Annotated in this window: 89 protein-coding genes; 33 read left to right on the forward strand and 56 right to left on the reverse strand. The window is 69.9% G+C overall.

Annotation, left to right across the window (positions count from 1 at the left end):
* Nucleotides 1-139: 139 nt before the first annotated feature.
* Together J3S89_RS17310 and J3S89_RS17315 are read right to left on the reverse strand one after the other, a co-directional pair.
* A complete protein-coding gene (locus J3S89_RS17310) occupies nt 140-2,011 on the reverse strand; it encodes a TRAP transporter large permease (protein WP_217929064.1) in 1,872 nt (623 codons plus the stop codon).
* Nucleotides 2,012-2,015: 4 nt separating this feature from the next.
* A complete protein-coding gene (locus J3S89_RS17315; RefSeq protein ID WP_217929065.1) occupies nt 2,016-3,035 on the reverse strand; it encodes a TRAP transporter substrate-binding protein in 1,020 nt (339 codons plus the stop codon).
* A 124-nt stretch (nt 3,036-3,159) separates the two neighbouring features.
* On the opposite strand from J3S89_RS17315, the gene J3S89_RS17320 reads away from it, so the two are divergent.
* Entirely contained in the window at nt 3,160-3,717 is a 558-nt protein-coding gene (locus tag J3S89_RS17320; RefSeq protein ID WP_217929066.1) for a VOC family protein, read from the forward strand.
* 144 nt (nt 3,718-3,861) lie between these two features.
* Here the strand turns inward: J3S89_RS17320 and J3S89_RS17325 are convergent, their stop codons facing one another.
* The 7 genes from J3S89_RS17325 to J3S89_RS17355 form a co-directional block, all read right to left on the reverse strand.
* Nucleotides 3,862-4,764 carry a 2-dehydro-3-deoxygalactonokinase gene (locus J3S89_RS17325; protein WP_217929067.1) on the reverse strand — a complete coding sequence of 301 codons (903 nt, stop codon included), beginning with the start codon at nt 4,762-4,764 and terminating at the stop codon, nt 3,862-3,864.
* A gap of 1 nt (nt 4,765) precedes the next feature.
* Nucleotides 4,766-5,410: a 2-dehydro-3-deoxy-6-phosphogalactonate aldolase gene (locus J3S89_RS17330; RefSeq protein WP_217929069.1), complete on the reverse strand. Its 645-nt coding sequence runs from the start codon at nt 5,408-5,410 to the stop codon at nt 4,766-4,768.
* A gap of 53 nt (nt 5,411-5,463) precedes the next feature.
* Nucleotides 5,464-6,612, reverse strand: a complete 1,149-nt coding sequence (gene dgoD / locus J3S89_RS17335) for a galactonate dehydratase (protein ID WP_217929071.1) — start codon at nt 6,610-6,612, stop codon at nt 5,464-5,466.
* A gap of 22 nt (nt 6,613-6,634) precedes the next feature.
* A complete protein-coding gene (locus J3S89_RS17340) occupies nt 6,635-7,966 on the reverse strand; it encodes a TRAP transporter large permease (RefSeq protein WP_217929072.1) in 1,332 nt (443 codons plus the stop codon).
* 2 nt (nt 7,967-7,968) lie between these two features.
* The gene (locus J3S89_RS17345) at nt 7,969-8,544 is read right to left on the reverse strand and encodes a TRAP transporter small permease subunit (RefSeq protein ID WP_217929073.1); all 576 of its coding nucleotides are present in this window, start codon (nt 8,542-8,544) and stop codon (nt 7,969-7,971) included.
* A gap of 94 nt (nt 8,545-8,638) precedes the next feature.
* A complete protein-coding gene (locus J3S89_RS17350) occupies nt 8,639-9,661 on the reverse strand; it encodes a TRAP transporter substrate-binding protein (protein ID WP_217929074.1) in 1,023 nt (340 codons plus the stop codon).
* A gap of 68 nt (nt 9,662-9,729) precedes the next feature.
* Nucleotides 9,730-10,536, reverse strand: coding sequence for a FadR/GntR family transcriptional regulator (locus tag J3S89_RS17355; protein ID WP_217929075.1), 807 nt, complete (start codon nt 10,534-10,536; stop codon nt 9,730-9,732).
* Between the two features lie 246 nt (nt 10,537-10,782).
* Here J3S89_RS17355 and gndA point away from each other — a divergent pair, with 246 nt between their 5' ends.
* From gndA to glpD, 3 genes are all read left to right on the forward strand, one after another.
* Nucleotides 10,783-12,192 carry an NADP-dependent phosphogluconate dehydrogenase gene (gene gndA / locus J3S89_RS17360; protein ID WP_217929076.1) on the forward strand — a complete coding sequence of 470 codons (1,410 nt, stop codon included), beginning with the start codon at nt 10,783-10,785 and terminating at the stop codon, nt 12,190-12,192.
* Nucleotides 12,189-12,722, forward strand: coding sequence for a gluconokinase (locus tag J3S89_RS17365; RefSeq protein ID WP_230489170.1), 534 nt, complete (start codon nt 12,189-12,191; stop codon nt 12,720-12,722). Before gndA ends, J3S89_RS17365 begins: the two co-directional genes overlap by 4 nt.
* A gap of 166 nt (nt 12,723-12,888) precedes the next feature.
* Nucleotides 12,889-14,388: a glycerol-3-phosphate dehydrogenase gene (gene glpD / locus J3S89_RS17370; protein ID WP_217929077.1), complete on the forward strand. Its 1,500-nt coding sequence runs from the start codon at nt 12,889-12,891 to the stop codon at nt 14,386-14,388.
* On the opposite strand, the gene J3S89_RS17375 is transcribed toward glpD, so the two are convergent.
* The 10 genes from J3S89_RS17375 to atpD form a co-directional block, all read right to left on the reverse strand.
* Nucleotides 14,385-15,656: a capsular biosynthesis protein gene (locus J3S89_RS17375; RefSeq protein WP_217929078.1), complete on the reverse strand. Its 1,272-nt coding sequence runs from the start codon at nt 15,654-15,656 to the stop codon at nt 14,385-14,387. The two genes, glpD and J3S89_RS17375, sit on opposite strands and share 4 nt — an antisense overlap.
* Before the next feature lie 280 nt (nt 15,657-15,936).
* Nucleotides 15,937-16,791: a F0F1 ATP synthase subunit gamma gene (locus J3S89_RS17380; RefSeq protein WP_217929080.1), complete on the reverse strand. Its 855-nt coding sequence runs from the start codon at nt 16,789-16,791 to the stop codon at nt 15,937-15,939.
* Complete coding sequence (locus tag J3S89_RS17385) at nt 16,788-18,338, reverse strand: F0F1 ATP synthase subunit alpha (protein WP_230489169.1); 1,551 nt, start codon at nt 18,336-18,338, stop codon at nt 16,788-16,790. Before J3S89_RS17385 ends, J3S89_RS17380 begins: the two co-directional genes overlap by 4 nt.
* On the reverse strand, nt 18,335-19,069 hold the full coding sequence (locus J3S89_RS17390) for a F0F1 ATP synthase subunit B family protein (RefSeq protein WP_217929081.1): 735 nt from the start codon (nt 19,067-19,069) through the stop codon (nt 18,335-18,337). The genes J3S89_RS17385 and J3S89_RS17390 overlap by 4 nt, the downstream gene beginning before the upstream one ends.
* A 10-nt stretch (nt 19,070-19,079) precedes the next feature.
* Nucleotides 19,080-19,325, reverse strand: coding sequence for a F0F1 ATP synthase subunit C (locus J3S89_RS17395; protein ID WP_217929082.1), 246 nt, complete (start codon nt 19,323-19,325; stop codon nt 19,080-19,082).
* The gene (locus tag J3S89_RS17400; protein WP_217929083.1) at nt 19,322-20,029 is read right to left on the reverse strand and encodes a F0F1 ATP synthase subunit A; all 708 of its coding nucleotides are present in this window, start codon (nt 20,027-20,029) and stop codon (nt 19,322-19,324) included. The genes J3S89_RS17395 and J3S89_RS17400 overlap by 4 nt, the downstream gene beginning before the upstream one ends.
* Nucleotides 20,026-20,337 carry an N-ATPase subunit AtpR gene (locus tag J3S89_RS17405; protein WP_217929084.1) on the reverse strand — a complete coding sequence of 104 codons (312 nt, stop codon included), beginning with the start codon at nt 20,335-20,337 and terminating at the stop codon, nt 20,026-20,028. The genes J3S89_RS17400 and J3S89_RS17405 overlap by 4 nt, the downstream gene beginning before the upstream one ends.
* Nucleotides 20,334-20,624 (reverse strand): AtpZ/AtpI family protein, encoded by a 291-nt coding sequence (locus J3S89_RS17410; RefSeq protein ID WP_217929085.1) that lies wholly within the window; start codon nt 20,622-20,624, stop codon nt 20,334-20,336. Before J3S89_RS17410 ends, J3S89_RS17405 begins: the two co-directional genes overlap by 4 nt.
* Nucleotides 20,621-21,073 (reverse strand): F0F1 ATP synthase subunit epsilon, encoded by a 453-nt coding sequence (locus tag J3S89_RS17415; protein ID WP_217929087.1) that lies wholly within the window; start codon nt 21,071-21,073, stop codon nt 20,621-20,623. The genes J3S89_RS17410 and J3S89_RS17415 overlap by 4 nt, the downstream gene beginning before the upstream one ends.
* A complete protein-coding gene (atpD, locus tag J3S89_RS17420) occupies nt 21,070-22,578 on the reverse strand; it encodes a F0F1 ATP synthase subunit beta (RefSeq protein ID WP_217929089.1) in 1,509 nt (502 codons plus the stop codon). Before atpD ends, J3S89_RS17415 begins: the two co-directional genes overlap by 4 nt.
* A 391-nt stretch (nt 22,579-22,969) precedes the next feature.
* Between atpD and J3S89_RS17425 the strand changes: the two genes are divergently transcribed.
* Nucleotides 22,970-24,238 carry an MFS transporter gene (locus J3S89_RS17425; RefSeq protein ID WP_217929091.1) on the forward strand — a complete coding sequence of 423 codons (1,269 nt, stop codon included), beginning with the start codon at nt 22,970-22,972 and terminating at the stop codon, nt 24,236-24,238.
* Between the two features lie 67 nt (nt 24,239-24,305).
* On the opposite strand, the gene J3S89_RS17430 is transcribed toward J3S89_RS17425, so the two are convergent.
* Nucleotides 24,306-24,884 (reverse strand): helix-turn-helix domain-containing protein, encoded by a 579-nt coding sequence (locus tag J3S89_RS17430; RefSeq protein ID WP_217929093.1) that lies wholly within the window; start codon nt 24,882-24,884, stop codon nt 24,306-24,308.
* A 153-nt stretch (nt 24,885-25,037) separates the two neighbouring features.
* On the opposite strand from J3S89_RS17430, the gene J3S89_RS17435 reads away from it, so the two are divergent.
* From J3S89_RS17435 to J3S89_RS17490, 12 genes are all read left to right on the forward strand, one after another.
* Entirely contained in the window at nt 25,038-25,787 is a 750-nt protein-coding gene (locus tag J3S89_RS17435) for an ABC transporter substrate-binding protein (protein WP_420801338.1), read from the forward strand.
* Between the two features lie 113 nt (nt 25,788-25,900).
* On the forward strand, nt 25,901-26,560 hold the full coding sequence (locus J3S89_RS17440) for an amino acid ABC transporter permease (protein ID WP_217929097.1): 660 nt from the start codon (nt 25,901-25,903) through the stop codon (nt 26,558-26,560).
* Entirely contained in the window at nt 26,557-27,288 is a 732-nt protein-coding gene (locus J3S89_RS17445; RefSeq protein WP_217929099.1) for an amino acid ABC transporter ATP-binding protein, read from the forward strand. Before J3S89_RS17440 ends, J3S89_RS17445 begins: the two co-directional genes overlap by 4 nt.
* A gap of 45 nt (nt 27,289-27,333) precedes the next feature.
* The gene (locus J3S89_RS17450) at nt 27,334-28,629 is read left to right on the forward strand and encodes an NAD(P)/FAD-dependent oxidoreductase (protein WP_217929100.1); all 1,296 of its coding nucleotides are present in this window, start codon (nt 27,334-27,336) and stop codon (nt 28,627-28,629) included.
* A 270-nt stretch (nt 28,630-28,899) separates the two neighbouring features.
* Nucleotides 28,900-29,610 carry a GntR family transcriptional regulator gene (locus tag J3S89_RS17455; RefSeq protein WP_217929101.1) on the forward strand — a complete coding sequence of 237 codons (711 nt, stop codon included), beginning with the start codon at nt 28,900-28,902 and terminating at the stop codon, nt 29,608-29,610.
* A gap of 12 nt (nt 29,611-29,622) precedes the next feature.
* Nucleotides 29,623-30,333 carry a type 1 glutamine amidotransferase gene (locus tag J3S89_RS17460; protein WP_217929102.1) on the forward strand — a complete coding sequence of 237 codons (711 nt, stop codon included), beginning with the start codon at nt 29,623-29,625 and terminating at the stop codon, nt 30,331-30,333.
* Nucleotides 30,334-30,535: 202 nt separating this feature from the next.
* Nucleotides 30,536-31,582, forward strand: coding sequence for an ABC transporter substrate-binding protein (locus tag J3S89_RS17465; protein ID WP_217929103.1), 1,047 nt, complete (start codon nt 30,536-30,538; stop codon nt 31,580-31,582).
* A gap of 5 nt (nt 31,583-31,587) precedes the next feature.
* Complete coding sequence (locus tag J3S89_RS17470) at nt 31,588-32,718, forward strand: M24 family metallopeptidase (RefSeq protein WP_217929104.1); 1,131 nt, start codon at nt 31,588-31,590, stop codon at nt 32,716-32,718.
* Nucleotides 32,719-32,798: 80 nt separating this feature from the next.
* The gene (locus J3S89_RS17475; RefSeq protein ID WP_217929105.1) at nt 32,799-34,487 is read left to right on the forward strand and encodes an ABC transporter permease subunit; all 1,689 of its coding nucleotides are present in this window, start codon (nt 32,799-32,801) and stop codon (nt 34,485-34,487) included.
* Nucleotides 34,484-35,497 (forward strand): ABC transporter ATP-binding protein, encoded by a 1,014-nt coding sequence (locus J3S89_RS17480; protein WP_217929106.1) that lies wholly within the window; start codon nt 34,484-34,486, stop codon nt 35,495-35,497. Before J3S89_RS17475 ends, J3S89_RS17480 begins: the two co-directional genes overlap by 4 nt.
* Before the next feature lie 21 nt (nt 35,498-35,518).
* Nucleotides 35,519-36,448, forward strand: coding sequence for a dihydrodipicolinate synthase family protein (locus J3S89_RS17485; RefSeq protein WP_217929107.1), 930 nt, complete (start codon nt 35,519-35,521; stop codon nt 36,446-36,448).
* On the forward strand, nt 36,448-37,233 hold the full coding sequence (locus J3S89_RS17490; protein ID WP_217929109.1) for an SDR family oxidoreductase: 786 nt from the start codon (nt 36,448-36,450) through the stop codon (nt 37,231-37,233). Before J3S89_RS17485 ends, J3S89_RS17490 begins: the two co-directional genes overlap by 1 nt.
* A 90-nt stretch (nt 37,234-37,323) precedes the next feature.
* On the opposite strand, the gene J3S89_RS17495 is transcribed toward J3S89_RS17490, so the two are convergent.
* The 14 genes from J3S89_RS17495 to J3S89_RS17560 all read right to left on the reverse strand — a co-directional run bounded on the left by J3S89_RS17495 (nt 37,324) and on the right by J3S89_RS17560 (nt 54,565).
* On the reverse strand, nt 37,324-38,133 hold the full coding sequence (locus J3S89_RS17495) for a universal stress protein (RefSeq protein ID WP_217929111.1): 810 nt from the start codon (nt 38,131-38,133) through the stop codon (nt 37,324-37,326).
* 22 nt (nt 38,134-38,155) lie between these two features.
* Nucleotides 38,156-39,340, reverse strand: a complete 1,185-nt coding sequence (gene tcuB, locus J3S89_RS17500; protein ID WP_274383255.1) for a tricarballylate utilization 4Fe-4S protein TcuB — start codon at nt 39,338-39,340, stop codon at nt 38,156-38,158.
* Nucleotides 39,324-40,769 carry an FAD-dependent tricarballylate dehydrogenase TcuA gene (gene tcuA, locus J3S89_RS17505; RefSeq protein ID WP_217929115.1) on the reverse strand — a complete coding sequence of 482 codons (1,446 nt, stop codon included), beginning with the start codon at nt 40,767-40,769 and terminating at the stop codon, nt 39,324-39,326. The genes tcuB and tcuA overlap by 17 nt, the downstream gene beginning before the upstream one ends.
* A 61-nt stretch (nt 40,770-40,830) precedes the next feature.
* On the reverse strand, nt 40,831-42,537 hold the full coding sequence (locus J3S89_RS17510; protein WP_217929116.1) for an FAD-dependent oxidoreductase: 1,707 nt from the start codon (nt 42,535-42,537) through the stop codon (nt 40,831-40,833).
* Nucleotides 42,534-43,244, reverse strand: a complete 711-nt coding sequence (locus J3S89_RS17515) for an SDR family oxidoreductase (protein WP_217929117.1) — start codon at nt 43,242-43,244, stop codon at nt 42,534-42,536. The genes J3S89_RS17510 and J3S89_RS17515 overlap by 4 nt, the downstream gene beginning before the upstream one ends.
* Nucleotides 43,245-43,343: 99 nt before the next feature.
* A complete protein-coding gene (locus tag J3S89_RS17520; RefSeq protein ID WP_217929118.1) occupies nt 43,344-44,297 on the reverse strand; it encodes an NAD-dependent epimerase/dehydratase family protein in 954 nt (317 codons plus the stop codon).
* An 8-nt stretch (nt 44,298-44,305) separates the two neighbouring features.
* Entirely contained in the window at nt 44,306-44,728 is a 423-nt protein-coding gene (locus tag J3S89_RS17525; protein ID WP_217929119.1) for a cupin domain-containing protein, read from the reverse strand.
* Nucleotides 44,729-44,730: 2 nt separating this feature from the next.
* Nucleotides 44,731-45,654, reverse strand: a complete 924-nt coding sequence (locus J3S89_RS17530; protein ID WP_217929120.1) for an NAD-dependent epimerase/dehydratase family protein — start codon at nt 45,652-45,654, stop codon at nt 44,731-44,733.
* On the reverse strand, nt 45,651-46,484 hold the full coding sequence (locus tag J3S89_RS17535; protein WP_230489167.1) for a sugar phosphate isomerase/epimerase family protein: 834 nt from the start codon (nt 46,482-46,484) through the stop codon (nt 45,651-45,653). The genes J3S89_RS17530 and J3S89_RS17535 overlap by 4 nt, the downstream gene beginning before the upstream one ends.
* Before the next feature lie 2 nt (nt 46,485-46,486).
* Complete coding sequence (locus tag J3S89_RS17540; protein ID WP_217929121.1) at nt 46,487-49,057, reverse strand: branched-chain amino acid ABC transporter ATP-binding protein/permease; 2,571 nt, start codon at nt 49,055-49,057, stop codon at nt 46,487-46,489.
* Nucleotides 49,054-49,914, reverse strand: coding sequence for a branched-chain amino acid ABC transporter permease (locus tag J3S89_RS17545; protein WP_238483858.1), 861 nt, complete (start codon nt 49,912-49,914; stop codon nt 49,054-49,056). The genes J3S89_RS17540 and J3S89_RS17545 overlap by 4 nt, the downstream gene beginning before the upstream one ends.
* A 106-nt stretch (nt 49,915-50,020) precedes the next feature.
* Nucleotides 50,021-51,259, reverse strand: a complete 1,239-nt coding sequence (locus tag J3S89_RS17550) for an ABC transporter substrate-binding protein (RefSeq protein WP_217929123.1) — start codon at nt 51,257-51,259, stop codon at nt 50,021-50,023.
* 34 nt (nt 51,260-51,293) lie between these two features.
* Complete coding sequence (locus J3S89_RS17555; protein ID WP_217929124.1) at nt 51,294-53,084, reverse strand: thiamine pyrophosphate-binding protein; 1,791 nt, start codon at nt 53,082-53,084, stop codon at nt 51,294-51,296.
* 26 nt (nt 53,085-53,110) lie between these two features.
* Nucleotides 53,111-54,565 (reverse strand): aldehyde dehydrogenase family protein, encoded by a 1,455-nt coding sequence (locus J3S89_RS17560; protein ID WP_217929125.1) that lies wholly within the window; start codon nt 54,563-54,565, stop codon nt 53,111-53,113.
* Nucleotides 54,566-54,695: 130 nt separating this feature from the next.
* On the opposite strand from J3S89_RS17560, the gene J3S89_RS17565 reads away from it, so the two are divergent.
* Nucleotides 54,696-55,631 carry a LysR substrate-binding domain-containing protein gene (locus J3S89_RS17565; protein ID WP_217929126.1) on the forward strand — a complete coding sequence of 312 codons (936 nt, stop codon included), beginning with the start codon at nt 54,696-54,698 and terminating at the stop codon, nt 55,629-55,631.
* Between the two features lie 368 nt (nt 55,632-55,999).
* The gene (locus J3S89_RS17570; RefSeq protein WP_338019810.1) at nt 56,000-57,040 is read left to right on the forward strand and encodes a crotonase/enoyl-CoA hydratase family protein; all 1,041 of its coding nucleotides are present in this window, start codon (nt 56,000-56,002) and stop codon (nt 57,038-57,040) included.
* Here the strand turns inward: J3S89_RS17570 and J3S89_RS17575 are convergent.
* Both J3S89_RS17575 and J3S89_RS17580 read right to left on the reverse strand, forming a co-directional pair.
* Nucleotides 56,968-59,502, reverse strand: coding sequence for an ATP-binding protein (locus J3S89_RS17575; protein ID WP_217929128.1), 2,535 nt, complete (start codon nt 59,500-59,502; stop codon nt 56,968-56,970). The genes J3S89_RS17570 and J3S89_RS17575 overlap by 73 nt on opposite strands.
* Nucleotides 59,503-59,516: 14 nt before the next feature.
* Nucleotides 59,517-61,679: a GGDEF/EAL domain-containing response regulator gene (locus J3S89_RS17580; RefSeq protein ID WP_217929129.1), complete on the reverse strand. Its 2,163-nt coding sequence runs from the start codon at nt 61,677-61,679 to the stop codon at nt 59,517-59,519.
* A gap of 362 nt (nt 61,680-62,041) precedes the next feature.
* On the opposite strand from J3S89_RS17580, the gene J3S89_RS17585 reads away from it, so the two are divergent.
* Nucleotides 62,042-62,596, forward strand: a complete 555-nt coding sequence (locus tag J3S89_RS17585) for an oligopeptide/dipeptide ABC transporter ATP-binding protein (protein ID WP_338019811.1) — start codon at nt 62,042-62,044, stop codon at nt 62,594-62,596.
* 34 nt (nt 62,597-62,630) lie between these two features.
* Here J3S89_RS17585 and J3S89_RS17590 read toward each other — a convergent pair whose 3' ends face one another.
* On the reverse strand, nt 62,631-63,497 hold the full coding sequence (locus J3S89_RS17590; protein WP_217929131.1) for a LysR family transcriptional regulator: 867 nt from the start codon (nt 63,495-63,497) through the stop codon (nt 62,631-62,633).
* Between the two features lie 122 nt (nt 63,498-63,619).
* On the opposite strand from J3S89_RS17590, the gene J3S89_RS17595 reads away from it, so the two are divergent.
* Nucleotides 63,620-64,594: a quinone oxidoreductase family protein gene (locus J3S89_RS17595; RefSeq protein ID WP_217929132.1), complete on the forward strand. Its 975-nt coding sequence runs from the start codon at nt 63,620-63,622 to the stop codon at nt 64,592-64,594.
* A 35-nt stretch (nt 64,595-64,629) separates the two neighbouring features.
* Here the strand turns inward: J3S89_RS17595 and J3S89_RS17600 are convergent, their stop codons facing one another.
* The 9 genes from J3S89_RS17600 to J3S89_RS17640 all read right to left on the reverse strand — a co-directional run bounded on the left by J3S89_RS17600 (nt 64,630) and on the right by J3S89_RS17640 (nt 73,879).
* Nucleotides 64,630-65,460, reverse strand: a complete 831-nt coding sequence (locus J3S89_RS17600) for an FAS1-like dehydratase domain-containing protein (RefSeq protein ID WP_217929134.1) — start codon at nt 65,458-65,460, stop codon at nt 64,630-64,632.
* Nucleotides 65,461-65,483: 23 nt separating this feature from the next.
* Complete coding sequence (locus J3S89_RS17605) at nt 65,484-66,257, reverse strand: enoyl-CoA hydratase/isomerase family protein (RefSeq protein ID WP_217929135.1); 774 nt, start codon at nt 66,255-66,257, stop codon at nt 65,484-65,486.
* Nucleotides 66,254-67,231, reverse strand: coding sequence for an NAD(P)H-dependent flavin oxidoreductase (locus J3S89_RS17610; protein ID WP_217929136.1), 978 nt, complete (start codon nt 67,229-67,231; stop codon nt 66,254-66,256). Before J3S89_RS17610 ends, J3S89_RS17605 begins: the two co-directional genes overlap by 4 nt.
* Nucleotides 67,232-67,300: 69 nt before the next feature.
* A complete protein-coding gene (locus J3S89_RS17615; RefSeq protein ID WP_217929137.1) occupies nt 67,301-68,467 on the reverse strand; it encodes an ABC transporter substrate-binding protein in 1,167 nt (388 codons plus the stop codon).
* A 90-nt stretch (nt 68,468-68,557) separates the two neighbouring features.
* The gene (locus J3S89_RS17620; RefSeq protein ID WP_217929138.1) at nt 68,558-69,604 is read right to left on the reverse strand and encodes a branched-chain amino acid ABC transporter permease; all 1,047 of its coding nucleotides are present in this window, start codon (nt 69,602-69,604) and stop codon (nt 68,558-68,560) included.
* Between the two features lie 3 nt (nt 69,605-69,607).
* On the reverse strand, nt 69,608-70,480 hold the full coding sequence (locus J3S89_RS17625; protein ID WP_217929140.1) for a branched-chain amino acid ABC transporter permease: 873 nt from the start codon (nt 70,478-70,480) through the stop codon (nt 69,608-69,610).
* Entirely contained in the window at nt 70,480-72,321 is a 1,842-nt protein-coding gene (locus J3S89_RS17630; protein WP_217929142.1) for an AMP-dependent synthetase/ligase, read from the reverse strand. Before J3S89_RS17630 ends, J3S89_RS17625 begins: the two co-directional genes overlap by 1 nt.
* Complete coding sequence (locus tag J3S89_RS17635; protein WP_230489166.1) at nt 72,318-73,094, reverse strand: ABC transporter ATP-binding protein; 777 nt, start codon at nt 73,092-73,094, stop codon at nt 72,318-72,320. Before J3S89_RS17635 ends, J3S89_RS17630 begins: the two co-directional genes overlap by 4 nt.
* Nucleotides 73,091-73,879, reverse strand: a complete 789-nt coding sequence (locus J3S89_RS17640) for an ABC transporter ATP-binding protein (protein ID WP_230489165.1) — start codon at nt 73,877-73,879, stop codon at nt 73,091-73,093. The genes J3S89_RS17635 and J3S89_RS17640 overlap by 4 nt, the downstream gene beginning before the upstream one ends.
* A gap of 330 nt (nt 73,880-74,209) precedes the next feature.
* Here J3S89_RS17640 and J3S89_RS17645 point away from each other — a divergent pair, with 330 nt between their 5' ends.
* The 3 genes from J3S89_RS17645 to J3S89_RS17655 all read left to right on the forward strand — a co-directional run bounded on the left by J3S89_RS17645 (nt 74,210) and on the right by J3S89_RS17655 (nt 77,450).
* The gene (locus tag J3S89_RS17645) at nt 74,210-75,010 is read left to right on the forward strand and encodes an enoyl-CoA hydratase/isomerase family protein (protein ID WP_217929146.1); all 801 of its coding nucleotides are present in this window, start codon (nt 74,210-74,212) and stop codon (nt 75,008-75,010) included.
* Between the two features lie 69 nt (nt 75,011-75,079).
* Nucleotides 75,080-76,624 carry a class I adenylate-forming enzyme family protein gene (locus J3S89_RS17650; protein WP_217929148.1) on the forward strand — a complete coding sequence of 515 codons (1,545 nt, stop codon included), beginning with the start codon at nt 75,080-75,082 and terminating at the stop codon, nt 76,622-76,624.
* Between the two features lie 94 nt (nt 76,625-76,718).
* A complete protein-coding gene (locus J3S89_RS17655) occupies nt 76,719-77,450 on the forward strand; it encodes a TetR/AcrR family transcriptional regulator (protein ID WP_217929150.1) in 732 nt (243 codons plus the stop codon).
* Here J3S89_RS17655 and J3S89_RS17660 read toward each other — a convergent pair.
* A complete protein-coding gene (locus tag J3S89_RS17660) occupies nt 77,435-78,298 on the reverse strand; it encodes an SDR family oxidoreductase (RefSeq protein WP_217929152.1) in 864 nt (287 codons plus the stop codon). The genes J3S89_RS17655 and J3S89_RS17660 overlap by 16 nt on opposite strands.
* Nucleotide 78,299: 1 nt before the next feature.
* A complete protein-coding gene (locus J3S89_RS17665) occupies nt 78,300-79,517 on the reverse strand; it encodes an acyl-CoA dehydrogenase family protein (RefSeq protein WP_217929153.1) in 1,218 nt (405 codons plus the stop codon).
* 322 nt (nt 79,518-79,839) lie between these two features.
* Here J3S89_RS17665 and J3S89_RS17670 point away from each other — a divergent pair, with 322 nt between their 5' ends.
* From J3S89_RS17670 to bktB, 8 genes are read left to right on the forward strand one after another with little or no spacing between them, the layout of a single operon-like run.
* The gene (locus J3S89_RS17670) at nt 79,840-80,622 is read left to right on the forward strand and encodes an enoyl-CoA hydratase-related protein (protein ID WP_230489164.1); all 783 of its coding nucleotides are present in this window, start codon (nt 79,840-79,842) and stop codon (nt 80,620-80,622) included.
* A gap of 3 nt (nt 80,623-80,625) precedes the next feature.
* Nucleotides 80,626-82,449, forward strand: coding sequence for an acyclic terpene utilization AtuA family protein (locus J3S89_RS17675; RefSeq protein ID WP_217929154.1), 1,824 nt, complete (start codon nt 80,626-80,628; stop codon nt 82,447-82,449).
* Nucleotides 82,446-83,969 carry an acetyl-CoA carboxylase biotin carboxylase subunit gene (locus J3S89_RS17680; RefSeq protein ID WP_217929155.1) on the forward strand — a complete coding sequence of 508 codons (1,524 nt, stop codon included), beginning with the start codon at nt 82,446-82,448 and terminating at the stop codon, nt 83,967-83,969. The genes J3S89_RS17675 and J3S89_RS17680 overlap by 4 nt, the downstream gene beginning before the upstream one ends.
* A 1-nt stretch (nt 83,970) precedes the next feature.
* The gene (locus J3S89_RS17685; protein ID WP_217929156.1) at nt 83,971-84,474 is read left to right on the forward strand and encodes an acyl-CoA carboxylase biotin carboxyl carrier protein subunit; all 504 of its coding nucleotides are present in this window, start codon (nt 83,971-83,973) and stop codon (nt 84,472-84,474) included.
* A gap of 5 nt (nt 84,475-84,479) precedes the next feature.
* Complete coding sequence (locus J3S89_RS17690) at nt 84,480-86,087, forward strand: acyl-CoA carboxylase subunit beta (RefSeq protein ID WP_217929157.1); 1,608 nt, start codon at nt 84,480-84,482, stop codon at nt 86,085-86,087.
* Between the two features lie 3 nt (nt 86,088-86,090).
* Nucleotides 86,091-86,711 (forward strand): 2-hydroxychromene-2-carboxylate isomerase, encoded by a 621-nt coding sequence (locus J3S89_RS17695; RefSeq protein WP_217929158.1) that lies wholly within the window; start codon nt 86,091-86,093, stop codon nt 86,709-86,711.
* Entirely contained in the window at nt 86,708-87,364 is a 657-nt protein-coding gene (locus J3S89_RS17700) for a transglutaminase domain-containing protein (protein ID WP_217929159.1), read from the forward strand. Before J3S89_RS17695 ends, J3S89_RS17700 begins: the two co-directional genes overlap by 4 nt.
* Nucleotides 87,365-87,393: 29 nt before the next feature.
* The gene (bktB, locus tag J3S89_RS17705) at nt 87,394-88,575 is read left to right on the forward strand and encodes a beta-ketothiolase BktB (protein WP_217929160.1); all 1,182 of its coding nucleotides are present in this window, start codon (nt 87,394-87,396) and stop codon (nt 88,573-88,575) included.
* Nucleotides 88,576-88,612: 37 nt separating this feature from the next.
* On the opposite strand, the gene J3S89_RS17710 is transcribed toward bktB, so the two are convergent.
* The 8 genes from J3S89_RS17710 to J3S89_RS17745 form a co-directional block, all read right to left on the reverse strand.
* Nucleotides 88,613-90,154 (reverse strand): 3-hydroxyacyl-CoA dehydrogenase, encoded by a 1,542-nt coding sequence (locus tag J3S89_RS17710; RefSeq protein WP_217929162.1) that lies wholly within the window; start codon nt 90,152-90,154, stop codon nt 88,613-88,615.
* 89 nt (nt 90,155-90,243) lie between these two features.
* A complete protein-coding gene (locus J3S89_RS17715) occupies nt 90,244-90,693 on the reverse strand; it encodes a PaaI family thioesterase (protein ID WP_217929163.1) in 450 nt (149 codons plus the stop codon).
* Complete coding sequence (locus J3S89_RS17720) at nt 90,690-91,361, reverse strand: TetR/AcrR family transcriptional regulator (protein WP_217929164.1); 672 nt, start codon at nt 91,359-91,361, stop codon at nt 90,690-90,692. Before J3S89_RS17720 ends, J3S89_RS17715 begins: the two co-directional genes overlap by 4 nt.
* 278 nt (nt 91,362-91,639) lie before the next feature.
* Complete coding sequence (locus J3S89_RS17725) at nt 91,640-92,821, reverse strand: ABC transporter substrate-binding protein (RefSeq protein WP_217929165.1); 1,182 nt, start codon at nt 92,819-92,821, stop codon at nt 91,640-91,642.
* A 22-nt stretch (nt 92,822-92,843) separates the two neighbouring features.
* On the reverse strand, nt 92,844-93,542 hold the full coding sequence (locus J3S89_RS17730; RefSeq protein WP_217929166.1) for an ABC transporter ATP-binding protein: 699 nt from the start codon (nt 93,540-93,542) through the stop codon (nt 92,844-92,846).
* Nucleotides 93,539-94,240, reverse strand: a complete 702-nt coding sequence (locus J3S89_RS17735) for an ABC transporter ATP-binding protein (RefSeq protein WP_217929167.1) — start codon at nt 94,238-94,240, stop codon at nt 93,539-93,541. Before J3S89_RS17735 ends, J3S89_RS17730 begins: the two co-directional genes overlap by 4 nt.
* Nucleotides 94,237-95,253, reverse strand: a complete 1,017-nt coding sequence (locus J3S89_RS17740) for a branched-chain amino acid ABC transporter permease (protein WP_217929168.1) — start codon at nt 95,251-95,253, stop codon at nt 94,237-94,239. Before J3S89_RS17740 ends, J3S89_RS17735 begins: the two co-directional genes overlap by 4 nt.
* Before the next feature lie 5 nt (nt 95,254-95,258).
* Nucleotides 95,259-96,107, reverse strand: a complete 849-nt coding sequence (locus J3S89_RS17745) for a branched-chain amino acid ABC transporter permease (protein WP_217929169.1) — start codon at nt 96,105-96,107, stop codon at nt 95,259-95,261.
* Nucleotides 96,108-96,427: 320 nt separating this feature from the next.
* Here J3S89_RS17745 and J3S89_RS17750 point away from each other — a divergent pair.
* On the forward strand, nt 96,428-96,680 hold a 253-nt coding region (locus J3S89_RS17750; RefSeq protein ID WP_217929171.1), incomplete at its 3' end, for an acyl-CoA dehydrogenase family protein.

The raw sequence follows: 96,680 nt of genomic DNA on the forward strand, positions 1-96,680 counted from the left end.
AGCGCCGCTCTCCCGGGCCTCTTCGTCTCCCGCGTGGCGGCGGCCTCGCCGACATCGGCCGTGGATGGCGAAAAACCCCGCGACTCCCAGGGGAATCGCGGGGCTTTCGGGCAGATCCGTCCGTCGGAGGGGAAGGACCTCAGAAGTGCGGATTGCTCAGCCAGGGCACGGCGGCGACCACGGCCGCGGCGGTGAGGAGCGCCGCCATGTAGGGCCAGATCGCGTGCATCGCCTTGTCCGGCTCGACGCGGCCGATGGCGCAGGCTTGGTAGAAGCCGATGCCGAGCGGCGGGGTGAAGAGCCCGAGGCTCATCGAGAGCACCATCATGATCGCGTAGTGGATCGGCTCGATGCCGAGTTCCTTGGCGATCGGGAACAGCAGCGGCGCGAAGACGACGATCGCCGGGATGCCTTCGAGGACCGAGCCGAGCACCGCGAAGACGACGATCGACAGGATCACGAAGCCGGTGGCGCCCCCGGGCATCAGCGTCATCGCGTGGGCGAGCTGCTGGGAGAAGCCCGATTGGGTCAGGGCCCAGGCCATGGCGGTGGCGCAGCCGAGGATGATCATGATCGCCCCCGACAGAGCCAGCGTGTCGCACAGCATCGGCCACACCCGGTCGAGTGGGAAGCGCCGGAACACCAGCACCGCCACCGCCACCGTGTAGACCACGCCGATCGTCGAGACCTCCGTCGCCGTGGCGACGCCGGAGACCACCGCCCAACGGATCAGGGCGAGCAGGAGCAGCGCCGGGATCGACGCGAGCAGGGATGAACGAATCTGGTCCCACGAGGCGCGCTTGGCGCCGGTGGTGTCCTCGCCGCGCGACCGCAGGAAGGCGACGAAGACCAGTCCGAGCGCGCCCACCGCCGCCGGCAGCAGACCGCCGGTGAAGAGCGCCGCGATCGACACGCCCGTGACCGAGCCGACGGTGATCAGCACGATCGATGGCGGGATCGTCTCGGCCATGGCGGCCGACGACGACAGGAGGCCGATCAATTCGCCCGGATCCTTGCCGCGCCGCTGCATCTCCGGCAGCAGAACCGGCGCGATCGCCGCCATGTCGGCGGCCTTCGAGCCGGAAATGCCGGAGACCAGATACATCGCCCCGATCAGCACGTAGGAGAGCCCACCCTTGAAGTGACCGACCAGGGAGACCAGCAGGTTGACCAGCGCGGCGGCGAGCCCGGTGACCTCGATCAGGAGGCCGAGTAGGACGAACAGCGGGATCGACAGCAGCACGAAGGTCGACATGCCCTCGTCCATGCGGCTGATCACGATGCTCATCGGCATGTAGGTCATGAAGGTGAGATAGAGCACCGTCGCCAGCCCGAAGGCGAAGGCGATCGGCGCGCCCCCCAGCACCAGCGCGGTGACGCCGATGCCGAAGAAGACCAGGAGGTTCCAGTTCTCCATGTCCTGGAGCTGGGGCAGGAACACCGTGACGAGCCCGCCGACGACGGCGAAGAGGACGACGGACGCGACGACGTCGAGGAGGCGCGCCCGCTGTACCAGTTGCAGCAGCGCGACCGCCAGCATCAGGCAGACGCCGGTGAGGATCGCCGCCGAGCGCACCGTGTCGGGGAGTTGCAGGGCCGGCGTGGTGATCATCATCTGATCGACCGCGTGTTCATAGGCCGGGGGAATGAGGAGCCCCAGGAACAGGATCACCGCGGCGGAGGAGACGGTCTCGATCCGCGCCGCCCAGGTCTCGGGCAGGAGGCGCGCGATCAGCGTCAGGCGCATGTGGCCGCCGCGATGTTGGGCGACGACGGCGCCGAGCATGCACAGCCACAGGAACAGAATGGAGGCGAGTTCGTCCGACCACACCAACGGCCGATGAAGACCGTAGCGGAAGGTCACGCCCGCGAAGAGAACCAGCACCTCGACCACCACGAGGATCGCGCCGGGGACTTCCGTCACCAGAGCGATGCCGCGTTCGAGGCGCCCGCAGGCGGCCTTCACGGAGGCGAACCCGCCGGAAACCAGGTCCGGCGAGGTCGTGGTCATGGCATCACCCGAGCTTTCCGACGTATTTCTCGAGACGGACCCAGGCGTCCTCGCCGAATTTCTCGCGCCACTGGACATAGAATCCGGCCTTCTTCAGAACCTCGCGGAACGGCGCGGGGTCGGGCCGGCTGAAGACCATGCCCTTGCCCTCGAGCTCCGACTGGAGCGAGGCGTTCAGCTTGGCGATGTCCTCGCGCTGCGCCACGCCCGCCTCGTTGAGGGCGGTCTCGGCGATCTTGCGCATGTCCTCGGGCAGACGATACCAGGTCTTGCCGGAGGCGACGAACAGGTAGCCGTCCCAGATGTGGTTGGTCAGCATCCCGTATTTCTGGACTTCGTAGAGCTTGGCCGTCTGGATGATCGGCAGCGGGTTCTCCTGCGCGTCGACGACCTTGGTCTGGAGCGCGGTATAGACTTCGGAGAACTGCATCGAGGTCGGCGCCGCGCCGAGCGCCTGGAACAGGCTGATCGACAATTGGCTGACCGGCACGCGGATCTTGATGCCGGCGAGATCCTCGGGGGTGGCGACCGGCTTGCCCGAGGTGGTCAACTGGCGGAAGCCGTTGTCCCACACCGTGCGCATCATGTGCAGGCCGACCTTCTCGATCTCCGCGCCGATGAAGCCGCCGAGATCGCCGTCCATCGCCGCCCACACCTTGTCGTAGCCGGAGAAGGCGAAGCCGACCGCGTTGATCGGCGCGGCGGGCACCAGGGTGGCGATCACCAGGGCGGAGGGGGTGAAGAAGTCGATCGCCCCGGACCGCACCTGATTCAGCATGTCGGTGTCGCCGCCGAGCTGATTGGAGGGGAAGATCCGGATGTCGAGGTCGCCGTTGGTCGCGGCCTTGATCTTCGCGGCCGCCTCGGCCGCCCGAATGTTCAGCGGGTGGGTCAGCGGCAGATTGTTCCCGTACTTGTAGACGAACTTCGCGGCGGCGCGGGAGCGCACGTGAGGCATGGCGAGACTGAGGGGGCCGGCCAGGAGGGCGGCCTCGAGCACGGTCCGGCGGGTGATGGCAGACATCGGTCATTCACTCCCATTTTTGATTTATCGTGATCGTTTGTAACATAACTCATGTGATTTGTGTTGTCTATCGGTGTTCGATTTGTTAGAACCCCTGCGACACGCCATCACAGGGAGAGCGGTCATGAGCAGGTTGTTCGGTGAGATCCGCCAGATCGGCTATGTCGTCGAGGACATCGAGGCGGCGATGCGGCACTGGACGGAGACCCTCGGCATCGGGCCGTGGTTCTATGCCGAGCGCATCGTCGATCGCGACTTCACCTATCGCGGGCGGCCCTCGCCGATCGAGCGGTCGGTGGCGCTGGCCAATTCCGGCTTCATCCAGATGGAGCTGGTCCAGCAGCGCAACGACGCCCCGTCGATGTATCTCGACTTCCTGAAGGCCGGCCACCTCGGCGCCCAGCACTTCGCCTACTGGACCACCACCTTCGACGAGCACATGGCGATCGCCGAGAAGGCGGGCCTGAAGGTCGGCATGGGCGGTCAGGTCGGCGCCGGCGGCCGCTACGTCTATTTCGAGACCGACGCGGGCCATCCCGGCACGGTCATCGAGCTCTCCGAGGTCAACGGCCCCAAGGGCGCCCTGTTCGACCTCATCCGTGACTCGAGCGTCGGCTGGGACGGCCGCGACCCGATCCGCGCCTTCCCCGATCTCAACAAGCCGGTCCCACCGCGCGCCTGAACCCGCCATCCGTCTCGGCGCGTGGTTTCGCCGGCCGTCCCTCCACATCCCGGGGAGGGGCGGCCGGCTCTTTCTCGTGGGCGTCGAAGCCATCGCGCCGGCCGTCACCGGCGAAGGGCCGCCGCGCGGCACGGGCGCCGCGGCTCACGCGCCGATGAGGGCGCGGATGCCGTGCAGCGAGGCGTCCATCGCCGGGACGAAGGCGTGGGAGAGCCCCACGTGGCCGAGCGCGATGTCGTAGGGCCGGCGCAGGGCCTCGCCCGCGACCACCAGCACCGGGCCGTCGCCGGCCTCCACGACGCCACGCGCCGCCCGCACCTCCTCGCCGATCAGCACGCCGGAGAGGAAGGAGGCGCTCGTCCGCGCCTCGAGCCGGTCCCAGAGCGTGAGACTGCGTGTGAGGAACAGCGTGTGGAGAAGGCTGACGCTCGCCGCGCTCGCCTCGAGCCCGGCGGTGAAGGCGGCTTCGTCGAAGGGCGCGCCCGCCTCGGCGGTCTTGGCGAGGATGCTGTGGTCGAGCATCACCTGATAGACCTCGCCGGTCATGAAGGTGGTGAAACTCTCGAGCCGTCCGCCGCGCGCCCGCGCCCATTTGCTGTGGGTGCCGGGCAGGCACAGGACCGCGTCCTCGCGTGACGTGAGGGCGAGCGCCCCGAAGATCTGCACCTCCTCGCCGCGCATGACGTCGACGGTGCCGTCGGGCGCCTCGAACCGCGCGCCGGGCACGATCCAGGCGTCGGCGAGCCCGTCGGCGGGAACCACCAGCCGAGCGAGATCGGCGGGACCGAGCGGCAGCGGCGGCTGCGGCGCCGGAGTCCAGCCCTGCGGCGCGCCGACCATGCCGGCCATGTAGATCGGCGGCGGCGGGGTCTCGTCGCGCCACGCGGCGGTCCGCTCGGCGCAATAGGCGGCGAAGGCCGAACGTTCGAGATCGCGCATGCCGCGCCCGGAGGTGATCTCGTCGACGATCGTCCCGTCGGCTTCGATCAGCCGGGCGCGGAAGGACGTGGTGCCCCAGTCGACGACGATCAGGCGTCGCTCGCTCATCTCACGCTCCCGCAAGACGCCGCCATTCGGCGACGAGATCGCGCGCCGCCGCCCCGACCTCGGCGGCCGAACGGCCGGGCGCATAGAGGTTCGACCCGAATCCGAAGCCGTCGAACCCGGCCCGCGCATAGGCCTCCATTTCGGGAAGGCCGATGCCGCCGACCGCGAGCACCTTCGTCCGCGCCGGCAGGACCGCGCGCAGATCCTTGAGATAGGCGGGTCCGAGCCGCGCCGCCGGGAAGAGCTTCAGCCCGGCGGCGCCATGGGCGACCGCGGCGAGCGCCTCGCTCGGCGTCATGCAGCCGATCAGCGGCGTCAGCCCGAGCCGCGCCCCGGCGGCGATCACCGCCGGATCGGTGTTGGGCGTCACCAAGAGTTCGGCATGGAGCGAGGCGAGGCGCTCGGCCTCCTGCGGCTTCAGCACCGTGCCGGCGCCGACCGCGACGCCGGCCGGGCAATGGGCGACGAGCCGGGCGATGCTCTCGAAGGCGGAGGGGCTGTTGAGCGGCACCTCGATCAGACGGAACCCGGCGTCGACCAGGGCGTCGGCGACCGGGAGGACCGCGTCGGGCGTGATGCCGCGCAGGACCGCGACCAGGGGCATCGCGGCGAAGGCCTCGGCGAAGACGGGCGGACGGGGGAACATGGCGGGATCTCCGAGGCGGGAGGGGGAGACGGGGGAGGGGCGGGGCTCGCGCCTCACCATTCGGCGACGCTGCCGTCGGCGTGGCGCCAATTGGGGTTGCGCCAGCGGTGCCCCACCTTCGCCCGCTCCTCGACGAAGGCCTCGTCGATCTCGACGCCGAGCCCGGGGCGATCGAGCAGCGGCAGGTAGCCGTCGACGATGGCGAGCGGGGCCGGATCGACCAGATAGTCGAGCACGTCGTTGTCGCGGTTGTAGTGGATGCCCATGCTCTGTTCCTGGATGAAGGCGTTGTGCGAGACGAAATCCAGGTGGAGCGAGGTGGCGAGCGTCAGCGGCCCGAGCGGGCAGTGCGGCGCCAGCGCGACGTCGTAGGTCTCGGCGAGGGTTGCGATCTTGCGCGCCTCGGTGAGACCGCCGCAATGGCTGACGTCGGGCTGGACGATGTCGACCATCCGCGCCTCCAGAATGTCGCGGAAGGCGGAGCGGTTGAAGAGCCGCTCGCCGGTCGCGATCGGATAGCCGAGGCCCGAGGCGATCTGCGGCAGGCAGTGGAGATGCTCCGGCAGCACCGGCTCCTCGACGAACATCGGATGGAACGGCTCCAACTCGCGCAGGAGCACCTTGGCCATCGGCCGGTGCACCCGGCCGTGGAAGTCGATGGCGATGCCGACGTCGCGCCCGACCGCCTCGCGCGCCTCGGCGACGCGGGCGACCGCGTCGTCGATCTTGGCGTGGCTGTCGACGATGGCGAGTTCCGGCGTCCCGTTCATCTTGAAGGCGGTGAAGCCCTTGGCGACGACCTCGCGCGCCTGCCGGCCGACGTCGGCGGGCCGATCGCCGCCGATCCAGCAGTACATCCGCATCTTGTCGCGCACGGCGCCGCCGAGGAGCTCGTGGACCGGCACCCCGAGCGCCTTGCCCTTGATGTCCCACAGCGCCTGATCGATGCCGGCGATCGCCGACATCAGGATCGGGCCGCCACGATAGAAGGTGCCGCGATAGAGCGTCTGCCAGATGTCCTCGATCCGGCGCGGGTCGCGCCCGATCAACACGTCGGCGAACTCCTGGACGGCCGCCTCGACGGTGGCGGCGCGCCCCTCCATCACCGGCTCGCCCCAGCCGGAGATGCCCTCGTCGGTCTCGATCTTGAGGAACAGCCAGCGCGGCGGCACCTGCCAGGTCTTGATGTGGGTGATCTTCATGGAATGTCTCCCGGGTGCCCGCTCACAGCTTCAGCGGCCACATGGCGATGTCGGGGAAGAAGAGGATCAGGGCGAGGACGATCAACTGCATCACGATGAAGGGCAGCAGCGAGGAGAAGATGTCCTTGAGCGTGATCTCCGGCGGCGCGACGCCCTTCAGATAGAAGGCGGCCGGGCCGAACGGCGGGCTGAGGAAGCTCACCTGCATGTTCACGCAGAACAGGATGCCGAACCAGATCGGGCTGTAGCCGAGCTGCTGGACGATCGGGACGAAGATCGGCAGGGTCAGCATGGCGATGCCGATCCAGTCGAGGAACATGCCGAGCACGATCAGGATCAGCTGCATCACCATGATGATGTAGATCGGATCCGCGTCGATCGACAGGATCGTCTGCGAGACGAAACGGTTGCCGCCCATCAGATTGTAGACGCCGACCAGCGTCGCCGCGCCGATGCCGATCCACACGATCATGCCGCAGGTGGTGATCGTCTGCATGCAGGCTTCGTGGATCAGGCGGAGGGAGAGTTCGCGCCGAATCAGGGTGGCGACGAGCACGCCGGCGACGCCCATCGAGGCCGCCTCGGTGACGCTGGCGACGCCGGTATAGATCGTGCCGAGCACCATCAGCGCGATCATCGCCGGCATCAGGACCGAGCGGATCGCGTCGCGCCGCTGCGTCTTGCGCTCCTCCGGCGGCACCGGCGGCATCGCCGGGGCGAGCGAGGGATCGCGGATGCAGCGCACCAGCACGTAGCCGACGTAGAGCAGCATCAGGATGGTGCCGGGCGTGAAGGCGGCGGTGAAGAGATCGGCGATCGAGACCGAGGCGATCAGGCCGTAGATGATCAGGACGATCGACGGCGGGATCATCGTGCCGAGCGAGCCGCCGGCGCACACCACGCCGATCGAGATCTTGCGATCGTAGCCGAGGCGCAGCATCTGCGGCAGGGCGAGGATGCCGAGCAGCACGATCTCGCCGCCGATGATGCCGGACATGGTCGCCAGGAAGAAGGCGACCACCAGCGTCTGGATGGCGACGCCGCCGGGCATCCGGCCGGCGAGCACCCGCATGCCTCCGAAGAGATCCTTGGCGATACCCGATCTGTCGAGCAGCGACGCCATGAAGACGAACATCGGCACCGCGACCAGGGAATATTCCGTGACGAAGCCGTAGACGCGGCTGATCACCAGGGGAATGGCGTTGGGGCCGAACCAGCCGACGGTGAAGCCGAGCGCCACCAGTCCGGTGACGAAGGCGAGCGGCAGGCCGGTGAGGAGCAGCAGGAAGATGCTGCCGACGAGCACATAGGTGCCCCATTCGATGCCGAGGGCCTGAAGACCGAGACCGGACATGATCACACCTCCTCACGCCGCGTCACGGCGATGAGCGCCTGGACGAGATGCAGCACGATCTGGACGGTCATGATCACCAGCGCGGCGAGGATGATGCCCTTGGTGAGCGTCGGGAACGGCGGGTTCCAGCTGGTGCCGGACCGCTCGAGGGTCCACGCCCCGGAGGGATCGTGCGACGACCGCCAGAAGAGCGTGTAGGCCGCCCAACTCATCCCGCCGCAGAAGCCGAGCGCGATCAAAGCGTTGAGCACGTCGAGCCAGCGCCGGACGCGCGGTGAGACCTGATCGTAGATCACCCGCACGCGGATGTGCTTGTCGCGGGCGAGCGCCACCGGGCCGCCGACGCAGAACATGATGGCGATCAGAAAGACGGTGGTCTCGTGGACCCAGGAGGTCGGGCTGTCGAAGACGTAGCGCGACACGACCTCGCCGACGCTGATCAGCATCGACACGAAGACCAACCAGGAGATGCCCTTGCCGCACCAGTCGATGGCGGCGTCGAAGGGATTGGCGATGTGGCCGTCGGTGGCGTGCTCGAGGGCGACGGTGGCGTCGGCGTCCGAGTTTTGGGCGGACATGGGCGTGGCTCCTCCCGAGAGGGCGCGAAGGGTTTTCGGTCTTCGTGGTTCGGCAGAGAGGCCGCCCCGGCGCGGGGCCGGGGCGAAACCTTCGTCAGAGCAGGTTGCGCTCGGCGAGGAAGGTCGTGACCGAGGTGTAGATCTTCTCGGTCATGGCGTTGCGCTTCGCCCAGTTCCGCCATTCCTGCTGCGCGATCTGGCGGAACTTGCGGCGCTCGTCCGGAGCCATGTCGATGATCTCGATGGTCGGATCCTTCTTGGCCTCGGCGACGGCGGCCAGATCCAGCTTCTTCAGACGGAAGACGAGATCATAGGCGAGCTTGTCGGTGGCGGTGACGAGGATCGCCTTGAGATCGGGCGGCAGGCCGTCCCAGATCTTCTTGTTGATCGACACGTCGACCATCGGCAGCGAGTGGAAGCCGGGGTAGGACGGGAATTTCGCGAACTTGTGCAGGCCCTGGGCCTGGTTGGTGGCGAAGACGGTGTAGTCGGCGGCGTCGATGACGCCCTTCTCGAGCGAGGTGTAGACCTCCGAGCCCGGCAGATTGACCGGAGCGGCGCCGGCCTTGGCGAAGATGTCGTAGACCATGCCTTCGGGGGCGCGGATCTTCAGACCCTTCATGTCGGCGACGGTGCGCAGCGGCTTCTTCGACGGCAGCGATTCCAGGCCGGTCGCGGCGGCGCCGATCAGATGCAGGCCGTAGGGCTCGACCAGCTCGTTGTAGAGCTGCTCGCCGCCGCCGACCTTCATGTATTCGAGGAACTGCAGCGGATCGGACCACGCGCCGACCAGATTGCCGAGCATCGAGAAGGCCGGATTGATGCCCGAGAAGTAGCTCGGGTCGGTCAGATGGCCCTGGAGAATGCCCGAGCCGACCGCGTCGAGGGTCTGGTTGTGGGGAACCACGGCGCCGGTGGGCAGGATTTCGATCTTGATGCGCCCGTTCGACATCGTCGCGATGTTCTGGGCCCATTCCTGCTTGTACTTGAACGTGGGCTCACCGGCCGTCTCGGACGTCTGGAACGTCCACTGATAGTCCGCGGCCAGCGCCGCGCCGGTCATGAGGGCAAAGCCCAACCCGGCGCCCGCCAGGCGCTTCAAGAAGTTTCCGATCATGTGACGACTCCCTGACTTCGTTGGAGAGCTGCGGTTCGGACGGCGGCGCTCTCGTTCCGCCGCCCCGCTCACGGCGCGGATCTGAGATCCGCTTCGACCTGCCGCCTCATGAGGTCGATCAGGTCCCGATGGGTCTGCCGCCCCGACGAGCCGAGGTCGACGGCGGTGCGATTCATGACGTGGATCGCCGCGTCGAAGGCCTCTCTCGGCCGCCGCAGGCGAATGCACTCCATCAACAGGCGATGACGCTCCAGCGTGTCCCGCAACTCGTCGGCGGTCGCGTTGGTGCGGCGGATGACGAGACGGATCGCCGGGCTCAGGATGTGGGAGAGCTGCGCCCACACGATGTTGTGGGTGGCCCGGTAGATCGCGGCGTGGAAGGCGACGTCGGCGTCGTCGAAGACGTCTTGATCGGCGACCTGACCGTCGAGCGGATCGACCGCCGCCGCCATCGCCTTGTGCGCCTCCTCCATCGCCATGAGGTCGCGCGCGCTCGCACGCTCGGCGGCGATCGCCGAGATGTAGGGCTCGGCCGCGTAGCGGAACTCGAGGATTTCGGTGAGGAAGTCGATGTTCGGATCGGCGTGGTCGACCAGCCACCGCGTCACCTGGGGGTCGAGCATGTTCCAGTCGCAATATTCCGCGACCACCGTGCCCTGACCGGCGAAGCGGCGGACGATGCCGAGCGCCACCAGGATCTGCAGGCCCGCCCGGATCGAGGCACGGCTGACGCCGAAGGTCTCGGTCAACTCGACCTCCTTCGGCAGGAAGTCGCCCGGCTTGACGCGTCCGGAAAAGAGGTCCGCGGCCAGGCGTTCGGCCACCTGGGCTCCGAGATCTCGACCACCGACCAGGATGGGGTCTTCGCGCGACATCGTCGCTCCCTCTTCTCTTTGTCGGCGATCAGGAGTATTCCATGTCTGACATGAAGACAAGAAGATAATACTTATGCATCGCACAAAGATGATATGCAGCGCAGCATGTCCGATTGTAGAGGCGCGGTTCACGTGTTCTACGCCTTTCGTCGCAGATGACGTCGCCGGCCCGAAAGTCGCCCACCTCGGCGCGCAGGTCGTCGAACCGACCGCCGGGCCTCACTTCACCCGAGAAGGGGTTCTCTCATGACAGCCGAAGTCGTCGACATCGCCGTGATCGGTCTCGGCGTGATGGGCCGCAATCTCGCGCTCCACTTGGCCGACGCCGGTTTCGCCGTCGCCGCCACCGATCCCTTTCCCGAGGTGGTCGTCGTCGCCGCCGAGGAGATGGCCGGCCGGGTCCGTCTCGTCGCCACGCCGCGCGATGCCGCCTCCGGGCCGGATCGGGCGCGCCGCTTCCTGGTGATGATCAAGGCCGGCGATCCGATCGACGCGCTGCTCGCCGATCTCGACGGCGTGCTGCTGTCCGGCGACGTGATCGTCGACGGCGGGAATTCCCATTGGCAGGACACCGAGCGGCGCGAGCGTCTCTTGGCGCCGCGCGGCATCCGCTTCGTCGGGCTCGGCGTCTCCGGCGGCCGCGAGGGCGCCCGCCACGGCGCCTCGCTGATGGCCGGCGGCGATCGCGACGCCCTCGCCGAGATCGCGCCCCTGCTCGCCGCCCTCGCCGCCCGGGCCCCCGACGGCACCCCCTGCCACGGCCGCTTCGGCGACGGCGGCGCCGGCCATTTCGTCAAGATGGCGCACAACGGCATCGAATACGCGCAGATGCAGCTCTGGGCCGAGGCCGCCGTCGCCCTGCTCGGCCCCGCCGGCCTCGCGCCCGCCCGCGCCGCCGAGGTCGTCGCCGCTTGGGCGCAGGGCCCGGCCGCCTCTTATCTCCTCGACGCCACGGCGGTGGTCCTGCGCGCCGAGGATCTCGACACCGGCCGTCCCCTGGTCGAGATCGTCGCCGATCGCGCCGCCCACAAGGGCACCGGCAAATGGACGGTCGAGGCGGCGGCCGAATTCGGCGTCGCCGTGCCCTCGATCGCCGCCGCCTATTTCGCGCGCATCCTCTCCGCCGAGCGCCGGCCCCGCCCCGGTCTCGCCCGTCCGCCCGCCGCCGAGGCCGACCCGGAGACGATCGTCGCCGATCTCGCCGCCGCCCTGCCGCTCGCGATGATCTCGGCCTATCTCCAGGGGCTCGATCTGATCGTCGCGGCGGCGCGGGCGCGCGGCTGGGACACCGATCCGGCGGCGGTGGTGCGGGTCTGGCGCGCCGGCTGCATCATCCGCGCCGACATGCTGACGCCGCTCGCCGAGGCCGTCGCCGGCCGCGACGACGTCTGGGACGCGCTCGAGAGCCCCTTCGGCCGCGAAGCGGTCGAAACCGGAGCGCCGGCGCTGCGCCGGCTCGTCGCGACGCTCGCCGGCGCCGGCGTCCCGATCCCCGGTTTCGCCTCCGTCCTCGCCCATCTCGACGGCCTCGGCGCGGCGCGCCTCGGCGCCTCGGTGATCCAGGGCCAACGCGACCTCTTCGGCGATCACTCCTTCGAACGGGTCGATCGGCCCGGCGCCTTCCACCACGACTGGGCACGGGAGACGGCGCGATGACGGACAAGGTCGGCTCGATCGTCGTCGTGATGGGCATCAGCGGATCGGGCAAGTCGACGGTCGGCCGTCGCCTCGCCGAACGCCTCGGCGCCCTCTTCGTCGAAGGCGACGATCATCACCCGCCCGCCAACCGCGCCAAGATGGCGGCCGGACACCCGCTCGACGACGCCGATCGCGCCCCGTGGCTCGCCCGCCTCGTCGAGATCGTGGCGTCGGCGGCCGGGGAGGGGCGCGACGTCGTCCTCGCCTGCTCCGCCCTGCGCCGCCGCTATCGCGACCGCCTGCGCGAGGCCGGTCCCACCGTCCGCTTCGTCCACCTGACCGGCGCCGATGCCCTGGTGCGGCGGCGTATGGGCGCGCGCGCCGATCACTTCATGCCGCCCGCCCTGATCGACAGCCAGATCGCCGCGCTGGAGCCGCCCGATCATGAGCCCGACGTGCTCGAGGTCGACGTCGCCGAGCCGCCCGAGCGTCTCGTCGAGCGGATCGTCGCCGGTCTCGCCACTCTGCCGGCGCCGACGGAGGGGTGAGTAGCACGGACCCACGCGACCGCGCCGGCCCGGGACGAGAGCCCGCGTCCGCGGTTTTCGTTTGCTCCCGCGACGAAAGAAAAATATCGGTGCGGAGGATGGCTCTGGTCCGGGCCGCGCCGCACCGGCCTCGGACGGGCGGTGCCGGGACCGTCGGGAGAGACGCATGGAGACGATCTATGATCTCGCCGTGATCGGCGGCGGCATCAACGGATGCGGCATCGCCCGCGACGCGGCCGGGCGCGGGCTCTCGGTCCATCTCTGCGAGATGAACGATCTGGCGAGCGGCACCTCCTCGTGGTCGACCAAACTGGTCCACGGCGGCTTGCGGTATCTCGAATATTACGAGTTCCGCCTCGTCCACGAGGCGCTGGTCGAGCGCGAGGTGCTGTGGCGCGCCGCGCCCCATCTGATCGAGCCGCTGCGCTTCGTCCTGCCCCACCACGCGGGTCTGCGTCCGGCGTGGTTCCTGCGTCTCGGTCTCTTCGTCTACGACCATCTCGGCGGGCGGAAGCTCTTGCCCGGCACCCGCACCCTCGATCTCACCCGCGACCCGGCCGGCGCTCCGCTGAAGCCGGGGCTCTTCCGGCGCGGTTTCGAATATTCCGACTGCCGCGTCGACGACGCCCGTCTGGTCGTGCTGACCGCCCTCGACGCGGCCGAGCGCGGCGCGGTGATCGAGACCCGCACCCGCGCCGTCGCCGCGACCGGCTCCGCCGAGGGCTGGACGGTGACGCTCGAGGACCGCGACGGCGCCCGCCGTACGATTCGCGCCCGCGCCCTGGTCAATGCCGCCGGCCCCTGGGTCGAGCGGATCCTGACCGAGGTCGTCCCCGGCCGCAGCCGGGCGCGCGTCCGCCTCGTCCAGGGCTCGCACGTGGTGGTGCGCCGGCTCTACGACCACGATCGCTGCTATCTCTTCCAGAACGGCGACGGCCGCATCGTCTTCGCCATTCCCTACGAACGCGACTTCACCCTGATCGGCACCACCGACCAGGACTTCCACGGCGATCCGGGCGAAGTGCGGGCGAGCGAGGCGGAGATCGATTATCTCTGCCGGGCGGCGAGCGACTATTTCGCCCGGCCGATCGGCCGTGACGACGTCGTCTGGAGCTTCTCCGGCGTCCGCCCGCTCTATGACGACGGCGCGAGCGAGGCCAAGGCGGCGAGCCGCGACTATGTCTTCGAACTCGACGAGAGCGTCGCCGGCGCGCCGCTCCTGTCGATCTTCGGCGGCAAGATCACCACTTATCGCCGCCTCGCCGAGGCGGCCTTGCGTAAATTGGCGACCCATCTCCCCGCCGCCGGTCCCGCCTGGACCGCGACGGCGCCGCTGCCGGGCGGTGATTTCCCCGTCGACGGGCGCGAGCGCCTCGCCGCCGACCTCCTCGCCCGCCATCCCTTCCTCGACGCCGAGACCGCCGCGCGTCTCGTGCGCGCCTACGGCACCCGCGCCGAGGCGATCCTCGGATCGGTGACGCACCGCGAGGATCTCGGCCGTGACTTCGGCGCCGGCCTCAGCGAGGCCGAGGTGCGCCACATGATGAGCCGGGAATGGGCGGTCGAGGCCGACGACGTCCTGTGGCGCCGCTCCAAGCTCGGCCTGCGTCTTTCGCCCGATCGTGTGGCGGAGCTCGCCGCCTTCATGGCGGCGGCGCGGCGCTAGTCCGCGCGCCCGGCGTCGGGGACCACGACCTCGGTCGGATCGGTGCGATCGGCGTCGGCCGCGCGCAGCCGCGCCGCGACCGCGTCGGCGATGCCGGGCCAGGTCTTCTTCAGATAGAAGCTGCCGGGAATGAGCGCGGTGCGCAGCGTGTGCTCGACGAAGCGATCGGCCACCTCGCGGTCGACCGCCGGCGGGTCGCGCCAGAATCGATCGAGATCCTCGATGCCGGCCGGCGGCCGCGACAGCCCCTCGATGTGATAGAGCGCCTTGCCGAAGGCGATGGTCGGGATCGCGTTGCGCAGCGAGGCGAGACCGGCGGTGCTGTTGATCGTCACCACGCCCCGGGCCTGACGCACGATCGGCAGCAGCGGCCCCGATTGGAGATAGACGACCCGCGAGGTCAGGCCGTCCAACTCGATCAGCCGGCGCAGCGTCTTGCGATGGTGGTTGTGGCCGATGTCGAAGGGGTGGGCCTTGATGAGGAGCCGCGCGTCGGCCGGCGCCGCCCGGTGGAACGAGTCGAGCACCGCCTCGAGGAAAGTCCCCGACGTCCACCCGCGTCCATGACGGCGCAGTTGCAGATCGTCGTGGACCTGCAGCGCCACCACGAAGAACGGCGAATGTTCGCCCGCCAGGATCCTCTCGACGAGGCGTTCGTCCTCGCGCAGGGCGAAGCGACGACGAAAATAGGCGCGGAACCAGTAGCGGAACTCGGCGCGCAGCGACCGCTCTCGATGGTGTTCGTAGCCGGGGAAGAGATGACGGGTCGAGCGATGGGCGATGAAGTAGAAGCAGGCCCGGAGCCCCATCGCGAAGGTCTGCCCGGTCAGATGCGGCGCCGGCGCCGGCGGCGTCCCGGCGCGGGCCGAATCGAAGGTCGCCGGCAGGGTCGAATTGGCGTTGTTGCCGTCGGGCTCGAAGGTGACGTGGTCCGGGCGGATGTAGCCCTCCTCGAAGCACCACACTCGAATGCCGCGCGCCGCCGCCGCCGCCTTGGCGACGCGGTGGATCGGCCGTTCGTCGCCGAAGAGGACGACGAAATCGGGCCGCCATTCGCCGAGGAGGCGCTCGAAATAGGCCTGATAGTCCCCGTCGCGAAACCGCGCGACCTCGTAGCGCCCGCCGAGGGAATAGAAGATGTCGCCGCCGTTGAAGACGAGCCGGCGCACCTCGAATCCATGCCCCGAGAGCGCCGTCCGCAGATGGGCGAAGAAGCCGCCGACCGGGCCCTGCAGCAGCAGGACTCTTCGCCTGGGTGGGATCGTCATCGTGACTGGCCGCCGATTCTGGTGCGCATTCCGTATTTCGTCATTGTCTCTCGGGCATGCTGTCTGTTCCATGAACGAACCCGCCCGAAACGGGCGGACCGACGGCGTTCCGCTGCGACCGAGGACGCGAAACGCCACCCGAGGTCGTGAGACGGTTCGATTTAACCGAAGACGGCGGCGCGCGCCATGTTTCGAGATCCGCCCATCGTCGATCCGGCGACGGACGCCCGCGATCGATGCGCCGCGCCGGTTCGCGCCTCCCTCGGCCGGCTCGGCCCGCTCACCCCGCGCTCGACGCGCCGCCGGCCAGTTCGATGATCTCGTTCGTGATCTCTTCCTGCCGGAGGCGCCGGGACCGCGAGACGAGATCCTCGAGCGTCGCCGCCACGTTGGTCTTGGCGGCGATCATCGCCCGCATGCGCGCCTCGTTCTCGGCGGCGAAGGACAGGGTGATCGCCTCGCACACCTCGGCGAAGACGTATTCCTGGGCGAGACGGGCGAGGAGGACAGGCGCGGGCAGGGTGAGGAGCGGCTCGCCGCTCGCCACCGTCGCCGGGAAACGCGCGAAGTCGAAGGGCACCAGCCGCTTCTCGACGACGTGGAGCGAGGCACCGGCGTTCGGCACCGCATGGATCACCGTGACGTCGCTCACCCGGCCGGCGCGAAGCCGCTCGTAGAGGGCTTCGACGATCCGGTCGGCGAGCGCCACCGCCTGATCGACGTGGCCGATCATCGGCGCCGACCAGGCGACCTCGAGACCCCGCTGTTCCGCGACCATCAGGCCGCGATCGCCGAGCACGAACAGTTCCGATCGCGCCCGCGGCATCGCCGCGACCGCCGCGTCGAGGACGCGCTCGTTGAAGACCCCGGCGAAGCCCTGTTCGGCGCAGAGCGCGACCACCACGTGGCCGCCGGGCGGCCGTCCGTCGGCGCCCGGGCGGTCGGGCGCGGGCAGATGCACCAGCGCGCGGCCTATGGCGCGGGCGATGATCGCGGCATGGGCGCGGATGCCCTCGAGCCGGCCGCGCGCCTCGCGCGACCGCGCGGCGGCGATGCCGCGCATCGCGGTGATCACCACCGAGAGCTGACGCACCGTGCCGATTCGCGCCTCGACGTCGCTCGCCCGCTCGCTCATGGCGGCCCCTCGGCCGTCGGCGCCGCCGCCACCGCAGCGGCGATCGCCCGCACCCGATCGACGAGGCGGGCGCGATCCTCCTCCGCGCTCGCGCCCTCCGGCGCCGCCTGGACGGTGGCGCGGAGCCGGTCGCGCACGGTGGCGACGAGGCCGGGCGGATGGGCGTCGAAGACCCCCTCGGCGAGCGCCGCCAGCAGCGCCACCTGATCCTCCGGACGCAGACCGGCGAAGCGCGGCTGATCGAGCAGGGCACGGATGCGCTCGCCCCGGGTGATCTGCGACTTGACCCGCGCGTCGGTGAGACCGCCGAAACGGGTGAACATCTCGAGCTCGAGGAACTGGGCGTAATCGAGCCGGATCCGCCCGGCGACGTCGCGCAAGGCCGGCCGTTGCGCCTTGCCGCCGACCCGGCTGACGCTGAGGCCGACGTCGATCGCCGGCCGCCGGTTCGCCGCGAAGAGACGCGCGTCGAGCACGATCTGACCGTCGGTGATCGAGATCAGATTGGTCGGAATATAGGCGGAGAGATTGCCGGCGTCGGTCTCGGCGATCGGCAGCGCCGTCAGCGAGCCGCCGCCGAGGGCGGGGGAGAGCTTGGCGGCGCGCTCCAGCATGCGGGCGTGGACGTAGAAGACGTCGCCGGGATAGGCCTCGCGGCCCGGCGGCTCGCGCGTCAGGAGCGCCAGCTCGCGGTGGGTCGCGGCGTGTTTGGTGAGGTCGTCGACGACGATCAGGGCATGGCCGCCGCGATCGCGGAAATATTCGGCGATGGTGAAGCCGGCGAAGGGCGCGATCCATTGCAGGCCCGGCGCCGCCGCCGCCGAGGCCACCACGAAGATGCACCGTTCGATCGCGCCGTGCTCGCGCACCTGCTCGATCACCCGCTCCACCGCCGTCGCCCGCTGGCCGACCGCGACATAGACCGAGACCACGTCCGAGCACTTCTGATTGACGATGGCGTCGACGCCGATCGCGGTCTTGCCGGTTGCCCGATCGCCGATGATCAGCTCCCGCTGGCCGCGCCCGAGCGCGAAGAGCGCGTCGAGGGCGAGGATGCCGGTGTCGAGCGGCGAGGAGACGAGATCGCGGTCGATGATCGCCGGCGCCGCCCGTTCGATCGGATGGCGCGCCTCCGCGACGATCGGCGGTCCGCCGTCGAGCGGCCGGCCGAGCGGATCGACGACACGCCCGAGAAGCCCCGAACCGACCGGCACCCGCACCACCTCGCCGGTTCCGGTCACCCGCCCGCCCGCCTCGACGGCGGTGGCGTCGTCGAGGAGGACGGCGCAGACGTCGTCGGCGTCGAGCGTCAACGCGAAGCCGGCGCCGCCGCCCTCGAAGGCGAGCAACTCGTCGAGACGAACGTCGGGCAGGCCCGAGACATGGGCGATGCCGTCGGCGATCGCGGTGATCCGCCCGATCGATTCCGCCGTCGCGGTGACTTCGGTCCCGGCCAGTCGTTCGCGGCTCGTCTTCAGCCAGGCGGCGGTCCGGCCGTCGAGTGAGGTGTCGGGCGCGGTCTCGGGCGTGGTCATGGACCTGGTCATGGGCGCGTCAACTCCTCGGCGATGCGATCGAGGTCGGCGCGGAAACTGTTGCGCACCGAGGCGTGCGGCGCCTCCAGTTCGAGGCCGGCGACGAGAGCGGGCTCGACCACGACCGTGATCGCCACGTCACGGCCGAGCACGCGGGCGAGCCCGGCGCGCAGGGCCTCGCTCTCCGCCGCGCCGAGGACGCGCGGCGTCTTCAGCCGGAGCGGGACCCCCTCGGCGCCGAGGGAGGCGCGGGTCGTCTCCGGCAGCGCCGCGACCGCCCGGAGGAGGCCGTCGAGGAAGCCGGAGACACGGACGTCCTCGGGCAGGCGGGCGAGCAGCTTGGCGGCGATGTCGACGGCGAGCCGGCTGGCGCGATCGGCGGCGACCCGCTGGGCGCTCCGCTCGAGCCCGGCGACGTCGGCTTCCGCCGCGGCGCGCAGACGCTCGCCCTCCGCCCGCGCGGCGGCGAGGAGCGCCGCCTTTTCCCGATCGACTTCGGCCGCCACGGCGGCGTGCGCCGCGTCGCGGTCTCGCGCCCGCCGTTCGACCTCGGCGCGCGCCTCGGCGCGATCGGCCTCGGCCGCCGCCTTCTCCGCCTCGGCCCGATCGAGCAGGGCGCGCGCCTCGGCCCGCCGCGCCTCGACGATGTCGGCGATCGGCCGGAACAGGAAACGGCTCAGGATGAAGACGAGAACGAGGACGTTGATCGCCTGCAGCGCCAAGGTCCACCAGTCGATCCGCATGACCTCCGCCTCACTTCACGAAAGGATTGGCGAAGAGCACCAGCAGCGCGATCACCAGACAGTAGATCGCCATCGTCTCGATCATGGCGAGGCCGACGAAGAGCGTCCGCGACACGGTGCCGGCGGCCTCCGGTTGACGGGCGATGGCGTCCATCGCGGCGGCGACGGCGCGCCCTTCCGCGAGCGCCGGCCCGATCGACCCGACCGAGACGGCGAGCGCCGCCGCCAGGATGCTGACGATCTCGATGATGTTCATGGTGTCTTCCCTTCCGAGGAGGTCGGTTCGGATCGTGGCGGCGGGCGCTCGCCGACGGCGGCGCCGATGAAGACGGTGGCGAGCACCGCGAAGATGTAGGCCTGGACCGCGCCGGTCAGGAGATCGAGCGCCATCAGCGGGATCGGCACCAGCAGTCCCGCCAGCGACAGGACGATGCCGATCACGAAGACGCCGCTCATGACGTTGCCGAAGAGGCGCACGATCAGCGAGAAGGTCCGCGTCACCTGTTCGACGAGGTTGAGCGGGATCATCACCCAGGTCGGTTCGGCGAAGGTCGCGAGATAGCCGCCGAGCCCCCGCGTGGCGATGCCGAAGGCGACCGTCGCGCCGAGCACGATGAAGGCGAGCGCCGCGTCGGTCTCGAGACGGGCGGTCGGCGGCTCGACCCCGGGCACCAGCGACGACCAGTTCGCGACGAGCACATAGAGGAAGATCGTCCCGATCAGGGCGCGGAAGCGGGCCGGGTCGGTCTGCATCGTGCCGCGGATCTGGTCGTCGATGGTGACGACCACGATCTCGAGCAGGCTCTGGAACGCCGACGGCCGCGTCGAAAGACGTCGGGTGGCGAGGAAGGCGCCGACGCCGAGGACGGCGAGGATCACCCAGGTGACCACGACGGGGGCCGCGATCGGCACCGGGCCGAGCATGAAGGCGGGTTCGAGCGTCAGCGGCGAGGCGTTCACGGCATCCTCCCGAAGCGGCGAAGCGCGAGCGTGCGCGCCGCCAGAAGCGCCAGCGCCCCGCCGAGGAGCGGCGCGGCGCCGAGCCGCGACAGGCCGTAGAAGACGGCGGCGACCACGGCGAAACGCAGGATCTGCACGATCGCCGCCCGCACCAGATCGCCCCCGGCCCAGGCGTGGGCGTTCCACCACAGCGAGCCGAAATAGGCGAGGCCGAGGCAGAAACCAACGGCGGCGCCGATCGCCCCGCCGAGCGCCGGGCTCGCCCGGACGGCGTCGAGGAGCGAGGAGGTGGTGGCGAGGTCGGTCATGGGCGATGCATCCATTTCCAGGCCGACCACATCCCGAAGGCCGCGCCGATCATGATCAGGGGGGCGGAGAAGAAGACCCCCGTGGCGAAGGTCCGATCGAGCCAGCGGCCGACGGCGACGCCGATCAGCGTCGGCACGACGATCGTCCAGCCGAGAATGCCGATCTGCCCCAGGCGGGTGCCGAGCGAGGGTTCCGGCGTCTCGATCCCCTCGCGGCGGCGCTCGGCGGCGCGGCGGGCGGCTTCCGCCAGACGGTCCTCCGGGTCGTTCGCGCGCGGGGCGGTCATCGCGTCGCCTCCTGTCCGAACAGCGCCTCGGCGGTGGTCGTCGGGCCGGTTCCGAGCAGGCGGATCAGCTGGCGCACGGCCTGCGCATGGAGTCGGGTCTGCTCGACCCGGTGGCGTCGGTCGGCGTCGGTCTCGCTCGCCCGCAGGTTCGCGACCCGCGCCTCGAGCGTCGCCAGATCGTCGCCGAGCGACCCCTCGCGGCAGGCGATCGACACGAGGCGCCCCTCGGCGACGGTCATCACGCCGCCGCGCAGGGCGCAGTAGTGCTCGACGTCGTCGTCGCCGCGCCAGCGCACCACCGAGGCCGGCAGCACCGTGAGGAGATCGGCATGGCCGGCGAGAATGCCGAAACCGCCGCTCTCGTCCTCGGCGCGGACCGAGCGGACGGCGGCGTCGTCGACCAGCACCGCCGCCGGCGTGGTGATGGTGAGATGGAGCGGTGGTCTCATCGCTTCGCTCCCGTCGTCGCGGGCGCGGCGGCGGCGTCCGCCTGCCGGGCCGCCATCTCCTTGGCGCGGGCCTCCTCCAGCGTTCCGACCATGTAGAGCGAGCTTTCGCGCCAGTCGTCGCAACCGCCGTCGAGAATGGTGCGGCAGCCGGCGATCGTGTCGGCGATCGAGACCGAGCGTCCGGGCACGCCGGTGAAGGCGTCGGTGACGGCGAAGGGCTGGGTCAGGAAGCGCTGGAGGCGGCGCGCGCGCTCGGCGATCCGTCGGTCCTCGGCGCCGAGTTCCTCCATGCCGAGCAGCGAGATCACGTCCTGAAGCTCGCGATAATGCTCGATGGCGCGGCGCACGTCGGCGGCGACCCGGGCATGCTCCTCGCCCACCACCAGCGGATCGAGCAGGATCGAGGACGAGGCGATCGGATCGACCGCCGGATACATCCCCTCCGCCGCCATGGAGCGCGACAGCACCACCATGCTGTCGACATGGGCGGCGATCGTCGTCACCGCCGGGTCGGTGAAGTCGTCGGCCGGCACGTAGACCGCCTCGATCGCCGTGACCGAGGCATCGCCCACCGAGGCGATCCGCTCCTGCAGCGCCGCCACCTCGCTGGCGAGCGTCGGCTGATAGCCGACCCGCGACGGCATCCGACCGAGCAGGCCCGAGACCTCCGCTCCCGCCTGGACGAAACGGAACACGTTGTCCATCAGGAGGAGCACGTCGCGATGGGCCTCGTCGCGGAAATATTCGGCGATGGTCAGCGCCGTCAGCGGCACCCGCCAGCGCGCGCCGGGCGGCTCGTTCATCTGGCCATAGACCAGGACGGTGTGCTCGAGCACGCCCGAATTCGTCATGTCGAGCAGCATCTCGTGGCCCTCGCGCGAGCGCTCCCCGACCCCGGCGAAGACCGAGAGACCCGCGTAGCTCTCCGCCATCGCGTGGATCAGTTCCATCACCAGCACGGTCTTGCCGACGCCGGCCCCGCCGAACATCGCCGCCTTGCCGCCCTGGGCGAGCGGGGTGAGGAGATCGAGCACCTTGATGCCGGTCGCGAAGAGGTCGGAGGCGCCGCGCTGCGCCGAGAGCGACGGCGGCGGCGCGTGGATCGGCCGGAGCGGCGCATCGGCGAGAAGCGGCGCGCCGCCGTCGCCGACGCGTCCGCCGACGTCGAGGAGCCGGCCCAGCACCGCGTCGCCGACCGGCACCCGGATCGGACCGCCCACCCGCTCGACCCGGTCGCCACGCCGGAAGCCGGTGGTGGTCGCCATGGCGATCGCCCGGACCGTGGTGGCGTCGCGATGGGCCTGGACCTCGACCACGACCGAACCGCCGTCGCCGTCACGGACGATCAGGGCGTCGTCGATCGGCGGCAGGTCGCCTCCGGAAAAGGCGATGTCGATCACCGCGCCGCGGATCGCGACGACCCGGCCGTCCGTCTCGGCCCGTCCGGTCTCCGCGGCCGGGTCGGTCGCCGTGATCGCGGCGGCGTCTGCGTCGTGGAGGTCCATCTGCGCGTGTCCCTCGGTGATCCCTCGGGCGCGGGGCCCGATGGCCGCTGCGGCGACGGAGCGGAGCCGAGGCCCCGCCGTCTCGAACCGTCGGCGCCTCGTATCGACACCCCGAATGAAGCACCGGCATGGCGGCGATTCAAGGGAGGGACGCGACGGGTGCGCGCCCAGGTACCGCTCCGCGCCCACCGGAGACGTCGGAAAGGCGTGCCGGGACGGGCCGATCCCGGGCGAAATCCGGGGCGAGGGACGGCGTGGGTGGCGATCGCTGCGACCGGCGATCCACAGACGTGCTTTTTTGCCTCGATCGGAGGCAATTGCCTCGATTCCACCTCAAACGAGGACGATTGCACGGTTCTTTCCCGCCGATCGTGATCTTCCAGGCGCACCGATGACGTCCCCTGCTCCCCGTCTCGCCCTTCTCCTTCCGTTTCTGGCGCTCGGCCAGATCACCGGGTGGGGCACCACCTATTACCTGCCGTCCGTGCTCGGGCCGTCCCTGACGCGCGACCTCGGCTTCGGCTCGACCGAGACCTATCTCGGCGTGACGATCATGGTGGCGATCGGGGGGCTCGCCTCGCCCATCGCCGGGCGCTCCTTCGACCGTCTCGGCGCGGCGCGTTTCCTGCCGATCGCGCCGCTGGCGATCGGGCTCGGTCACCTGCTCTTCGCCGGCCTGCCGTCGGTCGCGACCTGGTATGCCGCCTGGGCGCTGTTCGGCCTCGCCATGGCCTTCGGCCTGACGCTCGCGGTCAATACCTTCCTGACCCGGGTGGTCGGACGCGGCGTCCGCGAGCGCATCGGCATCCTGGCGCTGCTGGTCGGCTTCGCCCCGACGCTCTTCTGGCCGCTGACGGCGATGCTCGAGGCCGCGCTCGGATGGCGCGGCGCGGTGGCGCTCTACGGCGCGATCGAACTCGGCCTCGTCCTGCCGCTGCAGCTGTGGATCGCCGCGCGCTGGTCGGACGCGGTCGTGGTGTCGGAGCCGGTCGAGGCGGCCGCGCGGGCGGAGGCCTCGCCGCCGCCGCTGACGGCGCGTGCGCGCACCACCGCGATCGTCGCCATGGTCGTGGCCTTCACCGTGCAGGGCTTCGCCTCCTGGGGCCTGCCGCTCCACATCATCACGCTGTTCGAGGACTTCGGCCTCGCTCACGACGCCGCCGTCCGGGTCGCCGCCGCCAGCGGCGCCGCGGCGATCGCCGCGCGGACGATCGAGATCGTCGTCGGCCAGCGGATCCACCCGATCACCACCACCGGCCTCTGCATCGCCGTCCTCGCGCCGATGCTGGCCCTGCTCGGCTCGCCGCTCGATCCGGCCACCAGCGCCTGGATCTTCATCCTGGTGTGGAGCGGTGCCAACGGCATCCTCGCCATCCTTCGGGTGACGCTGCCGCTCCACCTCTTCGGCGCCGCCGCCTACGGCACGCTGATGGGCAAGATGAGCCTGCCGCAGAATCTCGTCTTCGCCGCCGCGCCGACGATCTTCGCCACCGTGATCGAGCGCGGTGGTCCCCAGGCGGCGCTGTGGCTGGCGATCGCCGCCTCGCTGATCGCGCTCGTCGCCGCCGCGGTCCTCGCCCGCATCGCCCGCGCTCCGGAACGGGCGGCGCGTGGCGCCGCCGCCGCCCTGGCGGTCGCCGCCGTCCCGACCCGCGACTGACGCCGCGCCGAGATCGACGAAGAACGCGGGGCCGGGGATCGGACGATCCCCCGGACCCGAGGCCGCGTCAGGTCTTCTGACGGCCCGAGGTGGTCGTCCAGATCACCCGGGCGTCGTCCTCCTCGGCCGGGTTCCAGTAGCGGTGCGGCATCAGGCTGGAGAAGCGGAAGGAATCGCCCGGCGCCAGTTCCCAGACGTCGCCGCCGACCTCGAGCACGATGCGCCCGGCCAGCACCAGACCGCATTCCTCCCCGGTATGCGACATCACCTCGTCGCCCGAGCGCCCGCCCGGCGCGATCACCATCTCGTAGGAATTGAGCAGGCCCTCGCCGTTCTTGTCGGTGAGGCCCTCCTTGTGGATCCCCGTCGCCGGCAGATCGAGCCGGCTGCGCTCGGATTGCCGCACCACGATGCGCCGCCCGTCGCTCGACGGCCCCGGCCCGTCGGCGAACAGCGTCGTCAACTCGATGCCGTAGACCTCCGCGAGCGCGACCATCGTGCGCAGCGAGGGCGACGACAGTCCGCGCTCGATCTGGCTGAGATAGCCGACCGAACAGCCGATGCGCCGCCCGAGCTCGGTCAGGGACAGGCCGCGCAGCTTGCGTGCCGCACGCAACCGCCTGCACAACGCCTCTTCCGACGGCACCGTTTCCTCGGCCGCGAGGTCTGTTTTCGTGCGAAGTGCCTTTTTCATGGTCATGAAAATTTCTTGCCCAGGTGGTCGCTTTCATATATATGAAAATACGGTCCCGACACAACAGATCACCGAAATCCCGTCCCACCCGAGGAGTTGACCATGATCAAGCGTGCGTCCCTGATTTCGTGCCTCGCTCTCGTTCTGGGAATGGCGTCGACGCCGTTCGCGGCCGCCGCCACCCTCAAGGTCGGCTCGACCCCGACCGGCGTTCCCTTCACCTTCCTCGACACCAAGACCAACACCATTCAGGGCGTCATGGTCGACGTGATGGCCGAGGTGGCGAAGGATGCCGGCGACACCGTTCAGATCGAGCCGCTGTCCTTCTCGGCGCTGATCCCCTCGCTGACCTCCTCGAAGATCGACGTGATCTCGGCGGCGATGTTCGCCACGGCGGCCCGCAAGGAGGTCATCGACTTCACCGACACGGTCTACGGCTACGGCGAAGCGCTCGTCGTCGGCTCCTCCGACACCAAGGACTACAAGAGCTTCGACGATCTGAAGGGCGCGACCATCGGCGTCCAGGTCGGCACCGCCTTCGTGGAGCCGCTGAAGAAGTCGGGCGCCTTCGCCGAGGTGAAGATCTACGACTCGATCCAGGACATCATGCGCGACGTCGGCGCGGGCCGCATCAAGGCCGGTTTCGCCGACTATCCGATCGTCGCCTATCAGATCGCCCAGGGCAATTTCCCCGGCGTCCGCATCGCCCCCGCCTACACCCCGGTGGTCAAGGGCGAGATCGGCATCGGCCTGCGCAAGGGCGAGGCGGCGACGCTCGCCAAGTTCAACGCCTCGATCGCCAAGATGAAGGCCGACGGCCGTCTCGCCGCGATCCTGAAGAAGTGGGGCCTCTGATCGACGCCGCCGTCGCGCCGGGCCTCGCCCCGGTGTGACGGCCGGCCCTTCGGGTCGCGGGTCGTTCGAGGTCGGCCGCCTGTCGCGGTCTTCACGGCAACGAGGATCGAGCCTTGCAGAAATTCTTTCAAGACGCGGTGGAGTTCACACCGATCCTGCTCGAGGGCGCCTGGGCGACGATCCTCGTCACGCTCGGATCGCTGGTCCTCTCGACCTTGCTCGGCCTGATCTGGGCCCTGATGCGGATCTCCGGCAACCGCTGGCTCGATCGCGTCGCGATCGTGTTCATCAACTTCATCCGCGGCGTGCCGATCATCGTCCAGTTGTTCTACATCTACTTCGTGATGCCCGACTTCGGGGTGTCGCTGACGGCGATGCAGGCGGCGATCATCGGTCTCGGCATCGCCTATTCGGCCTATCAGGCGGAGAACTTCCGCGCCGGCATCGAGGCGATCGACCATGGTCAGGTCGAGGCCGCCCAATCGATCGGCATGGGCTGGTTCCTGACCATGCGCCGGGTGATCCTGCCGCAGGCCTTCCGCATCGTGCTGCCGCCCTACGGCAACACCATGATCATGATGCTGAAGGATTCCTCGCAGGCCTCCACCATCACGGTCGCGGAGCTGGCGCTGCAGGGCAAGCTCATCGCCGCCTCGACCTTCAAGAACACCACCGTCTTCACGCTGGTCGCCGTCTTCTATCTGGTGATGTGCATCCCGCTCATCCTGCTGGTGGCGCGCCTCGAGAAGGCCAATTCCGGGGGGCGGCGATGATCGAGCTGCGCGACGTCCACAAGAGCTACGGACCGCTCGAGGTCATCAAGGGCATCGACGCCACCGTGAACAAGGGCGAGGTGGTCTGCCTGATCGGCCCCTCCGGCTCCGGCAAGTCGACCATCCTGCGCTGCATCAACGGGTTGGAGTCCTATCAGAAGGGCACGATCGAGTTCGACGGAATCCGGGTCGATCGCGACCATCGCTCGATCGTCGAGGTGCGCACCCACGTCTCGATGGTGTTCCAGCGCTTCAATCTGTTCCCGCATCGGACCGTTCTCGAGAACGTCATCGAGGGTCCGGTCTGGGTGAAGAAGGAGCCGCGCGCCGAGGCCCGCGATCGCGGTCTGGCGCTGCTCGAGCGGGTCGGCCTCGCCGAGAAGGCCTCGGCCCATCCCGGCCAGTTGTCCGGCGGCCAGCAGCAGCGCGTCGCCATCGCTCGGGCGCTCGCCATGCAGCCCAAGGCGATCCTCTTCGACGAGCCGACCTCCGCGCTCGATCCCGAGCTGGTCGGCGAGGTGCTCGCGGTCATGCGCGGCCTCGCCGAGGAACACATGACCATGATGGTCGTCACCCACGAGATCGCCTTCGCCCGCGACGTCGCCGATCGCGTCCTCTTCCTCGACGGTGGCCGCATCGTCGAGGAGGGCCGCGCCGACGAGGTGCTGGTCCGCCCCCAGAACGTCCGCACACAGGATTTCCTGCGCCGCGTGATCGATCACGTCTGATCGGCGCTCGCGCCGATCGTTCCTTTGTCCGCGAGGTCCCTGCGCATGTCCGCTCCCCTGTTTCCGCTCGATCCGTCGCTCTGGCACGCCACCGCCCGTCCGGCGCCCGTCTACGCCCCGCTCGACGGTGACGCCGTCGCCGACGTGGCGATCGTCGGCGCCGGTTTCGCCGGCTCCACGGCCGCGCTCGAACTGGCGACCGCCGGTGTCCGCGTGATCCTGCTCGAGGCGCGCGAACCGGGCTGGGGCGGGTCGGGCCGCAACGGCGGTCAGGTCATCCCCGGGCTCAAATACGATCCCGACGAGATGGAGGCGAAATACGGCGCCGAGGCCGGTCGCGCGCTCGTCGCCTTCGCCGGGTCCACCGCCGACGCCGTCTTCGATCGCATCGCCCGGCTCGACCTCGCGGTGCCGCATGCCCGCAAGGGCTGGATCCAGGGCGCCCACGACGCCGCCTCGGTCGCCACCGTCGAACGCCGCTGCGCGCAGTGGCAGAAGCGCGGCGTCGTCGGCGCGCGCGTGCTCGATCGGGCCGCCGCCGCCGCCGAGATCGGCAGCGACACCTATTTCGGCGGCTGGTTCGATCCGCGCGGCGGCGCCGTGCAGCCCCTCGACTACGTCCGCGAACTGGCCCGCGCGGCGGCCGCCGCCGGCGCGACCGTGCACGGCTCGACCCCGGTCACCGACGTCGTCCGCCAGGGCGACGCCTGGCGCGTCGTCACCGCGAGCGGCGCCACGGTCCGCGCGAACAAGGTGCTGATCTGCACCAACGCCTATACCGGCTCGCTGTTGCCGCCGGCCGGGCGCACCGTGGTGACGCCGAACTCCTATCAGGTGGCGACCGAGCCGCTGCCGGCCGACGTCGCCGCGACGATCCTGAAGGGCGGCCGCGTCTCCTCCGACACCCGCCGCCTCCTCGCCTATTTCCGTCTCGATCACACCGGCCGTCTCTTGATGGGCGGGCGCGGCCCCTCGCGTCAGCCGACCTCGGCGGCCGATTGGGCCCATCTCGAGCGCGCCGCGCGGCGGATGTTCCCGCAGATCGGCGACGCGCGGATCGACTACCGTTGGTGCGGTCACGTCTCGGTGACGACGGATCATCTGCCGCACATCCACGAGCCCGAGCCGGGCTTGGTGGTCAACATCGGCTGTCAGGGGCGCGGCGTCGGCCTGGAGACGGCGATGGGCGCGGCGCTGGCGCGCTACGTGACGACCGGCGACGCGCGCGTCCTGCCGTTCCCGATCCTGCCGATGCGGCCGATCCCCTTCCACTTCCTGCAGGAGTTCTACGTCGCCGCCGCCGTGCAGTGGTATCGCTTCCTCGACCGCGTCGCCGCCTGACGCCGACACTTCCGCCGCATCCGACGATCGATCGCGCCGCTCTCCGCCCGGGGAGCGGCGCGATCGCTTTTGCGCGCCGCCGCACTGGGCCGGCCCCCGTCGTGATGCCGAGGTTCGCCGGAGCGGGCACCTCCGAGGCGCGTCCGGCCGTGCCCGCTTCGCCCTCTGATCGTGCCCGACACTGCGAAACTTCGGCCATGACGCGAAAAGAGGCTGGCCGCACAAACTTGCACCTTGATTGGTGTGCTCTTGGTATACCAAGATTATGCCATGAACGAACCGACCGCTCTCGCCCCCGCCTCGTCCCCGTCCGCCGCTCCCGTGGATGCCGACGCCGCGCTCAATCTCGCTCGCGGCGCCTTCGACGCGCTGCGCCGGATGATCCTGAAGGGTGAGCTCGCCGGCGGCGTCTCGCTCAACGAACGCAATCTCGCCGACCGGCTCGGCCTGTCGCGGACCCCGGTGCGCGAGGCGCTCGGCCGCCTGATCGGCGAGGGCTACGTGGCGCGCGAGGGGCGGCGGCTGATCGTCGCCTCGGTCCGGGTCGAGGACATCATGGAGATCCTGACGGTGCGCCGCGCCGTCGAGGGCGAGGCCGCCGAGATCGCCGCCGGGCGTTGCGATCCCGTCCTCGTCGAGCGGGTGCGGGAGGCCGTCCTCGGCATGATCTCGCCCGCCGAGGTGACGCCCGAGCGTCATTGGTCGGTCGACGATCTCGTCCATCTGACCATCGCCGAGACGACCGGCAATCGCCTGTTGGTCCGTCTCGTCACCGATCTGCGCGAACGGACCCGCATGTTCGGCCTCGCCCGCATTCCGCGTCGCTTCGATCCCGGCAAGGCCGAGCACTTGGCGATCCTCGACGCGATCCGCGACGGCGACGGCCCGGCCGCGCGCGCCGCCATGTGTCTCCACATCGACAACGCCCGCAAGGGCATTCTCGACACGCTCGCGGGCGTCTCGCCCGACCGTCTCGCCTGAGAGGACCCCCCGATGCCGCGTCTGCTCTATCTCGTCAACGGATCCCGCCGGGAGACGGCCTCGCGCCTGCCCGACATGTTCCGCGAGGCCGGCCTCGAGGTCGATCTCCTGTGGGCCTTTGCCGGCGAGTTCCCCGAGGACCTCGGCGTCTACGACGGCATCTTCCTCTCCGGCAGCGCCCACGGCGCCTATGAGGACGTGCCCTTCATCCATCGCGAGCACGATCTCATCCGCGAGGCGGCGGACCGCGACATTCCGATGCTCGGCATCTGTTTCGGCCATCAGATCCTCGCTTCGGCGCTGTGCGATCGCGATCAGGTGTTCCGCCGGTCCTTCTGCGAGGTCGGCTACAAATGGCTGCCGACGACGGACGCCGCCCGCCTCGACCCGCTCGCCTGCGAGCTCGGCGACGCCGTCCGCATGTTCGTCTGGCACAACGACGAGGTCCGCGCCGACCATCCCGACATGGTGGTGCTGGCCGCGTCCGACCTCTGCCCCAACCACGTCTGGCGTCACCGCCGCCATCGCGCCTGGGGCATCCAGGGCCATCCGGAGGTGACCCGCGACGAGGCCGTCGTCTGGTTCGAACAGAGCCGGGCCCGCCTCGAGCTGGATGGCGCGGTGATCGCCGACCTCCAGGCCACGGCCGACGATGCCCTGCCGGCCAAGACCATGCTCGCCCGTTTCGCCCGGCTGGTCGCCGGCGCGACGGTCGCGCCCTGAGCCGCCGCCGGCCTCGGACCCGTCCGATCGCCGCCGGCCGACGACGATGCTCACCGGCGTCAGCGCCGGTGGAGCGAGGGTGCCTCTCGGCGGACGCGCCGGCGGCGACCGACAGAAACGACCGACCAGACGACGCCGACCGGCCTGCCGCCGGCCGAGCCATCCCCTGTTTCATTCCGATCTGAAGGAAAGGGTCGATCCCATGAAGTCGAGAGCGTTCCTCGCCGCGGTCCTCGCCGCGGCACTCGCCGTGCCGACCGTCGCCCGTGCCGCCGACGAGATGGTCTTCGCCAGCTGGGGCGGCGCCTATCAGGACGCCATCCGCAAGGCCTGGCTCGAGCCCTTCGCCAAGGCGACCGGCGCCAAGGTCGACGAGGACACCGGCCCCGAGACCGCCAAGATCAAGGCCATGGTCGAGACCAAGTCGGTTTCCTGGGACATCGTCACCGCCGGCGGCGGCGGCCTGATGCGCGGCGTCGCCCAGGGCCTCTTCGAGCCGATCACCGCCGACATGGTGAAGCAGGACGACGTGATCGAGGGCGCCCGCAACCCCTATGGCGTGCCCTCGGAGATCTTCTCCACCCTGATCGGCTTCTCCACCAAGGCCTTCCCGGCCGGCGGCCCGCAGCCCAAGACCTTCGCCGACTTCTTCGACGTGAAGGCCTTCCCCGGCAAGCGCACGCTCCCCGACAAGCCCGAGACGGTGCTCGAGGCGGCGCTGCTCGCCGACGGCGTCCCCGCCGTCGAGGTCTATGCGACGCTCTCCACCGAGGCCGGCATGAAGCGGGCGCTCGACAAGATCGCCGCCCTGAAGCCCTCCGTCGCGGTGTGGTGGTCGAGCGGCGCCCAGCCGGTCCAGGCGCTCGGCGCCGGCGACGTGGTGATGGCGCTCGGCTGGAACGGTCGCTTTCAGGCGGGCATGGATTCCAACCTGCCGATCGCCATGTCCTGGGCTCAGCAGATCCCGCAGGTCGGCTATTTCATGATCCCCAAGGGCGCGCCCAACAAGGCGACCGCCGTGAAGTTCCTGAACTTCATCCTGAAGCCCGAGATCAACGCCGAACTGTCGCGTCACGTCGCCTACGGCCCCGCCACCAAGGGCGCCTGGGCCCACATCGACGCCGCCCGCGCCGAGCGTCTGCCCTCCACCCCGGAGCGTCTGAAGAACGCCCTCTTCCTCGACATCGAATGGTGGGCGAAGAACGGCGCCAAGGCGACCGAGGCCTATACCGCCATGATCAAGGGCTGAGACGCATGACCATCTTCGAACCCTGGTTCGCGCGCGAGGAGTACCTCGCGCGCGTCGAGAAGATCCGGGCGCGGCTCGCCGAGGAGAAGCTCGACGCGCTCCTCGCCTTCCTGCCCGAGACCGTCACCTGGTCGACCGGCTTCTTCACGCGCGGCTATTCCTCGTTCCAGTTCGCGATCATCCCGCTCGCGGGCGATCCGGTCGTGATCTGCCGCGACGTCGAGGAGTATTATCTCGACGCCACCTGCGTCTTTCCCGGCCGCGTCCTCTGGACCGACAGCGACGATCGCGATGCGGTCGGCGCGAAGGCGATCCGCGCCGCCCTCGGCCCGAAGGCCCGGGTCGGCATCGAACTCAGGGCCTGGCCGCTCAGCGCCGGCCGCTTCGCCGCTCTGCGCGAGGCGCTGCCGGAGACGACCTTCGTCGACGTGTCGGCGACGACGTCGCGGCTTCGCTTCGTCAAGTCGCCGGCCGAGATCGCTTGGCAGAGGCTCGCCGCGAAGGCGGCCGAGGCCGGTATGGCGGCGGGCATCGCCGCCGCGATCGAGGGCGCGAGCGAACGCGACATGGCGGCCGACGTCTGCGCCGCGATGATCCGCGCCGGCTCCGATCTGCCCGGCCCCGGCGTCCTCTCCTCCGGCGAGCGCGCCTACCATCTCCACGGCGGCTACGCCGACCGGATCCTGGAGCGCGGCGACGTCGTCCAGCTCGAGGTCACCCCCAACGTCCGCCACTATCACGCCCGCTTCATGCGGCCGATGAAGGTGGGGGTCGCCACCGACGAGGACCTGAAGGCGGTCGAGACGCTGATCGCCGTCCAGGATCGGGCGATCGCCGCCGTCGGTCCGGGTGTGGCCGCGACGGTGCCCGACGCGATCTATCGCGACGGCGTGCTCGGTGCGGGTCTGCGCGAGACTTACACCAACAAGACCTTCTATTCGGTCGGGCTGCTGCTCCAACCCAACGGCGGCGAGCCGCTGGAGGCGGAGCCGACCGCGACCTGGGTCTTCGAGCCGGGCATGACCTTCCACACCTACGTGCTCGCTCGTGGCTTCGGCATGTCCGAGACCATCGCGATCACCGAGACCGGCATCGAGCGGCTGACGAACTTCCCGCGTCGGCTGTTCGTGACCTGACGCGGTCGGCCGGAGGCCTCCCGCCTCCGGTCGCCCCGCCCCTTCCGGTGATGCCGGATCCCGTAGACGAGGAAACGAGATTGACGATCCCCGACGGCTTCCCCCTCTCGGCCGCGCGCCTCCTGCGCCGCCATGCCGGCTGGCTCGGCATCGCGCCGCTGGCGGCGTTGCTGGTGATCGCCTTCGCCGTGCCGGTCGTCTCGCTCCTGCGCCTCTCCTTCGGTGAGGCCGGCTTCACGCTCGAGCATTTCGTCCGCATCGCCACGGTCCCGCTCTATCGCTCGGTGCTCCTCACCACCTTGACCATCTCGGTCCTGACGACGCTCCTCTGCGTGGTGATGAGCTATCCGGTCGCCTATCTCATGGCGACCGTCGGCCCGCGCATGCGCGCCGCGCTGATCGTCGTGGTGTTGCTGCCGTTCTGGACCAGCTCCCTCGTCCGCACGACCGCCTGGATCGTCATCCTTCAGGGCAACGGCATCCTCAACCGCCTATTGATGGGCATCGGCCTGACCAGCGAGCCGGTCGCCTTCGTCTACAATCTCTCCGGCGTGCTGATCGGCATGACCCATGTGCTCATGCCCTTCGTCGTGCTGCCGCTCTATGCGGCGCTGCGCGGGCTCGATCTCTCCACCGTCCAGGCGGCGGAGGGGCTCGGCGCCCGGCCGGCGACGGTGTTCTTCCGCATCGTCGTGCCGCTGACCGCGCCCGGCGCCGTCGCCGGCGCCACCATCGTCTTCATGAACGCCCTCGGCTTCTACATCACCCCGGCGCTGATGGGCGGCCCGGCCCAGACGATGATCTCGCAGATGATCGCCGACAACGTCGGCCGCCAACTCGACTGGGGCTTCGCCGCCGCCCTCTCCACGGTGCTGCTCGGGGCGACGCTGGTCCTCTTCGTGCTGTTCCAGCGGGTCTTCGGGCTCGACCGACTCTTCGCCGGCGGGGGTGGCACCAAGTCGGGCGAGCCCTTCCGGCTGACCTCGCGCGGCCGCACCGCCGGCGGTCTCTTCGGCGCCGTCATGGGGTTCGCCGTCGCCGTCTTCCTGATCGCGCCGATCCTGGTGGTCTTCCCGATGAGCCTCGGCTCCTCGCCCTTCCTCGCCTTCCCGCCGACCGATCTCTCGTTCAAATGGTACGTGAGCTTCTTCGAGAATTCGAAATGGGTCGGCGCGCTCGTCCGCTCGCTCGAGGTGGCGGCGGTGACGGTGGCCGGCGCGGTGGTGCTCGGCACGGCGGCGGCGATCGGCCTCGACCGGATCGGACCGCGCTGGCGGCGGGTGCTCGAGACCGTCTTCGTCCTGCCGATGATCGCTCCGGTGATCATCCTCGCCGTCGGCCTCTATTATCTCTTCGCCCCCGTCGGCCTCGTCGCCTCGATCTGGGGGCTCGCGATCGGCCACACGGTCCTCGCCGCGCCCTATGTCTTCATCACCGTGCGGGCGGCGCTGAAGACCTTCGACCCGAACCTCGAACTCGCCGCCATCGGCCTCGGCGCGCCCTGGGGCACCATGGCCCGGCGCATCCTGGTGCCGGTGATCCTGCCCGGCATTCTCGCCGGCGCGGTCTTCGCCTTCATCACCTCCTTCGACGATGTGATCCTGGCGCTGTTCCTCACCAACATCCGCACCCGCACCCTCCCGAAGCTGATGTACGAGGGCGTCGCCCACGAGATCGACCCGACGATCATCGCCGCCGCCGGTCTCATCATCCTGGTCACCGTCCTCGTCCTCGCCCTCGATCTCGTCCTCACGAGGAAACGCTCATGAGCCCGCTGCCCCTCGGCAAGCCGGTCGCGGTCCGCGGCCTGCGCAAGATCTACGGCGGGGTCGTCGCCGCCCTCGACGGGATCGATCTCGACATCGCCCCCGGCTCCTTCTGCACGCTGCTCGGCGCCTCCGGCTCCGGCAAGACGACGCTGCTCAAGGCGCTCGCCGGTTTCGAGACCGCCGACGCCGGCGAGATCCGCGTCGACGGTCGCGACATCGGCCCGGTGCCGGTCGCCAAGCGCAACATCGGCATGGTCTTCCAGAACTACGCCCTGTTCCCGCATCTGACGGTCCACCGCAACGTCGCCTTCGGCCTCGAGATGCGCCGCGTCGGCCGCGCCGAAATCGCCGCGCGGGTCGAGGCGGCGCTCGCCCTCGTCGGCCTCGACGCCCACGGCGGCCGCCTGCCGCGCGAACTCTCCGGCGGCCAGCAGCAGCGCGTCGCCCTCGCCCGCGCGCTGGTGATCGAGCCGGACATCCTGCTGATGGACGAACCCCTCGGCGCCCTCGACAAGAACCTGCGCCAGTCGATCCAGATTCAACTCCGCGCGCTCCATCGCCGCATCGGCGCCACCACCGTCTACGTCACCCACGATCAGGAGGAGGCGCTGTTCCTCTCCGACACGATCGCGCTGATGGACCGGGGACGCATCGTCCAGGTCGGCGCGCCGGAGGATCTCTGGTTTCGCCCGGCGAACCGTTTCGTCGCGAGCTTCCTCGGCGAGTGCAACTTCCTGCCGGCGCCGTCGGGCCCGGGCGAGATCGGGCTGAGGCCGGAGAAGACCCTCGTCGGCGTCCGCGCCGAGGCGGCGGAAATTCGCCTCGACGGGGTGCTCGGCGCGGCGGTCTTCACCGGGACCGGCTATCGTGTCACCGCGACCGTCGCCGGTCGCGAACTGACCGCGCTCACCGGAAACGACGACCCGGTCGCGCGTCTCGCGCCGGGCAGTGCCGTCACCGTCGGCTATCATCCGACCAATGCCATGAGTTTCGCCGACACCGATCGGTGAACACCGCTGGAGGAAATTCGAATGACCCTGGATGCGAGCGCCCGCGGCGTCTTCGTCATCGCCGTGACGCCGTTTCACGACGACGGCCGTCTCGATCTCGACGGCATCGACCGTCTGACCGACTTCTATCTCGAGCGCGGCGTGACCGGCCTCACCGTGCTCGGCATGATGGGCGAGGCGCCGAAGCTGACCGCCGCCGAGAGCGCCGCCGTCACCGAGCGCTTCCTGAAGCGCGTCGCCGGCCGCGTGCCCGTCGTCGTCGGCGTCTCCGCGCCCGGTTTCGCGGCGATGGGCGAGCTCTCCGCCCGCGTGATGGACATGGGCGCCGCCGGCGTGATGATCGCGCCGGTCGCCTCGCTGCGCTCCGACGATCAGATCGCCGGCTGGTACGCCGGCGCCGCCGCGACCGTCGGCGCGGCGACGCCCTTCGTCCTCCAGGACTACCCGCTGTCGACCGGCGTGCAGATCCCGCCCTCGGTGATCCGCCGCGTCGTCGAGGCGAACCCCAACTGCGTCATGCTCAAGCACGAGGATTGGCCGGGTCTCGCCAAGATCTCGGCGCTGCGCGCCTACGAGGCCGAGGGCACCATGCGCCACATCTCGATCCTCACCGGCAACGGTGGGCTCTTCCTCGATTTCGAGATGGCGCGCGGCGCCGACGGCGCCATGACCGGCTTCGCCTTCCCGGAGATGATGGTCGAGGTGGTCGCCGCCCATGCGCGTGGCGACGTCGAGCGCGCCCACGACGTCTTCGACGCCTATCTGCCGCTCGCCCGTTACGAGCAACAGCCCGGCCTCGGCCTCGCCGTCCGCAAATACGTACTGGCGAAGCGCGGCGCCATCGCCTCCGCCGCCCTGCGCGCGCCGGGCACCAAACTCACCCCCGCCGACGTCGCCGAGGTGGAACGCCTCCTCGCCCGTCAGACCACCCGCCTCGAGGAGATCGCCTGATGGATCTCGGACTGTCCTCCCGCCGCGCCCTGGTGATGGGCGCCAGCCGCGGCCTCGGCGCCGCCATCGCCGCCTCGCTCGCCCGCGAGGGCGCGACCGTCTTCGCCGCCGCCCGCTCGCTCGAGACGACGGCGGCCCATGTCGCCGAGCTTCCGCCGGAGATCGCCGCGCGCATCCGCCCGGTCGTGCTCGATCTCGCGGACCGCGCCTCGGTCGACGCCCTCGCCGACATGCTGCTCGCCGACGGCGGCGTCGACGTCGTCGTCGCCAATTCCGGCGGCCCCCCGGCCGGACCGATCGCCGCCGTCGCGCCCGAGGTCTGGGCGGCGCAGTTCCAGACCATGGCCGCGCACGTCTTCCATCTGACCGGACGCCTGCTGCCGCCGATGCGGTCGCGCGGCTTCGGCCGGGTGATCGCCGTCGTCTCCTCGGGTGTCGATCAGCCGATCCCCAATCTCGGCCTGTCGAACGCCATCCGCGCCTCCGTGGTCGGCTGGGCCAAGACGCTCGCCGGCGAGATCGCCGCCGACGGGGTCACCGTCAACTGCGTGCTGCCCGGCCGCATCCACACCGACCGCGTCGACCAGCTCGACGATCTCGCGGCGAGCCGCCAGGGCAAGAGCCGCGACGAGATCGCCGCCGCCTCGCGCGCCACGATCCCGATGGGTCGCTACGGCCGGCCGCAGGAATTCGCCGACGTGGTGACCTTCCTCGCCGGCGAGCCCGCCGCCTATGTCACCGGCGCGAAGATCCGCTGCGACGGCGGCATGATCCGCTCCGTCTGACGCCGTGCCGCGCCCACGAGGTTTCGATCTCTTCGAAACGTCGTGGGCGAAGGTGGGCCCGGACCGGGTCGGACCTTTCCGCGCCCGGCATCAGTGCGACAGGAGCAGCGGCAGGGTCGCGTGCTGCAACAGGTAGCGCGTTCCGGCGCCCGCGCCGGAGAAGGACGAGCCGATGTGATCGAAGGCGCCGACCACCAGGAGGTCGGCGGCATGATCGGCGGCCTCGTTGAGGAGCGTGTCCATCAGCCGGACCTCCTCGACCATCACCGTCCGCGACCGCCCGGCGATGCCGTGGGCGGCGAGACGCTCGAGCACCAGCGGCTCGAAGCCGGAGGTCTCCTCGCGCGGGCGCGCGACGTGCACCACCGAGGCCTCGGCGTCGGAAGCGATCAGGGGCAGCGCGTCGGAGAGCGCCCGTGCCGCGCTCGGCGCCGGATGCCAGGCGAAGAGCGGACGCCGTCCGACCTCGCGCGGCGCCCCGACCGGCGGCACCAGCAACACCGGCCGGCCGCTCTCGCGCAGGATTCGCTCGCAGAGATCGGCCGGCACGCGACCGCCCTTCTCCGGCCCGCCCAGCACGACGAGATCGAAATGCCGGGCGAGATCGGTCGCCCGCGCCAGGATCTCGTGCTCGCTCCCGCGATCGAGATCGACGAAACGGGCGGCATCGCCGAGGGGCGCGGCGCGCCGGGCGAAGTCGGTCGCCGCCGCCTCGACCGCGTCGAGATGCTCGCGGCTCGGCCAAGTGGCGACGACGCCGACGCGATGGGCCGGCGCGGTCTCGGCGAAGACGCCGGTGAGACGGGCGCCGAACCGGGTGGCGAGGGCGACCGCGAGATCGATGCGGTTCGCACGACGCGGGCCGGAGTCGAGATGGACGAGGAGGGTTGCGAACGACATGGGCTGATCCTTCCGTGGAGCTTCAATCGCCGCCGAGGTCGAGCCGGTTCGGCAGACGCTTTTCGATCGTGTGTTTGAGAAGCGCGGCGGCCCGGAAGAACCCGTGCGCGAACTTGCCGTAGGGCATCGTCAGGAACAGCGCCGTCACCGCGCCGAGGTGAAGCGCGAGCCACACCGGCATCGCCCGTGTCTCGCGCAGGACGAGCAGCGCCAGCCCGGTCAGGCTCACCGCCAGGAGCAGCGCGATGAAGCCGCGATCCATCGGCCGTTGCGCGGGATCGCCCTGCGCCGGATCGCGCCGCAGGTTGAGCCACAGGAGCCCCGCTGGCCCGATGACGAGACCGATTCCCCCGAGCGTGCCGAGGATCACCGGCAGGCTGGTCCAGGCATAGGGCGCCTCGAGACCGAGGAGGTAGTGATAGAGCGTGGCGACCGACGTCGACGCCAGACACAGAAGGAAGCCGTAGGCGGTCAGGTGGTGGAAATAGCGCCGCGCCGGGGTGAAGCGGTCGTCCTCCTCGTTGCAGCCCTCGCCGTGGCCGCCGCCGAGATGGCGCAGCGTCGCGACGTCGGTGACGGCCTCCACGACGGCGGGTCCGCGCGCGCGGGCGATCGCCGAGCGATCGTCGGCTTCCGCCCCGACGCTCGGCGAGACCCGCCGCCAGAACCGGCCGACGCCCATCGCCAGCGCGAACACCGCGGCGAGGAAGACCACGCCGAAGAAGCTCGCGAGAAAATCGTGTGGGAAGACCGCGTAGAAGTTCCCGTCGCCGCCTTCGTGGGTGAAGCCGCCGCCGATCGCCAGGACGAGCAGCAGGAAGAGCGCGAGCCCACCCGCCAAGGCCAGCGCGACGGTGAGGCCGGCGCGCGCGTAGAGCCGGCCGAAGGCGGGCGGCCAGGCATAGTCGCGATAGGTCGCGACCCGCACCTCGGCCATGGCGCGCGGCACGTTGACGCCGAAATCGTGCGGCGGCGCATATTGGCACGCGTGCAGACAGGCGCCGCAGTTGTGGCAGAGATTGGCGAGGTGATGGATCTCCGCCTTGTCGAAGGCGAGATGGCGGGTCATCGCCGGAAAGACGGCGCAATAGCCCTCGCAGTAGCGGCAGGCGTTGCAGATCTGCAGGACGCGGGCGACCTCGCTCTCGCTCGCCGTCAGGAACGGGGCGGCGGCGGCCTCGGCGATCGGATCAGTGGGCGACGGCAAGGGCGAGCTCCTCTTCGAATTCCGCATGACGACGCCCGACCGCCCGCGCCGCCGAGGCCCCGGCGATGCGCCCGAAGGCGGTACCGATGCTCATGCCGATGCCGGCGGTGTAGCCCTGGCCGAGCACGTTGCCGGCCATCATCTCGCCGGCGACGAACAGGTTGTCGCTCGGCCGATCGGCGAAGCGCACGGCGGCGGTCTCGTCGGTCTTCAGGCCGAGATAGGTGAAGGTGATGCCGGGCCGGAGCGGGTAGGCGAAGAAGGGCGGCTGATCGATCGGCAGCGCCCAATGGGTCTTGGCCGGCGCGAGCCCCTCGGTGCGGCAGTCGTCGAGCGTGGTGTGGTCGAAGGTGCCGGGCCGGCAGGCGGCGTTGTAGGCGCCGATCGTCGCGGTGAAGGCGCTAGCGTCGAGGCCGAGCGCGACGGCGAGCCCCTCGAGCGTGTCGGCACGGGTGCCCGGAAAGACCGGCGGCATGAAGCGGCCGACCGCCTTGCGGTCGATGATCGACCACGCGATCTGGCCGGGCTGGCCGGCGACCAGCCGCCCCCAGATGGCATAGCGCTTCGGCCAGAAGTCCTCGCCCTCGTCGTAGAAGCGCGCACCCTCGCGATTGACCACGACGCCCAGCGAGACGCAGTCGATGCGGGTGCAGATGCCGCCGTCGTAGAGGGGCGCGCGCGCGTCGATCGCGACACAATGGGCTTGGGTCGGATCGCCGACGGCGTCGACGCCGGCGTCGATCATGAACTTCAGCAGCGTTCCCTGATTGAAGCGGGTGCCGCGGATCAGGAAGTTCTCCGCCGGCCATTCGCCGCGCGCGTTGCGGCCCCAGGCCTCGCGCTGCCATTCGAGATTGGATTCGAACCCGCCGCAGGCGAGGACGCAGGTCTTCGCCGCGATCCGCTCGCCCGAGGCGGTGATCGCCGCCCGGAACCGGCCGCCGTCGAGTTCCAGCCGCTCCACCGGCGTCTCGTAGCGGATCTCGACGCCGAGCGCGGCGGCGCTGCGGTAATAGGCGTTCACCAGCGCCTTGCCGCCGCCCATGATGAAGGCGTTGGTGCGGGCGACGTGGAGCGCCCCGGAGAGCGGCGGTTGGAACCGGACGCCGTGCGCACGCATCCAGGTGCGGCAGCGCGAGGAATGGCGGATGACGAGGCGCGCCAGCGCCTCGTCGGTACGGCCGGCGGTGACCTTCTCCAGGTCGCGCCAATATTCCTCCTCGCCATAGGCTTCGATCAGAACGTCTTGAGGTGCATCGTGCATGCATCTCAAATTGCGCACGTGCATCGAATTGCCGCCGCGCCAGGCGCGCGGCGCCGCCTCGAGCAGCAGCACCGATGCGCCGGCCTCGCGCGCCGTCAGCGCGGCGCAGAGCGCGGCGTTGCCGCCGCCGATGACCAGAACGTCGGGTTCTCCGGTCGAAGTCATGAACGATCCCTCGTGGTGGGTCGCCGGCGCGCGAGCGGACGGCTCTGGAAATCGGCCCGCATCACGCCGCGCCCGCCGCCGCGCCGCGTCCGGCGAACCAGCCGAACACCAGCGCCGGTCCGAGCGTGATCCCGGGGCCGGGATAGGAGCCCTCCATGATCGAGGCCATGTCGTTGCCGCAGGCGAAGAGGCCGGGGATCGGCGCGCCGTCGGTTGACAGCACCCGGGCGCTCTCGTCGGTCGCGAGCCCCGAGGACATGCCGAGATCGGCCGGCCGCACCGCGACCGCGTAGAAGGGCGGCGTGGCGATCGGCGCCACGCAGGGGTTGGGGCGGTGGTCGGCGTCGCCGAGCGAGCGCTGATAGGCGTCGCCGCCGCGCCCGAAGGCGGGATCCTCGCCGTGGGCGGCATGATGGCCGAAGGTGGCGATCGTCTCGGCGAGTGCCGGACCGGGCACGCCGAGCTCGCGCGCCAGGGCCTCGACGCTGTCCGCGCGCTTCAGATAGCCGCTCGCGACCTCCGCCTCGAGCCGCCGGGTGAAGGGGCGGATCTTGCCGAGCCCGTAGGTCCACAGGAAGGCCGCGTCGCAGATCAGCCACGCCGGCACCGCCCGATCGGCCCGGGCGAGCTGGGCGCGGACGAAGGCGTGGTAGGAGACCGCCTCGTTGACGAAGCGCCGGCCGTCGGCGTCGATCGCGATCAGGCCCGGCTTGGCGCGGTCGGTGACCGTGTGCGGGAAGACCCCGGCGCTGCCGTCGGCGCGCGTGAAGGTCGAGGCCGGCACCCAGAAGGCCCCCGCCTCGGTCGGCGCCGACAGGGCCGCGCCGACCTCGGTCGCCAGACGCGCCCCGCGCGGCGCCGTGCCCGGCGCGACGGTCGCGGTCAGGTCGCCGGCGGCGGCGGGCACGTAGCGGCGGCGGAGGTCGCGGTCGTGCGAGATCCCGCCGGTCGCGAGGACGACCCCGCCGCGCGCGCCGATCACCCGCGTCCCCGTGGCCGACCGCGTCTCGACCCGGTCGACCCGCCCGTTCGCGTCGCGGCCGAGCCCGGCGACGGTGACCCCGGTGCGGATCGTCACGCCGAGATCGAGCGCCGACTTCAGGAGCCGCGCCACCAGCGCGTTGCCGAGATGGAGCGTGGTGCCGCGTCGCGCCGACAGACGCTCGTGGGCGTGGCGCAGCAGGAGCCGCGCGGTGTGGAACGCCGAGCGCAGCGAGCGCTTGGCGCGGCGCAGATGGGGAATGTCCTGCCGACAGATCATCATGCCGCCGAACAGGGTGAATTCGGGCAGGGGATCGCGCACCAGGGCGAAATTCGCGCCGAGGACGCGCGCGTCGAAGGCGACCGGCTCCAGCACCCGGCCGCCGAGCGTCGCGCCGGGGAGATCGGGCTGGTAGTCGGGATAGGTGAGCACCGGCTTCAGACGCAGCGAGGTCCGCGCCTCGAGCCAGCGCAGCGCCTCGTCGGCGTGAGCGAGGAAGGTCTCGAGCCGGCGGCGATCGGTGCCGGGAACGGTCGCGGCGAGATAGGTCCGCGCCGCCTCGATCGTGTCGGGCCGGCCCGCTTCCGCCGTCTTGTGGTTGGCGGGCAGCCAGACCATGCCGCCGGAGATCGCGGTGGTGCCCCCGACGACCTCGCCCTGTTCGAGGAGCAGCACGGAACGGCCCTCGGCGGCGGCGGCGCAGGCGGCGGTGAGCCCACCCGCGCCGGCCCCGACGACGACGACGTCCCAGATCTCCTCGGCCGCTGCCGGCGCCGTCGCGTTCATGCCAGCCCGCCGTTCGGTTGCACGATCTGACCGTCGATCCAGGAGGCGGCGTCGGAGGCGAGGAAGCGGACCACCTCGGCGATCTCCTCCGGCCGTCCGATCCGCCCGAGCGGGCTCATCGCGGCGCTGCGCTGCTTGGCCTCCTCGGTCTTGCCGGCGTTGAAGAGGTCGGTCTCGACCGGCCCCGGCGCGACCGCGTTGACGCGGACGCCACGGCCGGCGAGCTCCTTCGACATCGACCGCACGAGGCACTCGACCGCGCCCTTGGTCGCGGCATAGGGGCCGGTGCCGGGCACGGCATGGCGCACCAGCGAGGTCGTCACCGCGACGATCGCGCCGCCGTCGCGGACCCGCCGCGCGGCCTCGGCGAGAACGTTGAAGGCGCCGAACACGTTGACCTCCATCAGGAGGCGGAAATCCTCCGGATCGAAGGCGCCGACCGGCTTCGCCGGCACGTTGATGCCGGCGTTGGCGATCACCGCCTGCGGCGCCGTGCCGAAATCGGCCTCGGCCTTCGCGAAGACGCCCGCCACGGCGGCGGCGTCGCGGATGTCGACCTGATAGGCGCGGGCCTCGGCCCTGGGGCTCGGCGTTCCCGTGGTGGTGAAGCCGACCTGCCAGCCGGCGGCGGCGAAGGCGTCGACGCAGGCCGCGCCGATGCCGCGCGAGCCGCCGAAGACGAGGACGAGAGGGGAGGGGGGCGTCATGTGGGGATCCTCGACGATGTGTCGGATGTACGGGGGCGTTCGTTCGCAGTGGGGCGAGTGGGGGGAGCCTCGCCCCGTCTCGTCGGGGGACGGCGGGGATCACGACGGACCGGCGCGGGTCGCCGCGATCGTCGCCTCGATGCCGGCCTGCAGGTCGTAACGGGGGCGATAGCCGAGTTCGGTCTCGGCGCGGCGGATGTCGAGCGCGCCCTTGACGGCGCTGAGGATCGCCCCGCCGAGACGGTGCGGACCCTCGGTGCCGACGGTGATCCGCGCGCCGGGGATGGCGCGAACGACCGCCTCGGCGGTGTCGCGCAGCGTCGGGGCGACGCCGGTCGCGACGTTGTAGGTGTCGAAACGGTGCTCGGCCTTGTCGAGCGCCAGCAGCACGCCGGCGACGGTGTCGGCGATGTAGACCTGATCGACCGCGAAATCGCCGCCGGTCGGCTCATGCAGTGCCGCCCCGGCGAGCGCCGCCTCGATGAAGGTGCGCGGCATGCGCAGGCGCGGCAGATGGGGTCCGTAGACCCAGCAGGTGCGCACGTTGATGCATTCGAGCCCGTGGTTGCGGGAATAGACCCGCCCGTAGTGCTCGGCCGCGAGCTTGGTCAGGCCGTAGACGCTGAGCGGCTTCTGCGGGTGATCCTCGTCGATGACCGGAGCGAGGAAGTCGCCGTAGGTCTCCTCCGTGGAGACGTGGATCACGCGCTTCACGCCGGTCGACCGCATCGCCTCGAAGAGGTTGATCGACCCCTCGACGTTGACCCGCAGCGCCGCCAGCGGAACGTCCGCCGCCTGCACCACGCCGACGATCGCGGCGGCATGGATCACCGCGTCGGGCGCATGGGTCTCGAAGAGCCGCAGCACGCGCGGCCATTCGCCGAGATCGGCGATTTCGGGGATCAGTCGCGGCTCGCCCGCCGCCCGCGCGGCCACGGCCGGCGGCACGACGAGATCGACCGCCACGACCGTGTCGCCGCGCGCCAGCAGCGCCTCGACGATGGCGCGGCCGAGCCAGCCGCAGGCGCCGGTGACCAGGATCTTCTTGGGCATGTCGAGCCTCACCGGGGTTGCGGTTCTTCGTCGGTCGGCGGGCTGGTGATCACCAGGAACACCAGCGGATCGTTGCCGGTGCAGTGGAACTCGTGCGCCACGCCGGGCGGGATGAAGGTGACGTCGTCGGCGCGCACCAGCCGGCGCTCGCCGTCGACGATCAGGAGGCCCTGGCCGGAGAGCACGTGATAGATCTGCTCCTGGACCGCGTGCACGTGCGCCTCGACATGGGCGCCCGGCTCGTAGGAGGAGATGCGGTGGTCGAAGAAGCGGCTGCCGACGGTCGCCGGCGTCACGATCGCCTTCGACAGGGCCTGATTGAAATGGCCCGGATACTGGATCCACATCAGCTCGCCGAGATTGCGGGTCGCGGCGTATTTCTTCTCCGCCGCGTCGGCGAAGGCGTCGATCGGAGGGGATATGAGGGTCATCGTCAGTCTCCTGAGGGAAAGCCGGGCAGACCTGCGAGCAGGTGCCGTTGATCGTATTCGGCGACGAAACCAAGGCGCGTCGCGGCCGGGGTGAGGTCGTAGAGGGGGGCGAACGGGTTCTCCGCCCAGATCTCCGGCGCGCGGATCTCGACCGCGTCGCCATGCAGACGCCGCAGCCGGTCGAGCGTCGGTTCGGGCGAGAGCGTCACCCGGGCCGAGAGGTAGAAGCGCTCGAAGTCGCCCGGCGCCATGTCGAGTTCGAGGGCGAGGCGGAAGGCGCGGGCGAGATCGCGCGGATCGATGTGGTGGTGGAGCGGGCCGCCGCCGGCGACCGAGGGGCCGCCGACCATCGGACCGCGATAGCCCTCGGGGTCCTTCGCCCGGGCGACGATCTCGCCGGCCATCTCCGGATAGGCGACGAAGACCGTCCGGAGCGCCACCACCGACTGACCGCGCAGCGCCCAGGCCTGCGCCAGATCCTCGCCCATCACCTTGGAGACCGCATAGGGGTCGGTCGCCATCAGCGGGTGGTCGAGATCGACCGGCGCGTAGCGCGGCGGCAGCATCCGCCCCTCGCGCACGGTGTAGCCGGCGACGGAATCGCTCGAGCAGAACACCATCCGCCCGACGCCCGCCGCCTCCGCCGCCTCGAACACGATGTGGGTGCCGAGCAGGTTGACGCGCATGATCGCACGTCCGTCGCCGGACCAGATGTTCGGCACGGCGGCGATGTGGAACACCGCGTCGACGCCGGCGACGGCGGTCGCGACGAGATCGGGGTCGGTGACGTCGCCGACGTACCAGTCGATCGCCTCCTCGGCGGAGCGCCGGTCGAGGCCGCGCACGGCATGGCCGTGGGCGAGGAGATCGCGGACGACGTGACGCCCGAGGAGGCCGGCGGCGCCGGTGACGAGGATCGTGCTCATGCGGCCGTCTCCGCCGTCGAGGGGGCAAATCCGAGCGATCGCAGGGCGCGGAGGCTGTCGGCGATCGCGGTTTCGGGATCGGGGTCGATGATCTCGAGCGTCAACGGGCCGTCGAAGCCGGCCGCCGCGACCGCGCCGACGAAATCGGCGACCGGCACGTCGCCGAGCCCGAGCCGGTCGTGCCGCCACACCCGCCGCGTCGTGTCGGAGAGATGGACGACCCGCAGGAGATCGGCGAGACGCGCCGTCTCGGCGACGAGATCCTCGCCGATGAAATGGGCGTTGGCCGCATCCCAGCAGACGCCGACCCGCGGCGAGGCGAAGCCGCGCACGAAGGCCTCGAGCGAGGCCGCGTCGGGAAAGGCCGCGAAGGGCACGTTCTCGATCGCGAGCCCGACGCCGCGCGCCTCGGCGAGCGGCAGCAGCGCCTCGAGGCTCGCCGTCATCCAGCCGGTACGGAGGTCGACCGGCGGCGGGAACAGCGGGTTCATCCGCCCGGGCACGACGACGACCCAGGGCGCGCCGAGGTCGGCGGCGAGGCCGATCGCCCGGTCGAACATGGCGACCGAGGCGGCGCGCACCCCGTCGAGCGGGCTCGCCAGATTGTGGTCGAGGCTCGGCATGTTGACCGAGGTGATCGTCGCGCCCGCCGCCTCGACCACCGACCGCAGCTCGCGCCGGGCCGCAGGCGAAAGCCCGTCGAGCGGCAGGTGGGGCGGATGGATCATCGCCTCGAAACGGCGGTGTCCGAGTTCGGTCAGACGCCGCAGACAGTCGAGGATCGGCGTCGACCAGATCCAGCCGTAGGTGTTGACGGCGATCTCGCGCATGATCAGGCGCTCCTCGTGCGGGCCGGCTCGTCGGCGGCATGGACGATGCCGAGAAGACGTTCCTGCAGGGCCTGATCGGCGGCGAGTTCGCAGGCGCCGCCGCCGTAGGCGACGCGGCCGTTGACCAGCACATAGGCGCGGTCGGCCATGGCCAGCACGCTCTCGGCGTGATGCTCGACGATCACCAGACTGGCGCGCGTGGTGAGCTTGGCGACCGCCGTCCGCACCTCCTGCACGACGGCCGGGGCGAGACCCTCGAAGGGTTCGTCGAGCAGGATCAGCCGGCTCGGCACCACCAACGCGCGGGCGATCGCCACCATCTGCCGCTCGCCGCCCGAGAGATGCTCGCCGAGCGAACGCAGGCGCTGGGAGACGCGCGGGAAGAGATCGTAGATCTCCTCGAGCGTCGCCCCGCCGGGACGCGACGCGAGCTTCAGGTTCTCCATCACCGTGAGGTTCGGGAAGAGCCGCCGTCCTTCCGGCACCAGCGAGATGCCGAGCCGGTTGATCGCGTCGGGACGCAGGCGGGTGATGTCGACGCCGTCGAAGGTGATCCGCCCGGTCGCCGCCGGCAGCACGCCGGTGATGGTGCGCAGCGCCGTCGTCTTGCCGACGCCGTTGCGCCCGAGGAGCGCGACCACTTCGCCGGAGTGGACGACGAGGTCGAGCCCGTCCAGCACCGTACCGCCGCCGTAGCCGGCGCCGACACCGGAGATCTCGAGCAACGGTGCGCCGACCGGCCGCTCGCGCGGCGTGGCGAGACGAATGCGTTCGGCCGGCGCGACCGGCGCCGCGCCGTGGGCGGTGCCGAGATAGGCCGAGACGACCTCCGGGTTGCGGGCGACCTCGGCGGGTTTGCCGTCGGCGATCAGCCGTCCCTGATGCAGCACGGTGATGCGGTCCGACATGGCGAGCACCCGGTCGATGTCGTGTTCGATCAGGAACACCGAATGGGTCCGCGCCAGCCGCGAGATGAGGTCGCCGACGATCTTGCGATCGCTCTCGGCGAGACCCGCCAGCGGCTCGTCGAGCAACAGGAGCTTCGCCCGCGTCGCCAGCGACACCGCGATCTCGAGCAGACGCTTCTCGCCGTGGGAGAGCGCCGAGCAGATCTCGCCGGCGCGATCGGCGAGGCCGACGGCGTCGAGCAGCGACCACACCCGCAGGTTCGCCGCCTCGTCGGCATGGGCGTCGTGCCACAGGCCGAACCACCGGCGATCCGCCGCCTGAACCGCGATGCGGGCGTTCTCGAAGGCGGTGAGATTGGGGAAGACGCTGAGGATCTGGAACGAGCGGGCCATGCCGAGACGGGCGCGGCGGTGGGGCGGGAGATCGACGATCGAGCGTCCCTCGAACTCGATCGTGCCGGCATCCGGGCGCAGCACGCCCGTCAGCAGATTGAAGAAGGTCGTCTTGCCGGCGCCGTTCGGGCCGATCAGGCTGTGCAGCCCGGTCCGTCCGACCTCGAGCGAAATGTCGCTCTGGGTGACGATCGAACCGAAGCTCTTGGAGAGATTGCGGATCGAGAGGATCGGCCGGCTCGGATCGCCGGCCTCGTCCTGCGCCGCCGTCACGTGGGCCGGGATCGCGGCGGGACGCGCGGGAATGCCCCAGCGGGTCAGGGTCCGCCGGTCGCGGCCGATCAGGCGCTGGAAGAGGCCTTGGACGCCTTCGTGGGAGAGCAGCGCGAAGGCGATGATGATCGGCGCGAAGAACAGCCACCAGTTCTCGGTCACCGCGCTCAGCCGGTCCTCGAGCACGATGAAGATCATCGCGCCCCAGAGCGGGCCGAGGAAATGATGGACGCCGCCGAGCGCGGCCATCAAGACGGGGTCGCCGGCATGTTCCCAATTGAGATTGTTGGCATAGACGCCCTGGAGGAGCAGGCTCATCAGCCCGCCCGCCACGCCGATCGCGCCACCGGCGATCATCACCGCGACCAGCTTGGTGCGATAGGTGTCGTAACCGAGGCTCGCCACGCGCTGTTCGTTGTCGCGCAGCGCCTGCATGACCCGCCCGAGCGGCGCATGAGCGACCCGCCACAGACCCCACAGAACCGCGAAGACGACGACCAGCGTGAAGACGTGGAACGCCGCCGCCGACGGAAACAGCGGCCGCTCGACGTTCTGCAGACCGTTCTCGCCGCCGGTCACCGCCGTCCATTTGAAGGCGATCTCGAAGGCGATCTGCGAGCAGGCGAGCGTCAGCAGCGAGAAATAGAGGCCACGTCGGCGCAGGATCACCGCGCCGACGACGAGCGCCAGGAACACCGAGAAGACGGTGGCGATCACCACCGAGACGATCTCGTTGCCGCCGGAGACCATGCCGCCGAGGATCGCGACCGCATAGCTGGCGCAGCCGAAGAAGAAGGACGCGCCGAAGGGCACGAGGCCGAGATAGCCGATCAGGAAGTTCACCCCGGCGCCGTAGAGCGCGTAGATCGCGATCTGCGTGACCCGTTGGATCGGCATGCCGATGGCGAGCGCCACGCTCGAGGCGGCGACGAGCACCACCGTGGCGACCACGATCGGGTGGGACCACAGGCGTTTGATCTTCGTAGAGAGGGTCGTCATTCGAAACGCTCCCAGCGCTCGCCGAACAGGCCGCGCGGACGCAGCAACATGATTGCGAACATCAGCACGTACATGGAGGCGGCGGCCGCCTCGGGTTTGAACTGGATGGTCAACGAGATCACCACGCCGACCGCGAGACCGGCGACGACCGCGCCGCGGAACGAGCCGAGACCGCCGATCGCCACCACCACGAAGGCGGGCATCACGGCGTTGGCCGACATCGACGGCGACACCGCCCACAAGGGCGCCGCCAGCACGCCCGCCGTCGCCGCCAGCGCGCAACCGAGACCGAAGGCGGCGGTCAGCACGCGCGGCAGGTTGATGCCGAGCAACTCGACCATCTCCGGATCGCGGCTGCCCGCCCGCAGGATGCGGCCGTAGGGCGTCCAGGCGAGGAAGGCCCACAGACCCAGGAGCGTCGCGATCGTCGCCCCGAGCACGGCCACCCGGTACTTGGTGATGAGCAGCGGTCCGAATTCGACGATGCCGGAGAAGATCGCCGGCGCGTTGAACGGTTTGCCGTCGGCGCCCCAGGTGAAACGGATGATCGCCTCGATCAGCAGCGCCAGCGCGAAGGTGACGATCAGGCTGAGCAGCGGCTCCTTGCCGTAGAGGCGGCGGACGATCGTCGCCTCCACCGCCATCCCCACCAGTCCGACCAGCGGCGGCGCGAAGATCACCGCCGCCCAGCCGAACCAGTGGAACAACTGCCAGGCGAAATAGGCGCCGAGGGCGAAGAATGCCCCGTGCGCGAAGTTGATGACGCCGAGCAGGCCGAAGGTGATCGACAAGCCGACGGCGATCAGGACATAGACGAACCCCAGGACGAGTCCGTTCGCGATTTGCGATACGATCATGTCGATCATGGTCGAGTTCCACCGACAGGAGGGATGTCGAGCGCGGGCGGGAGCGATCCGGTCGCGGACCCCGCCCACACTCGATCTGGACGTCGCGGACGACGGCTCAGAGCGCCGGCATCGAGCAGCCGATCTCGTCCTTGGTGCCGAACGCCTTCTCGGTGTCGGCGGCGGTGTCGGAGGTGTTCTTCAGGAAGTCGAAGAAGTCCCACTTGTCGGTGATGGTCCTCTTGACCTGAACGATCACCGCCGGGCGGACCATCTGATGGTCCCAGGAGCGGAAGTAGAACGGGAAGCTGCCTTCCGTGTTCTTCCAGGTCTCGAGCGCCGTCACGATGTCCGCCGACTTGGTCGACTTGGCCGCCTCGATCGATTCCAGCAGCGCCCGCATGCCGATCCAGCCCGACCACGCCTTGTCCGACGGCGGCGCGCCGTATTTGGCGACGAAGTCCGCGGTCATCTTCTTTTCGGCGGGGGTGTTGTTCGGGTTGTTGTAGTACCAGGGCTTGATGAAGATGCCGGTCGAGGCCTGCGGGCCGACGTCCCAGAAGTCGGTGTCGGTCACCGCGACGGCGGCATAGGGGATCTTGCCCTTCATGCCCATCTCGTTCCACTGCTTCAGGAAGTTCGAGAAGTCGCCGCCGACGAGACCGCCGATCACCGCGTCGGGCTTGGCCTGCCGGATCTTGAGGATGTAGGAGGAATAGTCGGCGGTGTTGACCGGCACCTCGTCGACGCCGGCCTCGGTGCCGCCGATCGCCGGCAGCATCCCGCGCGCCGAGCGTAGGATGTCCTGGCCGAAGGCGTAGGACGGGGTGATGAAGTAGATCTTCTTGCCGAGTTCGGCGACGTAGGGCATCAGGCCGGCGATCTGCACCGGCACCGTCGCCTGGGTGCGGAACGTGTAGCGGCTGCACTCCTTGCCGGTGATCTCGCGGGCCGCCGCGCCGGTCAGGATCAGCGGGATCTTCTCGCGATTGGCGACGCTCATCATGGCGAGCGCCGAGGAGGAGTAGTTGCCGCCGACCACCGCGACGACCTTGTTCTCGTCGATCAGGCGCTGCATGTTCTGCTGCGAGACCTGGGGATTGGGTTCGTCGAGCCACACCAGTTCGATCGGCCGACCGAGCACCTTGCCGCCGGCCTGTTCGACCGCGAGGGCGCTGCCGCGCTGGAGAAACTCGCCGATCGCCGCGCCGGGGCCCTGCTTGGAATAGATCAGGCCGATGCGGATCGGGCCGGTCTCCTCGGCCGCCACGGCGGAGGCCCAACCGATCGTCGCCATCGTGGCGGCGCCGGTCACGAGGCGCAGGAAGGAACGTTTGTCACGCTGGATTCCGATCATGGCGTAGTCCTCCGTCGGGTTCTTGTCGTTGTTTTCAGTCGATGCGATGCGGCTTGCCGAAGGTCGGCTCGTTGAAGGGGATCGGCGGCAGCGACCAGGTTCCGGTCGATGGCGGGCGCACGTCGGCGTCGACGTGCAGATCGATCACGCAGGGACGGCGGTTGCGCAGCGCGGCCTCGACCGCGCCGGCGAGGTCCTCGCTGCGGGTGACGGTGACGCCGTCGGCGCCGCAGGCCCGCGCCCAGGCGGCGAAGTCGGGGTTGTAGCGTTCGCCGCCCGGACCCTGATTGCCCTTGTAGAAGGCGGTGCCGATCTCACGGCCCTCGAAGAGCCCGTATTGGAGATCGCGGATCGCGCCCCAGGCGAAGTTGTTCCAGACGATCCAGATGCAGGGCAGGTCGTATTCGACCGCGGTCGCGACGACATGAGGAGCCATCATGAAGCCGCCGTCGCCGACGACCGCCACGCAGGGGCGATTCGGGGCGGCGAGCTGCGCGCCGAGAACGCCGCAGACGCCGAAGCCCATCGACGAATAGCCCCAGCTGTTGAGCATGCTCTGCGCCCGCTTCGGCTTCCAGAACTGCATGAACCAGTTGTGGTGGACGCCGGAATCGAGCGACAGGATCACGTCGTCGGGCAGCACCTCCTGGAGCACGCCGACCACCCATTCCGGCCGGATCGGCGTGGTGATCGCCGAGAAGTTCGGGCGAATGTAGGCCTCCCACTCCGCCCGCCAGCCGGCGACCTCCGCCCGCCATTCGGCGAAGCGCTCGGCGGTGACGTCGGCGCGCTTCGAGAGCGCCTCGGCGAGTTGGCCGGCGAAGGTCTTGGCGTCGGCGACGATGCCGAGCGTCGGGGGATAGTTGCGGCCGAGCTCGGCCGGGTCGATGTCGACCTGGAGCAGCGCGGTCGCGGGGAAGTTCCACGAATAGCCGGGATGCCAGCTCGACGACGAACGGTCGTCGAAACGGGTGCCGATACAGATCACCAGATCGGCGAAACGGCCGGCCTGATTGGCGGGATAGGCGCCGTTGCGGCCGATGAAGCCGAGCGTCAGCGGGTCGTCGGCGGGAACCAGCCCCATGCCGTTCGGCGAGGTGATGACCGGAATGCCCCAGCGGCTCTGGAGCGCGGTGATCTCGGGGCCCGCCTCCGACAGGGTGGTGCCGTGGCCGACGAAGAAGACCGGCCGCTTCGCCTTGGCGATCAGGGCGACCGCGGCGGCGAGATCGTCGGCGTTGGCACTCGGTCGATGGGTGCCGTGACGGTGCGAAGGGGCGGGCGTCGAGACCTCGGCCTCTTCCTGGAAGACGTTGTAGGGGATGTCGAGATTGACCGGCCCCGGCCGCCCGGTCACCATCGTGTCGAAGGCCTGACGCAGGGCGAGCGGCAACATCTCGACCCGGCTCGGCTGGAACGACCGCTTGACCACCGGCCGCAGCACCTGGGCGAAATCGGCCTGATTGTGGGCGTAGAGTTCCTGGAACGGCCCACGATTGGCCTGGGAGGTCGGCACGTTGGCGGTGATCGCCAGGAAGGCCGAGGAATCCGACAGCGCGGTGACGAGCGGCATCACGATGTTGGCCGAGCCGGGCCCGGTCGAGGTGAGCGTCGCGACCGGGCTGTGCTTCACGCGGAAATAGGCGTCCGCCATGTGGCCGGCGCATTGTTCGTGGCGCGGCGAGATCAGCCGCACGCGGTCGCGGACGGCATGGAGCGCATCGAGGATGCCCACGTTGCCGTGCCCGCACACGCCGAAGACGAACGGCACCTTCTGTTCGACCAGGTACTCGGCGATGACCTCGCCACCCTTCATTCTGCTCATGACGTCCGTCTCCAACTCATCCCGCCTCACGCGATGATGGTGATCATGCGTTCCTCACTCATTTCGCGAACGGCGTAGCGCGGACCCTCGCGGCCGAAGCCGCTGTCCTTGGAGCCACCGTAGGGCATGAGATCGACGCGCGAACTCGGGGTGTCGTTGATGTGCACGCCGCCGACCTCGAGCCGGCGGGCCGCGCGGAAGGCGGCGTCGAGGCGCATGGTGAAGAGCCCGGTCGCGAGCCCGTAGGGGGTCGCGTTGACCCGGTCGATCGCCTCCTCGAGCCGGTCGAAGGGCGCGATGCACAGAACCGGGCCGAACACCTCGCGGCAGCCGAGCGGCGTGCCCGGCGCCACGTCGGCGAGCAGGGTCGGAGCGACGACCGAGCCGTCGCGGCCTCCCCCGGCCAGCAGGCGCGCGCCCGCGCGGACCGCCTCGTCGATCCAGCTCTCGATCCGTCGTGCCGCCTCTTCGCTGATCACCGGGCCAACCACCGTCTCCTCGGCCCCCGGATCTCCGTGAGGCAGTGCCGCGACCAACGTCGCGAGACGCCGCTCGACATCTTCGACCAGAGAACGATGCACGAGAAGCACCTGGATGGAGGTGCAGACCTGTCCTGCCTTGCGATAGCTGGCGTTGACGACCTTCGGCAGGGCGACGTCGAGGTCGGCGTCGTCGGCGAGGATGCAATGGGCGATCGAGCCCAGTTCCATCTGGGTGCGGCGCAGCCCGGCGGCATTCTGAATGAGACGGCCGACCTCGGTGCTCCCCGTGAAGGCGAAGAAGCGCACGCTCGGCTCGTCGAGCAGCCAGCGCGCCACCTCGCCGTCACCGTGCAGCACCGAGATCATCGCCGGCGGCAGGCCCGCCTCGAGCAGGCATTCGGCCATGACGCAGGCGCTCATCGGCGTGTGCAGCGACGGCTTGACGATCACCGCGTTGCCGGCGGCGAGCGCCGGCCCGACCTTGTGCGCCACCGTGTTGAGCGGCGCGTTGAAGGGCGTGATCGCGCAGATCGTGCCGAGCGGCACCCGGAGCGTGAAGCCGAGCCGGCCGTTCTGCCCGGCCGCCCCCTCGAGCGGCACGAGTTCTCCGGCGAAGCGGCGCGCCTCCTCGGCGGAGAGGCGGAAGGTCACGACGCAGCGCTGGATCTCGCCGGCGGCGTCGCGGCGGGTGAAGCCCGCCTCCCGGGTCAGAAGCTCCACGAGTTCGCCGGTGCGCGCCTCGAGGAGATCGGCGGTCCGGTCGAGGATGACGCCGCGCTCGTAGGGGCCGAGCCGGTCGTCCCGGAAGGCGGCATCGCTCGCCGCGACCGCTTGCGCCACCTGTTCGCGCGAGGGCAGATGCGTCCGCATGAAGGGGTGGAGGCGGTACTTGTCGGGAACCTCGACGGTGCTCGCCCCGTCGGTCCACACGCCGCCGATCAGGAGTCGGCAGACGAGACCTTCCTCGAGCGGCGAGCTCTGCGCGACCATCTGCGCCATTCCGATCGCCTCCCTGGCGGCTGTTTGTCTCTGCCTCCTCTTTAGGGGGGATTTGACATAAGGAAAAATATCGAATGAGACTGATCGTCATAAGGCTGGCATATGGCCCGCCACGAGCGAGGGTCTCGTCATGGATCTGCGCCAACTGCGCTACTTCGCCCAGATCGTCGAGAGCGGCAGCCTGTCGAAGGCCTCGCGCTGCCTCTTCGTCGCGCAGCCGGCACTCAGCCAGCAGATCGCCAAGCTCGAGGACGAGGTCGGCAAACCCTTGCTGAACCGCTCCTCGAAGGGCGTGACGCCGACCGAGAACGGTCTCGCGCTCTATCATCACGCCCGCTTCATGCTGCGCCAGCTCGATCAGGCCCTGTCGATCGCCCGCCAGGAGGAGGGCGAGATCCAGGGCATGGTCTCGGTCGGCCTGCCCGCCACCACGGTCCTGGCGATCGGCCTTCCGCTGATGAAGCGGATCCGCGAGAAATATCCGGGCATCCTTCTCAACGTCGTCGAGGGGATGAGTGGGCACATCGCCCACATGATGCGTCTCGGGCAGCTCGATCTGGCGATCCTCTTCACCAACGACGTGTCGTCGCAACTCGATTCGATCCCCCTTCTCGAGGAGGAGTTGTTCGTCCTCTTCCCGACCGGCAGCGCCTATCTGCCGCCCGACCGGACCGAGATCACCATCGCCGAAGTCGCCGAGATCCCGTTGATCCTGCCGACCAATTCGCACGGTCTGCGCCGGCGAGTCGTCGCCGAGTTCGATCGGCGCATGCTGAGCCCGCTCATCGTCGCGGAGATCGATTCCCTGTCGCTCCTCATGAGCTGCGTCTTCGACGGCATGGGCGCGACCATCAAGCCGATGTCGGCGCTTCAACTGGAGAGCGAGCGCGGCCGGGACTGGCGGGCCCTCAGGATCGCCGACGCCACCATCACGCGGCGGAACTACCTCTATTCGATCGCCCCGAGCCTGATGTCGCCGGCCGCCCTCTCGGTCGCCCGCGAGATCCGCGAGACCGCCGCCGCCCTCGTCGCCGACGGGCGCTGGCAGGGCGTCTGGCCGATCTGATCCGGCGCGCGCGCTCGCGGCGGTATCCCGGCACCGCTGAAAAAAGCGGGCTCCGTCGATCGCCCCGGACGCGGCGCGCCGAGTGATCGCCTCGACGATCTCCGTCGATCGCCTCGTTCGAGCGAAGAGGGCGCGCCGGAAGACACGGGCCCATTCCGACGATCTCTCTCGTTCCCCGGGTTCGTCTTCGCCGCCGTCGACATGACGCAAGGGAAGTATTGGCCGAATTCAAGGAAAGCCATTTCAGTGTAACTAATATTTCTATGGAATCGATTTTTTCTTGGCTATCCCGAATTCCGACCTACCGGAGGTCGCGACTTCTTGTAGAATGGCCGCAGAGCCACCTCTTTTGGGTTGGGATGACGCGCGTGACCGATCTGCCGACTCTCGAACCGACCGACGTCGAGGTCTCGACGAAACCCTCCGAAACGGACGTCCGCGCGCCTGCGCGGGCGCGGATCCTCGCCGCCGTCTCCCGGTCGCCCGGGGGGCAGCCGATCACCGAAGCCCTGCCGCTCGAGCTCACCTTCCCGGTCGCCAGCTACCGCGAGCTCGAGGTGCGGATGGACGTGGAGGAGCGGATCCTCTGGTATTTCATGAAGCCGCGCGGCGCCCCGAGCTACACGCCCGCGCTTCTGGCCGAACTGAGCGAGCTGCGCGGCAACATCCAGAAGCTGTGCCGGCGCAATCTCGAGGCTCCGCCGATCCGCTGGCTCGTCAACGGATCGCGGATGCCGCACATCTTCAATCTCGGCGGCGATCTCGGCCTCTTCGCCGACCACATCCGTCGTGGCGATCGCGAGGGCCTCAGGCGCTACGCCTACGACTGCATCGACCTCGTCTACACCTCGTCGATCAGTTTCGGCATGCCGATCCTGTTGATCTCGCTGGTCCAGGGCGACGCGCTCGGCGGCGGCTTCGAGGCGGCGATGGCCTCCGACGTGATCATCGCCGAGAAGAGCGCCAAGTTCGGCCTGCCCGAGATCCTGTTCAATCTCTTCCCGGGCATGGGCGCCTACAGCTTCCTGTCGCGGCGCCTCGACCCGGTGCGCGCCGAGCGGATGATCATGAGCGGCCGCATCTACACCGCCGCCGAACTGCACGAGATGGGCCTCGTCGATCTCGTCGTCGAGGACGGCACCGGCGAGGCGGCGGTGCGCGACTACATCGCCCGCAACGCCCGGCGTCACGCGATCCACCGCACGCTGCGCGAGGTCGGCCGCCGAGTCCATCCCGTGCCCTACGAGGAGCTGCGCGAGATCACCGACCTCTGGGTCGACGCGGCGATGAAGCTCGAGGACGCCGATCTCCGGCGCATCGACCGCCTGTGCGGCGCTCAGGCGCGGCGCTTCGCTGCCGGCTCGTCCGACGACCGTTCCTCCGATCCGCTCGCCGGCCCGTCGCGCTGAGCGATGGCGGCGCGCACCTCGGAGAATTCCCGCTCGAGGTCGCGCAGATGGCGCTCGCCCTCGACCGCCAGTTCGCGCGCGTCGATCTCGCGCCAGTCGAGGCACATGCGATAGACCCGCAGCGCGCCGACGTTGGCCGCGCCGCTGCGCAAGGCATGCGCATGGTTGCGGAAGGCGGTGACGTCCTCGTTCGCCACCGCCGCGCCGAGCGCGCGGAGCGCGCGAGCCGCCTCGTCGGTGAAGGTCGCGATCAACTCGTCGACGAAGGCGCTGCCGCCGAGCGCCTCGAGGTCGGCGAGCTTGCCGTCGTCCATCGCCGGCGTCGTCGTCTCGGCTTCGGCCCCGGCCGGCCCGGTCGCGGCCTCCGTCGCGTCGTCGTCCGGCAGGCTTCGCGGCGCGGCATCGCCGACCAGGGTCTCGATCGCCGCGATCAGTTCGGCCGGCTCGATCGGCTTGGTCAGGCAGGCGGCCATGCCCGCCTCCTTGCAGCGGCTCTCGGCTTCCGCCGTCGCGTCCGCGGTGAGCGCGACGATCGGCACCGCGCGGGTGCCGAGGGCGGCGAAGCGATAGAACTTGGTCGCCTCGATGCCGTTCATCACGGGCATGTTGACGTCCATCAGAACGAGATCGTAGGCGACGGCGAGCATGCGCTCGACCGCGGCCTCGCCGTCGCCGACCGTCTCGACGCGATGCCCGGCCCGTTCCAGGATCTTGCCGATCACCATCTGGTTCGACTTGTTGTCGTCGGCGACCAGGATCGACAGGCGGCGCTTGACGACGATCGGGGCGCGTTCCGCGCCGTCGCGGTCACAGCCGAGCGAGGCGACGAGGGCGACCGTCTCGATCGCCGGCCGGCGCGCCGGATCCATCTCGGTGGTGTAGAGCCGCCGCAGCGGCGCCGCCAGCGACGCGTCGACCGCCTCGCGGCACACGAGGACGAGGCAGGGCTCGTCCGGCGTCGCGTCGGCGAGCAACGCCTCGGCGATCGCGTCGAGTTCGCCCGGCGCGTCGTCCGCGTCGACCAGCACGATCGGCCGGCGGGATCCGCCCCGCACGAGATCGGCGACGTGAGCGCGCGCTTCGGCGACGTCGCGGCCGTGGAGGAGGGGGGCGTCGAGCCCGTCGACGCGCTCGCCCAGGCGCGACAAGAGGACCATCGGCGGCATCGGCACCGCCTCGGCGGCGGTGGTCGCCGCGCCGACCGGGAAACGGAACGAGAAGGTGCTGCCGGCGCCGGGCGTGCTGACCACGCCGATCTCGCCGCCGTGCAGATCGACCAGTTGCTTGACGATCGCCAGCCCCAGCCCGGTGCCGCCGAAACGGTCGATGATCGTGCCGTCGGCCTGGGTGAAGCTCTCGAAGATCCGCGCCTGCGATTCCGGCGCGATGCCGATGCCGGTGTCGGTGACGGCGACGGCGAGGCGCGGCCCGTCCTCGCCCGGTTCGACGTCGACCTGGATGAGGACCAGCCCGGACGAGGTGAACTTCACCGCGTTGCCGGCGAGATTGATCAGGATCTCCTCGAGATGGCGGCGGTCGGTGACGATCCGGCGCGGTGCGCGGGCGTCGATGTGGAGCGCCACCCGGAGCCCCTTGCTGCGCGCCATGACGCCGACGATGTCGCGCACCTGCCGCAACACGAGCGCCAGATCGACCTCTTCGGCCTTCGCCTCGACCTTGCCGGCCTCGATCCGCGAGAAGTCGAGCAGCGCGTTGATCAGCGTCAGCAGCGACCGCCCGGAACGGCCGATCGTGTCGATCATCTCGCGGTCTTCGCCGGTCCGATGGGATCCGGCGAGGAGGTCGCTCAGCCCGATGATGGCGTTGAGCGGGGTCCGCAGTTCGTGGCTGATGCTGGCCAGGAACAGGCTCTTGGCGCGGCTCGCCTCCTCCGCCTGACGCTTGGCCTCCGACAGTTTGCGGATCAGCACGGCGGTATAGGCCGGGATCACCACCAGCGCGCCGAGGAGGCCGGCGGCGAGCGGGATCTGCGACTGCCAGAACGGCGTCGTCACCACCACGATCGAGAACCCGACCACCGCCGCCGCCGCCGCGAGCGCCAGATATCGCACGCCGAAGCGGAAGCCGTTGCCGAGCACCGCCCAGAAATAGATCAGGAACAGCGCCGATCCCGCCTGACCGCTGAGGTGGAGGCCGTAGGAGAAGATGCCGATGTCCGAGACGATGCCGACGATCCGGCGCGGATGCGAGATCCCCGGCACGCACAGGATGTGGATGAAGAGGCCGGCCGCCATCAGCTCGAAGGTGAGGAAGGGCAGCGCCGCCGCGTCCAACGCCGCCGCCGCCGCGACCGAACCGCCTTCGCGCGCGATCAGGAGATAGATCAGGATCGCCGAGGAGAGCAGAAGCCGGTTGAAGGTCAGCTCGTGCTCGCTGTCCGGCCGACGCCGGAGCTTGGCCGCGACCCGACCGAGCCCGAGGCGACGCAGCAGCGTCGGCATGCGCGCGCTCGAGATCATAGGCTCTCTCTCACCGGAGGAAGCCGATGGCTCTGCGCGAGGGCGAAGCCGACGAACCGTTCGGCCGGCATCGCCCGGCCGTAGAGATGTCCTTGAACCTCGTCGCAGCCGGCCGCGCGCAGGAACTCCGCCTGCCGTTCCGTCTCCACGCCCTCGGCCGTGACCGTGAGCTCGAGGGAGTGCCCGAGATTGATGATCGCCCGCACGATCGCCGCGTCGCTCGGATCGTCCGACATGTTGCGCACGAAGCACTGATCGATCTTCAGCCGGTCGACCGGGAACTTCTTGACGTAGTTCAGCGACGAATAGCCCGTGCCGAAATCGTCGATCGAGATGCTGACGCCGAGCCGGTGGATCTGCTTGAGATGGTCGATCACCGCCTCGGTGTCGCTCATCACGATGTTCTCGGTGATCTCGAGATCGAGGCAGTGCGGGTCGAGGCCGGTGTCGGCGAGCGCCTTGACCACCAGCAGTGGCACGTTCAGGCGGCGGAACTGGATCGGCGACAGATTGACCGCGATGCGCATCCCCTCGAGCCCGCGCCGATGCCAGGACTTCGCCTCCCGGCAGGCCTCGCGCAGGACCCATTCGTTGATCGGCACGATCAGCCCGTTCTCCTCGGCGCGCGCCAGAAACTCGCCGGGCGAGAGGAGCCCGCGTTCAGGGTGGTTCCAGCGCAGCAGCGCCTCCGCGCCGACCACGCGGCCGGTGCCGAACTCGAGCTGCGGCTGATAGTGGAGAACGAACTGCTCGTGGGCGATCGCGTCGCGCAATTCGCCGTCGAGAAGCAGCGCGTGACGATGGCGCCGGTCCATGTCGGAGACATAGAGGCAGAACTGGTTACCGCCCTCGGATTTCGCGCGATACATCGCCAGATCGGCGTTCTTGAGGAGCTCGGTCGCGTCCTCGCCGTCGCCGGGATGGAAGGTGATGCCGACGCTGGCCCCCGAGGCGAGACGGCGTCCGGCGACGACATAGGGTTCGCCGATCGTCTCGACCATGCGCGTCGCCAGATCGGTCGCGTCCGCCTCGCGCGTCACGCCGGTCTGCAGCACCGCGAATTCGTCGCCGCCGACGCGCGCCACCGTGTCTTCCGGGCCGACCACCCCGCGCAGCCGCCGCGCCACCTCGATCAGGAAGCGATCGCCGGCGGCATGGCCGAGCAGGTCGTTGACGCTCTTGAACTCGTCGAGATCGACCAGATGGAGCGCGAAGGGACGATCGCCGCGGCGGGCCCGGGCGACCTCGCGCCGCAGCCGGTCCGACAGCAGCACCCGATTGGGCAGATCCGTCAGCGGGTCGTGATGGGCGAGATGGGTGAGATGCGCCTCGGCCTGTTTGCGCTCGGTGATGTCGAGCGAACTGGTGAGGACCGCCACCACCACGTCGTTGCCGTCGCGCAGCGGCGACTTGGTGGTCAGGAAGACGTGCCGCTTCCCCGAAACGGCGACGAGTTCCTCCTCGAAACTCGCGAGCGCCTGGCCGGTCTCGAACACTTTGCGATCGAGGCCACGGTTGCGGGTCGGGCTGCCGCGACCGTTGAGGAGGTCGAGCGACAGGCCGACCACCGCCGTCGGATCCTTGCCGACGAACCGGCCGAGAAAGGCGTTGGCGAAGAGGATGCGTCCCTCGGCATCCGACGCGCTGACCATCGCCGGAATGGTGTCGATGACCTGCGCGAGCCGCTCGGTCGAATCCCGCAGCACCGCCTCGCGCGACTGTTCGCTGGAGGCGAGTTCCTTCGCCAGCGTCCGCGCCCGGCATTCGAGCAGCAACTGCTGCTTGCGCAGCTTGAGGAGGTTGCGCGCGCGGGTGACGAATTCCTGATGGTTGACCGGGCTCTGGAGAAAATCGGTGGCGCCCGCCTCGAGCGCCTGCATGCGGAAGTCGCGTTCCTCGTAGACGGTGATGACGATGATCGGGATCTCGACGAACTCGGGCCGCTCGCGGAAGGCGCGAATGAATTCGGCGCCGTTCATGTAGGGCATCTTGTAGTCGGTGACGATCAGGTCGGGGGTTTCTCCGTCCTTCAGCCATTCGAACGCCGCCCGGGGATCGGCGAACGAGCGCACGGTCACGCCGGCCTCGATCGAAGCGGCGAGCTTCTCGAAGATCCGGCGGTTCGTCACTTGATCGTCCAGAATCACGATCAGCGGCATGGTCCACTCCGATGACGAGCGGCGATCGGATCCGCTCCACGTGCACACGGTGGACTTTCGGGCCCCGAGACGAGCGTCGAGGGATCGCATACGCCGATTTCCACATGTGGAACTCTATGTCGCTCGTCTTAACAACCGGCAAAGAACGACGATGTCCGGCGAATTCGAAAGACGAATCTCCGGAAGGGGCGCAAGTCTTCGTTCCCGAGTTTCACGATGTCGGAAACTCTCGCAATAAGTGTGAAATATAAGAAAGGCATCCGAGCGGCGACGTCTTCGCGGCGGGCGTGTCCCGCGAGGTCGACGGCTCGCGCCGGTCGTCGCGGTCGTCGACGTCCCGTCAGGCCGGCGTCCGCTCGGCGATCGCCTCGATCTCCACCAGCGCCTCCGGCGCGACGAGCGCGGAATTCTCCGGCGGTCAACGCCAACGGCTCGGCATCGCGCGCGCCCTGGCGCTCTCGCCGAAACTGATCGTCTGTGACGAACCCGTCTCCGCCCTCGACGTCTCGGTCCAGGCGCAGGTGGTCAACCTTCTGACCGATCTCCAGGCCGAGTTCGGCATCTCCTATCTCTTCGTCGCCCACGACCTCGCGGTGGTGCGCCACATCAGCCACCGGGTGGCGGTGATGTATCTCGGCCGGATCGTCGAGATCGCCGATCGCGACACGCTCTTCGCCGATCCGCGACGCCCCTATACGCGGATGTTGCTGGCGGCGGCGCCGATCCCGAACCCGCGCGCGCGGCGGGTCCGGCAATTGCCGATCGGCGATCCGCCGAGCCCGATCGACCCGCCCGCCGGTTGCCGTTTCCACCCGCGCTGCCCGTCGGCGACGGACCTCTGCCGGGTGAGCGCGCCGTCGCTCGACCCCGCCCCGGGCGATCGGGACCACCGCGTCGCTTGCCACGTGGCGGCGTGATGCCGAGCGCCGGGAATCCCCTCCGACCGGCCGCTCACGCCCCCACCACGGGGCGGCGCAAGGGCGCGGTGACCTCGATCAGGTGATCCATCACCGCCCGGACCCGAGCCGAGCGCCGCAGGTCCGGGTGCACCACCAGCCAGATCGGACGCGTCGCCGCCTCCGCCTCCTCGAGACACACGAGGCCGTCGTCGGCGGCGGCGAGGACATGGGGCAGCGCCGCGAGACCCATCCCGGCCCGGACCGCCGTCAGCAGCGTGACGAGGTCGTTGGTCACGAGCGCGATGCGGCGGTCTCGCGCGCGCGCTCTCAGCCAGAGTTGTTGCGGCACCCCGTCGAGCCGCTCGTCGTAGCCGAGAAAATCGAGATCCTCGCCCGCCGTCGCCTCGACGAGGCCGCGAGCGCCGTAGAGCCCGTATCGAAGATCGCCGATCCGGCGCCCGATCAGACCGGAATCGCTCGGTTGGCGCAGGCGCAGCGCGACGTCCGCCTCGCGCCGGACCAGACTGGCGTCGGCGACGTCGCCGATCAGATCGAGCGTCAGCCCGGGGTGAGCCCGCGTCAGCGGCGCCAACCGGGGCGCGAGCCAGAGGCTGGCGAGGGCGGGCGGCGCGCTGATCGAGACGCGGCCGTCGATCGTCTCGCTGCGCCCGTCGGCGAACCGCGCGACCGCGTGGATCGCCGCCTCGACGTCGGCGGCGCGTTCGGCGAGCGCCGCTCCCTCGGCGGTCGGGACCCAACCGCGCGGCATGCGATCGAAGAGTTTCAACCCGAGCGCCTGCTCGAGCTCGCCCACCCGCCGGGCGACGGTGGTGTGATCGGCCGCGAGCCGGCGCGCCGCCTCCGACAGACTGCCCGCGCGCGCCAGCGCGACGAAGAAGCGCAGATCGTCCCAGTTCATCGCCGTCCACCCGGTTCGCGCCGTCGCGATATGTGGAAATTCGCGCAGATGATGCGCGAATCTGGGGAATTCTACCAGAGACTCTGCCGCGCCAGTCTGGGGCTCCGAAGAAGGAGTGAACCATGACCTCGGCCATATGCATGACCACCACGGGTGGCCCCGATGTTCTCGAACCGGCGATCCTCGATCTGCCCGCGCCCGGGCCCGGCGAGGTGCGCCTCCGCCACGGCGCGGTCGGCGTCAACTTCGTCGACGTCTATCACCGCACCGGCCTCTATCCCCTGCCCCGGCTTCCCGCCGTCCTCGGCGTCGAGGGGGCCGGCACGGTGACGGCGGTCGGCGACGGCGTCGCGGATTTCGCGCCCGGCGATCGCGTCGCCTGGGCGGGCCTACCGGCCGGCGGCTACACCGAGGAGCGCAACATCGACGCAGAGCGCCTGATCCGGTTGCCCGAGACCATCGACGATCGCACCGCCGCCGCGATCATGTTGCGCGGCATCACCGCCCACATGTTGCTGGAGCGCGTGGTCCGGGTCGGACCGGACACGACCGTGCTCGTCCATGCCGCCGCCGGCGGCCTCGGCCTGATCCTGACCCGTTGGGCCAAGGCGCTCGGGGCGCGCGTCGTCGGCACCGTCGGGTCCGAGGAGAAGGCGGAAACCGCGCTCGCCGCCGGTCTCGATCACGCGATCCTCCATCGCCGCGCCGATTTCGTCGCCGAAGTGCGGCGGCTGACCGACGGGCGCGGCGTCGACGTCGCCTATGACGGGATCGGCGGCGACACGCTTCCGCGGACCTTCGATGCCGTCCGCCCCTTCGGTACGGTGGCGAGCATCGGTCAGGTGAGTGGCCCGATCGCCCCCGTCGCGGTCACGGAGATCGGCCCGGGGCGGTCCCTCTCGTTCGCCCGGCCGAGCGTCTTCGCCCACGCCCGCGATCTCGTGAGCTATCGCGCCGCCGCCGCCGCGCTCTTCGCGCGGATCGCCGATGGATTGACCGTCGCCGTCGGGCTCGAGTTGCCGCTCGCCGAGGCGGCGGAGGCCCATCGCCGGCTCGAGGCCGGGACGACCTCGGGCTCGATCGTCCTCGTGCCTTGACCGCGCGCCGTCGGGTCCTGGCGCCCGGCGGCGGCTCAGGACGCGACGGCGCCCGTCGTCGCCGACAGGATCCGGCGGCCGTCCGAGGCGCGCGCCTCGAGCCGGCCGTCGCGATCGCCGTCGAGCGCCGCGAGGGTCAGCACGTCGCCGCAAGCGGCGGGGGCATGCGCGTGAAACGAGATCGTCCCCGCCGCCCCGTCCCGTCGGCGCGCCCAGGCGAGGCCGAGCAGGGTCGCGGTCAGGGTGCCCTGTATCAAGGGCGCCGGGAACCCTTCGGTGTCGCGGGCATAGGCGACGTCCCAATGGATGCGATGGGCATTGAAGGTCAGGGCGGAGAAGCGGAAGACCGCGAGCGGGTCGATCGCGAACGTGCCCAGCACATCGCCGGGGGCGGGCGCGGCCGCCTCGGGGCGCGGGGCGGTGGCGATCGGCCGCGCCGTTCGGAAGACGTAGCGTTGCACGTCGACGATCCGATCCTCGCCCTCGACCGAGAAGATCTGTTCGACGCGGCCGAAGGCGAGCCGGCCCGATCGCCCGACCTTCTCGGTGACGTCGAGGATGCGGGTGCGCCGCCGCACCGTGTCCCCGATCCGGAGCGGGGCATGGACCGTGACGTCGGCTCCGGCCCACATCGTGAAGGAGAAGCCGTCCGGCGGCGGCAGGATCGCCCCGGCCGTCGTCGCCAGCCCGTCGCCGGAGAGATCGCCGAGGGGGGCCGCGTCCGGCGCGAGACACCAGTGGAGCCCGAACGGCACGGCGGCGCCGGGCCTCGGGTCTACGTCCGTGAGACCCAGGGTGACGGCGAAGCGGCGGAGAAGCGCCGGCGAGACGGCGTCGACGTCGAAGGCGGTGGTGTCGTGGTCCATCGTCGTCGTCTCCCTTGCCCCTCTCAGCCCCGACGCGCGCGAAAGAAGCGTTCGATCCTGTCGAGGACCTCCGGACCGCGCCCGGCGATCGCCTGGGCGTCACGCTCTGCGGCGAGGCGATCGGCGAGATCGGCCTCGGCGGCCTCGCCGATCAGCCGTTTGGTCGCGGCGATCGCGGCCGGCGGGAGGACCGCGAGCCGTTCGGCGATCCCCGCGACCGTCGCCTCGAGGTCGGCCGGCGCGCAAGTTCGCCAGACGAGCCCCCAGTCACGCGCCGCCGCCGCGGAGATCCGCTCGCCGAGCAACATCATCGCCGCCGCGCGCCCGCGCCCGAGGAGACGGGTGAGGAACACCGTGTTGCCGGCGTCGGGGACGAGCGCGAGCCCGACGAAGGGTTCGTAGAAATAGGCGTCCTCGGCCGCGATCACGATGTCCGAGGCGAGCGCGAGCCCGACCGAGGCACCGGCGCAGGGCCCGTTCACCGCCGCCACGATCGGCAGCCGCGAGGACCGCATCGCCGCGATCAGCGGATTGAAATGGCGCTCGAGCACGTCGCCGAGCTCCGGCGGCATCGTCGGCGGCGGCACCGACAGGTCGTAGCCCGCCCCGAAGGCCCGGCCCCGGCCGGTGATCACCAGAGACCGCACCTCCGCGCGCGCCTCGGCGACGCGCAGCGCCGCGAGGATCTCGCCCGCCGTCTCGTCGCGCAGCGCGTTGAGCTTGTCCGGCCGGGCGATCTCGAGGCGCGCCACCGGACGGGAGACGTCGAGCGCGACGTCGTGGAAGGGCGGGATCATGCGACCGCCGCCCGTGTCGGTTCGTCGAGGAGGGCGCCGGCCTGGTCGAGGGCCGCGCGATAGTCGCGCGTGAACCGGGCGCAGAGGTCGCCGGCGCTCGGGATGTCGTCGATGCCGCCGACCCCCTGGCCCGCCGCCCAGATGTCCTTCCAGGCCTTGGCCTCTCCGGTGGCGAGGTCGAGCCGGGCCGGCGCGGAGAGATCGTCGGGATCGCGCCCCGCCGCGACGATGCTCGGCCTCAGGAAATTGCCGGGCACGCCGCTGATCGCCGGGGTGTAGACGATGTCGTCCGGTCCGCTGGCGACGAGCATCGCCTCGAGGCCGGTCGCGGCGAGGCTCTCGCGCGTCGCCATGAAGCCGGTGCCGACATAGGCCATGTCGGCGCCGAGGAGCCGGGCGGCGGCGACCTCGGCCCCGTTCGTCACGGTCCCCGCGAGGAGCAGGGTGCCGGCGAAGAACCGGCGGATCTCGGCGATCGCCACCAACGGATTGAGCCGCCCGGCATGACCGCCGGCGCCGTGGCAGACGGCGATCAGCCCGTCGACGCCGGCCTCCGCCGCCTTGCGGGCGTGGGCGATCGTGGTCACGTCGTGGAAGACGAGCCCGCCGGCCTCGTGGACGGCGCGGATGAGATCGCGGTCGAGGCCGAGCGAGGTGACGACGAGCGGCACCCGCGCGGCGAGCGTCGCCGCGAGATCGGCCTCGAGCCGGCGGTTCGACTTGTTGACCACGAGATTGACGCCGAAGGGCGCGGGCGCGACCCCTGTGCGGCTCTCGATCGCCGCGAGCCGTTCGGCGATCTCCGCGAGCCACTCGGCATGGCCCTCGGTGGTGCGCCGGTTGAGCGCCGGGAAGGTGCCGACCACCCCGGCCCGGCAGCATTCCACGACGAGGTCGGGTCCGGAGATCAGGAACATCGGTGCGGCGACGATCGGCACGGTGAGGCGGCCGACGAAACTCTGCGGAAGGGCCATGGCGTCCTCGCTGCGCGCGGGTCGTCCCGGCCGCGCCGTGGGGCGCGACCGGGCGGGTCGTGAGCGGGCTCAGTAGTCGACGAAGTCGGTCAGCGGGGTGAAGGTCTTGGACTTGGCGTCGAGCCGATAGACCGCGACCGCGGTTCCCGCGAGCTGCTTGGCGTTGTCGAAGGAGATCGGGGCGGTGAGGCCGTCGGTGTCGTAGCCCTTGAGCGCCTTCAGCTTGGCGATCGTGCAGGCCCGGGTCAGATCCTTGCCGCAGTCGCCCATCGCCTTGGCGAGCACCTTGACGCCGACATAGGTGATGTAAGTGTAGCGGTTGATCGCGCCGATCTCCTCGGCCGAGGCGTATTTCTTCGCCTTCTCCATGAACCGATCGATCGCCCGGCCCTGGAGGGCGACGTAGTCGCCGACGAGATAGTCGTATCCCGCCGGGGCCGAGAGGTTGACGGAGGGGGGCATGTCCTCGCTCCACACCGAGGCGATCTGCAGATCCATGCCGTTCTTGCGGGCCTCCGCGAGGATGTTGGCGGCGCCGGCGATGATGCCGCCGTTGGCGAGCACGCCGACGCCGGCCTGCTTCATCTGCGCGACCTCCGCCGCGAAGTTGGAGGTGCCCTTCTTGAAGCGCAGACGGATCGCGTCCTTGACGCCGAATTCCTTGACGGCGCGATCGTAGCCGTGCTCGACGGCGACGCCGAAGTCGTCGTCCTGGCGGATCAAGCCGTAGACCGCGTTGGCGGGCTTGGCCTTGTCGTGGATGTATTTGAGCTGGGCGTAGAAGGCGTTCGCGTAGCTCGCGCCGATGGTGAAGACCGAGGGGCGGACCGGCTCGTAGACGAGTTCGTTGGGCGCGGTCGTCACCACGGTCGGAAGATTGGCCTCGGTGATGAGCGGCATCATCGCCAGGACGTTCGCCGTCCCCGACGTGCCGTTGAGGGCGAAGATGCCGTCGACCTGGAGGAGCTTGGTCAGCGCCTGGAAGGACCGCGCCGGCACGTAGCCGTCGTCCTCGGTGACGATGGTGATCTTGCGGCCGTTGACGCCGCCGGTGGCGTTGATCTCCGCCGCCGCGATCTTGGAGCCGACCGAGACCGCGCGTCCGATGAAGGAGGCGGGACCCGTCATGATGTTCACGTCGCCGATCTTGATCTCGGTGTCGGTGACCCCGGGATCGGCGGCGAGCGCGGACGTCGCCGTCATCAATGCGAATCCGATCACGATCAGAGACTTCATGACTTCCTCCCTTGTCGATTGTCTTGTCGTTGGGATTCCTTGCGTCCCATCGCGGGGCCGCCTCGAGGGCATGGCTCCGGCGACGTCGTCTCAGTAGGCGAGGGGCCAGTTGCTCCAATAGGTTCGGATGTCCCGCCACAGTCCGATCAGTCCGTCCGGCACCCAGCGCAGGAACACGACGATCACCACGCCGTAGGCCATGCCGCGGATCTCGAAGAGGTAGTTGCCGAGGAGCGAGGCGGTCGATCCCCCGAGCATCGCGAAGGCGAGCCGGATCATCTCCGGCAGGAACGAGAGAAAGATCGCCCCGAGGATCGCCCCGCCGATCGACCCGAGACCGCCGAGGATCAGGAAGGCGATCGCCTCGATCGACAGGATGAGCGCGAAGACGTCGATGTTGATGAAGCGGATCTGCAGCGAGATCAGCGCCCCGGCCACCCCGACGATGAAGGACGAGACCATGAAGGCGAGGAGCTTGTAGCGGACGAGATCGATGCCCATGACGCGCGCCGCGACGTCGTGATCGCGGATCGCCATCCAGGCCCGCCCGATCCGCGTCCGCGCCAGATTGAGCGCCGTCAGGACCGAGAGCACGGCGACGCCGAGCACCAGGTAATAGAGCGGGGCGCCGCGCTGGACGTCGAAACCGAGGATCTTCGCGCCGTTCACGAAGATGCCGTTCGGACCGTGGGTCACGCTCTCGGTATAGAGGATCACGTGATTGATGATGAAGGAGAAGGCGAGCGTGGTGATCGCCAGATAGAGCCCCTTGAGGCGGAGCGAGGGGATCCCGACCACGAGCGAGACAGCCGCCGCGACCACGCCGGAGGCGGGAAGCGTCGCCCAGACCGGCCAATGGTGATCGACCAGCAGCACCCCGTTGGTATAGGCGCCGACCGCGAGGAACCCGGCCTGACCGAGCGAAATGAGGCCGGTGGTTCCGGTGAGCACGTTGAGCCCGACCGCGCCGACGACCGCGATGAGCGCGGAGACGAGCAAGGTCGTCGAGTAGCCGTCGAGCACGACGGGGGCGATCAGAAGCGCCGCGAGCAGGGCCGCGACCCAGGCCCAGACCGTCGGGTTGTCGGACAGCGCGACATACTGGCTCCAGCGTTCCTTGTAGTGACCCGTCCGCATGGCTCAGACCCTCTCGATCTCACGGCTGCCGAAGAGGCCGTAGGGACGGACCATCAGCACGACGACGATGACGATGAAGCCGGAGATCTCGCGCATCCCCTGGCCGACGTATCCTTGGAAGAGGTTTTCGACGACGCCGATCACGAGGCCGGCGACCGAGGCGCCGATCACCGAGTCGAGCCCGCCGAGGATCACCGCCGGAAACGACTTCATCCCCTGGAACCACATGTCCGGCGCGAGCTTGAAGTTGGCGGCGAAGAGCACCCCGGCGATCGAGGCGATGGCGGAGGAGAACATCCAGGCGAAGGCGTGGATGCGGCTGACCGAGATCCCCGAGAGCCGCGCCGCCGTCTCGTTGGCCGCGACCGCGCGCATGGCGATGCCGATGCGGCTGAAGCGCAGGAAGATCCAGGCGATCGTCGTCACGCCCGCCATCGCCGCGACCAGCACCAGCTGCGCCGGATAGAAGGGCACCGGCCCGAGCCGGATCACCGTGTCGGGCAGGCCGACGTCGAAGACCGCCGGATCCGGCCCCCAGACCAGGATGACGAGGCCGCGCAGGATGACCGCGAGGCCGATCGTCACCATGACGATGGAGAAGACGGGTTCGCCGAGCATCGGCCGGATGAAGATCCGCTCGAGCAGGAGCCCGATCGCCATCGAGATCGGGATCGTCAGCGCCATCAGCATCAGGAACGACAGCCCGGTGCGGTCGGCGACGGAGAAGGAGACGTAGGCGGTGAGCATCATCAACTCGCCCTGAGCGAAGTTGACGACGCCGGTCGCCTTGTAGACGAGGGCGAACCCCATGGCGATCAGCCCATAGGCGGCACCCGTCACCAGACCCGTCGAGACGAGGAGGAGCAGAAAGTCCATCAGGCGGTCCTCCCGTAGATCTCGGTGATCTCGTCCTTGAACTTGGTTTCGATGATGCGCCGGCGAACCTTCATGGTCGCCGTGAGTTCGCCGTCGTCATGATCGAGTTCCTTGGCGAGGATCAGGAACTTGCGGATGTTCTCCACCCGGGCGAAACGGTCGTTGACCCGGTTGACCTCGCCGGCGACCAGCTCGCGGACGGAGGCGTTTTCCGCCAGCGTGCGATAGGTCGTGTAGGCGATCCGGCGTTCCTGAGCCCATTTGCCGGTCGCCTCGAAATCGACCTGGATCAGCGCCGACAGGAAGTTGCGGCCGTCGCCGAGAAGGATCGCCTCGCGGATGTAGGGACTGTCCTTGAGCGCGTTCTCGATCAGCGACGGCGTGATGTTCTTGCCGCCGGAGGTGATCAGGATGTCCTTCTTGCGGTCGAGAACCCGGATTTCGCCGTCGCCCTCGACCTCGACGATGTCGCCGGTGTGGAGCCAGCCGCCGGCGAGCGCCCGCGCCGAGGCCTCCTCGTCGAAGAGGTAGCCGACGAAGATGCTCGCCCCCCGGATGAGCAACTCGCCGTCCGCGGCGATCTTCTGGTCGAGGCCGGCGATCGGCAGGCCGGAACAACCGTAGGTGACGGCGCCCGGCTGCTGCATGTGCGAGACGCCGGCGCATTCGGTCATGCCGTAGATCTGGTAGAGCGGAACCCCGAGGATCCAGAAGAACAGCAGCACTTCCGGCGAGACCGGCGCCCCGCCGCAGAAGCCGTTCCGCACCCGGTCGAGCCCGAGGAAACGGCGCAGTGCCCGGAAACAGGCGACCCGGAGGAGGAAGAACATCGCTCGATCGGCGAACGAGGCGAAGGCCCCGCCGTTCGCCAGCCGCCGCTCGGCGATGGGACGGCCGAGGCGCAGGCAGCGGGCGAGGACCCATTGTTGGAAGCGGGTCGCGTCCTTCGAGCGATTGACGACCGACTGCTGCATCTTCTCCCAGATGCGCGGCACGCCGAGGAAGCCCGCCGGGGCGATCTCCCTGAGGTTCACGACGACCGTGTCGACGGATTCGGCGAAGTTCACCGTGCAGCCGGTGAGGAGCTGCATCACCATGGAGAAGCTGCGCTCGGCGACGTGGCAGAGCGGCAGATAACAGAGGACCGAATAGGTCTCCGCGTCGAGCCCGAGGGTGCGCACCACCTCGGCGGCGGAGGAGAGCATGTTGCGATGGCTGAGCATCGCCCCCTTCGGCATGCCGGTGGTGCCGGAGGTATAGACGATGATCGCGACGTCGCCCGGCTTGCCGGCCGCGAGCAACTCGTCGACGCGGCCGCCGAGCCGCGCCTCCTCGCGCCGCCCCAGCGCCTCGACGTCGGCGAAGGAATGGAGACCGTCCTCGGCATATTGCCGCATCCCCTTCATGTCGACGCAGACGAGGGTCAGCAGATCCGGCAGGCCGCCGGCGTTGCGCCGCGCGTCGAGGACCTTGTCGGTCTGTTCCTGGTCGCCGCAGACCACGAAACGCGTCTTGGAATGGCGGAGGATGTACTGCATCTCCGGCCAGGGGTTGGTCGGATAGATGCCGAGACAGGCGCCGCCGATCATCTGCGAGGCGAGATCGGCAATGAACCATTCGGGACTGTCGTCACCGGCGACGGCGAGCCGCTCGCCCGGTTCGAATCCGAGCGCCATCAGGCCGATGGCGAAATGGCGCACCCGGTCGAAATATTGCCGCCAGGTGGTGCGACGCCAGAGGCCGCGATCCTTGTCGCGCAGAGCGAGCGCCGAGCCGCGCGTCCGCGCGTGATGCGCGAGGATCTGCGGCATGGTGAGCGTATGGGGGTCGAAGCCGATCATGCCGCGCCTCGCTTGGAACCGAGATAGGCCTCGATGACGGCGGGATCGACCGACACCTCGTCGGGGGTGCCCTCGGCGATCCTGCGGCCGTGGTTGACGACGCAGACCCGGTCGGAGATGTCCATGACGATGCCCATGTCGTGCTCGACCATGAGGACGGTCATCCCGAGCTCGTCCTTGAGGTCGAGGATGAAGCGGGCGATGTCCTCCCGTTCCTCCTGGTTCATGCCCGAGACCATCTCGTCGAGGAGCAGGAGCCGCGGCTGGACGGCGAGGGCGCGCCCGAGTTCGACCTTCTTCTGCTGGCCGTAGGAGAGCGTGCCGACGACATGGTCGCGGATGTCCGCGATCTCGAGGAAGTCGATGATCTCCTCGACCCGTTCGCGCGCGCGGATCTCCTCGCGCCGTGCCCGGCCGAAGAACAGCGCCGCGGAGATCGGATCGGTCCGCAGATGGGCGTGCATGCCGACCAGCAGATTGTTCACGACCGTCTCGTGCTTGAAGACCGCGAGGTTCTGAAAGGTGCGGGCGATGCCGAGATGGGCGAGCGTATGGGTCGGCACCTTGGTGAGGTCGCGACCGTCGAAGAGGATGCGCCCGTTGGTCGGACGCAGCACCGCGCTGATCAGGTTGAAGATCGTCGTCTTGCCGGCGCCGTTGGGGCCGATGAGACTGTAGATCTGGCCTTCCTGGACCGCGAATTCGACACCGTTCACGGCGGTGAGGCCACCGAAGCGCATGGTGACGTCGTGGAGGGAGAGGAGCGCGCTCACGACAGCCACCTCTTGCGACGCTTGTAGTGCTTCACGTCGCGCATGCTCTTGCGCGCGCCGCCGGACATGCCGAGGTAGAACTCCTGAACGTCGTCGTTGGCGCGGAGCTTCTCGGCGGCGCCGTCGAGGACGATGCGGCCGTTCTCGATGATGTAGCCGAACGAGGCCACCTCGAGCGCCAGCTGGGCGTTCTGCTCGATGAGCAGGACCGTCAGCTTCTCCTCGCGATTGAGGGTGACGATGGTCTCGAAGATGCCGTCGATGATCTGCGGCGCGAGCCCGAGCGAGGGCTCGTCGAGCATGACGAGGCGCGGCCGCCCCATCAGGGCGCGGCCGATCGCCACCATCTGCTGCTCGCCGCCGGAGAGATAGCCCGAGATCTCGTGGCGCCGCTCGTGGACGCGAGGAAAGAGCGCGTAGACACGGTCGAGCCCCTCGGCGACCTCCGAACGGCGGCGAGTGAAGCCGCCCATGAGCAGGTTCTCCTCGACGGTCAGCGTGGCGAACAGCGCCCGCCCCTCGGGAACCTGGATGAGGCCGCGCCGGACGATGTCGTCCGGCGTCGCCCTGCCGATCTCCTCGCCGAGGAAGGTGACCGTGCCGCCGACGATCTCGCCGCCCTCCGGATGGAGGACGCCGGAAATCGCCTTCAGCAGGGTCGACTTGCCCGCGCCGTTCGAGCCCAGCAGGGCGACGATCGCGCCCGCCTCGACCTCGAGCGACACGTCGCGGACCGCCTCGATGGCGCGTCCGTAGACCACCTGGACGTTGGCGAGGCTCAGCACGGCGACACCCGCCGTTCGAGACGCTCCGCGAAGCGGCCTTCGACGAAATGAGCCGCGTTCGCAACGCACCCGGGCGAACGCCTCTCTCGGAGGACCGCGCGAGCCGCTCGACGTCGGGCGCGAATGGTGCAGTGCATCAGAATTCCTCCCGTTCTTCTTGTCGTTCACCGATCGAGCGGCGACGTCTCATCATGCCGAATTTCGCTCTTGCATTGGCCGTCGCATTGATGAATTGTCTTCATTAGGGAGGCTTCGAAAGGGTTTGTCAATCCCCTCGGACGCCGACCCGAAGCCGCCGCGAGAGGCCGGGGCGAGGAGGGGAGGAGAGCCATGTCGGAATTGGAAACGGTGGCCGTCGATCGGCCGATGCCGGGCATCCTGCGCATCGCGCTGGCGCGGGGAACGGCGTTCAACACCTTGACCTTCGATCTCCTCGCCGATCTCGCCGCCGCGCTCGAGACGGCGCGTCGCGAAGGCGCGCGGGTGGTCGTGGTGACCGGCTCCGACGGCGTCTTCTGCGGCGGCGCGCATGTGAAGTACTTCACCCCCGCCGACGGCCGGCTCCGCTCGTCGCGCGCGGTGACCGAGGATTACGTCCGCCCGATTCTCGAGGTTTTCGGTCGGCTTCAGACCATGCCCTTCGCGACCATCGCGGCGATCGAGGGGCCCGCGCTCGGCGGCGGGCTCGAGCTGGCGCTCGCCTGCGATTTCCGCGTCGTCGCGGAGGACGCGACGATCGGTCTGCCCGAGGCGCGTCTCGGCGCCATCCCCGCCGGCGGGGGTCTGCAACTGCTCGCCAAGATCGTCGGCCGCGCCAAGGCGTTGGAGATGATCCTTCTCGGCGACCGGATGACCGGGCGGGCGGCGGCCGAGATCGGGCTCGCGATCGCCGCGGTCCCGGCCACCGATCTCGCGGACGCGGCGCTGAAACTCGCGGCGCGGCTGCTGAAGTGCAGCCCGATCGCCGTCGCGGCGGCGAAGAGAGCGATCTTCATTTGCGAGACCGCCGGCCATCGCGACGCCGACGAGGCGGCTCTGAACGAACTCGCCGAGGTGGCGAGCGGCCCGGAGTGGGCGGAAGGCATGACCGCCTTCGTCGAGAAGCGGCGCGCCGCCTTCGTCCCGGCCTGATGCCGGATTGACGCCGACCCGGAAATGGGATCGCCTCGGCGAAAAAGGACAAGGGAGGAAGCGCCGTCGATGACGACCACCACCACCGCAGCCGACATCGCCCGCGCCGGCAAGACCGACGTCTATCGTCAGTTCGCCGGCATCGTCGAACGCCGACCCGACGCGCTCGCGCTCACCGAGGGCGCGCGCACCCGGACCTACGGCGAGCTCCACGACCGGGTCCTTCGCCTCGCCGAGGGGCTCGCCCGCTCCGGCATCGGTCGCGGCGACCGCATCGCCCTCCTGTCGGAGAACCGGGGCGAATATGTCGAGACCGAACTCGCCGCCGCTTGGCTCGGCGCCATCGTCGCCTGCCAGAACTGGCGGCAGGCACCGGCCGAGATGCAGCACTGCATCGATCTCGTCGCGCCGAAACTGATCATCGTCTCCGCGCGCCACGCCGCCCTCGTCGAGGCCGTCGACCTGCGCGGCGTGCCGGTGATCACCATCGAGGCGGCGTGGGAGGGGCTTCTCGCCAGCGGACGCGCCGACCCGGCCCACCGGCCCGACGTCGATCCGGAGGACGGCCTCGTCATTCTCTACACCAGCGGCACCACCGGCATGCCGAAGGGCGCCCTGATCAGCCATCGCGCCGAGATCGCCCGCAACGCGGCGCTCCGGATGGACCTCCGCGTCACCGAGGCGGACGGCTTTCTCGCCTGGGCGCCGATGTTCCACATGGGCTCGACCGATCAGGTGCTCGGATCTCTCATGTCGGGCTCGACCGTCCACCTCTGCGACGGGTTCGACGCCGAGCGCATCGTCTCGATCATGGAGGAGAACCTGCTCGGCTGGATGCTGCTGATGCCCGGATCGATCGAGCCGGTGGTCGAGCTGCTCGAGACCGGACGGCGGGTCAAGGGTATCCGCGCCGTCGGCGCCATGGCCGATCTCGTCCCGCTGGAACTGATCGCTCGGCTCTCCGGCCTCACCGGCGCGCCCTATCTCAACAGTTTCGGCTCGACCGAGACCGGGCTGCCGCCGGGCTCGGCGGTGCTCATACCGCCGGGCGAGCGGCCGACCTCGCTCTCCAAGCGCAAGAGCACGCTCTGCGAGTTCCGTCTGGTCGATCCGGACGACCGGGAGGTCGCGGTCGGCGAGCCGGGCGAGGCCGCCGTGCGCGGTCCGACCGTCTTCTCCGGCTATTGGAACGCGCCGGAGACCAACGCCTGGGACTTTCGCGGCGGCTGGTTCCACATGGGCGACCTCTTCCGCGCCAATCCCGACGGCTCCTTCGATTTCGTCGATCGCTCGAAGTACATGATCAAATCGGGCGGCGAGAACATCTATCCGGCCGAGATCGAACGCGTCCTTCTCGCCGATCCACGCGTCAGCGACGCGGTGGTGGTGAAGAAGATCGATCCGAGATGGGGCGAAGTGCCTGTCGCCTTCGTGTCGCGCAAGGACGAGACGCTCGATTCCGCCACCATCGACGCGATGTGCAGATCCGCGCTCGCGGGGTATAAGCGGCCGCGCGAAGTCCATTTCATCGCGTTCGACGCCTTCCCCCGCTCGACCACCGGCAAGATCCAGCGCCACGAGATGGAGCGCTGGTTGAAGGCCGGAACGTCGTGAGCCGACGGGACGGGAAAGCGGACGCGCGGGACAGGTTCAGGGACGATCAATGGCCAAGTCGACGAACGGAGCGACGACGAGACCCCGGCGACAGGTGAACCGGCTGCCGCCGGAACAGCGCATCGCCGACATCATGCGAGCCGCCCGCGAGGTCTTCACCGAGCGCGGCTATTCCGAGGCGTTGATTTCGGAGATCGCCGAGCGCGCCGGCGTCGTCGAGGGCAGCATCTATCGCTTCTTCACCAACAAGCACGATCTCTTGGTACGTGTCGTGGAGAATTGGTACGAGAGCATGCTCCAGCGCGACGCCGAGCAGTTCGCGGCGATCCGCGGGACCTGGAACCGGATCCGCTACATCGTCCACCACCATCTCGCCTCGATCCGCGAGGAGCCGGCCCTGTCGCGCCTCGTCTTCCAGGAACTGAGGCCCGACCCCGGCTATCGCCAGACCCGGCTGTTCCAGCTCAATCAGGCCTATACGCATCGGATCATCGACGTCGTGCGCGAGGCGATGGCCTCCGGCGAGTTCCGCTCCGACACCTCGCCGACCCTGGTGCGCGCCGTCCTCTACGGCTCGATCGAGCACGTGACCTGGGCCTATCTGCGCAAAGAGGGCGAATTCGACCTCGCCGCGACCACCGACGGGATCGCCGACATCATCTACCGCTCGCTCGCCGCCGTCCCTCAGGCGCGCGGCGACGCGCTCACCGAGGCGATCGATCGCCTGGAGCGGGTCGCCACGCGCCTCGAGGGGGTGGAGACGACCGGGGCCGCCCCGCGCGCCCCCCGATCGACCCGTGCTCGCGCGCCTCAGACGTCGAAATAATCGGGCTTGCCGATCGTCCAGGTCTCGCCCCAGAGCTGGCTCCCGCCGGCGACGTTCAGAACCTCGCCGGTGACGAAGCGCCCGGCGGGCCCGCCGAGATAGGCGCAGGCCTCGGCGACGTCCCAGGTCGTGCCGACCCGCATCATCGGGTTGGTCTTCGGATAGGTGGCGACCGCCTCGGGCGAATAGACGTTCCACCCCTCGGTCTCGATGACGCCGGGCGCGACGCAGTTGATGCGGATGCCGAGCGGCGCCCATTCGACCGCCTGCGTCCGCGTCAAGCCGACGACGCCGGAGCGCGCCGCGATCGTGTGGGCGACGCCGTAGAGCCCGTGCTCGACCACCACCACGATGTTGACGATCGCCCCGCCGCGCCCGGCCTCGCGCCAGCGCCGCGCCGCTGCCTGCATCATGAACCAGGTGCCGTCGAGATTGGTGGAAACCACCGAGTGCCAGCCCTTGACCGAGAAGTCGATCGCCGCCTGGGGGAACTGGCCGCCGGCCGAGTTGATCAGAAGATCGAACCCGCCGGTCTCCGCGACGACCGTGGTCATCGTCTCGTCGACCGCCTCCGGCCGGCGGATGTCGACGGCATGGCCCGAGGCCTCGATCCCGGCCTCGCGCATCGCCGCGACGGCGGCGGCGAGCTTCTCCTCGCTGCGGCCGGCGAGGACGACCCGCGCCCCGAGCCGGCCGAAGAGCCACCCGCAAGCCCGTCCGATGCCGCCGGCTCCGCCGGAGATCAGCACCGTCCGTCCGGCGAAGGCGCCCGGCCCGAAGACCGTCGGCAGGGTGGCGAGATCGCGATCGGCGAGGCCGAACGCCCGTTTCTCCACGATGTCCGTCATCTCACTTCAGATCCCCGAGGAGTTCGCGGGCGATGATCATCTTCCGGACCTCGGTGGTGCCGGCGCCGATCTCGAGCAGTTTGATCGAGCGATAGAGCCGGTTGATCTCCGATTCCCAGATGTAGCCCGAGCCGCCGTGGATCTGCAGCGCCTTGTCGAGCACCGTGTGGCACGCCTCGGCCGCGTACATCACCGAGGCGGCGGTCAGCTTGTGGATGTCGCCCCGCCCACCGCCGCCGATCTCGAGCGGAGCGGCCGCGGTCAGCGTCCGATAGGTGAAGGTGCGCATCGTCTCGACCGCCACATACATGTCGGCGAGCATCGACTGCACCATCTGGAAACTGCCGATCGCCCGGCCGAACTGCCGGCGCGTCTTGGCGTAGTCGACCGAGAGATCGAGCGCGCGCTCGGCGATGCCGAGGCAGATCGGCGAGATCATCGCCCGCTCGAGATCGAGGCCGCTCATGACGATCGAGACGCCGGCGTTCTCGCGGCCGACGAGGTTTTCCGCGGGAATGCGGCATTCGTCGAAGACCAGCTCGCCGGTCTGGCTGCCGCGATAGCCCATCTTCTCGAGCTTCTGGGCGACCGCGAAGCCGGGGGTGCCCTTCTCCACCACGAAGGCGGAAATGCCGTGCGCGCCCTTGTCCCGATCGGTCTTGGCATAGACCAGGATCACGTCGGCGACGGGCCCGTTGGTGATGTAGATCTTGGAGCCGTTGAGCACCCACTCGTCGCCCTCGCGCCGCGCGGTGGTGCGCATCGAGCCGAGCGCGTCGGAGCCGGCGCCGGGCTCGGTGAGGCCGAGGCAGCCGATCTTGCGCCCCGAACAGAGGTCGGGCAGCCACTTGCGCCGCTGCGCCTCCGAGCCGTTCCGGTAGAGGTTGTTGGCGCAGAGATTGTCGTGCGCCACCCAGCTCAGCGCCAGGGCATGGTTCCAACGCGAGAAGCCCTGGAGGACGAGGCCGGCGGCGGTCAGATCCAGACCGGCGCCGCCGTAGGCCTCGGGGATGGTGATGCCGAAGAGGCCGACGTCGCCGATCTTCGGGAAGACGTCCTCGGGCCACCATTCCTCCCGGTCCATCCGCTCCGAGAGGGCGTGGAGCTCCTGGCGCCCGAAACGATCCGCCTGATGGAGAATGGCCCGTTGTTCTTCGGTCAGGTCGAAGGCGGCTTCGACGGGTTCGTTCTCCAGGCGGTGGTCTTCCGCTGCCGACATGCTCTTCCTCCCGCGTTTCTTCTTGCGCTCGATCCTACACGTCCGGGCCCGCTCGTCATGCGACGCAAATGAGCCAGATTGCCCTGTGGAACGGCGTTACTGAATTATCTTCATATTATTTGCAGAGATCCCCGGGAGCGTCAAGCGTCGCGCCGATCTGTACGAGAAGCATCTGAATATGGGGAATTTCCAGGGGTGTCACGGGGCTGCTCAGGGCGATCGAAACATTCGTCGGGGAGGCCTGTTGACAGAATTGATGAATTGTCATCATTTAAATGGAGGCGCGGCGGAGTTCGCGTGTGGAGAGGTTCGGGAGGCGGAAGTGACGGACGTGGTGCGAACCGAGCGGGCGGGTGGGGTCCTGACGATCACCATCGACCGCGAAGAGCGGCGGAATGCGCTGAACGAGGCCGTGGCCATCGGGATCGGCACCGCCCTCGACGCGGCGGAGGCGGATCGCGAGATGCGCGCGGTCGTGCTGACCGGCGCGGGTGACAAGGCCTTCTGCGCCGGTGGCGATCTGAAGCCGGGGGCCGACGGCACGCCCTTCGTCCTCGACGCCGCCGATCCCCGCCACTACGTCGCGACGCTCCTGCGGCGCATGGAGGCCTGTCGGTTGCCGATCGTCGGGCGGGTCAACGGTCACGCCCTCGGCGGCGGCTTCGGCCTCGCCGCCGCCTGCGATCTGGTGGTGGCGCGGGAGGACGCGCTGCTCGGCACCACCGAGGTGCGGGTCGGTCTCTTCCCGATGATGATCCTGCCGGTGCTCCTGCGCACCGTGCCGATCCGACCGCTGATGGAATTCTGCCTCACCGGCGAGCCGATCACGGCGGCGGAGGCGCTCGCCTCCGGCATCGTCAACTATGCCGTGCCTGCCGCCGACCTCGACGCCAAGACGGCGTGGCTCCTCGACCGCGTCACCTCCAAGTCGCCGACCGGCATCCGCCTCGGCAAGCAGGCGCTGTCCAAGATCCGTGAGATGTCGGTGGATCAGGCGCTCGAATACGCCCAGTTCATGCTCGCCAACATGGCCCGCACGGCGGACGCCCGCGAGGGCTTCGCGGCCTTCGCCGCGAAGCGGCCGCCGATCTGGACGGCGGAGTGAGCGATGGAAAAGATCGTTCGCATAGGCTGTGGCGCCGGCTTCTGGGGAGATACGCCGGAAGGTCCGCGCCAACTCGTCCGGAGCGGCGGCATCGACTATCTGGTGCTCGACTATCTCGCCGAGATCACCATGTCGATCCTCGCGCGCATGAAGGCGAAGAAACCGGATCTCGGTTACGCCTCCGATTTCGTGTCGCTGGTGATGAAGCCGCTCGCCACCGAGATCGCGGCCAAGAAGATCCGCGTCGTCACCAATGCCGGCGGCGTCAATCTCGCCGCCGCGCGCGAGGCGCTGGAGGCGGTGTTCCGCGAGGCCGGCGTCTCGCTGAAGGTCGCGACCGTGGTCGGCGACGACCTCGCCGGCCGGGCCGACACGTTCCGCGCGGGCGGCGTCACCGAGATGTTCTCCGGCGCCGCCTTCCCGGCGACGATCTCGAGCATCAACGCCTATCTCGGGGCCTTCCCGATCGCCGCCGCGCTCGCCGCCGGCGCCGACGTGGTGCTGACCGGCCGCTGCGTCGACAGCGCGCTGGTGCTCGGCCCCCTCGTCCACGAATTCGGATGGCGGCCGGAGGATCTCGATCTCCTGTCCGCCGGCAGCCTCGCCGGGCATCTGCTCGAATGCGGCACCCAGGTGACCGGCGGCGTCTTCACCGATTGGCGCGACGTCGAGGGCTGGGACCGGATGGGCTTTCCGATCGCCGAATGCGTGGCGGACGGATCCTTCGTCGTGACCAAACCGGCCGGCACCGGCGGGCTGGTGACGCCGATGACCGTCGCCGAGCAGGTCGTCTACGAGGTCGGCGATCCCGCCGCCTACGTCCTGCCCGACGTCGTCTGCGACTGGTCCGGGGTGCGGCTCGACCGGGCCGGGGCGGACCGCGTCCGCGTCACCGGCGCCCGAGGCCACCCGTCGACGCCCCACTACAAGGTGAGCGCGACCCATCCGGACGGCTGGCGCGCCACCACCACGATGATGATCGCGGGGCGCGAGGCGGTCGCCAAGGCGGAGGCCGTCGGCGCCGCGATCCTGGCGCGCAGCCGGCGGCTGATGGCGGAGGCGGGGCACGCCGATTTCACCGAGGTCTCGGTCGAGGTCCTCGGCGGGGAGGCGAGTTACGGTGCCGCGAGCACCGCGCGGAACGCCCGCGAGGTGGTGCTCAAGATCGGGGTGCGGCATCCCGCCAAGGAGGCGCTGGCGATCTTCGCGCGCGAGATCTATCCCGCCGCCACGGCCATGGCCCAGGGGATCACGGGCTTCGCCGGCGGGCGCCCCGAACCGCAGCCGGTGATCCGCCTGTTCTCGTTCCTGGTGCCGAAGACGGAGGTGGCGGTCGCGGTCGAATGCGACGGCGCGCTCCGGCCGCAGGCGATCGCGCCGGGCGAGCCGCCCGCGCCTCGCGTCTCGACGCCGATCGCGGTCGAGCCCTTCGACGGCCCGTCGGTGTCGGTGCCGCTCGTCGTGCTCGCCCATGGGCGCAGCGGCGACAAGGGCGACGTCGCCAACATCGGCCTTCTCGCGCGGCGGCCGGACTTCGTTCCGCTCCTGCGCGCCCGGTTGACCCCCGAGGTGGTCGCGAACTGGTTCCGGCACGTCGTCGCCGGCCCGGTCGAGCGCTTCGAATGGCCGGGGCTGGCCGGGTTCAACTTCGTCCTGCACCGCGCTCTCGGCGGCGGCGGCGTCGCCTCGCTGCGCCACGACCCGCAGGGCAAGACCTTCGCGCAGATCCTCCTCGACCTGCCCGTCGCCGTGCCGGCCGGATGGCTCGAGGCGGGCGGCCCCCTGGCGGCCGGGACCACGGCCGCTCGCAACGGAGCTTCGTCATGACCACCGTCAGTTGTCCGTCCGTCCGGTCGGTCGCGGAGGCCGAACCGCCCTTCGCGAAGGTCCTCGTCGCCAATCGCGGCGAGATCGCGGTGCGCGTGATGCGCACCCTCGCCGAGATGGGGATCGCCTCGGTCGCCGTCCATCACGCGGTCGAGCGGAGCGCCGCCCACGTCCTCCTCGCCGACGAGGTGGTCGAGCTCGAGGGTGCGACGCCGATCGCCGCCCATCTCGACGGCGCCCAGATCGTGCGCGCCGCCCGCGCCGTCGGCGCCGACGCGATCCACCCCGGTTACGGCTTCCTCTCCGAGAACGCCGACTTCGCCCGCGCCGTCGGCGAGGCGGGACTGGTCTTCATCGGCCCGCGTCCGGAGACCATTCGCCTGATGGGCGACAAGATCTCGGCGATCGAATTCGCCCGAGCGAACGGCGTGCCCGTCGCCCCCTCGGTGATGCCGACCGGCGATCTCGACGCCTTTCTCGCCGAAGCCGAGGCGATCGGCTTTCCCCTGTTGATCAAGGCCGCGGCCGGCGGCGGCGGCAAGGGGATGAACATCGTGCGCTCGGCCGCCGATCTCGCCGAGGCCGCCCGCCTCGCCGCGAGCGAGGCGAGCCGCTATTTCGGCGACGGGCGGATCTATGCCGAACGTTGGGTCGAGCGGCCTCGCCACATCGAGGTGCAGATCCTCGGCGACGGCCGGGGTGGCGCGATCCATCTCTACGAACGCGAATGCTCGGTGCAGCGCCGCTTCCAGAAGATCATCGAGGAGGCCCCGGCAGCCGCCCTGCCGATCGCGCTGCGCGACGAGATCTGCGCCGCCGCGGTGCGTCTCGCCCGCGCCGCCGACTACGCCAATGCCGGCACCGTCGAATTCATCCTCGACGCCGACGGCCGGTTCCACTTCCTCGAGATGAACACCCGCCTCCAGGTCGAGCATCCCGTCACCGAGATGGTCACCGGGATCGACCTCGTCCGCGCCCAGATCGAGATCGCCGCCGGGCGCGACCTCCGCCTCGCCCAGGACGAGATCAGCCTGCGCGGGCACGCCGTCGAATGCCGCATCTGCGCCGAGGACACCGAGAACGGCTATCTCCCGGCGACCGGGACGATCCGCCTCCTCGAACACCCGCAAGGGCGCAACATCCGCTTCGAGAACGCCCTGTCGCGCGGCCAGAAGGTGACGACGGACTTCGATCCGATGTTGGCGAAACTCGTCGTCCACGGCCGCGATCGTGGCGAGGCCATCGATCGGGCGATCGAGGCGCTCGGCGATCTCGCCATTCTCGGCGTCACAGTGAACGTCGATCACCTCGCCCGCATCCTCGGTCACGAGGCCTTTCGCGCCGGCGCGCTGCACACCGGCTTCCTGGTCGAACACGCCGCGACGCTCGCCCCGCCCGCCACGAGCGAGGCCGAACGCGACCGCGCCCTGATCGCCGCCCTGCTCGGCTTCCACGAATTCCGCGAACTCATGGCCGGCGTGTCGGAGCCCCACGCTTCGATCGGCTTCTGGAGGAATTGACATGGGTCCGACCCTGATCCTCGAGGGCAATGCCCACACGGTCGAGGTCCTGCGCTGGCGCCCGCGCCTCGTCGTTCTCGTCGACGGTCGGCGCCACGAGGTCACCGACGTCGACGACGGCCGCGACGGTCATCGCTCGGCGGTGGTCGACGGCGCCGTCGTGGAGTTCATGCGCGCGGCCGATGACGGCCGCTGCCATCTGCGCATCGACGGCCGCACCTTCGAGATCGACCGCATCGATCCGCGCGACGCCGCCGGCGGCGACGACCATTCCCACGACGTGGTGCGCGCGCCGATGCCGGGCGTCGTCGTCGACGTCCATCGATCCGCCGGCGAGGCGGTTCTGCGCGGCGAGAAGATCGTGACCATCGAGAGCATGAAGCTCCAGACGGCGCTGGTGGCCCCGCGCGACGGCGTCGTCGCCGCCCTGAGGCGCGCCGCCGGCGACACCTTCGACAAGGACGCCGTCATCATCGAACTCGAACCGCTTTCCGGAGAGGCGTGATCCCCATGCGCAGGCTCGTTTCGATGATCGACACGCGGAGCGCCGATTTCCGCCGCCACGACGCCCACAACCGCGCCCTTCTCGCGAGCTTCCGTGAAAAGCAGGATCAGGCCCGCCACGCCCGCCCGCTCCGCGACCTCGAACGTCTGGCCAAACAGGGCAAGATGCGGCCGCGCGAGCGCATCGAGAAGCTGCTCGACCCCGGCACGCCCTTCCTCGAGCTCTCCTCGCTGGCCGCCAACATGGCCTATGACGGGGAATCGCCCTCGGCGAGCTGCATCACCGGCATCGGCATCGTCGCGGGCCGCGAGGTGGTGATCCATGCCGACGATTCGACGGTGAAGGGCGGCGCCTGGTATCCGCTCACCGCCAAGAAGATCGTGCGCGCCCTCGACATCGCCATCGAGAACCGGCTGCCGGTCGTCCATCTCTCCGATTCCGCCGGCGGTTTCCTCCAGCTCCAGTCGCAGGTCTTCCCCGACCGGCACATGGCCGGGCGCATCTTCCGCAACCAGTCGATCCTGTCGAAACTCGGGGTGAAGCAGCTCGCCCTCGTCTTCGGTCAGTGCACGGCCGGTGGCGCCTATATCCCGGCGCTCTCAGACTACAACGTCATCGTTCGCGGCACCGGCGCCGTGTTCCTCGGCGGGCCGCCGCTGGTGCGCGCCGCGACCGGCGAGATCGTCGGCGTGGAGGAACTCGGCGGCGCCGACATGCACACCTCGATCTCCGGCACCTGCGACTATCCGGCGGCGACCGAGGAGGAGGCGATCCACATCGGCCGGGAGATCGTCGCGCAATGGGAGGGTCCGAAGAAATGGGACTGCCGCCGCGACGCGCCGGAAGATCCCGCCTACGATCCGGCCGAGCTCTACGGGATCCTGCCCGACGACATCAAGACCTCGTTCGACATGCGCGAGGTCATCGCGCGGATCGTCGACGGCAGCCGCTTCCACGAATATCAGCCCGCCTACGGCACGACGCTGGTCTGCGGTTTCGCCAACATCTGGGGCTTCCGCGTCGGTATCCTCGCCAACAACGGCGTGCTGTTCAACGATTCCTCGTTGAAGGGCGCCCATTTCATCGAACTCTGCAATCAGAACAACACGCCTCTGGTGTTCCTGCAGAACATCACCGGCTACATGATCGGCCGCGACTACGAGCGCCGTGGCATCACCAAGGACGGCGCCAAGATGATCATGGCGCAGAGCTGCTCGCACGTGCCGAAGTTCACCGTGATGTGCAACGGCTCCTTCGGCGCCGGCAACTACGGCATGTGCGGCCGGGCTTTCGACGGGCGCCTGCTCTTCACCTGGCCCAACCACCAGATCGGCGTCATGGGCGGCGATCAGGCCGCGAACACGCTCGCCGAGGTCAAGCTCAACCAGATGAAGCGCAACGGCGAGGAAGTCGACGAGGCGGCGCTCCGGGACCTGTGGGCGGAGACCCGCAGCGCCTATCAGGATCAGCTCTCGGCCTATTACTCGACCTCGGAATTGTGGGACGACGGCATCCTCGATCCGGTCGACACGCGCAACGCGCTCGGCATCGCGCTCTCCGCCTCCCTCAACGCGCCGCTCGGGGTTCCGGGTTACGGCGTCTTCCGGTTCTGAGCCATGGCCGCGCCGATCCGCTTCTATCTCGATTTCGCCTCGCCCTACGCCTATTTCGCGGCGGGCCGCCTGCGCGCCCTCGCCGAGGCGCACGGGCGGGCGCTCGACATCCGCCCGGTGATCCTCTGGGCGGTCCTGAAGGCGCAAGGGATCGGCGACCCGATGGGCAGCGACGCGCGCAAGGCCTACATGCTCGCGGACATGGAACGATCGGCCGACTTCTTCGGCGTGCCCTTCCGTTTTCCCGACGCCTTCCGCATCTCCACCCACCGCGCCGCTCGCCTCTTCCACGCGGTCGCGGCGGATCGGCCGGAGATCGCCGAGGCGCTCGCCACGACCCTGCTCGAGAGTTTCTTCGTCCGGGGCGAGAACATCGCCGCCCCCGAGGAGGTCGCCGCCGTCCGCGCGGTCACCGGACTGGACGGCGCGGCGATCACCGCCCTGATCGAGGGGCCGGTCGGTCGCGACCGGCTCGAGGCGACCGTGCGCGCGGCAATCGACGATGGTGTCGTCGGATCCCCTTTCATCCTGGTCGAAGGTGAGGGATTCTTCGGAGCCGATCGCCTGCCGCAGATCGAATGGCGATTGGGGCGCATCGAGGATCCGAGGGGAAGACGATCATGACGAAGACCGAGTTCGAGGCGACGCTCAAGCCGACCCGCTTCATCGACAGCGACAGTCCGGTGGCGGCGGCCTTCGTCGAGGAACACGCCGGCACCGGCGAGCCGATCGAGCGCGCCGTGCGGCTCTATCTCGCGGTGCGCGACCGGATCCGCTACGACTTCTTCGCCTTCGAACTCACACCCGAGGTCTTCGTCGGGTCGAACGCCCTCCAGGCGGATGCAGGCGTCTGCATCCCCAAGGCGGTGGCGCTCGCCACGGCGGCGCGCGCGGCCGGCATTCCGGCGCGGATCGGCTTCGCCGACGTGAAGAACCATCTCGCCTCGCCGCGCATCCTCGCGCTGATGGAGACCGACCTCTTCCGCTGGCATGCCTTCACCGAGATGCACCTCGAGGGCCGATGGGTGAAGGCGACGCCCGCCTTCGACGCCGAGCTCTGTCGCCGCTTCGGCGTCGTGCCGCTCGCCTTCGACGGCCGGAGCGATTCCGTCTTCCACGAGTTCACGTCCGGCGGCGCGCGCCACATGGAATACGTCATGCAACGCGGCAGCTTCGACGACGTGCCCTACGACACCCTCGCCACCGATCTCCAGGCCTATTATCCGCGCCTGCTCGAGGCGATGGCGGCGGACCGAGCCACGCGCACGAGAGCCTGAACCCGAACGCCCTGGGGGGAGACCATCCGATGACGAGGGAAGTCTATGTGATCGCCGGCGCCCGGACCGCGATCGGAACCTTCGGCGGCGCGCTCGCCGGCGAGACGCCGGCCGGGCTCGGCGCCGTGGTCGCGCGCGAGGCGATGCGCCGGGCCGGGGTCGCGGCCGAGCGGATCGAGCACGTCGTCTTCGGCAACGTCATTCCGACGACGCCGAGGGACGCCTATCTCTCCCGCGTCGCGGCGATGGAGGCGGGCATCCCCAAGGAGACCCCGGCGATGACCCTCAACCGGCTGTGCGGCTCGGGCGTGCAGGCGATCGTCTCGGCGGCGCAGTCGATCCTGCTCGGCGACGCCGAGATCGCGCTGGCCGGCGGCGCCGAGGTGATGAGCCGCGCGCCGCATTACCTGACGACGAGCCGCTTCGGCGTGAAGATGGGGCCGACCACCGCCCTCGACGGACTGACCGGCATCCTCACCGATCCCTTCGGCCACGGCATCATGGGGATCACCGCCGAGAACGTCGCCGAGAAATGGGGCATCTCGCGCCGGGACCAGGACGCCTTCGCCGTGGAGAGCCAGCGACGGGTCGCGACGGCGGTCGCCGAGGGCCGTTTCGCCGACCAGATCGTCGGCGTCGAGGTCGCGCGGGGACGCCAGACGGGCGTGTTCGCCTCGGACGAACATCCCAAACCCGGAACGACGCTCGAGAGCCTCGCCGAGCTTCCGGCGATCTTCAAGAAGGGCGGAACCGTCACCGCCGGCAACGCCTCCGGGATCAACGACGGCGCGGCGGCGGTCGTGCTCGCCTCGGCCGCCGAGGCGAAGACCTCGGGGCTGACGCCGGCGGCGCGCATCGTCGGCTATGCCCACGCCGGCGTCGAGCCGGAACTGATGGGCATCGGCCCGGTCCCGGCGGTGCGCCGGCTCCTCGCCCGCACGGGTCTCTCGATCGACGATTTCGACGTGGTCGAATCGAACGAGGCCTTCGCCTCGCAGGCCCTCGCCGTCTCGCGCGAACTCGGCCTCGACCCCGCCAGGGTCAATCCCGACGGCGGGGCGATCGCCCTCGGCCATCCGGTCGGGGCGACCGGCGTCATCCTGGTGGTGAAGGCGCTCTCCGCGCTGAAACGCACCGGCGGCCGCCGCGCCCTCGTCACGATGTGCATCGGCGGCGGCCAGGGCATCGCATTGGCGCTCGAGACGCCGTGACGCATCGCCGGGCGGCGTCACCCCGCCCGGCGCGGCCTCAATCCGCGAGGGTCAGCGACGCCCCCAGCAGCGCGCGCCGTCTGAGCCACGGGCTCGTGCGATAGCGAGGATCGGCGCAGGCCGCGTGGATCGCCGCGAGGATCGCGGCGATCCGGGCCGGCCCGAGCCGGTCGCCGAGCGCCAGCGGGCCGGCGGGATAGCCGAGCCCGAGCTCGACGGCGCGATCGACGTCCTCGGGCGTGGCGACGCGCTGTTGGGCGATGTCGCAGCCGACGTTGACGATCGCCGCGAGGATGCGTTGGGCGACGAAGCCGGCGCTGTCGCGCACGACGGTCACCGGGGTGCCGTCGGCGGCGAGGAGCGCATGCGCGGCGGCGCGGACCTCGGCCCGCGTCACCGGCGTCGGCATCATCGTGCGACGGCGGTCGAGCGGCGTCAGCGTCTCGACCGCCACCACGCGGGTCGCGTCGACGCCGAGCGCGACGGCGGCGGTCGTCGCGTCCTCGCCGAGCGGTGCGAGGAGGATCAGTGCCTCGGCGCTCGGCACCGCGCCGGTCGCCACCGTCGCGCCCGCCCCGGCGACGAGGCCGGCGAGGGCGTCGCGCGCGTCGGCGCGGCGCGGATCGATCCACACCGTGAGGCCGGCGAGGTCGACCTGGGGCACCGGCGTCTCCGCCGGTGTCGCCTGCCGGCCGCCGGTGTGGTCGTAGAAGCCGCGCCCGCTCTTGCGGCCGAACAGGCCGGCGGTGCGGCGCTGGGCGCCGATCGGCGAGGGCCGGTAGCGCGGCTCCTCGTAATATTGGTGATAGATCGACTCCATCACCGTCTGCGACACGTCGAGGCCGGTGAGATCGAAGAGCTCGAACGGCCCCATCCGAAAGCCCGCCGCCTCGGTCATCACCCGGTCGACGTCGGCGAAGGTCGCCACCCCCTCCTGGACGATGCGCAGCGCCTCGGTGCCGTAGGCGCGTCCCGCATGGTTGACCAGGAAGCCCGGCGTGTCGGAGGCGACCACCGGGTGATGCCCGAGCCGCCGGGCGATCGCCACGAGCCGCAGGGTCACCTCGGGATCGGTGAGGATCCCGCCGATCACCTCGACCACCTTCATCAGCGGCACCGGATTGAAGAAGTGGAAGCCGGCCACGCGCTCGGGCCGCCGTGCCGCCGCCGCGAAGCCGGTGACGGACAGCGACGAGGTGTTGGTGGCGAGGATGCAATGATCGCCGACCACCGCCTCCAGCCCGCCGAGCACCGCGTGCTTGACCTCCATCCGCTCGACCACCGCCTCCACCACCAGATCGCAGTCGGCGAAGGCCGCCCAGCCGCGATCGGCGCCGGCATCGGTGGCGATCAGCCGCGCGCAGGCCGCCTCGGCCGCCGCCGGCGTCGTCCGGCCCTTCTCGGCGCCGCGACGGATCATCGCGCGGACGGCGGCGATCGCCTCGTCGACCGCCTCCTGCCGCGCGTCGGCGAGGCACACCCGCAGGCCCGCCTCGGCGGCGATCTGGGCGATGCCGCGCCCCATGATCCCGGCACCGACGATGCCGAGGGTGAAGTCGGGGGACGAGGGATCGCGCATGGGGGTTCTCCGTGGTCGAGACGCGCCGATCCGGCGGTCGAGGCGTCGAGCGCCGACCGATCGCGCGGGGATCGTCGAGGGATCCGCCGTCAGGTCCGGGGCCAGCGCCCGGTGAAACTGCCGGAGGCGAGGACCTCGGCGGGGTCGTCGGGGTCGTAGGCGACGACGAGGTGGTAGGTGCCGGTGGTGCCCTTGTGGGTCACCTCGCGCGCCTGCGCGTAGACCGTGCCGCCCGACCGCGCCGGGCGGAAGAACGAGAGGTCGGACCCCGTCGTCATGATGTAGCCGCGATGCCAGGCGGCGGCGCCGAAGGCGAGATCGGCGAGCGTCCAGATGGCGCCGCCGTGGCCGGTGCCGTGGGCATTGAGATGCTCGTGGCGGATCGGCATGGAGAGCAGCGCGGTGCCGGCGCCGATCTCCACCACCTCGATGCCGAGCGCGGCCGAGAACGGGTTGCGGGCGAAGAGGTCGGTGACCGCCGCGACGAGCGCGGGGTCGCTCGGCGCGATCGGCCGGCGAAGGGGGCGGTGGGTCGTCATGGCGTCGCTCCGGTCCGGCGTGCCGCCTCGATCTCGTGCCAACGCTCGGCGCCGGCCGGCGTGGTGAGACCGACCATGACGACGTCGAGGTTGGCCGCCACATAGGCCTCGAGGTCGGTCCGGCCCTTGAAGTACCAGCTCTTCAGCGCCCAGCCGTGGGCGATCATGACGATCTGATGGGTGACCACGTCGACGTCGAGCTTGCGGACCAATCCGGCCTTCATGCAGCCGACGAGCGTCTCGACGACGATGTCGTCGACCTCGCGCTCGCGGTCCTCGACGAGCAGGCGCCGGTCCGGGGCGAGGAGATGGGCCGAGCGATAGGCGATGACGGTCGCGGCGCGATGGCGGTCGACGATCCGGGTGAAGGCGTCGATCAGGCGCACCAGCCGCTCCAGCGGATCGCTGACCCCCTCGACCGCCGCCGGCAGTTCGGCGCGATGTTCCTCGAGCACCCGGAGGAGGACCAGCAGCAGAACGTCCTCCTTCTCGCGCACGTAGAGATAGACGAGCCCGGGGGAGAAGCCGGCGCGCTTGGCGATGTCCTTGATCGTGGTGCGATGGAACCCCTGCTCGGCGAAGAGCTCGGTCGCGGCGGAGACGATCTGCGATCGCCGCTTCTCGACGAGGTCGGGATCTTCGACGACGGAAGTGACGTCGGGCTTCATGCGGCGGGTCCATCGGTTGGCGAGGTTCGCGGGTGGCTCGAGACGATCGAACGACTGCGAATCCCGATCGTGGGATCGACGATCCCGAGACGGCAGGATGCACTGGTTCTGCCGGTCGGGTCGAGAGGCGGGCGCCTTCGCGCTCGCCCCTCGACGGGTCGTGCCCGTGCCGCGCCCACGATCGGCCCGCCCGGCCCCGCGAGGGGCCGCCGGACCGTCGGGGCCGGCGTGTGGGTGACGGGGCGAAGGGGAGCGCGGACACGAGACACGGCGCGGCCTCACAGCTTGCAGGCGGGGTTCGGGCCCGGCGTCGCGGTCTTGGCGTCGAAGGTGCGTTCGACCACGATGACGTGCGCGCCGTCCTTCTCGACCACGCGGCCCAGATAGTTCGGTTCCTCGAGCTGGTGGTCGGCCGCCCGCATCGTCACCTGCCCGAAGGGGGTGGTGGCGGAGAGGCCTTCCATCGCCTTGGAGACGTCGGCGGGGGCGACGCTCTTCGCCGTCTTCACCGCGGCGAAGATCACCTGCATGCCGGCATAGGTCTCGCCCTCGTAGTCGGTCGGCTCGGCGCCGTATTTGGCCTTCCAGGCGGCGACGAAGGCCTTGTTGGCCGGCGTGTCGATCGCGGCGGCATAGCCCATGTTGCCCCAGATGCCGACCATCTCCTTGGCCACCGCCTTGGCGGTCGACGGGCTGACGACGTTGTGGCCGAAGATCAGCATCTTGTCGGTGAGGCCGAACTGCTTGGCCTGCTTGATGAAGTTGATGGCGTCGGCGCCGGCGAGCGCCACCCACAGGCCCTCGACGCCGCCGTCGCGCAGCTGGGTGATGTAGGGGGCGTAGTCGGTGGTGCCGACCGGCGGGAAGACCTCGGTCTCGACCTTGCGGCCGAGGCTCTGCGCGGTCGCCTTGAAGGCGGCCCCCGACCCACGGCCCCACAGATAGTCGGCGGCGATGATGCCCCAGGTCTTCTGCGGCTGGTCCTTCAGCCACGGGCCGACGATGGCGATGTCCATGTCGTCGGAGTGGTTGGTGCGGAACATGCGCGGATGGCAGGAATCGCCGGTGATCTTGGGGCTCTTGTTGATGGTCGAGACATACATCGCGTCCCAGCGATTGAGCTGGGTCGACATCGCCAGACCGACCGACGAGGAGACCGTGGCGGTGAGGATGCGATAGCCCTCGGAGGCGAGCTTCTCGCCGGCGCGGCGTCCCGCGTCCGGGCTCGCCTCGTCGTCGACCACCTTGAACTCGACCTTGCGGCCGTCGACGCCACCGGCGGCGTTGGCTTCGCCGACCGCGAACTCGACCGCGCGCACCGCCTGATCGCCGAGCAGCGTGTAGGGCCCGGAGCGCGTGGTCGGCACGCCGATGCGCAGCGCTTCCGGCTCCGCCGAGGCGACGGCGGGCGCCATGAGGCCGACGGCGAGGCCGAGAAGCGCGGATGTCGTGAGTTTCATGGATTCCTCCCTGGTTTTTTTCTCAGTGCATGATGCTCGACTGGAGCTGTTCCTGATCGACCTCGGCCATCCGCCCGGCGGCGGAGACGGCGCCCTTGGAGAGCACCGCGTAGCGTTCGGCGATGTCGCGGACGAGCCGGAGATGCTGCTCGATCAGGAGGATCGCGACGCCGGTGGCGGCGAGGTCGCGAAGGATGACCCCGAGTTCGTCGACGATGACGGGGGCGAGGCCCTCGCTCGGTTCGTCGAGGATCAGGAGCTCGGGGTTGAGCATCAGCGCCCGGCCGATCGCCAGCATCTGCTGCTGGCCGCCGGAGAGCGCCGTGCCGGGGGTGTGGCGGCGTTCCCTGAGGATCGGGAAGAGGCCGTAGACCGCGTCGAGCGTCCACGGGCCCTTGCGGCGCAGCGCCGCCGCGAGCTTCAGGTTTTCCTGGATCGAGAGGTTGGGCAGGATCTTGCGCCCCTGCGGCACCACGGCGATGCCGAGGGTCGCGGCGGTGTGGCCGGCGAGCCGGTCGATCCGCTCGCCCCTGACCCGGATCTCGCCGCCGCATTTGACCGCCGTGGCCAGCAGCGTGTTGACCACGGTCGTCTTGCCGACGCCGTTGCGTCCGAGCAGCGCCACCCGCTCGCCGGGCGCGATCGCCAGATCGACGCCGTTGAGGATGCGCGCGGCGCCGTAACGCGCCTCGACGCGTTCGAGTTCGAGGAGAGCGGTCATGCGGTGCTCCCGAAATAGGCGCGGATCACCGCAGGGTCCGTTCGAACCTCGGAAGGCGGCCCCGAGACGAGGAAGCGGCCGGAGGCGAGCACGGTGAGCACGTGGCAGATGCGGAAGACGACGTCCATGTCGTGCTCCACCAGGAGCACCGCCACGTTCCACTGCGCCGAGATCTCCTCGAGATGCGTCGCCAGAACCTCCGATTCGGCGACCGACAGTCCTGCCGCCGGCTCGTCGAGCAGCAGCACCTTGGGGGCGCCGACCAGCGCCAGCGCCAGATCGACGAGCCGCTGTTGGCCGTAGCTCACCTCCTCGGCGCGGCGATCGAGCACCCGGTCGAGACCGAGCATGGCGGCGAGAGCCTCGACGTCGCCGCCGCCGGCGCCGTGGGCGGCGAGGTCGAGCTGGTCGCGGATGGTCAGGGCTGGGAAGATCGAGGTGCGTTGGAAGGAGCGCGAGACGCCCATCCGCCGCCGTTCACCGGGCGCCACGGCGGTGATGTCGCGCCCCTGGAAGTGGACCCGTCCGAAGCCCGCGGTCCGCCCCGAGGCGACGTCGATGAAGGTCGACTTGCCCGCCCCGTTGGGGCCGATGAGGCCGTGCACCTTGCCGACCTCGAGTTCGAGATCGACCCCCTGCAGCGCCACGACGCCGCCGTACTGCTTGCCGAGCCCCTCGCAACGGAAGATCGCGCTCATGCCGGGTCTCCTTTCGCGACGGTGCCGGTGAGACGACGGCCGAGCGCGCCGAAGGCTCCGGCGAGGCCGGTCGGCCAGGTGACGGTGACGACGATCAGGGTGGTGCCGAGGATGGCGAGCCAATGGCTGGTGAGCCCGCCGAGTTCCTCGCGCAGGACGAAGAAGGCGAGCGCGCCGGCGATCGGTCCCCAGAGCGCGACCGAGCCGCCGAGGATCGCCATGATCAAGGCCTGTCCGGAGAAGCCCCAGGTGAGGATCTCCGGGCTGACGAAGCCCTGATAGAGGGTGAAGAGCACGCCGCCGAGCGCCGGAATCGCCGCGGAGAGGGCGAGCACCACGGCCTTCGGCGCCCGCGTCCGATAGCCGAGGAAGCGGACGCGCTCCTCGTTCTCGCGGATCGCGACGGCGAGGCGGCCGGCGCGGGTGCGCTCGAAGACGGCGAGGGCGAGGAGGACCGCCATCAGCGCCGCCACCGCGACGATCAACATGCCCGACGCGGTCTGCAGCGCCTCGGTCCGGAAGCCCCAGAGCCGGCGCGGCACGTCGACGATGAGACCGTCCGATCCGCCCGAGAGCGTGCGGAACTTGTTGGCGGCGACATGGACCGACTGGCCGAGCGCCAGCGTGAGCATGCCGAAGGCGATGCCCTCGATGCGGCTGACCACCAGCCCGATCAGGAAGAAGGCCGCGCCGATCGCCGGGGCGATCAGCAGCAGGCCGATCTCGGGAGCGATCGGCGCGGCCGGCGACAGGGCCCAGGCGGCGCCATAGGCGCCGAGGCCGAAGGGGGCCGCATGACCGAAGCTGACGAGACCGGAGATGCGGATCAGAAGTCCGACGCCGAGGGCCAGGAAGGCCACGATCACGCTCTGGGTGAGGAGCGAGGCGAGAACCCGGGGCGCCGAGGAGGCGGCGACGACGGCGACGCCGATCACCACCAGACCGACGAGGAGCGTCCCGGGCTTCGGCAGCAGGCGCGTGACGGCGGGCGCGGCGAGAGTGTGCTCGGTCATGGCGCTCATCCCTTCGTCCCGGCGATGCCCTGCGGCCGGAAGATCAGCACGCCCGCCATCAGCAGGAAGGGGAGGAGGGCCGCGAGTTCGGGCAGCAGCACTGTTCCGAAGGACTGCACCTGCCCGAGCAGCATCGCCGCGACGAAGGCGCCGGCGAAGCTACCGAGGCCGCCGATCACCGAGACGACGAAGGACAGCACCAGGATTTCGCTGCCCATCGAGGGATGGATCGACAGGAACGGCGCCGCGACGATCCCGGAGAGGCCGGCGAAGGCGGCGCCGAGACCGACCACCATCGGCCCGATCGCGGCGGTCCTGACGCCGCACATGGCGGCGACCGAGGCATCGTGGCTGGCGGCGCGCACGAAGAGTCCCGTGCGCCCCCACCGCAGCCACGCGGCGAGACCGCCGGCCATGGCGGCGCTCGCCGCGACGATGAACAGGCGGTAGACCGGGAACGGCGCGCCGAAGATCTCGACGACGCCGTCGAGTGCGGCCGGCGGATCGAGCGCGCGGTTGCCGGTGCCCCACACCGAGCGGACGACGTCCTCGAGGATGAGCAGCACGCCGAAGGTGACGATCACCGTGATCAACGGCTGGCGCCCGGCGAGCCGGCGGAAGAGGACGAGGTCGAGCACGACGCCGACCGCCGCCAAGGCCACCCCGGCCGCGACGACGCCGGCCGCGAAGCCGTAGAGGGTGGCGACCGACCAGCCGATGTAGGCGCCGAGCATGTAGAGCGCACCATGGGCGAAGTTGACGACGCGGCGCAGCCCGTAGACCAGCACCAGACCGGCCGAGAGGACGAAGAGCAGGCTGCCGTAGACGAGCCCGTTGAGGGCGTTGATCAGCATCGCGGCGCCCCCGTCGCTCCAGCGCCGCATCGGCGGCGGACCCGGTTTCTTCGCATCGTCACATGCCCCTCCCGGCGGATCGCGGGCTCGGTCGCGAAGGCGGATTCCGTCGGGCCTGCCGATGGAGACGCGTCTTCCCCGTCGCCGCCGGACCGGGCCGGTCCGGCGGGCGATCCGGCCCGTCGTTTTGAGTTGACTGAACATTCATTCATTCGTATTCCGATGTCAAGCGCAGCCGCGACGGACCGGGAAGGGGCGATCGCGAGAGGACGAAGACAGGCTCCTGCGCAGCCGCAGGACCGCCATCACGGAGGGATCCCATGGCCCCGAAGACCATCGCCGCCTTCAAATGGGAGGATCCGTTCCTCCTCACCGATCAACTGACCGAAGACGAGCGGCTGATCGCCGACACCGCCCGCGCCTATTGCCAGGAGAAGCTCGCGCCCCGCGTGGTCGAGGCCTATCTCGCGGAGAAGACCGACCGCGCCATCTTCGAGGAGATGGGCTCGCTCGGCCTCCTCGGTGTGACCGTCTCCGACGACTACGGCGGGGCCGGCGCCGGCTACGTCTCCT

Source organism: Pinisolibacter aquiterrae, assembly GCF_019160155.1.
Taxonomy (GTDB): Bacteria; Pseudomonadota; Alphaproteobacteria; order Rhizobiales; family Ancalomicrobiaceae; genus Pinisolibacter; species Pinisolibacter aquiterrae.

What these genes read in the sequence shown, in the direction of transcription:
- J3S89_RS17310 (WP_217929064.1), bottom strand. Translation starts at nt 2,011, where the DNA reads ATGACCACGACCTCGCCGGACCTGGTTTCCGGCGGGTTCGCCTCCGTG.
- J3S89_RS17315 (WP_217929065.1), bottom strand. Translation starts at nt 3,035, where the DNA reads ATGTCTGCCATCACCCGCCGGACCGTGCTCGAGGCCGCCCTCCTGGCC.
- J3S89_RS17320 (WP_217929066.1), top strand. Translation starts at nt 3,160, where the DNA reads ATGAGCAGGTTGTTCGGTGAGATCCGCCAGATCGGCTATGTCGTCGAG.
- J3S89_RS17325 (WP_217929067.1), bottom strand. Translation starts at nt 4,764, where the DNA reads ATGAGCGAGCGACGCCTGATCGTCGTCGACTGGGGCACCACGTCCTTC.
- J3S89_RS17330 (WP_217929069.1), bottom strand. Translation starts at nt 5,410, where the DNA reads ATGTTCCCCCGTCCGCCCGTCTTCGCCGAGGCCTTCGCCGCGATGCCC.
- dgoD (WP_217929071.1), bottom strand. Translation starts at nt 6,612, where the DNA reads ATGAAGATCACCCACATCAAGACCTGGCAGGTGCCGCCGCGCTGGCTG.
- J3S89_RS17340 (WP_217929072.1), bottom strand. Translation starts at nt 7,966, where the DNA reads ATGTCCGGTCTCGGTCTTCAGGCCCTCGGCATCGAATGGGGCACCTAT.
- J3S89_RS17345 (WP_217929073.1), bottom strand. Translation starts at nt 8,544, where the DNA reads ATGTCCGCCCAAAACTCGGACGCCGACGCCACCGTCGCCCTCGAGCAC.
- J3S89_RS17350 (WP_217929074.1), bottom strand. Translation starts at nt 9,661, where the DNA reads ATGATCGGAAACTTCTTGAAGCGCCTGGCGGGCGCCGGGTTGGGCTTT.
- J3S89_RS17355 (WP_217929075.1), bottom strand. Translation starts at nt 10,536, where the DNA reads ATGTCGCGCGAAGACCCCATCCTGGTCGGTGGTCGAGATCTCGGAGCC.
- gndA (WP_217929076.1), top strand. Translation starts at nt 10,783, where the DNA reads ATGACAGCCGAAGTCGTCGACATCGCCGTGATCGGTCTCGGCGTGATG.
- J3S89_RS17365 (WP_230489170.1), top strand. Translation starts at nt 12,189, where the DNA reads ATGACGGACAAGGTCGGCTCGATCGTCGTCGTGATGGGCATCAGCGGA.
- glpD (WP_217929077.1), top strand. Translation starts at nt 12,889, where the DNA reads ATGGAGACGATCTATGATCTCGCCGTGATCGGCGGCGGCATCAACGGA.
- J3S89_RS17375 (WP_217929078.1), bottom strand. Translation starts at nt 15,656, where the DNA reads ATGACGATCCCACCCAGGCGAAGAGTCCTGCTGCTGCAGGGCCCGGTC.
- J3S89_RS17380 (WP_217929080.1), bottom strand. Translation starts at nt 16,791, where the DNA reads ATGAGCGAGCGGGCGAGCGACGTCGAGGCGCGAATCGGCACGGTGCGT.
- J3S89_RS17385 (WP_230489169.1), bottom strand. Translation starts at nt 18,338, where the DNA reads ATGACCAGGTCCATGACCACGCCCGAGACCGCGCCCGACACCTCACTC.
- J3S89_RS17390 (WP_217929081.1), bottom strand. Translation starts at nt 19,069, where the DNA reads ATGCGGATCGACTGGTGGACCTTGGCGCTGCAGGCGATCAACGTCCTC.
- J3S89_RS17395 (WP_217929082.1), bottom strand. Translation starts at nt 19,325, where the DNA reads ATGAACATCATCGAGATCGTCAGCATCCTGGCGGCGGCGCTCGCCGTC.
- J3S89_RS17405 (WP_217929084.1), bottom strand. Translation starts at nt 20,337, where the DNA reads ATGACCGACCTCGCCACCACCTCCTCGCTCCTCGACGCCGTCCGGGCG.
- J3S89_RS17410 (WP_217929085.1), bottom strand. Translation starts at nt 20,624, where the DNA reads ATGACCGCCCCGCGCGCGAACGACCCGGAGGACCGTCTGGCGGAAGCC.
- J3S89_RS17415 (WP_217929087.1), bottom strand. Translation starts at nt 21,073, where the DNA reads ATGAGACCACCGCTCCATCTCACCATCACCACGCCGGCGGCGGTGCTG.
- atpD (WP_217929089.1), bottom strand. Translation starts at nt 22,578, where the DNA reads ATGGACCTCCACGACGCAGACGCCGCCGCGATCACGGCGACCGACCCG.
- J3S89_RS17425 (WP_217929091.1), top strand. Translation starts at nt 22,970, where the DNA reads ATGACGTCCCCTGCTCCCCGTCTCGCCCTTCTCCTTCCGTTTCTGGCG.
- J3S89_RS17445 (WP_217929099.1), top strand. Translation starts at nt 26,557, where the DNA reads ATGATCGAGCTGCGCGACGTCCACAAGAGCTACGGACCGCTCGAGGTC.
- J3S89_RS17450 (WP_217929100.1), top strand. Translation starts at nt 27,334, where the DNA reads ATGTCCGCTCCCCTGTTTCCGCTCGATCCGTCGCTCTGGCACGCCACC.
- J3S89_RS17455 (WP_217929101.1), top strand. Translation starts at nt 28,900, where the DNA reads ATGAACGAACCGACCGCTCTCGCCCCCGCCTCGTCCCCGTCCGCCGCT.
- J3S89_RS17460 (WP_217929102.1), top strand. Translation starts at nt 29,623, where the DNA reads ATGCCGCGTCTGCTCTATCTCGTCAACGGATCCCGCCGGGAGACGGCC.
- J3S89_RS17465 (WP_217929103.1), top strand. Translation starts at nt 30,536, where the DNA reads ATGAAGTCGAGAGCGTTCCTCGCCGCGGTCCTCGCCGCGGCACTCGCC.
- J3S89_RS17470 (WP_217929104.1), top strand. Translation starts at nt 31,588, where the DNA reads ATGACCATCTTCGAACCCTGGTTCGCGCGCGAGGAGTACCTCGCGCGC.
- J3S89_RS17480 (WP_217929106.1), top strand. Translation starts at nt 34,484, where the DNA reads ATGAGCCCGCTGCCCCTCGGCAAGCCGGTCGCGGTCCGCGGCCTGCGC.
- J3S89_RS17485 (WP_217929107.1), top strand. Translation starts at nt 35,519, where the DNA reads ATGACCCTGGATGCGAGCGCCCGCGGCGTCTTCGTCATCGCCGTGACG.
- J3S89_RS17490 (WP_217929109.1), top strand. Translation starts at nt 36,448, where the DNA reads ATGGATCTCGGACTGTCCTCCCGCCGCGCCCTGGTGATGGGCGCCAGC.
- J3S89_RS17495 (WP_217929111.1), bottom strand. Translation starts at nt 38,133, where the DNA reads ATGTCGTTCGCAACCCTCCTCGTCCATCTCGACTCCGGCCCGCGTCGT.
- tcuA (WP_217929115.1), bottom strand. Translation starts at nt 40,769, where the DNA reads ATGACTTCGACCGGAGAACCCGACGTTCTGGTCATCGGCGGCGGCAAC.
- J3S89_RS17510 (WP_217929116.1), bottom strand. Translation starts at nt 42,537, where the DNA reads ATGAACGCGACGGCGCCGGCAGCGGCCGAGGAGATCTGGGACGTCGTC.
- J3S89_RS17515 (WP_217929117.1), bottom strand. Translation starts at nt 43,244, where the DNA reads ATGACGCCCCCCTCCCCTCTCGTCCTCGTCTTCGGCGGCTCGCGCGGC.
- J3S89_RS17520 (WP_217929118.1), bottom strand. Translation starts at nt 44,297, where the DNA reads ATGCCCAAGAAGATCCTGGTCACCGGCGCCTGCGGCTGGCTCGGCCGC.
- J3S89_RS17525 (WP_217929119.1), bottom strand. Translation starts at nt 44,728, where the DNA reads ATGACCCTCATATCCCCTCCGATCGACGCCTTCGCCGACGCGGCGGAG.
- J3S89_RS17530 (WP_217929120.1), bottom strand. Translation starts at nt 45,654, where the DNA reads ATGAGCACGATCCTCGTCACCGGCGCCGCCGGCCTCCTCGGGCGTCAC.
- J3S89_RS17535 (WP_230489167.1), bottom strand. Translation starts at nt 46,484, where the DNA reads ATGCGCGAGATCGCCGTCAACACCTACGGCTGGATCTGGTCGACGCCG.
- J3S89_RS17540 (WP_217929121.1), bottom strand. Translation starts at nt 49,057, where the DNA reads ATGACGACCCTCTCTACGAAGATCAAACGCCTGTGGTCCCACCCGATC.
- J3S89_RS17545 (WP_238483858.1), bottom strand. Translation starts at nt 49,914, where the DNA reads ATGATCGTATCGCAAATCGCGAACGGACTCGTCCTGGGGTTCGTCTAT.
- J3S89_RS17550 (WP_217929123.1), bottom strand. Translation starts at nt 51,259, where the DNA reads ATGATCGGAATCCAGCGTGACAAACGTTCCTTCCTGCGCCTCGTGACC.
- J3S89_RS17555 (WP_217929124.1), bottom strand. Translation starts at nt 53,084, where the DNA reads ATGAGCAGAATGAAGGGTGGCGAGGTCATCGCCGAGTACCTGGTCGAA.
- J3S89_RS17560 (WP_217929125.1), bottom strand. Translation starts at nt 54,565, where the DNA reads ATGGCGCAGATGGTCGCGCAGAGCTCGCCGCTCGAGGAAGGTCTCGTC.
- J3S89_RS17565 (WP_217929126.1), top strand. Translation starts at nt 54,696, where the DNA reads ATGGATCTGCGCCAACTGCGCTACTTCGCCCAGATCGTCGAGAGCGGC.
- J3S89_RS17575 (WP_217929128.1), bottom strand. Translation starts at nt 59,502, where the DNA reads ATGCCGACGCTGCTGCGTCGCCTCGGGCTCGGTCGGGTCGCGGCCAAG.
- J3S89_RS17580 (WP_217929129.1), bottom strand. Translation starts at nt 61,679, where the DNA reads ATGCCGCTGATCGTGATTCTGGACGATCAAGTGACGAACCGCCGGATC.
- J3S89_RS17590 (WP_217929131.1), bottom strand. Translation starts at nt 63,497, where the DNA reads ATGAACTGGGACGATCTGCGCTTCTTCGTCGCGCTGGCGCGCGCGGGC.
- J3S89_RS17595 (WP_217929132.1), top strand. Translation starts at nt 63,620, where the DNA reads ATGACCTCGGCCATATGCATGACCACCACGGGTGGCCCCGATGTTCTC.
- J3S89_RS17600 (WP_217929134.1), bottom strand. Translation starts at nt 65,460, where the DNA reads ATGGACCACGACACCACCGCCTTCGACGTCGACGCCGTCTCGCCGGCG.
- J3S89_RS17605 (WP_217929135.1), bottom strand. Translation starts at nt 66,257, where the DNA reads ATGATCCCGCCCTTCCACGACGTCGCGCTCGACGTCTCCCGTCCGGTG.
- J3S89_RS17610 (WP_217929136.1), bottom strand. Translation starts at nt 67,231, where the DNA reads ATGGCCCTTCCGCAGAGTTTCGTCGGCCGCCTCACCGTGCCGATCGTC.
- J3S89_RS17615 (WP_217929137.1), bottom strand. Translation starts at nt 68,467, where the DNA reads ATGAAGTCTCTGATCGTGATCGGATTCGCATTGATGACGGCGACGTCC.
- J3S89_RS17620 (WP_217929138.1), bottom strand. Translation starts at nt 69,604, where the DNA reads ATGCGGACGGGTCACTACAAGGAACGCTGGAGCCAGTATGTCGCGCTG.
- J3S89_RS17625 (WP_217929140.1), bottom strand. Translation starts at nt 70,480, where the DNA reads ATGGACTTTCTGCTCCTCCTCGTCTCGACGGGTCTGGTGACGGGTGCC.
- J3S89_RS17630 (WP_217929142.1), bottom strand. Translation starts at nt 72,321, where the DNA reads ATGATCGGCTTCGACCCCCATACGCTCACCATGCCGCAGATCCTCGCG.
- J3S89_RS17645 (WP_217929146.1), top strand. Translation starts at nt 74,210, where the DNA reads ATGTCGGAATTGGAAACGGTGGCCGTCGATCGGCCGATGCCGGGCATC.
- J3S89_RS17650 (WP_217929148.1), top strand. Translation starts at nt 75,080, where the DNA reads ATGACGACCACCACCACCGCAGCCGACATCGCCCGCGCCGGCAAGACC.
- J3S89_RS17660 (WP_217929152.1), bottom strand. Translation starts at nt 78,298, where the DNA reads ATGACGGACATCGTGGAGAAACGGGCGTTCGGCCTCGCCGATCGCGAT.
- J3S89_RS17665 (WP_217929153.1), bottom strand. Translation starts at nt 79,517, where the DNA reads ATGTCGGCAGCGGAAGACCACCGCCTGGAGAACGAACCCGTCGAAGCC.
- J3S89_RS17675 (WP_217929154.1), top strand. Translation starts at nt 80,626, where the DNA reads ATGGAAAAGATCGTTCGCATAGGCTGTGGCGCCGGCTTCTGGGGAGAT.
- J3S89_RS17680 (WP_217929155.1), top strand. Translation starts at nt 82,446, where the DNA reads ATGACCACCGTCAGTTGTCCGTCCGTCCGGTCGGTCGCGGAGGCCGAA.
- J3S89_RS17685 (WP_217929156.1), top strand. Translation starts at nt 83,971, where the DNA reads ATGGGTCCGACCCTGATCCTCGAGGGCAATGCCCACACGGTCGAGGTC.
- J3S89_RS17690 (WP_217929157.1), top strand. Translation starts at nt 84,480, where the DNA reads ATGCGCAGGCTCGTTTCGATGATCGACACGCGGAGCGCCGATTTCCGC.
- J3S89_RS17695 (WP_217929158.1), top strand. Translation starts at nt 86,091, where the DNA reads ATGGCCGCGCCGATCCGCTTCTATCTCGATTTCGCCTCGCCCTACGCC.
- J3S89_RS17700 (WP_217929159.1), top strand. Translation starts at nt 86,708, where the DNA reads ATGACGAAGACCGAGTTCGAGGCGACGCTCAAGCCGACCCGCTTCATC.
- bktB (WP_217929160.1), top strand. Translation starts at nt 87,394, where the DNA reads ATGACGAGGGAAGTCTATGTGATCGCCGGCGCCCGGACCGCGATCGGA.
- J3S89_RS17710 (WP_217929162.1), bottom strand. Translation starts at nt 90,154, where the DNA reads ATGCGCGATCCCTCGTCCCCCGACTTCACCCTCGGCATCGTCGGTGCC.
- J3S89_RS17715 (WP_217929163.1), bottom strand. Translation starts at nt 90,693, where the DNA reads ATGACGACCCACCGCCCCCTTCGCCGGCCGATCGCGCCGAGCGACCCC.
- J3S89_RS17720 (WP_217929164.1), bottom strand. Translation starts at nt 91,361, where the DNA reads ATGAAGCCCGACGTCACTTCCGTCGTCGAAGATCCCGACCTCGTCGAG.
- J3S89_RS17725 (WP_217929165.1), bottom strand. Translation starts at nt 92,821, where the DNA reads ATGAAACTCACGACATCCGCGCTTCTCGGCCTCGCCGTCGGCCTCATG.
- J3S89_RS17730 (WP_217929166.1), bottom strand. Translation starts at nt 93,542, where the DNA reads ATGACCGCTCTCCTCGAACTCGAACGCGTCGAGGCGCGTTACGGCGCC.
- J3S89_RS17735 (WP_217929167.1), bottom strand. Translation starts at nt 94,240, where the DNA reads ATGAGCGCGATCTTCCGTTGCGAGGGGCTCGGCAAGCAGTACGGCGGC.
- J3S89_RS17740 (WP_217929168.1), bottom strand. Translation starts at nt 95,253, where the DNA reads ATGACCGAGCACACTCTCGCCGCGCCCGCCGTCACGCGCCTGCTGCCG.
- J3S89_RS17745 (WP_217929169.1), bottom strand. Translation starts at nt 96,107, where the DNA reads ATGCTGATCAACGCCCTCAACGGGCTCGTCTACGGCAGCCTGCTCTTC.